106 protein-coding genes (1 of these 106 running past the window's edge) are annotated in these 111,092 nt (G+C 74.3%); 43 read left to right on the top strand and 63 right to left on the bottom strand.

What is annotated here, in order from left to right; translation table 11 throughout:
* The 3 genes in view from ACIBG7_RS38260 to speB are tightly spaced (at most 10 nt apart) and all read left to right on the top strand, a layout consistent with a single transcriptional unit that may run on beyond the window.
* A protein-coding gene (locus ACIBG7_RS38260; RefSeq protein ID WP_397339415.1) for a methyltransferase domain-containing protein crosses the window boundary here: on the top strand, window positions 1-77 show its 3' end. 673 nt of this gene lie to the left of the window's left edge; 77 of the gene's 750 nt are visible here — the last part of the coding sequence; the start codon falls outside the window, past its left edge; its stop codon occupies window positions 75-77.
* A gap of 9 nt (window positions 78-86) precedes the next feature.
* Window positions 87-1,019, top strand: a complete 933-nt coding sequence (locus ACIBG7_RS38255; RefSeq protein WP_357925309.1) for a LysR substrate-binding domain-containing protein — start codon at window positions 87-89, stop codon at window positions 1,017-1,019.
* Window positions 1,020-1,029: 10 nt separating this feature from the next.
* Window positions 1,030-2,052, top strand: coding sequence for an agmatinase (gene speB / locus ACIBG7_RS38250; RefSeq protein ID WP_357925307.1), 1,023 nt, complete (start codon window positions 1,030-1,032; stop codon window positions 2,050-2,052).
* 101 nt (window positions 2,053-2,153) lie between these two features.
* Here the strand turns inward: speB and ACIBG7_RS38245 are convergent, their stop codons facing one another.
* Both ACIBG7_RS38245 and ACIBG7_RS38240 read right to left on the bottom strand, forming a co-directional pair.
* The gene (locus ACIBG7_RS38245) at window positions 2,154-2,975 is read right to left on the bottom strand and encodes a nucleotidyltransferase domain-containing protein (RefSeq protein ID WP_357925304.1); all 822 of its coding nucleotides are present in this window, start codon (window positions 2,973-2,975) and stop codon (window positions 2,154-2,156) included.
* A 110-nt stretch (window positions 2,976-3,085) separates the two neighbouring features.
* Window positions 3,086-4,207 (bottom strand): PucR family transcriptional regulator, encoded by a 1,122-nt coding sequence (locus ACIBG7_RS38240; protein ID WP_397339413.1) that lies wholly within the window; start codon window positions 4,205-4,207, stop codon window positions 3,086-3,088.
* 178 nt (window positions 4,208-4,385) lie between these two features.
* Here ACIBG7_RS38240 and ACIBG7_RS38235 point away from each other — a divergent pair, with 178 nt between their 5' ends.
* From ACIBG7_RS38235 to ACIBG7_RS38205, 7 genes are all read left to right on the top strand, one after another.
* On the top strand, window positions 4,386-4,592 hold the full coding sequence (locus tag ACIBG7_RS38235) for a hypothetical protein (RefSeq protein WP_357925298.1): 207 nt from the start codon (window positions 4,386-4,388) through the stop codon (window positions 4,590-4,592).
* A 5-nt stretch (window positions 4,593-4,597) separates the two neighbouring features.
* Window positions 4,598-4,783, top strand: a complete 186-nt coding sequence (locus ACIBG7_RS38230) for a hypothetical protein (RefSeq protein ID WP_357925296.1) — start codon at window positions 4,598-4,600, stop codon at window positions 4,781-4,783.
* Window positions 4,784-4,809: 26 nt separating this feature from the next.
* Complete coding sequence (locus tag ACIBG7_RS38225; RefSeq protein ID WP_357925293.1) at window positions 4,810-5,013, top strand: hypothetical protein; 204 nt, start codon at window positions 4,810-4,812, stop codon at window positions 5,011-5,013.
* A gap of 142 nt (window positions 5,014-5,155) precedes the next feature.
* Complete coding sequence (locus tag ACIBG7_RS38220; RefSeq protein WP_397339411.1) at window positions 5,156-7,027, top strand: alpha/beta fold hydrolase; 1,872 nt, start codon at window positions 5,156-5,158, stop codon at window positions 7,025-7,027.
* Window positions 7,024-7,587, top strand: a complete 564-nt coding sequence (locus ACIBG7_RS38215; RefSeq protein ID WP_397339410.1) for a hypothetical protein — start codon at window positions 7,024-7,026, stop codon at window positions 7,585-7,587. Before ACIBG7_RS38220 ends, ACIBG7_RS38215 begins: the two co-directional genes overlap by 4 nt.
* The gene (locus ACIBG7_RS38210) at window positions 7,584-9,380 is read left to right on the top strand and encodes an ABC transporter ATP-binding protein (RefSeq protein WP_397339409.1); all 1,797 of its coding nucleotides are present in this window, start codon (window positions 7,584-7,586) and stop codon (window positions 9,378-9,380) included. The genes ACIBG7_RS38215 and ACIBG7_RS38210 overlap by 4 nt, the downstream gene beginning before the upstream one ends.
* Window positions 9,377-10,858, top strand: coding sequence for a phytoene desaturase family protein (locus ACIBG7_RS38205; RefSeq protein ID WP_397339408.1), 1,482 nt, complete (start codon window positions 9,377-9,379; stop codon window positions 10,856-10,858). Before ACIBG7_RS38210 ends, ACIBG7_RS38205 begins: the two co-directional genes overlap by 4 nt.
* A 34-nt stretch (window positions 10,859-10,892) precedes the next feature.
* Here ACIBG7_RS38205 and ACIBG7_RS38200 read toward each other — a convergent pair whose 3' ends face one another.
* From ACIBG7_RS38200 to ACIBG7_RS38190, 3 genes are all read right to left on the bottom strand, one after another.
* Window positions 10,893-11,882 (bottom strand): hypothetical protein, encoded by a 990-nt coding sequence (locus ACIBG7_RS38200; protein WP_397339407.1) that lies wholly within the window; start codon window positions 11,880-11,882, stop codon window positions 10,893-10,895.
* A gap of 155 nt (window positions 11,883-12,037) precedes the next feature.
* Window positions 12,038-12,667, bottom strand: a complete 630-nt coding sequence (locus ACIBG7_RS38195) for a response regulator transcription factor (RefSeq protein ID WP_357925276.1) — start codon at window positions 12,665-12,667, stop codon at window positions 12,038-12,040.
* Window positions 12,664-13,791 (bottom strand): sensor histidine kinase, encoded by a 1,128-nt coding sequence (locus ACIBG7_RS38190; protein ID WP_397339406.1) that lies wholly within the window; start codon window positions 13,789-13,791, stop codon window positions 12,664-12,666. Before ACIBG7_RS38190 ends, ACIBG7_RS38195 begins: the two co-directional genes overlap by 4 nt.
* A gap of 111 nt (window positions 13,792-13,902) precedes the next feature.
* Between ACIBG7_RS38190 and lgt the strand changes: the two genes are divergently transcribed.
* The gene (lgt, locus tag ACIBG7_RS38185) at window positions 13,903-14,706 is read left to right on the top strand and encodes a prolipoprotein diacylglyceryl transferase (RefSeq protein ID WP_397339405.1); all 804 of its coding nucleotides are present in this window, start codon (window positions 13,903-13,905) and stop codon (window positions 14,704-14,706) included.
* A 7-nt stretch (window positions 14,707-14,713) separates the two neighbouring features.
* On the opposite strand, the gene ACIBG7_RS38180 is transcribed toward lgt, so the two are convergent.
* The 11 genes from ACIBG7_RS38180 to ACIBG7_RS38130 form a co-directional block, all read right to left on the bottom strand.
* Window positions 14,714-15,814, bottom strand: coding sequence for a hypothetical protein (locus ACIBG7_RS38180; RefSeq protein ID WP_397339404.1), 1,101 nt, complete (start codon window positions 15,812-15,814; stop codon window positions 14,714-14,716).
* Between the two features lie 81 nt (window positions 15,815-15,895).
* On the bottom strand, window positions 15,896-16,390 hold the full coding sequence (locus ACIBG7_RS38175; protein WP_397339402.1) for a DUF488 family protein: 495 nt from the start codon (window positions 16,388-16,390) through the stop codon (window positions 15,896-15,898).
* Window positions 16,391-16,396: 6 nt separating this feature from the next.
* On the bottom strand, window positions 16,397-16,792 hold the full coding sequence (locus ACIBG7_RS38170; RefSeq protein ID WP_397339506.1) for a RidA family protein: 396 nt from the start codon (window positions 16,790-16,792) through the stop codon (window positions 16,397-16,399).
* Between the two features lie 99 nt (window positions 16,793-16,891).
* On the bottom strand, window positions 16,892-17,371 hold the full coding sequence (locus tag ACIBG7_RS38165) for a pyridoxamine 5'-phosphate oxidase family protein (protein ID WP_397339505.1): 480 nt from the start codon (window positions 17,369-17,371) through the stop codon (window positions 16,892-16,894).
* Window positions 17,372-17,492: 121 nt separating this feature from the next.
* On the bottom strand, window positions 17,493-18,767 hold the full coding sequence (locus tag ACIBG7_RS38160) for an alkyl sulfatase dimerization domain-containing protein (protein WP_397339401.1): 1,275 nt from the start codon (window positions 18,765-18,767) through the stop codon (window positions 17,493-17,495).
* On the bottom strand, window positions 18,764-20,446 hold the full coding sequence (locus ACIBG7_RS38155; RefSeq protein WP_397339400.1) for an amidohydrolase: 1,683 nt from the start codon (window positions 20,444-20,446) through the stop codon (window positions 18,764-18,766). The genes ACIBG7_RS38160 and ACIBG7_RS38155 overlap by 4 nt, the downstream gene beginning before the upstream one ends.
* Window positions 20,443-21,699 (bottom strand): amidohydrolase, encoded by a 1,257-nt coding sequence (locus tag ACIBG7_RS38150; RefSeq protein WP_397339398.1) that lies wholly within the window; start codon window positions 21,697-21,699, stop codon window positions 20,443-20,445. The genes ACIBG7_RS38155 and ACIBG7_RS38150 overlap by 4 nt, the downstream gene beginning before the upstream one ends.
* Entirely contained in the window at window positions 21,696-22,469 is a 774-nt protein-coding gene (locus ACIBG7_RS38145; RefSeq protein ID WP_397339397.1) for an ABC transporter ATP-binding protein, read from the bottom strand. The genes ACIBG7_RS38150 and ACIBG7_RS38145 overlap by 4 nt, the downstream gene beginning before the upstream one ends.
* Window positions 22,466-24,304 (bottom strand): dipeptide/oligopeptide/nickel ABC transporter permease/ATP-binding protein, encoded by a 1,839-nt coding sequence (locus ACIBG7_RS38140; protein WP_397339395.1) that lies wholly within the window; start codon window positions 24,302-24,304, stop codon window positions 22,466-22,468. Before ACIBG7_RS38140 ends, ACIBG7_RS38145 begins: the two co-directional genes overlap by 4 nt.
* Window positions 24,301-25,299 carry an ABC transporter permease gene (locus tag ACIBG7_RS38135; RefSeq protein ID WP_357925243.1) on the bottom strand — a complete coding sequence of 333 codons (999 nt, stop codon included), beginning with the start codon at window positions 25,297-25,299 and terminating at the stop codon, window positions 24,301-24,303. Before ACIBG7_RS38135 ends, ACIBG7_RS38140 begins: the two co-directional genes overlap by 4 nt.
* Window positions 25,299-26,864, bottom strand: a complete 1,566-nt coding sequence (locus ACIBG7_RS38130; RefSeq protein ID WP_397339394.1) for an ABC transporter substrate-binding protein — start codon at window positions 26,862-26,864, stop codon at window positions 25,299-25,301. The genes ACIBG7_RS38135 and ACIBG7_RS38130 overlap by 1 nt, the downstream gene beginning before the upstream one ends.
* 81 nt (window positions 26,865-26,945) lie before the next feature.
* Here ACIBG7_RS38130 and ACIBG7_RS38125 point away from each other — a divergent pair, with 81 nt between their 5' ends.
* Entirely contained in the window at window positions 26,946-27,989 is a 1,044-nt protein-coding gene (locus ACIBG7_RS38125) for an Lrp/AsnC family transcriptional regulator (protein WP_397339393.1), read from the top strand.
* A gap of 15 nt (window positions 27,990-28,004) precedes the next feature.
* On the opposite strand, the gene ACIBG7_RS38120 is transcribed toward ACIBG7_RS38125, so the two are convergent.
* Window positions 28,005-28,631: an NAD(P)-dependent oxidoreductase gene (locus tag ACIBG7_RS38120; protein WP_397339392.1), complete on the bottom strand. Its 627-nt coding sequence runs from the start codon at window positions 28,629-28,631 to the stop codon at window positions 28,005-28,007.
* A 125-nt stretch (window positions 28,632-28,756) separates the two neighbouring features.
* Between ACIBG7_RS38120 and ACIBG7_RS38115 the strand changes: the two genes are divergently transcribed.
* Window positions 28,757-29,128: a helix-turn-helix domain-containing protein gene (locus ACIBG7_RS38115; protein WP_357925236.1), complete on the top strand. Its 372-nt coding sequence runs from the start codon at window positions 28,757-28,759 to the stop codon at window positions 29,126-29,128.
* Window positions 29,129-29,187: 59 nt separating this feature from the next.
* Here ACIBG7_RS38115 and ACIBG7_RS38110 read toward each other — a convergent pair whose 3' ends face one another.
* Both ACIBG7_RS38110 and ACIBG7_RS38105 read right to left on the bottom strand, forming a co-directional pair.
* Window positions 29,188-33,174, bottom strand: a complete 3,987-nt coding sequence (locus tag ACIBG7_RS38110) for a S8 family serine peptidase (RefSeq protein WP_397339391.1) — start codon at window positions 33,172-33,174, stop codon at window positions 29,188-29,190.
* Between the two features lie 334 nt (window positions 33,175-33,508).
* Window positions 33,509-36,394, bottom strand: a complete 2,886-nt coding sequence (locus ACIBG7_RS38105; RefSeq protein WP_397339390.1) for an AAA family ATPase — start codon at window positions 36,392-36,394, stop codon at window positions 33,509-33,511.
* Window positions 36,395-36,496: 102 nt separating this feature from the next.
* Between ACIBG7_RS38105 and ACIBG7_RS38100 the strand changes: the two genes are divergently transcribed.
* Together ACIBG7_RS38100 and ACIBG7_RS38095 are read left to right on the top strand one after the other, a co-directional pair.
* Window positions 36,497-37,852, top strand: a complete 1,356-nt coding sequence (locus ACIBG7_RS38100; protein ID WP_397339389.1) for a glucose-6-phosphate dehydrogenase — start codon at window positions 36,497-36,499, stop codon at window positions 37,850-37,852.
* A gap of 69 nt (window positions 37,853-37,921) precedes the next feature.
* Entirely contained in the window at window positions 37,922-38,872 is a 951-nt protein-coding gene (locus tag ACIBG7_RS38095; protein WP_357925227.1) for a sulfotransferase, read from the top strand.
* Between the two features lie 25 nt (window positions 38,873-38,897).
* On the opposite strand, the gene ACIBG7_RS38090 is transcribed toward ACIBG7_RS38095, so the two are convergent.
* The 6 genes from ACIBG7_RS38090 to kdpA all read right to left on the bottom strand — a co-directional run bounded on the left by ACIBG7_RS38090 (window position 38,898) and on the right by kdpA (window position 45,655).
* Window positions 38,898-39,842, bottom strand: a complete 945-nt coding sequence (locus ACIBG7_RS38090) for a hypothetical protein (RefSeq protein WP_397339388.1) — start codon at window positions 39,840-39,842, stop codon at window positions 38,898-38,900.
* 79 nt (window positions 39,843-39,921) lie between these two features.
* On the bottom strand, window positions 39,922-40,068 hold the full coding sequence (locus ACIBG7_RS38085; protein WP_357925221.1) for a hypothetical protein: 147 nt from the start codon (window positions 40,066-40,068) through the stop codon (window positions 39,922-39,924).
* Complete coding sequence (locus tag ACIBG7_RS38080; protein ID WP_357925218.1) at window positions 40,059-41,060, bottom strand: magnesium and cobalt transport protein CorA; 1,002 nt, start codon at window positions 41,058-41,060, stop codon at window positions 40,059-40,061. Before ACIBG7_RS38080 ends, ACIBG7_RS38085 begins: the two co-directional genes overlap by 10 nt.
* Before the next feature lie 37 nt (window positions 41,061-41,097).
* The gene (locus ACIBG7_RS38075; RefSeq protein WP_397339387.1) at window positions 41,098-41,949 is read right to left on the bottom strand and encodes a potassium-transporting ATPase subunit C; all 852 of its coding nucleotides are present in this window, start codon (window positions 41,947-41,949) and stop codon (window positions 41,098-41,100) included.
* On the bottom strand, window positions 41,949-44,009 hold the full coding sequence (kdpB, locus tag ACIBG7_RS38070; RefSeq protein WP_357925213.1) for a potassium-transporting ATPase subunit KdpB: 2,061 nt from the start codon (window positions 44,007-44,009) through the stop codon (window positions 41,949-41,951). Before kdpB ends, ACIBG7_RS38075 begins: the two co-directional genes overlap by 1 nt.
* Entirely contained in the window at window positions 44,009-45,655 is a 1,647-nt protein-coding gene (kdpA, locus tag ACIBG7_RS38065) for a potassium-transporting ATPase subunit KdpA (RefSeq protein ID WP_397339386.1), read from the bottom strand. Before kdpA ends, kdpB begins: the two co-directional genes overlap by 1 nt.
* On the opposite strand from kdpA, the gene ACIBG7_RS38060 reads away from it, so the two are divergent.
* From ACIBG7_RS38060 to ACIBG7_RS38050, 3 genes are all read left to right on the top strand, one after another.
* Complete coding sequence (locus ACIBG7_RS38060) at window positions 45,639-45,896, top strand: hypothetical protein (RefSeq protein ID WP_357925209.1); 258 nt, start codon at window positions 45,639-45,641, stop codon at window positions 45,894-45,896. The two genes, kdpA and ACIBG7_RS38060, sit on opposite strands and share 17 nt — an antisense overlap.
* A 151-nt stretch (window positions 45,897-46,047) precedes the next feature.
* Window positions 46,048-48,807 (top strand): AAA family ATPase, encoded by a 2,760-nt coding sequence (locus tag ACIBG7_RS38055; protein ID WP_397339385.1) that lies wholly within the window; start codon window positions 46,048-46,050, stop codon window positions 48,805-48,807.
* 3 nt (window positions 48,808-48,810) lie between these two features.
* Window positions 48,811-49,689 (top strand): alpha/beta fold hydrolase, encoded by an 879-nt coding sequence (locus ACIBG7_RS38050; RefSeq protein WP_397339384.1) that lies wholly within the window; start codon window positions 48,811-48,813, stop codon window positions 49,687-49,689.
* On the opposite strand, the gene ACIBG7_RS38045 is transcribed toward ACIBG7_RS38050, so the two are convergent.
* On the bottom strand, window positions 49,670-50,719 hold the full coding sequence (locus tag ACIBG7_RS38045; RefSeq protein ID WP_397339383.1) for a helix-turn-helix transcriptional regulator: 1,050 nt from the start codon (window positions 50,717-50,719) through the stop codon (window positions 49,670-49,672). The genes ACIBG7_RS38050 and ACIBG7_RS38045 overlap by 20 nt on opposite strands.
* Window positions 50,720-50,821: 102 nt before the next feature.
* Here ACIBG7_RS38045 and ACIBG7_RS38040 point away from each other — a divergent pair, with 102 nt between their 5' ends.
* From ACIBG7_RS38040 to ACIBG7_RS38030, 3 genes are all read left to right on the top strand, one after another.
* A complete protein-coding gene (locus tag ACIBG7_RS38040; RefSeq protein ID WP_397339382.1) occupies window positions 50,822-51,244 on the top strand; it encodes a VOC family protein in 423 nt (140 codons plus the stop codon).
* A 105-nt stretch (window positions 51,245-51,349) separates the two neighbouring features.
* Window positions 51,350-51,532 (top strand): hypothetical protein, encoded by a 183-nt coding sequence (locus tag ACIBG7_RS38035; RefSeq protein ID WP_357925195.1) that lies wholly within the window; start codon window positions 51,350-51,352, stop codon window positions 51,530-51,532.
* A gap of 254 nt (window positions 51,533-51,786) precedes the next feature.
* Window positions 51,787-52,164, top strand: coding sequence for a hypothetical protein (locus ACIBG7_RS38030; RefSeq protein WP_357925193.1), 378 nt, complete (start codon window positions 51,787-51,789; stop codon window positions 52,162-52,164).
* Here ACIBG7_RS38030 and ACIBG7_RS38025 read toward each other — a convergent pair.
* From ACIBG7_RS38025 to ACIBG7_RS37995, 7 genes are all read right to left on the bottom strand, one after another.
* The gene (locus ACIBG7_RS38025; protein WP_397339381.1) at window positions 52,161-53,741 is read right to left on the bottom strand and encodes a SpoIIE family protein phosphatase; all 1,581 of its coding nucleotides are present in this window, start codon (window positions 53,739-53,741) and stop codon (window positions 52,161-52,163) included. The two genes, ACIBG7_RS38030 and ACIBG7_RS38025, sit on opposite strands and share 4 nt — an antisense overlap.
* Window positions 53,734-55,404 (bottom strand): ATP-binding protein, encoded by a 1,671-nt coding sequence (locus ACIBG7_RS38020; RefSeq protein WP_397339380.1) that lies wholly within the window; start codon window positions 55,402-55,404, stop codon window positions 53,734-53,736. The genes ACIBG7_RS38025 and ACIBG7_RS38020 overlap by 8 nt, the downstream gene beginning before the upstream one ends.
* Entirely contained in the window at window positions 55,401-56,423 is a 1,023-nt protein-coding gene (locus ACIBG7_RS38015; RefSeq protein WP_397339379.1) for an ATP-binding protein, read from the bottom strand. Before ACIBG7_RS38015 ends, ACIBG7_RS38020 begins: the two co-directional genes overlap by 4 nt.
* Window positions 56,420-56,821: an anti-sigma regulatory factor gene (locus ACIBG7_RS38010; protein WP_357925183.1), complete on the bottom strand. Its 402-nt coding sequence runs from the start codon at window positions 56,819-56,821 to the stop codon at window positions 56,420-56,422. The genes ACIBG7_RS38015 and ACIBG7_RS38010 overlap by 4 nt, the downstream gene beginning before the upstream one ends.
* Complete coding sequence (locus ACIBG7_RS38005) at window positions 56,818-57,189, bottom strand: STAS domain-containing protein (RefSeq protein WP_357925181.1); 372 nt, start codon at window positions 57,187-57,189, stop codon at window positions 56,818-56,820. The genes ACIBG7_RS38010 and ACIBG7_RS38005 overlap by 4 nt, the downstream gene beginning before the upstream one ends.
* Complete coding sequence (locus ACIBG7_RS38000; protein ID WP_357925178.1) at window positions 57,189-58,052, bottom strand: STAS domain-containing protein; 864 nt, start codon at window positions 58,050-58,052, stop codon at window positions 57,189-57,191. Before ACIBG7_RS38000 ends, ACIBG7_RS38005 begins: the two co-directional genes overlap by 1 nt.
* A 66-nt stretch (window positions 58,053-58,118) precedes the next feature.
* On the bottom strand, window positions 58,119-58,526 hold the full coding sequence (locus ACIBG7_RS37995; protein WP_357925175.1) for an STAS domain-containing protein: 408 nt from the start codon (window positions 58,524-58,526) through the stop codon (window positions 58,119-58,121).
* A gap of 167 nt (window positions 58,527-58,693) precedes the next feature.
* On the opposite strand from ACIBG7_RS37995, the gene ACIBG7_RS37990 reads away from it, so the two are divergent.
* A complete protein-coding gene (locus ACIBG7_RS37990; RefSeq protein ID WP_397339378.1) occupies window positions 58,694-59,350 on the top strand; it encodes a hypothetical protein in 657 nt (218 codons plus the stop codon).
* On the opposite strand, the gene ACIBG7_RS37985 is transcribed toward ACIBG7_RS37990, so the two are convergent.
* On the bottom strand, window positions 59,332-59,784 hold the full coding sequence (locus ACIBG7_RS37985; RefSeq protein ID WP_397339377.1) for a GNAT family N-acetyltransferase: 453 nt from the start codon (window positions 59,782-59,784) through the stop codon (window positions 59,332-59,334). The two genes, ACIBG7_RS37990 and ACIBG7_RS37985, sit on opposite strands and share 19 nt — an antisense overlap.
* The gene (locus ACIBG7_RS37980; protein WP_397339376.1) at window positions 59,781-61,172 is read right to left on the bottom strand and encodes an MFS transporter; all 1,392 of its coding nucleotides are present in this window, start codon (window positions 61,170-61,172) and stop codon (window positions 59,781-59,783) included. Before ACIBG7_RS37980 ends, ACIBG7_RS37985 begins: the two co-directional genes overlap by 4 nt.
* An 89-nt stretch (window positions 61,173-61,261) precedes the next feature.
* On the opposite strand from ACIBG7_RS37980, the gene ACIBG7_RS37975 reads away from it, so the two are divergent.
* On the top strand, window positions 61,262-61,909 hold the full coding sequence (locus ACIBG7_RS37975) for a TetR/AcrR family transcriptional regulator (RefSeq protein ID WP_397339375.1): 648 nt from the start codon (window positions 61,262-61,264) through the stop codon (window positions 61,907-61,909).
* A gap of 223 nt (window positions 61,910-62,132) precedes the next feature.
* On the opposite strand, the gene ACIBG7_RS37970 is transcribed toward ACIBG7_RS37975, so the two are convergent.
* The 3 genes from ACIBG7_RS37970 to ACIBG7_RS37960 form a co-directional block, all read right to left on the bottom strand.
* Window positions 62,133-63,458, bottom strand: coding sequence for a rhodanese-like domain-containing protein (locus ACIBG7_RS37970; protein WP_397339374.1), 1,326 nt, complete (start codon window positions 63,456-63,458; stop codon window positions 62,133-62,135).
* Between the two features lie 319 nt (window positions 63,459-63,777).
* A complete protein-coding gene (locus ACIBG7_RS37965; protein ID WP_397339373.1) occupies window positions 63,778-64,047 on the bottom strand; it encodes a metal-sensitive transcriptional regulator in 270 nt (89 codons plus the stop codon).
* Between the two features lie 49 nt (window positions 64,048-64,096).
* A complete protein-coding gene (locus ACIBG7_RS37960; protein WP_357925157.1) occupies window positions 64,097-64,573 on the bottom strand; it encodes a hypothetical protein in 477 nt (158 codons plus the stop codon).
* A gap of 245 nt (window positions 64,574-64,818) precedes the next feature.
* On the opposite strand from ACIBG7_RS37960, the gene ACIBG7_RS37955 reads away from it, so the two are divergent.
* The gene (locus ACIBG7_RS37955) at window positions 64,819-65,469 is read left to right on the top strand and encodes an FMN-binding negative transcriptional regulator (RefSeq protein ID WP_397339372.1); all 651 of its coding nucleotides are present in this window, start codon (window positions 64,819-64,821) and stop codon (window positions 65,467-65,469) included.
* A gap of 84 nt (window positions 65,470-65,553) precedes the next feature.
* On the opposite strand, the gene ACIBG7_RS37950 is transcribed toward ACIBG7_RS37955, so the two are convergent.
* Both ACIBG7_RS37950 and ACIBG7_RS37945 read right to left on the bottom strand, forming a co-directional pair.
* Window positions 65,554-66,216 (bottom strand): DUF1707 domain-containing protein, encoded by a 663-nt coding sequence (locus tag ACIBG7_RS37950; RefSeq protein WP_397339371.1) that lies wholly within the window; start codon window positions 66,214-66,216, stop codon window positions 65,554-65,556.
* Between the two features lie 134 nt (window positions 66,217-66,350).
* A complete protein-coding gene (locus ACIBG7_RS37945; RefSeq protein WP_397339370.1) occupies window positions 66,351-66,803 on the bottom strand; it encodes a hypothetical protein in 453 nt (150 codons plus the stop codon).
* A gap of 95 nt (window positions 66,804-66,898) precedes the next feature.
* Between ACIBG7_RS37945 and ACIBG7_RS37940 the strand changes: the two genes are divergently transcribed.
* Complete coding sequence (locus tag ACIBG7_RS37940) at window positions 66,899-67,579, top strand: hypothetical protein (protein WP_357925149.1); 681 nt, start codon at window positions 66,899-66,901, stop codon at window positions 67,577-67,579.
* A 16-nt stretch (window positions 67,580-67,595) separates the two neighbouring features.
* Here ACIBG7_RS37940 and ACIBG7_RS37935 read toward each other — a convergent pair whose 3' ends face one another.
* From ACIBG7_RS37935 to ACIBG7_RS37885, 11 genes are read right to left on the bottom strand one after another with little or no spacing between them, the layout of a single operon-like run.
* On the bottom strand, window positions 67,596-69,041 hold the full coding sequence (locus tag ACIBG7_RS37935) for a carboxylesterase family protein (protein WP_357925146.1): 1,446 nt from the start codon (window positions 69,039-69,041) through the stop codon (window positions 67,596-67,598).
* Between the two features lie 21 nt (window positions 69,042-69,062).
* Complete coding sequence (locus ACIBG7_RS37930; RefSeq protein WP_397339369.1) at window positions 69,063-69,998, bottom strand: RimK family alpha-L-glutamate ligase; 936 nt, start codon at window positions 69,996-69,998, stop codon at window positions 69,063-69,065.
* A 17-nt stretch (window positions 69,999-70,015) separates the two neighbouring features.
* Complete coding sequence (locus ACIBG7_RS37925) at window positions 70,016-70,957, bottom strand: UDP-glucuronic acid decarboxylase family protein (RefSeq protein WP_357925142.1); 942 nt, start codon at window positions 70,955-70,957, stop codon at window positions 70,016-70,018.
* Window positions 70,942-71,799, bottom strand: a complete 858-nt coding sequence (locus tag ACIBG7_RS37920) for a glycosyltransferase family 9 protein (RefSeq protein WP_397339368.1) — start codon at window positions 71,797-71,799, stop codon at window positions 70,942-70,944. The genes ACIBG7_RS37925 and ACIBG7_RS37920 overlap by 16 nt, the downstream gene beginning before the upstream one ends.
* Window positions 71,790-72,461 carry an SDR family oxidoreductase gene (locus ACIBG7_RS37915; protein ID WP_357925136.1) on the bottom strand — a complete coding sequence of 224 codons (672 nt, stop codon included), beginning with the start codon at window positions 72,459-72,461 and terminating at the stop codon, window positions 71,790-71,792. Before ACIBG7_RS37915 ends, ACIBG7_RS37920 begins: the two co-directional genes overlap by 10 nt.
* A complete protein-coding gene (locus ACIBG7_RS37910) occupies window positions 72,462-73,829 on the bottom strand; it encodes a PfkB family carbohydrate kinase (protein ID WP_397339366.1) in 1,368 nt (455 codons plus the stop codon). It lies immediately after the preceding gene.
* Window positions 73,826-74,377 carry an SIS domain-containing protein gene (locus ACIBG7_RS37905; RefSeq protein WP_357925130.1) on the bottom strand — a complete coding sequence of 184 codons (552 nt, stop codon included), beginning with the start codon at window positions 74,375-74,377 and terminating at the stop codon, window positions 73,826-73,828. Before ACIBG7_RS37905 ends, ACIBG7_RS37910 begins: the two co-directional genes overlap by 4 nt.
* Before the next feature lie 2 nt (window positions 74,378-74,379).
* Window positions 74,380-75,570 carry a glycosyltransferase gene (locus ACIBG7_RS37900; RefSeq protein WP_357925128.1) on the bottom strand — a complete coding sequence of 397 codons (1,191 nt, stop codon included), beginning with the start codon at window positions 75,568-75,570 and terminating at the stop codon, window positions 74,380-74,382.
* A complete protein-coding gene (locus ACIBG7_RS37895) occupies window positions 75,567-76,574 on the bottom strand; it encodes a glycosyltransferase family 9 protein (protein WP_397339365.1) in 1,008 nt (335 codons plus the stop codon). Before ACIBG7_RS37895 ends, ACIBG7_RS37900 begins: the two co-directional genes overlap by 4 nt.
* Entirely contained in the window at window positions 76,574-77,512 is a 939-nt protein-coding gene (locus ACIBG7_RS37890; RefSeq protein WP_397339364.1) for a glycosyltransferase family 2 protein, read from the bottom strand. The genes ACIBG7_RS37895 and ACIBG7_RS37890 overlap by 1 nt, the downstream gene beginning before the upstream one ends.
* The gene (locus ACIBG7_RS37885; RefSeq protein ID WP_357925119.1) at window positions 77,497-79,125 is read right to left on the bottom strand and encodes a carbamoyltransferase C-terminal domain-containing protein; all 1,629 of its coding nucleotides are present in this window, start codon (window positions 79,123-79,125) and stop codon (window positions 77,497-77,499) included. Before ACIBG7_RS37885 ends, ACIBG7_RS37890 begins: the two co-directional genes overlap by 16 nt.
* Window positions 79,126-79,302: 177 nt before the next feature.
* On the opposite strand from ACIBG7_RS37885, the gene ACIBG7_RS37880 reads away from it, so the two are divergent.
* Together ACIBG7_RS37880 and ACIBG7_RS37875 are read left to right on the top strand one after the other, a co-directional pair.
* Window positions 79,303-80,226, top strand: coding sequence for a glycosyltransferase (locus tag ACIBG7_RS37880; RefSeq protein ID WP_397339363.1), 924 nt, complete (start codon window positions 79,303-79,305; stop codon window positions 80,224-80,226).
* A gap of 28 nt (window positions 80,227-80,254) precedes the next feature.
* Window positions 80,255-81,220 (top strand): TIGR03557 family F420-dependent LLM class oxidoreductase, encoded by a 966-nt coding sequence (locus ACIBG7_RS37875; protein ID WP_357925115.1) that lies wholly within the window; start codon window positions 80,255-80,257, stop codon window positions 81,218-81,220.
* Window positions 81,221-81,236: 16 nt separating this feature from the next.
* Here the strand turns inward: ACIBG7_RS37875 and ACIBG7_RS37870 are convergent, their stop codons facing one another.
* Window positions 81,237-81,983, bottom strand: a complete 747-nt coding sequence (locus ACIBG7_RS37870; RefSeq protein ID WP_397339362.1) for a TetR family transcriptional regulator — start codon at window positions 81,981-81,983, stop codon at window positions 81,237-81,239.
* 78 nt (window positions 81,984-82,061) lie between these two features.
* Between ACIBG7_RS37870 and ACIBG7_RS37865 the strand changes: the two genes are divergently transcribed.
* The gene (locus ACIBG7_RS37865) at window positions 82,062-82,949 is read left to right on the top strand and encodes an alpha/beta hydrolase (RefSeq protein ID WP_397339361.1); all 888 of its coding nucleotides are present in this window, start codon (window positions 82,062-82,064) and stop codon (window positions 82,947-82,949) included.
* 84 nt (window positions 82,950-83,033) lie between these two features.
* Here the strand turns inward: ACIBG7_RS37865 and ACIBG7_RS37860 are convergent, their stop codons facing one another.
* Entirely contained in the window at window positions 83,034-84,200 is a 1,167-nt protein-coding gene (locus ACIBG7_RS37860) for a DUF418 domain-containing protein (protein ID WP_397339360.1), read from the bottom strand.
* An 82-nt stretch (window positions 84,201-84,282) separates the two neighbouring features.
* Here ACIBG7_RS37860 and ACIBG7_RS37855 point away from each other — a divergent pair, with 82 nt between their 5' ends.
* On the top strand, window positions 84,283-84,888 hold the full coding sequence (locus ACIBG7_RS37855; RefSeq protein ID WP_397339359.1) for a TetR/AcrR family transcriptional regulator: 606 nt from the start codon (window positions 84,283-84,285) through the stop codon (window positions 84,886-84,888).
* 54 nt (window positions 84,889-84,942) lie between these two features.
* Here ACIBG7_RS37855 and katG read toward each other — a convergent pair whose 3' ends face one another.
* From katG to ACIBG7_RS37840, 3 genes are all read right to left on the bottom strand, one after another.
* Window positions 84,943-87,210 carry a catalase/peroxidase HPI gene (gene katG / locus ACIBG7_RS37850; protein WP_397339357.1) on the bottom strand — a complete coding sequence of 756 codons (2,268 nt, stop codon included), beginning with the start codon at window positions 87,208-87,210 and terminating at the stop codon, window positions 84,943-84,945.
* A gap of 15 nt (window positions 87,211-87,225) precedes the next feature.
* Complete coding sequence (locus tag ACIBG7_RS37845) at window positions 87,226-87,657, bottom strand: Fur family transcriptional regulator (RefSeq protein ID WP_357925099.1); 432 nt, start codon at window positions 87,655-87,657, stop codon at window positions 87,226-87,228.
* 168 nt (window positions 87,658-87,825) lie between these two features.
* On the bottom strand, window positions 87,826-89,124 hold the full coding sequence (locus ACIBG7_RS37840; RefSeq protein WP_397339356.1) for an alpha/beta fold hydrolase: 1,299 nt from the start codon (window positions 89,122-89,124) through the stop codon (window positions 87,826-87,828).
* Window positions 89,125-89,181: 57 nt separating this feature from the next.
* Between ACIBG7_RS37840 and ACIBG7_RS37835 the strand changes: the two genes are divergently transcribed.
* From ACIBG7_RS37835 to ACIBG7_RS37795, 9 genes are all read left to right on the top strand, one after another.
* A complete protein-coding gene (locus ACIBG7_RS37835; protein WP_357925093.1) occupies window positions 89,182-89,718 on the top strand; it encodes a helix-turn-helix domain-containing protein in 537 nt (178 codons plus the stop codon).
* Between the two features lie 50 nt (window positions 89,719-89,768).
* Window positions 89,769-90,263, top strand: a complete 495-nt coding sequence (locus tag ACIBG7_RS37830; RefSeq protein ID WP_357925090.1) for an FBP domain-containing protein — start codon at window positions 89,769-89,771, stop codon at window positions 90,261-90,263.
* A gap of 100 nt (window positions 90,264-90,363) precedes the next feature.
* Entirely contained in the window at window positions 90,364-91,392 is a 1,029-nt protein-coding gene (locus tag ACIBG7_RS37825; RefSeq protein WP_397339355.1) for a helix-turn-helix domain-containing protein, read from the top strand.
* 26 nt (window positions 91,393-91,418) lie between these two features.
* Window positions 91,419-91,805 (top strand): VOC family protein, encoded by a 387-nt coding sequence (locus ACIBG7_RS37820; RefSeq protein ID WP_357925086.1) that lies wholly within the window; start codon window positions 91,419-91,421, stop codon window positions 91,803-91,805.
* Window positions 91,802-92,608 carry an alpha/beta hydrolase gene (locus tag ACIBG7_RS37815; protein WP_357925084.1) on the top strand — a complete coding sequence of 269 codons (807 nt, stop codon included), beginning with the start codon at window positions 91,802-91,804 and terminating at the stop codon, window positions 92,606-92,608. The genes ACIBG7_RS37820 and ACIBG7_RS37815 overlap by 4 nt, the downstream gene beginning before the upstream one ends.
* Before the next feature lie 86 nt (window positions 92,609-92,694).
* Window positions 92,695-93,675 carry a helix-turn-helix transcriptional regulator gene (locus ACIBG7_RS37810; RefSeq protein WP_397339354.1) on the top strand — a complete coding sequence of 327 codons (981 nt, stop codon included), beginning with the start codon at window positions 92,695-92,697 and terminating at the stop codon, window positions 93,673-93,675.
* Between the two features lie 57 nt (window positions 93,676-93,732).
* Window positions 93,733-94,851 (top strand): epoxide hydrolase family protein, encoded by a 1,119-nt coding sequence (locus tag ACIBG7_RS37805; RefSeq protein WP_397339353.1) that lies wholly within the window; start codon window positions 93,733-93,735, stop codon window positions 94,849-94,851.
* 96 nt (window positions 94,852-94,947) lie between these two features.
* Window positions 94,948-95,649, top strand: coding sequence for a hypothetical protein (locus ACIBG7_RS37800; RefSeq protein ID WP_397339352.1), 702 nt, complete (start codon window positions 94,948-94,950; stop codon window positions 95,647-95,649).
* A 9-nt stretch (window positions 95,650-95,658) separates the two neighbouring features.
* Entirely contained in the window at window positions 95,659-96,516 is an 858-nt protein-coding gene (locus ACIBG7_RS37795) for a helix-turn-helix domain-containing protein (protein WP_397339351.1), read from the top strand.
* On the opposite strand, the gene ACIBG7_RS37790 is transcribed toward ACIBG7_RS37795, so the two are convergent.
* The gene (locus ACIBG7_RS37790; protein WP_397339350.1) at window positions 96,492-97,175 is read right to left on the bottom strand and encodes a TioE family transcriptional regulator; all 684 of its coding nucleotides are present in this window, start codon (window positions 97,173-97,175) and stop codon (window positions 96,492-96,494) included. The genes ACIBG7_RS37795 and ACIBG7_RS37790 overlap by 25 nt on opposite strands.
* A gap of 91 nt (window positions 97,176-97,266) precedes the next feature.
* Here ACIBG7_RS37790 and ACIBG7_RS37785 point away from each other — a divergent pair, with 91 nt between their 5' ends.
* Window positions 97,267-98,442, top strand: a complete 1,176-nt coding sequence (locus ACIBG7_RS37785; RefSeq protein ID WP_397339349.1) for an erythromycin esterase family protein — start codon at window positions 97,267-97,269, stop codon at window positions 98,440-98,442.
* Window positions 98,443-98,487: 45 nt separating this feature from the next.
* Here ACIBG7_RS37785 and ACIBG7_RS37780 read toward each other — a convergent pair whose 3' ends face one another.
* The 4 genes from ACIBG7_RS37780 to ACIBG7_RS37765 all read right to left on the bottom strand — a co-directional run bounded on the left by ACIBG7_RS37780 (window position 98,488) and on the right by ACIBG7_RS37765 (window position 102,269).
* Entirely contained in the window at window positions 98,488-99,057 is a 570-nt protein-coding gene (locus ACIBG7_RS37780; RefSeq protein ID WP_357925065.1) for a WHG domain-containing protein, read from the bottom strand.
* Window positions 99,058-99,086: 29 nt separating this feature from the next.
* Entirely contained in the window at window positions 99,087-100,355 is a 1,269-nt protein-coding gene (locus tag ACIBG7_RS37775; RefSeq protein ID WP_397339348.1) for a cytochrome P450, read from the bottom strand.
* Between the two features lie 141 nt (window positions 100,356-100,496).
* A complete protein-coding gene (locus ACIBG7_RS37770; RefSeq protein WP_397339347.1) occupies window positions 100,497-101,456 on the bottom strand; it encodes a hypothetical protein in 960 nt (319 codons plus the stop codon).
* Window positions 101,457-101,684: 228 nt separating this feature from the next.
* A complete protein-coding gene (locus ACIBG7_RS37765; protein ID WP_397339346.1) occupies window positions 101,685-102,269 on the bottom strand; it encodes a hemerythrin domain-containing protein in 585 nt (194 codons plus the stop codon).
* Window positions 102,270-102,489: 220 nt separating this feature from the next.
* Here ACIBG7_RS37765 and ACIBG7_RS37760 point away from each other — a divergent pair, with 220 nt between their 5' ends.
* Entirely contained in the window at window positions 102,490-102,747 is a 258-nt protein-coding gene (locus ACIBG7_RS37760) for a hypothetical protein (RefSeq protein ID WP_357925055.1), read from the top strand.
* Between the two features lie 29 nt (window positions 102,748-102,776).
* Here the strand turns inward: ACIBG7_RS37760 and ACIBG7_RS37755 are convergent, their stop codons facing one another.
* Window positions 102,777-103,778 carry an NADP-dependent oxidoreductase gene (locus ACIBG7_RS37755; RefSeq protein ID WP_357925052.1) on the bottom strand — a complete coding sequence of 334 codons (1,002 nt, stop codon included), beginning with the start codon at window positions 103,776-103,778 and terminating at the stop codon, window positions 102,777-102,779.
* Window positions 103,779-103,878: 100 nt separating this feature from the next.
* Here ACIBG7_RS37755 and ACIBG7_RS37750 point away from each other — a divergent pair, with 100 nt between their 5' ends.
* On the top strand, window positions 103,879-106,980 hold the full coding sequence (locus tag ACIBG7_RS37750; RefSeq protein ID WP_397339345.1) for a BTAD domain-containing putative transcriptional regulator: 3,102 nt from the start codon (window positions 103,879-103,881) through the stop codon (window positions 106,978-106,980).
* Window positions 106,981-107,118: 138 nt separating this feature from the next.
* On the opposite strand, the gene ACIBG7_RS37745 is transcribed toward ACIBG7_RS37750, so the two are convergent.
* On the bottom strand, window positions 107,119-109,500 hold the full coding sequence (locus ACIBG7_RS37745) for a HEAT repeat domain-containing protein (RefSeq protein WP_397339344.1): 2,382 nt from the start codon (window positions 109,498-109,500) through the stop codon (window positions 107,119-107,121).
* 76 nt (window positions 109,501-109,576) lie between these two features.
* Between ACIBG7_RS37745 and ACIBG7_RS37740 the strand changes: the two genes are divergently transcribed.
* Window positions 109,577-110,572 (top strand): TY-Chap domain-containing protein, encoded by a 996-nt coding sequence (locus ACIBG7_RS37740; RefSeq protein WP_397339343.1) that lies wholly within the window; start codon window positions 109,577-109,579, stop codon window positions 110,570-110,572.
* Between the two features lie 49 nt (window positions 110,573-110,621).
* Complete coding sequence (locus ACIBG7_RS37735) at window positions 110,622-110,942, top strand: hypothetical protein (RefSeq protein ID WP_397339341.1); 321 nt, start codon at window positions 110,622-110,624, stop codon at window positions 110,940-110,942.
* The last annotated feature ends 150 nt before the right edge of the window (window positions 110,943-111,092 follow it).

Here is a 111,092-nt window from a genome sequence, read left to right as displayed (position 1 = left end):
CGGGCTTCGCGCAGGTGGGGACGGTCTGGCAGACCGGCGACGACGTCGTCCTGGCGGCGGTGCGTCAAGCTCCATAGCCTGTATGGATGATCGACCTCCGCCAGTTCCAGGTCCTGCGCGCCGTCGCCGTGCACGGCTCGCTCGCCGGTGCCGCCCGGCACCTGCGCTTCGGCCAGCCCACGATCAGCTACCACCTGAGCGCGCTGGAGTCCCACCTGGGCGCCCGCCTGGTCGAGCGTGGCCCGGCGGGCGCGGTCCTGACCGACGTCGGGGCGATGGTGCTGGAACACGCCTCCGGAGTGCTGGACCGGGTGCAGGCGATGGAGTCGGACGTGCGGGCGAGCCTGGCGCACGGCCTGGCGACGATCCGGGTGGGCGCCTTCACCACGGCGGCGACCAAGCTGCTGCCGCGACCGCTGCGCCGGGCGGTCGCGGGCAGCGGGGTGCGGGTCGAGCTGACCGAGGCCGAGCCGCTGGACCTGCTCACCCGGGTGCGCTCGGGCGCGCTGCACTGCGCCCTGATCTACGACGTGGCCGGGGCGAAGCCGGGGTACGGGGCGGACCTGCGGGTGGAGCGGCTGTTCGACGACCCCTTCCGGCTACTGCTGCCGGCCGGGCGCGACACCCCGGACGGGCCGGTCGACCTGGCCTCGCTCGCCGGGGCGGGCTGGCTCATCTCCGAGAGCGGCTACGACCCGAGCGACCAGATCCTCATCGCCACCTGCCAGTCGCTCGGCTTCCGCCCGCGCATCGTGCTGCGCAGCGACAGCTACAGCGTGATCCACGGCTTCGTCGCCGCGGGTGACGCGGTCGCGCTGGTCCCCGAACTCGCGCTGGAGGCCGGGCACGAGGTGGTGGTGCGGGACACCGTCCAGGAGGTCGGCGCGCGGGGCATCCTGTTCGTCACCCCGGCCGGTGAAGGGCCGCCGGTGGTGGAGCGCCTGCGCGCGGAGCTCCATAGGGCGTATGGAGGGGGTCGCGACAAGCGAGGCGTTCCGCCGGGCGAGGCGGGGCTGTGACGATGCGGGTATGACCCGTTACGGCGCCATGTTCGGCCCTGACCTGACCTTCCTCGGCGTGCCGGCCTGCGCGCTCGACGAGCCGGACACCTGGGCGGACGCCGAGGTCGTCATCCTCGGCGCGCCGTACGACGGCGGCACCTCCTACCGCGCGGGCGCCCGGTTCGGCCCGGGCGCGATCCGGCAGGCCTGCTACCTGCCGCACGACGGCGTGCGCCCGTCGCTGGCCCTCGGCGTGGACGGTCTGCGCGATCTGAAGGTGACCGACGCCGGGGACGTCGAGATGTTCAGCGGCGACGCGCACGCCGCCCACGCCGCGCTGGAGCGGGCCGTGCACACCGTCGCGGCGGCCGGGAAGATCCCGTTCATCCTGGGCGGCGACCACTCCATCGCCCTGCCCAACGTCACCGGCGTCGCCCGCGCGACCGGCTGGGGGCGGGTGTCGATCCTGCACTTCGACGCGCACGCCGACACCGGCGACAGCTCGTACGGCTCGCTGATCGGGCACGGGCAGCCGATGCGCCGCCTCATCGAGTCGGGGGCCGCGCGGGGTGACCGGTTCCTGCAGATCGGGCTGCGCGGCTACTGGCCGGGGCCGGAGACGCTGCGGTGGATGGCCGGGCAGCGGATGCGGTCCTACGAGATGACCGAGGTGGTCGCGCGCGGCCTGGACGTGTGCCTGACCGAGGCGTCGCGGATCGCGCTCGACGACTGCGACGGGGTGTACCTGTCGGTGGACATCGACGTGGTCGACCCCGGGATGGCGCCCGGCACCGGCACTCCCGAGCCGGGCGGGCTCACCTCGCGGGAGCTTCTCGACGCGGTGCGGCGGCTCAGCTACGAGCTGCCGATCGTCGGGGTGGAGGTGGTGGAGGTGGCTCCGGTGCACGACCACGCGGACGTCACCGCGTTGCTGGGCAGCCGGGTGGTGCTGGAGGCCCTGTCCGGGCTGGCCCGCCAGCGGGCCGAACGACGCGGCTCGACCGGCCCCTGGGAACCGGGCGAACCACTCCTGAAGCCCTACGCGGACTGATCCCAAGCCGCCTGGGCTGGAAGCCCTGCACGGACCGATCCGAAGCCGCCTGGGCTGGAAGTCCTGCACGGACCGATCCGAAGCCGCCCGGACCAGAGGTGCTACGCGGGCTGGTCCGGGAGGCGGGCCGTGACGTCGTCGGCCAGCCGCCGCGCCGCGCCGATCATCGCCGGGAGCTCCCCGGCCAGGGCGAACACCTCCTGGACCCGGGCCTCCAGGTCCGGCGGGGCGGTGGCCAGAACCGCCGCCTCGGCGACCAGGCCCTTCTCGTTGACCACCCACCGCCGTTCGGCCCCGCAGATCCCGTGGGCCAGCACCCCGACGGCACGGAAGACGCACCCCGCGGCGTAGAAGGCGTCGCCGCGCTTGGCGCCCTTGCCGGCGGCGGTGAGGACGAACCCCGGCTCCCAGCGGGCCGCCGCGACCAGGGCCGTGCGAAGGGCGTCGGGGTAGGCCGAGACGCGTCGCCGTACCTCGGTGAGCTCCCCGGTCGGGTCGGCCAGGACCCGGCCCAGGGCCAGCTCACCGGGGTAGGACAGGGCGTAGACGCCCAGCGGGTGCCCGACCTGGTGGCCGATCTCGACGTGGCCCTCGGCGCAGTCGGCGTAGTGGCGCGCGACCCGGTCGAGGTCGCGGTAGAGCCAGTCGACCTGGGTGCCGCCGACGGTCAGCCAGCCGCCGCCGTCCACCCACGGCCCCCACCCGCCGGGTTCGGTGAGCTCGGCCGGGCCGCCGGTGAGTTCCTCGGCCGCCACGCGCAGGGCGGCGGTGTCGAGCGGGCCGCGGTAGTAGAGGCCGAGGTCCCAGTCGGAGTCGGGCCGGTGGGCGCCGCGGGCCCGGCTGCCGCCGAGGCAGACGCCGACGACCCCGTCCACCTGGGCCAGCCGGTCCGCGGTCCGCGTCAGCCAGTCAGGAAGATCCATGACTGGCCAGCATACGCACCCCTCCCGGCCAGCCGGGTCGCGCGGGACGGTCAGCCGGCGGCGGTGGGCTAGGAGGGCGGTGTAGGGGCCGCGACGTCGCCGGGGTGGTCTCAGCCGGTGGCCGTGAGGCGGTGGGCGAGGAGGGCGGTGTAGAGGGCCGCGACGTCGCCGGGGTGGTCCAGGGAGCGGCCGGTGAGCTGTTCGATCCGGCCGAGCCGGTTGCGGATGGTGTTGCGGTGGCAGTACAGCCTTCGCGCCAGCTCGGCGGTGGACTGCCCGCTCTCCATCCACGCCGCCAGCACCTCCAGCAGCGCCTCGCCGTCGGGCCGGTCGAGGACGCGGCCGAGCACCGCGGATCCGACCCGCTCGGCCAGGTCGGGGGCGGCGGCGACGAGGGCGCCGACCGGGCGGCTGTCCACGGTGGCCGCCTCGCGGCTGCCCGGCGGCAGCCCCGACCGGACGAGCTGGGCCACCCGGTAGGCGGCGGCGGTCTGCGGCAGCCGCTCGTACGGCTCGCTGATCCCGATCCGGCCGCGCCCGCCCAGCGCCGCCCGCACCCCGCGGCAGGCGGTCACGATGCCGACCTGGTCCTCGGCCCGTGACCGCCACACGCCGCGCAGCCCGATGGTCGCCAGGGCGAGCCCTGGATCGGCCACCACGCAGAGGTAGGGCCCGGTCGCCGGCAGGCCGAGCGCGTGGGCGCTCCCGCCGAGCACGCTCCAGTCGCTCACCCGTCCCTCGATGAGCGCGTCCAGCAGGAGCTGCCGCCGGTGCGCCTCCCGCTGGGCCAGGTCGAGCAGCGCCTGCTGGTAGCTCTCGGTGACGGCGACCGAGTAGGTGTCCACGAGCCTCCAGACCGAGGTCATGGAGGTGGCGAGCGTCTCCAGCGGGTAGCCGGGCTCGGCGGTCGCGCGTTCCACCATGCTCTGCCAGACGACCCGGAAGCCGATGCGGTAGGCGTGCAGGACGGTGCCCAGCGGCACGCCCTGCTCGGCGCGGCGGCGCGCGGTCTCCTTGGCCGCCCTGGCCTCGGTGGGCCGGGCCTCGGCCAGGTCGGTCAGGTGTTCGGTGAGGTTGCGCCGGTTGTCCTCGCCCACCTCGGCCAGCCGTTGCGCGGGCAGGGCGGCGTAGGTCTCGTTCTCGGCGACGATGGCGGCGAGCATCCGGCCGGCCAGCGCGGGTACCTCGGGCAGCAGGCCGGCGGCGAGCCTCGCGATCCAGGGGTCCTCCAACGGCCTCTCCTCTCCGGCAACGGCACCCAATCCTACCAATCGATCGGTAGCTGTGGCTTGGCCTGGGATGTCCGGCAGTTTTCTGCCGGTACACGGGCAGCTTCGTGCCACGCGACGGCCTTCCGGAGCGCCGCCCGTCCCGGCCAGGGTGGAGCCACCCCTGAACAGGAGGAGAACCATGCAGCAGTTGAGACAACCCTGGTGGGCCGACGCCGTCGGCCCGCAGGAGGCGGCCGGCCCGCTCCACGAGGGCGCCGAGGGCCGGGTCTATCTCGGTCTCGCGCCGGTCACCGCCACCCCGGCCGTGGTCACCATCGCCGGAGCGATGGTGGTGGCCTACGCGGCCGGGGCGCTGGTCGGCGAGACCCCACGGCAGCCGGGGTGATCGCGATGCTCCAGACCACGCCGCCCGCTGTCCCCGCCACCACCCGGGCGCTGGCCGAGACCGACCCGGGCTACGTCCGGGCGTCGCTCGCGCCGGTCACCGTGACGCCCGCCGTCGGCTTCGCCGCCGGAGTCGTGGCCGGCTACGCGCTGGCCAAGGCCATCGGCGCGCTCCCGCCCCAGCCGGAATGACCCGGACCCATCATCAAGGAGAACCCGTGCACGACACAGCCTTCCTGCGCCGGCCAGGCGCGCTGACCGACCTGCGGGTGGACGACCCGCACGGCCGGATCGCCACCGAGCAGGCGCCGGTCATGGCCACCCCCGGTCTGGTGGTGGGCATGGCGGTCGGCTACGCGCTGCTGAACGCCTTCGAGGCCGGCAAGGGCGCCGGCGGCATCCAGCTCCCGCAGCCGGGCTAACCGAACCGGCGGCCGGCCGGCCGGAACCCCTGGCACCGGCGCCCTCCGGTGCCCCGGCCGCCGGCTGATCCGCCGCAGTCCGCCGGTGCCTCCCGCCGCCGGACCGGCCGATCGCCCGCACTCCTTCCGGAAGGTCGTCACCATGCCCTCACCCTTCAGAACCAGGGCCGGGGCGGCGCTGTCGGCGCTGCTCGGCCCCGTCCCCCTGTCCCGCTCCCAGGCCCTGGGCGCCTCCGAGCGCCTGTCGGCGGTGACCTCGCTGCTGTCGAGCCTCGAACACCTCACCCACCGCCGGCATCGACGGCCGGGCGGGCTCAACGACTGGTCGATCTCCCGGGAGAGTTACGCCGGGCAGAGCCGGCCGGTGCGCCGGCTGCTCGACCTGGTCGCCGCCGAGCGCGTCAACACCGCTCTGCACGCCGGGCGGGTGGCCGCGAGCGCGGCGCTGCTGCTGCCCGGCCACGGCCGCTGGCGTGGGGCGGCCAACCTCTTCCTCGGCGTCAGCGGCGCGTTGCTCTACCCGGTGCACCGCTACGGCACCGACGGCTCCGACCAGGCCGCCGGCCTGGTGCAGACCGCGACCGGGCTGGCCAGGCTCTCGACCACGCCGCAGGTGCAGGACGCGCTGCTGTGGTACGTGGCGATCCAGTCGAACCTGTCCTACCTGGTCTCCGGCTGGGTGAAGCTGCTGGGCCCGGACTGGCGCAGCGGCTCGGCGCTGTCCGGGGTGATGCGCACCAGGACCTACGGCAACCGGCACGTGTGGCTGCTGACCCGGCGCTTCCCCCGCTCCGCCCGGCTCGTCGCGCACGGCGTGCTCGCGCTGGAGTGCCTGTTCCCGGTGCTCTACCTCAAGGGCGGGCGGCTGACCCGGCCGGTGCTGGGCAGCGCCCTGGCCTTCCACGTGGTCAACGGGTTCGTGATGGGGCTGGGGCGGTTCATCCCGTCCTTCGCCGCGATGCACCCGGTGGTGGCCTACACCAGCACGCCGCGCAGCCATCCCGCGGTCGCCGGGCGGGACGACCGCCTGCTGGGCTCGCTCGCCCTGCTGGCCGGCGCCGCGGCCGTGGGCGCGGCCTCGGTCGCCGTCAGCCGCCGGCTGCGGGTGACCGACAGCGCCCAGGGCGGGTGGACGGTGCCGACCCGGCACGGCAACGAGCTCAGCCCCATGTCGACCGTGAGCGCCGGGGGCGCCGGTCCGGTGGTCGTCTTCGAGCACGGGCTGGGCGCTTTCCCCGCGCACTTCGGCTGGTACACGCGCGCGCTCAACGCCGCGGGCGTGGAGTGGCTGGCCTGCGCGAGGGCGGGGTACGGGCCCAGCAGGCGGCTGGCGGCGGAGCCGTACACGCTGGAGGAGTCGGTCGGCGACCTGGCCGACCTGGTGGCGGCAGCCGTACCGGAGGGGCGGCAGGTGGTGCTCGCCGGCCACTCGCTGGGCGGCGAGATCGCCCGCCGCGCGGCGGTACGGCTCGGCGAGCGCGTGCACGCGGTGGTCTACCTGGACAGCTCGCACCCCGGCCAGCTCAACCGGTCCGGGCAGCAGGACAAGAACTCCGGGATGATCGACGAGACGGTCGGCGCCCTCATGGTCAGCCTGCGGCTCGGGCTCGGGGTCCTGATGCAGACGCCGGAGTGGATCAAGAACCTGCCGGCTCCGCTGCGCGGCCGGGCGATGGCCGAGTACGCCGACCCGCGCCTGTGGACCGCGGCCCGACGCGAGTGGCGGGCCGCCGAGCGCGACTTCCGCGCCTTCGACGGCGCGCTCGACCCGCTCGACACGCACGCGCTGGTGCTGTCGGCACAGCACACCGTCGACCGCGACCCCGAGCACCTGCTCATGCACCAGGACCTCGCCGCCGCCCACGCACCGGAGCGGGTCGTGCGCACCGTCGTCGTCGAGGGCGCCGACCACGACGGCATCCTGACCAGCCCGGAACACGCCGCCCCGGCGATCCGGCACCTGCTGGACTTCCTCGCCGAGATCGGCAGCCCGGCTACCGTGGAGGCCCGATGAGCGGCGCACGCGACCTGCTGGCCCGGCACTTCGGCGGCCCGGCCGGCACCGCCCGCCTGGTCGCGGGCCTGGCCCTGCTGGGCACGGCCTGCTCCCAGCACCCGCACGAGGCCTTCAGCCGGGTCATCCGGTTCGACCGCTTCGCGGCGCTCTTCCCGAACTGGCGGTTCTTCGCGCCGACCCCTGCCCAGCACGACTTCCAGTTCTACTACCGGACCCTCGACGTGGCCGGGCAGACCTCCGAGTGGCGGCCGGTGGAGCTCATCGTCGGCCGCCGGCCGCACCAGATCCTCTGGTTCCCCGAGCGCCGCGCCGAGAAGGCCGTCTTCGACCTGGGCGCCGAGATCCTCCGCTACCTCGACCGGGCCTTCGGGACGGCTCGCACCCAGCCCGCCTTCCGGCTGCTGACCGGCTACATCCGGTCAGAGATCGAGCGCTCGGGCCCGCCCGGCGTGAAGGGCTTCCAGTTCACCCTGGTCCGCAACGCGGGCTACGACGACGGCGAGGAGCCCGAGATCCTGTTCGTCTCCCCCTACACCCCGGCGGGCGGGCCGCGATGAGCGCGGGCATCGTCGGCGGCCTGGCCCGCGGCCAGCGCGCGCTGCTCGGCGGCGGGGTGCTCCTGGGCATCGTCGGCGTGGGCTTCACCCTGCTGCAGCCCGTGCTCCTGGCCCGGCTCATCGAGGCGGCCGGGCAGCACCGCCCGGTCACCGGGCTGATCGTGCTGCTGGCCGCCCTGTTCGTCGCCGACGCCGCGCTCTCGGCGGTCCAGAGCTACCTCATCGGCCGCGCCGGGGAGAACATCGTCCGCGACGCCCGGGTGACGCTGGCCGGCCGGGTGCTGCGCGCCGAGCTGGCGCACATGAACGGCCGGCGCCAGGGCGACGTGCACACGCGGCTCGTCTCCGACACCTCGCTGATGAAGATCGCGCTCACCCAGAGCCTGGCCCAGATCATCCTCAACGGGCTGATCGTGCTCGGCTGCGTGGTGATGATGGCGCTGACCGACGGCTGGCTGCTGCTGGTCACCGTCGGCTGCCTGGGCACCGCCGCCGCCTGTTCGGTACGGCTGGCCCGCGGGCTGCGCCGGGCGGCCCTGGCCAACCGGGAGGACACCGGCGAGTTCGGCGCCGACCTGCAACGGGTGCTGTCGGCCCTGCCGACGGTGAAGGCGGCCGGCGCCGAGGAGCGCGAGCAGCGCCGCCTGGCCGGGCTCGCCGACCGGGCCCGCGCCTCCGGCAACCGCGTCACCGCGCTGAACGCCCTGCTCTACCCGGTCCTGAACGTGGGGCTGCAGGCGTCGCTGGCCGCGGTGATGGGCCTGGGCATGGCCCGCGTGGCCACCGGCGCCCTGGGCACCGCGGACTTCACCGCCTTCACGATGTACCTGTTCTACCTGGTCTCCCCGCTGGTCCTGGTGTTCCTGTCCCTCGGCACCTTCCAGCAGGGCCGGGCGGCCGTGCAGCGGGTGGACGAGCTGGCCGTACTGCCGCAGGAGGACCTCGGTCTCGCCCCCGGCGCGACGCTCCCGCTGCCGTCCGGCGGCGGGCCGGCGGTGGAGTTCCGCGGGGTGAGCTTCGCCTACGGCGAGCGGCCGGTGCTCGACGGCGTCTCCTTCGAGGTCCCGGCCCGCGGGCTCACCGCGCTGGTGGGCGCGTCCGGCGCGGGCAAGACCACGGTCTTCCAGCTCATCGAGCGGTTCTACCGGCCCACCGGCGGCGCGGTCCTGCTCGACGGCAGGGACATCGCCGGCCTGTCGCCGGTGCAGATCCGCGGCCGCGTCGGTTACGTGCAGCAGGACAGCGCGGCGATGCGCGGGACGCTGCGCGAGAACATCGTCTACGCCGCCCCCGACGCCGACGAGGCCGACATCCGGGAGGCCGTTGAGCTCGCCGGCCTGACCGAGGTGGTCGCCGGGTTGCCGGACGGCCTCGACACCCTCCTCGGCGACCAGGGCGTCGGGCTGTCCGGCGGGCAGCGGCAGCGGCTCTGTGTGGCTCGCGCGCTGCTGCAGAAGCCGTCGGTGATCCTCCTCGACGAGGCCACCGCGCACCTGGACTCCGACGCCGAGTCCGCGCTGCGCGACAGCCTGCGGCGCATCGCGCGCACCTGCGCCGTGGTGGCCATCGCGCACCGCATCTCCACCGTGGTGGAGGCCGACCGTATCGTGGTCCTGGACGGAGGCCGGGTGCGTGCCGTCGGCACGCACGCCGAGCTCGTGCGCGGCGACGACCTCTACCGCCGGCTCGCCGCCGCCCAGTTCGCCGAGGCGGCGGGCGCGGCGAGAAACCCGATGGACAGCACGGCGGAAGGCGGGGCGATGGCGCTTCTCGGACCCGAGCCGAGCCGATGAGCGGCCTGGACGCGGCGGTGGCCGGCAGCGAGCCCAACGGGCTGGACGCGGCGGTGGTCGGCAGCGGGCCCAACGGGCTGGCCGCCGCGGTCGTGCTGGCCCGCGCCGGGCTGCGGGTGGCGGTGTACGAGGCGGCCGACACCATCGGCGGCGGGCTGCGCGGGGCGGCGCTGTTCGACTCCGAGGTGGTCCACGACCTGTGCGCGGCGGTGCACCCGATGGCGGTCGCCTCCCCGTTCTTCCGCGAGTTCGGCCTGGCCGGGCGTGGCGTGCGGATGGAGCGGCCGGAGATCAGCTACGCCCACCCGCTCGACGGCGGCCGGGCCGCGCTGGCCTGGCACGACCTCGACGCCACCTGCGCCGGGCTCGGCCCGGACGGGCCGCGCTGGCGGCGGCTGATCCAGCCGCTGCTGGCCCGCAGCCGGTCCCTGGTGGACCTGCTGCTGTCGGACCTGCGCACCCCCGCCGGTTTGGGAGTGGCGCCCGCGCTGGTGAGCCGGGTGCTGCGGCACGGCAGCCCGCTCGGCGCGCGCCACTTCCGGGGCGAGGAGGCGAGCGCGCTGCTGGCCGGGGCCGCCGCGCACACCATCGGCCCGCTGCCGTCGCTGCCCGGCGCGGCGGTCGGGCTGCTGCTGGCCCAGCTCGCCCACGGCCCCGGCTGGCCGCTGCCGCGCGGCGGCAGCTCGCGCATCGCCGAGGTGCTGGCCGACGACATCCGCGCGCACGGCGGCGTGCTGCACACCGGGGTGGAGATCACCGACCTGCGCCAGCTCGGCGGCGTGCGGGCGGTCCTGCTCGACGTCTCGCCGACCGCGCTGCTCGCCCTCGCCGGGGACCGGCTGCCCCGCGGCTACGCCCGCGCGCTGCGCCGCTACCGGTACGGCCCGGCCGCCGGCAAGGCGGACTTCCTGGTGTCGGAGCCGATCCCGTGGAAGGCCGCCGACGTGGGCCGGGCGGGCACCGTGCACCTCGGCGGCACCGCGGCCGAGATCTTCCGCCAGGAGCGCGCCAACGCCCGCGGCCTGGCCGGGGAGCGGCCGTTCGTGCTGGTGGTCGATCCGGCCGTGGCCGACCCCGGCCGCGCCCGGCCCGGCCGGCGGCCGGTGTGGGCCTACGCCCACCTGCCGCCCGGCTCGGACCGGGACCCGCTGCCGCTGATCCGCGCGGCGATCGAGCGGTACGCGCCCGGGTTCACCGACACGATCGTCGCCGAGCGGGGGCTGTCCGGGGCCGGGTACGCCGCTTACAACCCGAACTACGTCGGCGGCGACATCGGCACCGGGGCGATCACCTTGCGGCAGAGCGTGCTGCGGCCGGCGCCCCGGTGGAACCCCTACCGGACTCCCCTGCCGGGCGTCTACCTGTGCTCCGCCGCCACCCCGCCGGGGCCGGGCGTGCACGGGATGTGCGGGCTGCACGCCGCCCGCGCGGCGCTGCGCCACGAGTTCGGCCTGCCGGTGCCGCCGCTGAGCCCTTGAGAGCCGGTGCCGCCGCCGAGCCTTTTGAAGCGGCTCAGACCCAGCCTCGTTCGCGGGCGGTCAGGGCCGCCTGCGCGCGGGTGCCGGCGTCGAGCACTCGCAGCAGTTCGGCGATGTGCCGGCGGTAGGTGCGCAGGGACATGCCGGCCCGCCGGGCGCCCACCTCGTCCTTGCTCACCGTGCACATGCAGGTGAGCACCCGGCGCTGCGTCTCGGACAACCGGACCGGCTCGCCCTGGCCGGTGACCTCGGCGAAGCCGGTGGCCGCCGCCCACAGCCGCTCGAAGAGGCTGACGACGCCGGTGACCAGCGCGCCCTCCTCGATCAGCAGCGCGCCGCGCGAGGTGTCGCCGGGGTCGATCGGGACCAGCGCCGTGCGCCGGTCGAAGACCAGCATCAGGTCCGACAGCTCGCCCGCGACCCGGACCTGCGCGCCGCCGTCGTGCAGGTCGCGCAGGTAGCCCAGGGAGACGGGGTCGTCCAGGGCCGAGGCTCGCACGAGGGTGCGCAGCCGCACGCCCCGCCGCAGGAAGCGGGCGTCGGCCGAGCGGGCGCGGGCGAGCTGCTCCGGGCTCAGCGCGTCGTACGGCTGGGCGGCCAGCACCTCGTGGCGGGCGCCGAAGGCGAGCTGGTCGAGGTGGGCGCGCACCTGCCCGGGGTCCTCCAGGCGGCGCAGGGGCGGGTCGGGGTCGCCTGCCGTACCGGCGGGGTGGTCGTCCTGGAGCGAGCGCAGGATCGGCCGGGGGTCGGCGAGCTGCCGCATGGTGCGGTGCATCGCCTCGAGTCGCTCGTCCATCAGCAGGGGGACGGCCACGCCGGGCTCGGTGGCCCAGGTGCGCTCGTCGTCGCCCTGCAGGAGGTTCAGGTCGCGCAGGCGCGAGATCGCCTGCCTGGCTCGCTCCTCGCCGATCGCCAACGCCTGGTGGGCGTCGTGCGCCGGCGTGCACGGATGTCGCAGGAAGTAGCGGTAGACGTCCTCCTCCGCGCGGGTGAGCCCGAGGACGGACATGGTGTGGCCCTGCATGTCGCTCCTTCGTCGTGGCCGGGTGCCGGAAAGAACCACGCAGCACAAAGTAGCCGCATCAGGGGCACATCTGACCTCATGGACGCTTCGCCGTCCCAACTGGGGGCGGCGGCCCGTCCGCGCGGCACACGGCTTGTGCGGCCGCACAAGCGGGCTCAGCCGAGCCGGATGATCCCCCGCGTGGCCGCCACGGTCACCGCGGCGGTGCGGTCGTCGACGCCGAGCTTGGTGAAGACGTGCAGCAGGTGCGTCTTGACCGTCGCCTCGCTGATGCACAGGTGCGCGGCGATGGCCTTGTTGCTCAGGCCCCGGGCGACCGCGCCCAGCACCTCGATCTCCCGGCCGCTCAGCGAGCCGGGCGGCTCGGTGCGGGCCCACGACAGCACCCGGGTGGCGATGGCCGGCGACAGCGCGCTCTCCCCGCGGGCGGCCGCCCTGACCGCCTCGAAGAGCTGCTCCCGGCGGGTGTCCTTGAGCAGGTAGCCGATGGCTCCGGCGTCGATGGCGCGGGAGATGTCGCTGTCGGTGTCGTAGGTGGTCAGCACGATGACCTTGGCCGCCGGGTCGTGCTCGCGGATGCGGCTGATCGCGCTCGCGCCGTCCAGCTCGGGCATCTGCAGGTCCATGAGGGTGACGTCGGGCCGGAGTTCGAGCGCCAGCCGTACCGCGTCGGCGCCGGAGACCGCCTCGCCGACCACCTCCAGGTCGGCCTGCGTGCCGAGCATGGCGCGGATGCCGTCGCGCACCACCGGGTGGTCGTCGGCGATCAGGACCCGGACGGTCATCGCGCGGCCGCCGGGAGGCTGGCGACCACGGTGGTGCCCTCGCCGGTGGCGCTCTCCACCAGCAGCGAGCCGCCGAGCTGGGCCATCCGCTCGCGCATGATCGACAGGCCGTGGCCGGTGGCCGCGCGCCCGGGGTCGAAGCCGTCGCCGTCGTCGTGGACGTCGAGCACGATCAGGTCCTCCATGTAGGAGAGGGTCAGGGTGAGCCGCTCGGCGCGGGCGTGCCGGCGGGCGTTGGCGACCGCCTCCTGCGCCACCCGCAGCAGTTCGGCCTGGACCTGCGGCTCCAGCGGCCGGGGCGCGCCGGTGAGCACGGCGTGCGCGTCGATGCCGGTCTCGTCGCGCAGCCGGCCGGACAGCCGCCGCAGCGCCTCGGGCAGGCCGCCGTCGTCGAGCTCGCCGGGCCGCAGGGCGTGGACCACGCGGCGGCTCTCGGCGAGATTCTCCCGGGCCGCGCGCAGGGCCTGCGTCAGGTGCCGGTCCTCCGGCAGCCGCTCCTGCGCCGCCTCCAGCAGCATGACCACGCTGGCGAAGCCCTGGGTGAGGCTGTCGTGGATGTCGCGCGCCAGCCGCTGCCGCTCGGCGGCCACGCCCGCCTGCCGTTCGGCCGCCGCGCGCGCCTCCTGGGCGGCCTGCAACTGGTCGATGAGCTGCTGGCGCTCGGCGCTCTGCCGGGCCACGGTGTAGAAGTAGCCGACCGCGGTCGCCGCGCTGATCGCGATCAGCCCGGTGATGGCCAGCTCGGTCCAGGTGATCGTCCCGCCCTCGTGGTAGCTGTGCCACAGCCAGCCGCCCGCGCACGAGACCACCGCGACCAGGCCGACGCGCAGCGCGTCCATGCAGTACGGCACCAGCACGCTCAGGCAGACCACCAGGAAGGCCGAGTCGACGGCGAACAGCCCCAGGCACAGCAGCCCGCCGCCGAGCACGTACGGCGGCGGCACCTCCCCCGCCGGGGGCGTGCGCGCCACGAACCACACCGCGTACCAGGCGGCCAGCCCGGCGACCAGCGCCCAGGGCAGGATCTCGCGCACCTCCATCAGCGGCCCGGCCGAGGTCAGCACCAGCCACGAGGCGAAGAAGGCGTGCTGCCAGCGCCGCCGCGACCGCTCCCAGGACTCCACGGCACCGACGATAATCAGCCGGACGCCGGCGCGGCATCAACCAGTCGACTGACCCGGCGATCGGTGGCCCGCTCGATGTGCGCGAGCCGGGCCCGCGGCCACACTCGGAACGTGATCGCCTTTCCCAGCCCGGCCGAGTCCGTGTGGCATCTCGGCCCGCTGCCCATCCGGGCCTACTCCCTGCTGATGGTGCTCGCCGTCCTGGTCGGCCTGTGGCTCACCCAGCGCCGCTGGGACGCCCGCGGCGGCGAGCCCGGCGCCGTCGGCGAGATCGCGACCTGGGCGGTGCCCTTCGGCATCGCCGGCGCGCGGATCTACCACGTGGCGACCGACTGGCCGCAGTACTTCGGCCCCGGCCGGGAGCTCTGGCGCGTCCTGGCGGTCTGGGAGGGCGGGATCAGCATCTGGGGCGCGGTCGCCGGCGGCGCGCTCGGCGCGTGGCTGGCCTGCCGCCGCCGCGGCGTCCCGCTGCGCGACTTCGCCGACGCCGTCGCGCCCGGCCTCGCCTTCGGCCAGGCCATCGCGCGCTGGGGCAACTGGTTCAACCAGGAGCTGTACGGCAGGCCGACCACGCTGCCGTGGGCGGTGGAGATCGACCCCGAGCACCGGCCGCCGGACCTGAAGGACACGGCCGCCTACCACCCGGCCTTCCTCTACGAGTCGCTCTGGAACCTCGGCGTGGCCGGGCTCGTGCTCTGGGCCGAGCGGCGCTTCCGGCTGGAGCGCGGCCGGACCTTCGCGCTGTACGTGGCCGCCTACAGCTCCGGGCGGGCGTGGATCGAGTGGCTGCGCGTCGATCCCGCGCCGATCGTGCTCGGGCTGCGCTTCAACGTGTGGGTCTCGCTGCTGGCCTTCGGGGCGGCGGCCGGTTACCTGGCCGCCACCCGCTCCCGCGCCGAGCCGGTCAGAGGATGACCTGGCGTTACTCGCACCCGCGCTTGCCGGCCTTGGCCACCGGACCGGCGGCGACCGTCGAGCGCGGGGTGGCGTAGCCGCCCATCGTCGCGTAGAAGACCCGCTCCCGGGTGGACAGCTTGGCGACGAGGTCGGCCGCCCCGGTGCGCACGTCCATCACGTAGACGTAGCTGCCCACCACGGTGTTCTCCTTCTTGCCCGGCCGCTCGCGCCCGGCGGAGACGACGATCTCCCTGCCGTTCAGCCAGTCCACCACGTCGGCCTGGTAGACGTCGGCGGGCAGGCGCGGCCTGACCTTCTTCATCGCCCCGGTGCGGGTGTCGAAGGTGGTCAGCCAGACCGGCGTGGTGTCCGGGCCGCACGCGGGCGGGTCCTTCGGCACCAGGTTGGCCGCCCGCCCGTCGCGTGCGGCGAACGCGCCCCAGATGAGGTGCTTGCCGGCGTACTCGGGGATCTTCGCGCTGACCGGGCGGCCGTCGCCCAGCGTGCGGAAGACGCGGCCGGCGTGGAGCGTCACGCGGCCAGAGCCCGGGTCGGCGTCCAGGACGGCGAAGCCCTTGCTGAACTTGCGCGCCTTCCCGGTCTCCACCTGCACCAGCGTGGCCTGCGCCGCGTCGGCGGTGGTGGTGATCGCGAGCTGGCTGCCGTCGCGGACGAACTTCAGCGTGAACGGCGAGCCGACCGAGCTCGCGCGCACCTTGTACGGCATGGACCAGGTCTCCCCCGAGGCCAGGTCCCGCACGACCACCGTGTCGTCAGCCGCGCGCTGGAAGGCGATGCGCGTGCCGTCCGGGCTGATGGCGAACGCGCCCCGGTCGCCCCAGTCCTTGCCCTGCTCCCAGCCCAGGGCCTCGGGCACGGTGTGGATCGTGCCGTCCTTGGCGACCAGCCGCCACGTCGTGCAGGCGCCGGTGGGCTCCCCGGCGATGTCCTTGGCGTTGCCGCACAGGTACGCGAAGCCCGCCGGCCCGGCGCCGGAGCCCGGCAGCTCCGGGAAGGCGGCCTTCGCGGTGTTGGTGGCGGTCGCGGTGGTGGCCGCGGTCGCGGGCGCGGCCAGCCCGCAGGCCAGCAGGGCGACGGCCGCGGCGGCGGACAGTCTTGTGATCATGTTTCCCCCGGGGGTGCTAGTGGCTGTGCCCTGTTGGAGTCCGCACCGGCGGGAAAGGTTCGGACCCCGGGGAGCCCATGGTCACAGCGGACGCAGATGCTCGACGGCGACGCGATGCTCCTCGGCCAGCCGCCCCGCGATCAGCGACCGGTGACACGCCTCGGGATCACGCTCGACGCAGAGCAACGCCACGCGCCCGCCGCCCGGCAACGCCGCCGCCAGGGGCGCGAGGTCGGCGCGGGCGAGGACCTCGGCGGTGTAGCGGCGGACGTACCCCGCCGCGAGCTCACGCCGGGAACGCTTGCCGACCCCCTGGCGCGCGTCCTCGGCGTACTGCAGGCGGCGCAGCTCGGTGGTGGGGGCGAGCTCCAGGCGGTGCTCGTAGGCGATCCCCGCCCGGGCGAGGGCCGCCTGGAGCCGCAGCGAGTTCGCCCACGCGTACTCCGAGCCCCGGACGCCGCGGCGCTGCCGTACGTCGGTCAGCAACCGGACGTCCGCCTCCCGCAGCCGCCGCAGGAAGGAGTCGGCGTCGAAGCCGTAGACGCCGACCGTCACCATGCCGTCCACCCCGATCACCCGCCCCTAGGCGACAGCCGTCGCCTCCAGCTCGACCATCAGCTCGGGGATGGCCAGCCGGGTCACCCCGAGCATCGTCGTGGCCGGCGTCACCCGCGCGGCCCCCAGCCTGGCCGCCAGCACCCCGTAGTGCTGGAACAGCAGGTCCACGTCCGTGGTGTACACGTTCAGCCGCACCACGTTCGCCAGGGTCATCCCGGCCTCGCCGAGCACCGCCTCCAGGTTGTCCAGGCTCAGCGCCACCTGCGCCGCCATGTCACCCGCGTGCTCCGGCTTGCCTTCGGCGCTCATCGAGGTCTGCCCGGAGACGTGCAGGGTCCGGGTCTCCCCCGACACCAGCTCGCCCTGGTTGTAGCCCAGCTCCAGCGACCAGGTCCACGGGTTGACGGCAGTACGTTCCATCGCCATGTCGGCTCCCTTTCGATACCCGGCCGGACGCAGACCGTCCGGCTCGGTGCTGGAAAGCCTCGCAGGCAATCACGACACCCTCTGTCGTGTATTTCACCCCGATTTCCGGGCCGCGCGCAGTTCCCCCTCCAGGTGGTCGATGCGCTCCTGCAGCGAGGTGAGGGCGCTCTCGACCGTCTCGCGGGGGAAGAGCTGCGGGATGTGCTGGTGGCAGTTCCAGTCGAAGGCCTCGACCTCGATGAGGACCGTGCGTTCCACCTTGGCGCGGTAGCCCTCCACGGCCAGGGGGGAGTCGCCGTCGACGGTGCGGGCGCGGCCGAGGATCTTCATCCGGGCCTGGTGGGCGTAGTCCATGAGGAACAGCGAGACCCGGTCGTCGTGGTCGAGGTTCCCGACGGTGATGTACCGCCGGTTGCCGCGGAAGCCGGCGAAGCCGAGCGTGCGCTCGCCGAGCACGCGCAGGAAGCCGGGCGGCCCGCCGCGGTGCTGGAGGTACGGCCAGCCGGAGGATCCGACGCTGGCCAGGTAGAAGCTCTCGCGCGTCTCGATGAAGGCCTGCTCGTCGGGGCCGATCCGGTCGGGCCCGTCCGGCGCGTCATGGGAGTACCTCTTCCGGGACGAAGCGATCTACCTAACGGCTATACCATCGGCCAACCATTAGGTGATCGCCGCGCATTGCCAGCGAGGGATCGTGTCAGTCCGGCGGGGCGGCGAGCCGCCGGGATTCGGCCGCCGCCCAGCGGAAGACGCCGCGGGCCATCACCGACCGCTCCTGCTCGGCCCGGGCGCCGAACACCGCCGCGCGGACCGCGTGCAGCGCCGGGTCGTCCGGGGCGGCGAGCACCGCCAGCTCCGCGAGGTGCCCGGCCAGCCGCAGGTCTCCCGCGGCGGCCGCCGAGCTCGCCGCGTCGGCCAGCCGGTGCGGCCCGCCGGCCAGCCCGGCGAGGGCGCCGGCCAGGACCGCGTCCGGGGCGGGCTTGAGGGTGGCCGGGTTGCCGTCGTACCAGCCGCCGTAGCGCCGCCAGATGTTCCTGACCACGAACTCGGGCTCGTCGTACAGCGGCCGCAGGTAGGGCCGGCCGGCCAGGTGGGCGGGCGGGCGCACCTCCCGGACGATCTCGTCCAGCCGCGCACCCGCGTTGAGCAACGCGAGGGTCTGCTCGACCAGGCTTTCCAGCCACTCGGCGGTCTCCTCCAGCGCCTGGCGGACCCGCGCGGCCCCGAAGATCGGCACGCCGTGCGCGGGCAGCAGGGTCTCGGCGTCCAGCGCGGCCATGCGGCGCAGCGCCCGCGCCCACTCGGCCGGATAGCGCTGCACCTTCTGCGGGTTGCCCGCGTTGGGCGCGACCCAGATGAACAGGTCGCCGGCGCACAGCGTGCGCCGCTCGGGGATCCACGCGACGGTCGCGTCGTCGGTCTCGCCCTTGGCGTGGAACAGCTCGAAGGTCAGCTCGCCCCGGACGAGGGTGAGGCTGTCGCGGTAGGTGCGGTCGGGCAGCCGGAAGCGGCTCGGCCAGGTCAGGTCCGGCTGCTGGAACTGGCGCCGGTTGACGACGGTGTTGTAGCCGTTGGTCAGCACGTACCGGTCGAACCGGTCGAGCACGGCCTCGTGCGCGATCACCGTCGGCCGGGGCCGGCCGAGCTCGTCGGCTTCGGCGTCGAAGGGGTCCACGCCGAAGACGTGGTCGATGTGGCCGTGGGAGTAGATCGCCTCGGTGAGCGGTTCGGCCGTCCAGGCGCGCACGTCGGCGTGGAGCCTGGCGGCGTCGCCGGGGTTGCCGGTGTCGAACAGCACCAGCCCGTCGCCGGTGCGGAAGGCGGCGACGTTGCCGAAGCCGGCCCGCCAGCCGATCCCGGGCGCGACGTCCTGGACGCCCCGCCCGGCCGCGGTGAAGCCGAAGACCCCGCCTTCGGCGCGGCCGTGCCAGACCTCGTCGGCGTGCTCGGCGAGGGAGGGGCTCGTGGTCATCGATGGTCCTTTCCGAGGGTGCGCGGGTGGCCGCGGTGCCGGGGCAGCCCGCCGTGGACGGCCACGCCGCCGAGGAAGGTGGCCAGGACCTCCAGCCCGGCCACCGCCTCCGGCTCGACCGCGAGCGGGTCGGCCGGCAGCACCGCCAGGTCGGCGTAGCGGCCGGGGGCCAGCGTGCCGACCACGTCGCCGGCCAGCAGTTGCCAGGCCGCGTCGGCGGTCTGGGCGCGCAACGCCTGAGCGACGCTGATCCGCTCGGCCGCGCCCAGCGTCCGGCCGCGCCGGGTGGTGCGGGTGGCCGCGACGCTGACGTTGTGCAGCGGGTCGGCGGGCGTGACCGGCGAGTCGTTGTGCAGCGAGACCCGCATACCCGCCCGTACGGCGGAGCCGGCCGGCGCCCACCGGGCGGCGACCTCCGGCCCGAACAGCTCGTCGGCCAGCACCTCGCCCCAGTGGTGCAGGTGGTCGGGGAACAGGCTGCAGGTGACGCCGAGTGCGTGGGCGCGGGCGAACTGGTCCTGGCGCATCGCGCTGACGTGCTCCAGGCGCAGCCGGGGCCATCCGGCGGGCGGCGGCGCGAGTTCCTCCCAGACGTCGAGGGCCAGGTCGATGGCGGCGTCGCCGTTGGCGTGGCAGGCCAGTTGCCAGCCGGCTCCGCCGTACGCCTGGAAGATCTCGGCGAGCTCGGCGTGGTCGTAGCGGGGGGCGGCGCGGTGGCCGGGCGGGAGGCCGAGGGCGCGGGTGGCGGCGGTGTCGAGGTAGGGGAAGGTGGCCGCGAGGGTGCCGACCCAGGGCGAGCCGTCGGCCCAGACCTTGATGCCGACCTGCCGGACGAGGTCGTCGCCCGCCCCCGGGGCGACCGCGCTGGCGAGCGCGGGGGTGGCCGGCTCGTACAGCCGCAGCCGGGTGCGGATCGCCCCGGCCGTGCGCGCGGCCTCCAGCGCCGGCCGGTAGGCGGGGGCGAAGCCCATGTCGCTCATCGTGGTGATGCCCCGGGCGGCCAGGCGCGCGCTCTGGGCGGCCATGGCCGTGGTGAAGCCGGGACCGAGCAGGGCGGTCGCGAACGGGGCGGTGAGCAGTCCGATCGCCGCGGGTCCGGTGGCGGTGCCGTCCAGGGTGCCCTGCGGGGTACGGCCGAAGCCCTCGCCGGGGTGCTCGTCCAGCCCAGCCTGGCGGGCCGCGGCGCTGTTGAAGTAGGCCAGGTGCCCGGAGTTGTGCAGGACGACCAGCGGGCAGGCGGGCGCTCGGCGGTCGAGCCAGTCCAGGCCGGGCCGGGGCAGGCCCGGCTGCAGCAGCGCGTCCCAGCCGTTGGCCAGGACGCCCGTCTCCGGCCGGGTGGCCAGGGCGGCGTCGATCGCGGCCAGGACCGCTTCCGCATTGGGTGCGGTGACCGGGCGCACGTCCACCACGCCGCCGGCCGCGCCGAGCCCGTCGGCGACGAAGTGGCCGTGCGCCTCCACGAACCCCGGCAGCACGCAGCCGTCGCCGGCGTCGGCCACGACGGTGCGGGGGCCGCGCAGCCCGTCGAGGTCGTGCGGTTCGCCGAGCGCGAGGATCCGGCCGTCGCCGACGGCCAGCGCACCGGCCAGCGGCCGGACGGGGTCGAAGGTACGGATCCGCCCCACGATGATCAGGTCGGCGACGCCGCGCACGTGGCGTGGGCCGGGGGCCTCGCTCATGCGAGGTAGGCCAGGGCGGCGCCGGTCAGGGCGGTGACGCCGTGGCGCAGGCCCTCCTCGGCGGAGGGGGCGAAGCGCGAGTTGTGGTTGCCGGGCACGGTGCGGAGCTTGTCCTCCGGGCCGTCCCCCGGCGCCGCCTCCCACACCTGCCACGGCGTGCCGCCGAAGAACCAGAACGCCGTCGGGATCGCCGTGCCGCCGTTGTGCTCGGCCAGGCCCAGGTAGGAGAAGTCCTCGCTGCCCATCAGCGGCCCGTGCTCGATCACCGCCTCGGCCCCGAACAGCTCGGCGTGCACGGCGCTGACCGTGGCGTCGGCCCCGGGGTCGTTCAGGGTGAGCGGGAAGCGGCCGGTGACCTCGACCTGCGGGGGCCGCGGGCAGCCGGCGGCGGCGCACTCCCCCTCGGCCATCCGCCGGACCGCGGCCAGCACCCGCTCCCTGGCCCCGTCGGTGCGGGTGCGCAGGTTGAGGGCGAGGTAGGCCTCGTCCGGGATGACGTTGGCCTGCGTGCCCGCCCGCAGGACCCCGGTGGTGAGCACGACCGGATCGCTCGGCGAGGTCTCCCTGGAGACGATGGTCTGCAGCCGGGTGACCAGGTGGGCGGCGGTCACCACCGGGTCCACGCACAGCTCCGGGGTGGAGCCGTGCCCGCCCCGGCCGAGGACGCGCACGTCGATCGTGGTGGAGGCGGCCATCAGCAGGCCGGGCCGGTGGATCGTGGTGCCCGCCGGGGTCGGGCCGACGTGCTGGCCGAGCGCCACGTCGGGCCGGGGGAAGCGGGTGAACAGGCCGTCGCCGAGCAGGGCGAGCGCGCCCTCGCCGACCTCCTCGGCGGGCTGGGCGACGACCACGAGCACGCCCGACCAGGAGCTGCGGGCCCGGCTGAGGGCTTCCGCTGCCCCGGCCAGGCAGGCCAGGTGCAGGTCGTGCCCGCAGGCGTGCATCACCCCCGGCACGGTGCTGGCGTACGGCAGGCCGGTCCGCTCGGTCACCGGCAGCGCGTCGAGGTCGGCCCGGAGCAGGACCACCGGGCCGTCGCCGTTGCGCAGCACGCCGACGACTCCGGTCCCGCCGACCCGCTCGGTGACGGTGAAGCCGGCGGCGGCCAGCCGGGCGGCGACCGCGGCGGCGGTGCGGTGCTCCTGCCACGACAGCTCGGGATGGGCGTGCAGGTCGCGGTAGAAGGCCGCCAGGCCGGTCAGGTCGAGACCGGTCAGGATGGCGCGGGTCGTCTCCGCTGCTCGGCTGCTCAACGGGTCTCCTCCAGGGACAGGGACGGCGCGCTGTCCAGCAGCCGCCGGGTGTAGGGATGGGCGGGCTCGCGGTAGATCAGGTCACGCGGCGCGTGTTCGACCACCCGGCCCCGGTGCATGACGGCCACCTGGTCGCAGACGTGCCGGACCACGGCCAGGTCGTGGGAGATGAACAGCATGGTCAGGCCCAGGCGTTCGCGCAGCCCGGCCAGCAGGGCCAGCACCTCGGCCTGGACCGAGCAGTCCAGCGCCGAGGTGATCTCGTCGGCGACCAGCACGTCCGCGCCGGTCACCAGCGCGCGGGCGATGGCGATGCGCTGGCGCTGGCCGCCGGAGAACTCGTGCGGGTAGCGCCCGGCGGCGGCGGCGTCCAGGGCGACCGCCACCAGCGCGCCGGTGATCTTCGCGGCGTGGGCGCGCGGGTCGGCCCGGCGGGGGTCGGCGGCCTCGGCGAGCGCCCGGCCGATGGTCATCCGCGGGTTGAGCGAGGAGTAGGGGTCCTGCGGGATGAGCTGGATCCGGCGCCGGGCCTCGGCCAGGCTTCGTCCCCGCAGGGCCGCGTGGTCGGCCCCGTCCAGCAGCGCCCGGCCCGAGCGGGGCCGGACCAGCCCGACCACGACCTTGGCCAGGGTGGACTTGCCCGAGCCCGACTCGCCGACCAGGCCGGTGGTGGTCCCGGTGGGCACGGTGAGGCTGACGTCGTCCAGGACGGTCTGGGCGCGGGCGCCGTGGCCGAACACCACGGTCACGTTCTCTGCGGCGAGCGTCACGACGCCCCCTCCGAAATCCTGGTCGCCAGAGCGTGGCAGGCCGCCCAGCCGCCCGGCGACGGCACCGGCGGCGCGGGCTCGGCCGCGCAGTGCGGCAGGGCCTCGGCGCAGCGGGCGGCGAACGCGCAGCCGCTCGGCCGCTCGGCCGGGGCGGGCGGGCGGCCCGGGATGGTCGCCGGCGGCTCCCCGGCCGGCCCGGTCAGCCGGGGGGTCGCGGCCAGCAGCGCGCGGGTGTAGGGGTGGCGGGCGCGGCCCTCCCGGAGGTCGGCGACGGTCAGCTCCTCCACGACCCGCCCGGCGTACATCACCAGCACGCGGTGGCACAGGGTGGCGATCACCCCGATGTCGTGCGAGATGAACAGCACCGCGGTGCCGTCGCGCTCGTTGATCTCCTTCACCAGGGCGAGCACCTCGGCCTGGACGGTGACGTCCAGCGCGGTCGTGGGCTCGTCGGCGACGAGCAGCCGCGGTCCAGGGAGCACCGCCGAGGCGATCATCGCGCGCTGGCGCAGGCCGCCGGACAGCTCGTGCGGGTACTGCCGCAGCCGGGCCTCCGGCCGGGTGACGCCGACGCTCTCCAGCGCCTGGACCGCCTGGCGGCGCGCCTCGGCCCGGCCGCTACCCCGGTGCCGGCGTAGCACCTCGGTGATCTGGCCGCCCATCCGCAGGCCGGGGTTGAACGAGGCGGCGGGGTCCTGGTAGACGACGCCGATCTCCAGGGCGAGCCGGCGGTCCGGCGCCGGTCCGAGCAGGTCGAGGTCGTCCAGCCGGAGCACGGCCGCCTCGGCTCGCACCTGGTCCGGCAGCAGCCGGGCGACGGCCATCGCGGTCAGGCTCTTGCCCGAGCCGGACTCGCCGACGATGCCCACGATCTCGCCTCGCCGTACGGTGAAGGAGACGCCCGCGACCAGCTCAACGCCGTCAGGGCGGGAGATCCTGAGGTCCTCGGCCACCAGGAGCGCGTCCTGCGGCACCTCCGGCGCCGGAGCCGCCGCGCGGGAGACGGCTTTGCCGGTACGGCGGAGCGGACCGGCACGCCGCGGGTCGGCGGACTCGGCCAGCCCGTCGCCGACGAACCCGGCCAACACCCCGGTGAGGGTGATCGCGATCGCCGGTCCGAGCGCCTCGCCCGGGTTGGTGTAGAGGGCCTCCAGCCCGGTGTCGAGCAGCGAGCCCCAGTCGTAAGCGGGCGGCTGGACGCCCAGCCCGATGAACGACAGCCCCGACAGCGCCGTGAGCGTGCCGGCGAAGCAGACCGAGATCAGCACCAGCAGCGGTTCGGCGATGTTGGGCAGCAGGTGGCGGGTGAGGATCCGGCTCGGCGGCACGCCCAGCAGCCGGGCGGTGGCGACGTGGTCGCGGCCGGCGACCGAGGCGGCGAGGTTGGCGGTCAGCCGGGCGAAGGCGGGGCTCCACGCGACGCCGATCGCGACGACCGCGGCCGGGCCGCCCGCGCCCAGGATGGCCGCGACGACCAGCGCGAGGATGACCGCGGGGTAGGACACCATGACGTCGATGAGCCGCAGGCCCACCTCGCGGACGCGGGCGCCGCTCACCCAGACCGCGGTGCCGAGGCCGATGCCCAGGACGGCGGCGATGAGGGTGGCGAGGGCGGTGAGCACGAGGGTCAGCCGGGTGGCGACCAGCGTGCGGGCCAGCACGTCGCGGCCGAGCGCGTCGGTGCCGAGCGGGTGGGCGGCCGACATGCCCTCGCGTGCGGCGCCGGTGAGCCGGGTCGCCGCCTCGTCCCAGACGAAGGGGGCGACGACGCCGACGAGCACGATCAGGGCCAGGCCGGTCAGGCCGAGCACCAGGCCTTTGGTCCAGCGGATCACGGGTGGCTCCTCGCGGTGAGGGTCCTGGGGTCGAGCAGCCCGAGCAGGATGTCGACCAGGGTGTTGAGCAGCGTGGCGAGCAGCCCCAGGACCAGTACGGTGCCCTGGATGACCGGGTAGTCGCGGTTGAGGATCGCCTCGACGACGCGGGTGCCGAGGCCCGGCCAGGCGAAGACGCTCTCCACGATCACGGTGCCGCCGAGCAGGCCGGCCAGCATCAGGCCGCCCATGGTCAGGGTGCCGGTGAGCAGGTTGGGCAGGGCGTGCCTGCCGTACAGGACGAGGGCGGGCAGCCGGTGGCCGCGGGCGGCGCGCAGGTAGTCCTGGCCGAGCACGACCGCGGCCTCGCGCCGCACGATGCGCGCGAGCACGCAGCTCGTCGGCAGCGCGACCGCGGCGACCGGCAGGATCAGCGCGGACAGGGTCTCGGCCCCGGCGGCAGGCAGCGCGCCGAGCCGGATGGCGAAGATCAGCACCAGCAGGGTGCCGAGGACGTACTCGGGGGCGGCGCCGAGCAGGCCGGTGACGAAGGTGAAGCCGGTGTCGAGCCGGCGCCGCCGCCCGCCGCGGGTCAGGACGGCGACGGTCAGGCCGAGCGGGACCGCCACCACGAGCACCACGGCGATCGCCAGGAAGGCCAGCTCCGCGGTGAAGGGCAGCCGGCCGGCGAGTACCTCGGCGACCGGCTCGCCGGTCTGGAAGGAGGTGCCGAGATCGCCGCGCAGCAGGCCGGCGGCGTAGGAGCCGAACTGCTCCGCCTGCGGCCGGTCCAGGCCCAGCTCGTGGCGGAGCAGGGTGACCTGCTCCTCGGTCGCGCTCTGCCCGGCGAGCGCGCGGGCCGGGTCGCCCGGGATGAGCTGCACCATGCCGAAGGTCACGACCACGAGGGTGACCAGGACCGCGGCGAGGCCGCCCAGCCGGCGCAGCAGGAAGCCGAGCCAGGGGTGCGGCCGGCGCACCGCGGCCGCGCCGGCCCGGGTGGCGGTCCCGGCCATCAGCCCTTGATCCGGAAGGTGGTCGGGTCGGGCGTGCCGTTGACGACGGCCCCGTCGGCGTTCTTGCCGTAGACGAAGGCGACCGGCACGGTGGCCAGCGGCACCACGTCGTTGCGGCCGAGCAGCGCCTGCTGCGCCTCGGCCCAGCCGGCGCACTTGGCGGCCGGGTCGGCGGCGGCCATGGCCTTGCCCATGCCGGCGGTGAAGGCGTCGTTGCGGAGGTCGCCGAAGTTGCGGCCCCGGGGCGGGGGCGGGCCGGTCAGGAGCAGCGCGCCGGAGGTCAGGGTGCCGGCGAAGTTGAGGTGCGCCATCACCGTGAGGTCCCACTCGCCCTTGTCGGCCAGGACGTCGCTCGCCCAGGTGGCGTTGTCCACGTTGCGCAGGGTGACGTCGGCGCCGGCCGCGCGCAGCGCCTCCTGCACGTAGGCGTTGCCGGAGCCGTTGGCGACGCCGTTGGTGCCGGTCAGCCTGATCTTCACCCCGGCGAGGACCTGCTTGGCGGCGGCCGGGTCGGTGGCGGTGACCAGGGCGGCGTCGGTGCTCGCGCACTCGCTGGTGCTGTCGCTCCAGCTCTTCATGGCCTCGCCCTTGCCGCCGAAGACCTTGTTGAAGGCCTGCAGGTCGAGCGCCTGCGCGACCGCCTTGCGGATCTTGGGGTCGGCGCCTGGGTGGCCCTCGCGCTGGTTGAAGACGACGAACATGCGCAGCAGCGGGGCGGTCTTCAGCGTGTAGCCGCCCTGCGCGAACCGGGCGGCGTCGGGGCCGGTGAGCGCCACGTAGTCCAGCCCGCCGGTGCTGAGCTGGTTGGCCGCGGTGCTCTCGTTGGCCAGGACGGACAGCTTGAGCTGCGCGGGCGGCGTGCCCTGCGGCGCGTACGAGGGGAAGGCCGGGTAGCCCTCGCGCAGCGTGAAGGTGTAGGAGCGCCCGCGCTGCACGTCGGCCAGGACGTACGGGCCGGTGCCCGCCCCGGCGACCGGCCCCCGGGCGAGGGCCTGCGGATCGGCCAGGCCGGCCGGGCAGACGATGCCCGCGTTGGTCAGCGACAGCCCGACCAGCAGGTCCGACCACGGCTGGGCCAGGGTGACGGTCACGGTGCCGGCCTGGTCGTCGGCGGTGATCGTCGGCGCGCCGGGGCCGAAGGCGAAGACGACGCCCGACGAGCCGGTCTTCGGGTCGGCGAAGCGCCTCAGCGACCCGGCCACCGCGGAGGCGGTGAGCGGCTTGCCGTCGGTGCAGGACAGGCCCTTGCGCAGGGTGAAGGTGGCGCCGGCGGGGGTGGCGTCCCACGTCTCGGCCAGGCCCGGGATGATCTTGTTGCCGGTGTCCCGGTTGACCAGGGTGGCGTACTGCAGGCGGGCCAGGCTGTAGTCGGTCGCCGCGGTGCCCTTGGCGGGGTCGAAGGTGTTGGCGTCCGAGGTGGCGGCGAAACGGAACACGGCGCCTGCCGTACCGTCCCGGCCGGAGGTGGGGCCCGCGCCCGGACCGGCGGAGGTGGTGCAGGCGGCGAGGGTGAGGACGGCCGAGACGGCGACTGCGGCCGAGGCGGCCGGACGGGGTCGGATCATGACTTCTCCCCTGGGGGACGGGGGCGGGAGCGATGGGGACCAGACTCGGGCTTCGCCTGTTCCGCGGCGTAAAATGCACGAATGCCGTCAGGAAGCCGGGCCGCACGCACGGATCCCGCTCTCAACGAGCTCGACCTCGCGTTGATCAACGCGCTCCAGCTCGATCCCCGCGCGCCCTGGAGCCGGCTGGCGGCGCCGCTCGGCGTGGACGCGGCCACCCTGTCGCGGCGCTGGGCCCGGCTCAGCGCCTCGGGCGAGGCCTGGGTGACCTGCGCCGCCGGGCCCTCGCAGGTGCCCTACCACGCCTTCGCCATGGTGGAGGTGGGCTGCGTGCCCGGCGCGCTGGAGGAGGTGGCGGCGAGGCTGGCCGCCGACCCGCAGGCGATCAGCGTCGAGTGCACGACCGGGCGGCGCGACCTGCTGCTCACGGTGATCACCACCGACCTCGCCCGCGCCGGCGATTACGTGCTGCGCCGCGTCGGCGCCCTCGACGGCGTCCGGTTCACCCGCACCCACCCCGGCCAGCGGCTCTACCGCGAGGCCAGCCGGTGGCGGCTCGACTCGCTCAACCGGGAGCAACGCCTCGGCCTGGAGCACGGCTCCCCCGCCGCCCGCGACTCCGGCCTGCTCCGCCCCGACGAGCTCACCCTGATGCACGCGCTGGCCGCCGACGGCCGCCGCTCCTACGCGGCGCTCGCCGAGCTGCTGGGCTCGTCGGAGGCGCGGGTCCGCCGGCTGCTGAACGGCATGCTCTCCAGCGGCCGGGCGGTCCTGCGGTGCGAGGCCGCGCACCGGCTGGCCGGCTGGCGGGTGACCGCCATGCTCTGGCTGGCCGTCCCGGCCCCGCTGCTCGACCCGGTCGCCGACGGGATCGCCGAGCTCCGCGAGACCCGGATGGTCCTGTCGGTCGTCGGCGAGGCCAACCTCATGGTCAACGTGTGGGTCCGCTCGCTGGACGAGCTGTCGGCCTTCGAGGCCCGGCTGCTGACGGCCTGGCCCGAGGCGTCCGTGGTGGACCGCTGCGTGACGCTCCGCTGGGTCAAGCGCCTGGGCCGCCTACTCGACCCCGACGGCCGCAGCACCGCCGCGATCCCCATGGACGCCACCGCCCGCCCAGGGCCCTGAGACCCGCGCCGGGGGTCAGCTCACCGCCAGGTGGACGTGGCGGTGACGCGGGGTCTCGGCCTCGTCGAGCAGGACGATGGCGAAGTCGGCGTAGGAGATGCGGGCCGCGGGGTCGCCGTGCCGGCCGATCTCGTAGCGGCCGGTGCGCTCGCCGTCGTGGTCGAAGTCGCCCACCGGGCTGATGTACACCCAGTCCAGCGGGTTGTCCTCGGCGCGGAGCACCTCCAAGCCGGCGGCGTGGCCGAGGCAGAAGGGGCGGAACTGGGCGGGGAAGCCGGGCTGGTCCATCAGCGGGACGCCGGCCGGGTCGGGCAGCAGCGAGGCGAGGCCGACCGCCACCAGGCGGCGCACCCCGGCCTGCCGCAGGCCCTGGTTGAGGGCGCGGGCGGCGGCGGGGAAGAAGGTGTCCGGCTCCACCACCGCCGCGGCGTTGAGGGCGGCGTCGTGCCCGGCGGCGAAGGCGGCCACGTCCGCCGCGTCGGTGACGTCCCCGGCGACGACCTGGACGCCGGCGTCCAGCGGGCCGGTGTAGCGGGACGGGTCACGGACCACCGCGGTGACCTGGTGCCCGCGGCGGACCGCCTCGGCGACGGCCTGCCGTCCGGCCCGGCCGCCTGCGCCGAAAACCACGAACTTGCTCATGATGGAATACCTCCTGGTGCCTCGGTGCTCCGAGCTGGTACCTCGGTGCCCCCGACGGTAGCCATCGGGGTGGTTACCTCCCGGATACCGAGCTCCCGCCCCACCGTCGACGAGCAGGAGAGACCATGACGCACCGGCGGCCGTTGCCTGCCGACCTGTTCGACGAGCTCTGCCCGTCGTCGCTGCTGCCCTTCCGCTTCGGCGACAAGTGGGCCGCGCTGGTCATGTACTGCCTGGAGGCGGGCCCGCGGCGCTTCTCCGAGCTCCGGGTCCCGCTGCACCGCGTCACCCCGAAGGTGCTCACCCAGTCGCTGCGCGGCCTGGAACGCGACGGCCTGGTGTCCCGCACCGTCCACCCGGACCCGCGCGACGGCGTGGAGTACGCCCTGACCCCGCTGGGGCGCAGCCTGCTCGAACCGCTCAGGGTGGCCTGCGAGTGGGCCGCGGAGCACTGGGACGAGCTGCTCGACGCCCGCGAACGCCACCTCGCCTCGTGAAAGCCCTGAACGCAGCCGGCGCCCCTCCCCCAGGCTGAGGGAGGGGCGCCGGTGGATCGTCAGCGCAGGGGCAGGATCCGGGTGCTGGTCTGCTTCACCCGGTTGCCCGCCGCGTCCCACGCCTCGGCCCGGAGGCTGACCGCGCCGGTGGTGGCGCGGAGGGCGGGGTAGCGGACGGAGGCGGTGTACCGGCCGTCCCGCTCACGCTTGAGCGTGACCGGCTGCCAGGTGGCCCCGTCGTCCGTGCTGGCCCAGACCTTGAGGCCCGCGATCTTCGGCATCGGCGCCGTCGAGCGCGAGTGGTAGGCCTCGACCTCGAAGGTGTGCCGGCGACCGGCCGCGACGCTGTTGTCGGCCTCGCCGCCGAGGGCGTAGCTGACGAACACCGCCGGGGTGGGCCGGCAGTGCTCGCCGGTCCCCTCGATGAACCAGGAGTTGCAGGCCGCGCCGGGCTGGACCGCGCCGGCGGCGGGCGGGCCGGTGAAGGTCCACTCGACGTCGTGCACGGCGTTCTTGGCGGTCAGCCGGTAGACGCCCTCGGTGGCCGGGAGCGTGAAGCGCGGCGCGTTGCCGGCCACCGGCTCGACGCCCTCCCGGGCGATCTCCTTCCCGTCGCGGTACAGGTGCGTCTCGTAGTTCGGGGTGAACGGCTGCGCGACCGACCAGTAGGCGTCGCCGTCCACGCGGGTCGCGCCGACGCCGGAGACCTCGGAGAAGTCGGCCCACAGCTTGTCGCCCTGCACGCAGATCGCGCAGGTGAGGCCCAGCGGCTGCTGTTCGAGCACGCCGGCCTTGGGGTCGGGCAGCGCCGCCGCGGCGTCGCCCACCGTCGCCGCGCCCGGCGTCCCCGGCGCGAACCACACCTGCCCGGTACGGCCCGGCCGCGGATGGACCTCGGTCAGGTAGCGCGCGTTGACGCCCTGGGTGCCGGTCAGGTCGAGCGCCATGCCGCGCAGGTGCGCCACCGTCGGGTCGGTCGGCCACACGTACTCGGGACGGACCTGCGGCCCCTCACCGACCAGGTCGGATTCGGAGGGCGAGATGCCCCAGCGGGTGGCGTCGTCCACCTTGAAGGCGTAGGTCCACTCCCAGAACCCGGTCGAGCGAGGCGCCCGGATGGCCAGGTCGACCCGGGCGGTGTCCCGCTCGCGCACGGTGTAGTGCAGGGAGTCGGGGATGCGCCCCTCCTCGTACGGGGTGAGCGCGTAGGTGTAGGGCGAGTAGCGGTGCCCCTCCACCCGGATGGTGACCGGGCCGCGTCCGGCCTGCTCGCGCAGGGCCAGGCCCTCCTTGGTGGACAGGTGGGCGTTGGGGATGCCGATCGGCTTGGGCGGGCCGGAGAACGGCTTCTGCCACATCGGCAGCGGGACCGCGCAGCCGGTCTCGGCCAGCGGGTAGATCAGCAGCCCGGCCGCCCCGGCGTCGCGGACGGCGCCGATGCGCTCGATCTGCGCGCCGCAGACGGGGTTGCCGAAGGGGTCGTGCACGCCTTCCGCGCCCATCAGGACGAGCTTGCCGCGCAGGTCGCGCCCGGCGAGCTCCTCGGGGCTGCCCTGGCCGACGTCGGCCAGCTTCAGATCGGCGGTGCCGGTGAACGGCTTCCAGTCGGGGTGGCTGTCGACCTGGCCCTGCCAGTGCAGGTTCACGGCCGGGTCGAGCTTGGTCGCGCCGCGCCGCCCGAGCACGCTCATGGCGACCTCGGCGCGGCCGAGGGTCCACTGGGTGGAGAACCGGAAGCCGCCCTTGGTGACCTTCTCGGTCGGCGACACCCACAGCTTGCCCCACGAGCCGGTCGGCACGCCGTTGACCAGGGCTCCGGAGAAGACCTGCCCCTTGGCGTTGGTGCGCTGGTAGAAGGTGTTGTAGCCGTTGTTCAGCGGTTCGGCCGGCTTGGGGGTGCTGAAGCGGACCTGGGTGGTCTTGCGGACGTCCAGCGTGATCTCGGTGTCGCCGGTGACGGTGAGCTCGGGCTCGAACAGCCAGGCGCGGTTGCGCTTGCTGTCGGCGTCGACCCACTCCACGATCTGCAGGACGCTGATCGTGCCCACCGGGACGCGGGTCACCACGACGCCGTGGTCGACGATCAGGTGCGGGCCGAGCTGGCCCTTGCGGCCGTCGAGGTCGATGACGTCCTGGGCGAAGGGGGTGATCGGCTTGCCGTCGCGGCCCAGGGTGCGGATGGTCAGCTCGACGGTCGGCACGTCGCGCACCGCGCCGACGGGGGTGGTCAGGCGCAGGCCGTCGGCCTCGGCGGTGACGGCTCCGCCGTACAGGCCGATGGGCAGCCCCTCGGTCTTGAGGGTGACGGTGGTGGTGGCGGTGCCCTTGGCGGGGACGGTCAGGCTGGCGTCGGCGACGCTCAGCCCGTCCATGGCCGGCTTCAGCGCCAGGGTGACCGGCTGGTCGCCGAGGTTGGTGTAGGTCAGCTCGCGGGTCTGCGGCTTGCCCGTGGCGTCGATCAGGCGGAAGTCGAGGCTCGGGGTCACGGCGAAGACGCGCTGCGTCGCCGCGCGGCCCGCGTCGACCAGGCCCGCGCCGCGCTCGTAGACCGTGCCGCCGGTGTCCTTGGCGGTGGACATCAGCGCCGCCTTGAGCTGCTGCCCGGTCCAGTCCGGGTGCGCCTGCGCGACGATGGCCGCGGCGCCGGCGACGTGCGGGGTGGCCATCGAGGTGCCGGAGGCCTTGGTGTAGTGCTCGTCGACCGGGCTGCCCATCGCGGTGCCGGCGGCGCGGCCGGCGGCGATGTCGACGCCGGGGGCGGTGATGTCGGGCTTCAGCGCGCCGTCGCCGACGCGCGGTCCCTGGCTGGCGAAGTCGGCCTGCTTGCCGGACTTGTCCACCGCGCCGACGGTCAGCGCGGCGTCCGCGGTGCCGGGCGTGCCGACGGTCTCCTGGCCGCCGTTGTTGCCCGCGGCGATGACGAACAGCGCGCCGGTGGCGGCGGACAGGTCGTTGACCGCCTGGCTCATCGGGTCGGTGCCGTCGGTGGCGTTCGCGCCGAGGCTCATGCTGACCACCTTGGCGCCGGCCGCGGTGGCCCACTCCATCGCCTCGATGATCCCGGACTCCGCGCCGGACCCGCCGTCGTCGAGCACCTTGCCGACCAGCAGGCGGGCGCCGGGCGCGACGCCCTTGTTGGCGCCGTTGGAGGCGGCGCCGGAGCCGGCGATGGTGGTGGCGACGTGGGTGCCGTGGCCGTGGCCGTCCTTGACGGTCTCGTCCGGGATGAACGAGCGCGCCTCGGTGATCTTCCCGGCGAGGTCGGGGTGGGCGGCGTCGATGCCGGTGTCCAGGACCGCGACGGTCACGCCGGCGCCGTCGTGCCCGGCCTTCCACGCCTCCGGCGCACCGATCTGCGGGACGCTCTCGGCCAGGTCGGCCTTGACCTTGCGGTCCAGCCAGACCTTGGCGACGCCGCCCTGCAGCCGGGCGGTCCCCTTGGCGTCGGGAGCGGCGTGCAGCGCGGCCCAGAAGGCCCCGGCCTCGCCCTTGGTGACGTCGAGCGCGGCGCCGTTGATGCTCTCCAGCGTCGCGGTGGGCGCGCTGGCCGGCATGGCGTCGGCCGAGGTCCGCGCGGCGGCGAAGCCCTTGGGGTACTGCACGATGACCGGCAGGTTCTTGGTCTGGGCGTCGGTGTAGCCGTTCTCGGCCAGGTACTTGACGTTGAACAGCTCGCGGTCGAGCAGGCCGGACTGGATGGCGGGGAAGGCGTCGTCGGGCAGGGCGTAGACGCCGTCCGGCCCGGTGCGCACGAACAGGGAGGCTACGCGGCCGTCCGGGCGGGCGCCGCCCTGCTGGCTGATCTCGTAGCGCCCGGCGCCGACGTCGGTGAGGGTGATCCGGTCGCCGGTGATCAGGGTGACGGTGTGTGGTCCCTTGCCGACGCCCTTCAGGGCGAAGGGCTGCTGCGGCGGGGTCTGGTTCTGGGTCTGGTTCCGGGTCTGGTTCTGGGTCTGGGCCTGAGCGGTGGGCTGGATCGCCAGGGTGCCGGCGGCCAGCGCGAGGACCGAGGTGAGCGCGAGCGAGCCGCGCCGGAGCCGGCTCACGCCGCTCCTCCCGGTGGGGTGGTCATGCGCATGAGGGGGTGTCTCGCCTTTCGCGGGGGGTGATCACAGCGGCTCGAAGCCGTCCGGCGGCTGGGACTCCTCGGGGCTCTCCTGCTCGTCCGGTGGGAGTTCGGGCCCGGATGGACCGGGGCGGTCGGGCGTGTCTTCGGGCATGGCAAAAGACTCGCGCGGCGGGCGGGGCGGCAGGTATGGGGCGGGCATGGGGTGAACACCCCAATTCCGGGGTCACCCGCCTGGGGTGCCCAGGACAAGGGGGCGCCCGCCTGGGGTGCCCGGGACATGTGTCACCCACCTGGGGTGCCCAGGACAGGGGTCACCCGCCGAGGTGGCGGCCGAGTTCGGTGCGGGAGCGGGCGCCCAGCTTGCGCATGGCCACGCCCAGGTGCTTGTCGACCGTCTTGGGCGACAGGAACATCTGCCGCGCGATCTCCTGGTTGGTCAGCCCGGTCGCCGCCAGCCGCGCGACCTGCGCCTGCCGCGCCGACAGGCCGGCCGCCTCGCCGTCCACGCCCGCGCCGGACCGGATCCGGCCGGCGGGCCGCAGGCCCCAGCGGCGGCCGAGCTGGGTGGCCCGGTCGAGGTCCCAGCGCGCCTCCAGCCGGGTGTAGGTCTCGACCGCCCGGGTCAGCGCGTCCCCCGCGCCGGGGTCGCCGAGCTCGAACAGGCACGCCGCCTGCTGCTCGACCGCCTGGGCGGCGTCGTAGGCGGCGGGCAGCTCGGCGTAGGCCGCGGCCGCCTCGCCGTAGCGTTGCGCGGCCCGCGCCCAGCGCCCCGCGTGCGCGTCGAGGTGCCCGCGGGCCTGCGCCAGCGCCGGTACGGCCAGCGGCGCGTCCATCCCCCGCAGCCGGTTCTCGTAGCGGCCGGCCAGCTCGGCGGCCTCGCGCACCCGCCCGTCGGACAGCAGGGCCCCGGTCAGCGCGGGTAGGGCACGCACCCCCACCGGCCACAGGTCCCTGGCCTCCCACCCGGCGACCACGTCGGCCGTCTCCGCGAGCGCCGCCCCGGCCCGTTCCCCGGCGGTGGCCAGGCGCAGCAGCATCGTCACCGGGGCGCCGAGCATGTCGAGGTCGCCCCGCACCCGCAGGTCGCGCACCAGCCCGGCGAGCATGGTCCGGGCGGCGTCGAGCCGGCTGGGCGCCGGGGCCAGGCAGGCCGTGATGAGGTCGACCTGGAGGCGCTCGTGCGGCCGGTTGCCGCACTGCTCGCGCAGTTCGGCGAGCTCCTCGCGCAGTCCCTCCCACGCACCGGCGTGGTAGCGGGCCAGGGCCAGGCCGGCGCGCAGGCCGAGGTCGTCCCGGGCCGAGCCGCTCGCGCCGCGGCCGGCGTCGAGTGCGGCCTCCAGCAGCCGCGCCGCCACCCGGTGGTGGCCGGTGTCGACGGCGGAGCCGCCGACGGACCGGTAGGCGCCGACCTCCCGGCGGCCGGTCGGGCGGCCGCCGGTCTCGGCCAGGATGCGTTCGGTCAGCGCCCACCAGCGGGGGTCACCGGAGCTGACGAAGACCATCGCGACCTTGCCGAGCACGAACACCCGCGGCCCCGGCTCCCCGTCGGCCGGCACCGTCTCCAGGGCGCGCTCCAGCCAGGGCAGGCGCTCGGCGAACGGCACGTCGGCCATGGTGGGCAGGCCCATGCCGACCATGGCCCAGGCGGCCAGTTCGGGCAGGTCGGCCAGGTCGGGCACCGCGTCGGCGAAGGCCTGCCGTACGCGGGAGTTGTCCACCCGGATGGTGTCGAGGTAGAGGGCGAGCAGGATGCGCAGCTCACCGCGCAGGCGCTGGGGCAGGTCGTGGGTCAGCGCCTCCTCCAGCAGCTCGCCGATGGCAGGGATGCGCAGGGTGTAGGTGGCCGCCCAGCCGAGGCGGATGGTCAGCTCGGCCCGCCGGACCGGATCGAGGCCGGCGTGCCGCAGCACCTCCTCCAGCAGGCGTGCGGCCTCGGCGTCGTTGCCCAGCCCGGCGGCGTGCTCGGCGGCGGCGACCGCCGCGGTGACCCATTCCTGCGGCCGGCCCGCGTGCCGCAGGTGGTGGGCGACCTGCCCGAGCGGGACGGGCCGCAGCGTGCGGATGGCGGTGGCCGCGGCGGCGTGCAGGGCCTGGCGGCGGCCGAGGGTGACGCCCTCGTAGACCGCCTCGGCGGCCAGCACGTGCCGGAAGGCGACCAGCCCGCCCTGCTCGGTGAGCAGCCCGGAGGCCAGCGCCTCGTCGAGGGCGTCGGTGCCGCTCACCCCGGCCACCTCGACGAGCGTACCGGCCGGGACGGCCAGCCGCAGCACGGCCGCCGCCTCGGTGACCGCGCGGGCGCCGGCCGGCATCCGCGCCACGCGCTCCTGGACCGGGGCGCGCACTCCGGCGGGCACGTCGAGCTCGTCGAGGGTACGGCGGGCCCAGCCGCCCTTCCAGCGGATGAGCTTGCCCTGCGTGCGCAGCATGGCGAGCAGTTCCTGGATGGCCAGCGGCAGCCCGGAGGAGCGGGCGCACAGGTGCTCGGCGAACTCGGCCGACACCTCGTCGGTCTCCAGGATCGCCGCGGCCAGGGCGCGGGTGCCGGCCACGTCCAGCGGGCGCAGCGCGATGTGCTCGCCGGCGACCGCGTCGGCCGGGCGGGCGGTCGCCGCGCGCAGCGCCGGATCGGCCTCCTCGTCGCGGTAGGTCAGCACCACCGCCAGCCCGGCGGGCTGCGCCCGGACCAGGTAGGTCAGGAACTCGATCGTCTGCTGGTCGGCCCAGTGCAGGTCCTCCAGCACCAGCACCGCCGGGGTCAGCGCGGCCAGCACCTCGACCAGGGCGCGCAGCACGCGGTGCCGTTCGGCCGCGCGGTCCTCCAGCGGCGCGGGCGCCTCCGGCAGCACCTCCTGCAGTTCGGGGAGCAGGGCGCGCAACGCGCCGGTCACCGGCGACAGGGCGGCCCCGCGTAAGTCGGCGGCCCGTCCGCGCAGCGCCTCGACCACCGGCCCCAGCGGGAACGGCTCCCTGACCTGCCCGCAGCCGCCCTTCAGCCAGCGCAGCCCGGCGACCTCGGGCCGGCCGGCCAGTTCGGCCACCAGCCGGGTCTTGCCGATCCCGGCCTCGCCCGCCACCACGCTCACCGAGGGCACCGAGGGCAGCGAGGGCACCGGCCGCACGGCCGACACCGCCGCGACCAGCCGGTCCAGTTCGGCCTCCCGTGCCACCAGGACCGGCGACACCGCACCTGTGATCACGGGATGACCTTACACAGCGGCCGAGACCGGGATCTTTACCGAGGCGGCAGATCTCGCTTAACCCCCGCTGGAAAGGGACCCGACGGGAGAGGAGCCGACCACATGACCACCACCGAAGCGGCGGGAGCCCTCGTCCTGTTCGGCGTCACCGGGGATCTGGCCAGGAAGAGCCTGCTGCCCGCGCTCTACCGGCTGGTCGCCGACGAGCGCCTGTCCGTGCCGGTCGTCGGCGTCGTGCGCGGCGACTGGACCCCCGAGAAGGTACGGCGGCGCGCCCGCGAGGCGATCTCCGCGCACGGGCGGCTGGACGAGGAGGTGTTCGCCAGGTTCGCCGAGCTGCTCCGGGTGGCCCACGTGGACTACGCCGAGCCGGACTCCTTCGCCGACATCGCCGAGCAGACCGAGGGGCTGGGCTTCCTGGCCCACTACCTGGCCGTCCCGCCGGCGCTCTTCGCCACCGTCGCGGCGAACCTGGCCCACGTGGGACTCAACGACCACGCGCGCCTGGTGGTGGAGAAGCCGTTCGGCCACGACCTGGCCTCCGCCCGCGCGCTGCAGGCCGAGCTGACCCGGTCCTTCCCCGAGGAGCGGCTGCGCCGGGTCGACCACTTCCTGGGCAAGGACGTGATCGAGGACCTGCTGGTGTTCCGCTTCGCCAACACGCTGCTGAGCGCCACCCTGGCCCGGCCGCACGTGCGCAGCGTGCAGATCACCATGGCCGAGGACTTCGACGTGGGCGAGCGCGGCTCCTTCTACGACGAGGTGGGCGCGCTCCAGGACGTGGTGCAGAACCACCTGCTGCAGACGCTGGCCTTCCTCGTCATGGAGCGGCCCGAGGGCGAGGAGCCGGAGGCGATGCTGGCGGCGAAGGCGGCGGCGCTGAAGGCGGTGCGTGCCGTACCGGCCGGGGACTACGTGCGCGGGCAGTACGCCGGCTACCTCGACGTGGCGGGGGTCGAGCCCGGCTCGGTCACCGAGACCTACGCGGCGCTGCGGCTGTACGTCGGCACCGACCGCTGGGACGGCGTGCCGTTCACCATCCGGGCGGGCAAGGCCATGGCCGCCACCACCCTGGAGATCGTCGTGGAGCTGCGTCCGGCGGACGCGGCGGACCCCAACCTGGTGCGCTTCCGGCTGTCGCCCGATCCGGGCGTCACCTTCGACCTGCTGGCCAAGAGCGCGCGCCGGGCCGAGCCCGACCACGTGGCGGCCCGCGTCGACTTCACCTGCCTGTCGGGCGACGACGTGCGGGCCTACGAGCGGGTGCTGGCCGACGCCGTCTCGGGCGACCCGCGGCGGTTCGCCCGCATGGACCAGGTCGAGGAGTGCTGGCGGATCGTCGCCGACCTGCTGGACCCGGCCGGCGAGCCGGTGGTCTACCGGCCGGGTGGCTGGGGCCCGGAGGAGGCCGACCGGCTCACGCTGGACGGGCACTGGTTCCCGCTGGAGAACGGCTGACCCGCGGGGCCTTGCAATATCCAACAGATTTGGTAGGAAAAGGAGGAATCAAGAGAAGGGAAGCCCTGCATGCCCCTGCCCGACTTCCTCGTCATCGGCGCGCCCAAAACCGGGACGACCGCCCTGCACGCGGCGCTCCAGGGCCACCCGGAGCTGTACCTGTCGGCCGTGAAGGAGCCCAAGCACTTCCTCACCGACGGCCGCCCGCCGGCCGGCGCCGGACCGGGGGACGCCCGGACCTCGCGCGAGCACGTCTGGCGGCGCGCCGACTACGAGGCGCTGTTCGCCGCCGCGCCCGCCGGGACCTTACGCGGCGAGTCGACGCCGTTCTACCTCTACGACCGGGCCGCCCAGCGGCGCATCCACGCGGCCGTCCCGCACGCCCGGCTGATCGCCGTGCTGCGCGACCCGGTCGAGCGCGCGCACTCCAACTGGGCGCACCTGTGGTCGGCGGGCCTCGAACCCCTCGACGACGTGGTGCGGGCCTGCGCCGAGGAGGACCGGCGGATCGCCGCCGGGTGGGCGCACTTCTGGCACTACGTCCGGCTCGGCCGCTACGGCGAGCAACTGGCGCACCTGTACACGCTCTTCCCGCGCGAGCAGGTGCTGACCTTCCGCTACCGCGACCTGCTCGACCACCCGGCCGACACCCTGGACCGCATCTGCTCCTTCCTGGACGTACGGCCCGGCCTGATCTCCGCGCTGCCCAGGGAGAACGTGACCGCCCAGCCCACGGCGACGCCGTTCCACGCGCTGCTGTCGGCGGTGCGCCGCCGGCTGTCCGGTGGGCTCGGCTCCCGGCTGCAGGACCGTCTGCAGCGGCCCGGCCAGGCGCGGATCCCGCTCACCTGGGAGCAGCGGCAGCGGCTCATCCCCCACTTCGCCGCCGACATCGAGCTGCTCCAGGACGTCACCGGCGAGGACTTCGGCGACTGGCTGCGGCCCCGCGAGCGCTCCGGCGGCCAGGTCGGGCCGCGCCCGCCGGGCCAGCGCCAGGCCAGGAACGGGCGGCCGGCGTGACCCCGGCCCGCCCGCACCACGGGCCTCAGCGCAGCTCGGTCCGCAACTCGTGGGCGCCGTCGGGCCGGGTGTACTCGTAGTACAGCCGGGTGCCGCCGCCGGGCAGGTCCACGAGATCGACGTAGCGCAGCCCGCCGCCGCCGTGCGCGGAGGTCGCGGCCGGGGCGGCGCCCATCGGGCTGAGCGCGGCCGGGTCGCGACCCCAGGCGAGCCCGGTGCGCTCCTCGTAGTTCTCCGCCGCGCTGGCCCGGCCGTCGTAGAAGGCGAGCACCTGCTCGCCGGCGAAGCGGACGGCCGACACGCGCGTGCCCCGGGCGTCCCAGGAGCCCGGCCGGCCGCTCAGCGCGGTGCCGTGCCAGGCCCACTCCAGGCCGTCCCCGCTGGTGGCGTAGTCGGTGACCATCTGGTCGGCCTCGTCGGGATCGGCCAGCGGGTGGACCGACGCCCACAGGTGCCACCGGCCGCCCCGGTGGACGATCACCGGGTCCTTGACCCCGGTCTTGGGGTCGCCGGGCAGGACGGTCGTGCGGGTGCGCGGGTCGAAGCCGGCCGGGTCGGCGGCCTCCAGCACCTCCACCCGCCAGTGCTTGGTCCCCGGCGTGGCGCAGCTCAGGTAGAGCCGCCAGCGGCCCTCGGGGGTGCGGACGAGCGCGGGTCGCTCCAGCGACTCGGCGGCCATCTGCTCGCGGGCGATGGTCGTCACCGGCTGGAAGCGCTCGCCGTCGGCCGAGCGGGCGACCACGATGGCGTAGCCGCGGCCCGCCCCCACGGGCCGGCGCAGCCGGTAGGCCAGGTAGATCTGCCCGTCGGCGGCGACGGCGCTGGGCGCGCCGGCCCAGTACCCCTCGCCGGTCTGGGGTGGTTCGATCGCCACAACGGATCTGTCCGGGGCGGGGAGCAACGCGTCGATGTCGGAAGACACGTCGGTAGGCACGTCGGTAGGCACGTCGGTAGGCACGTCGGTAGGCATGGATGCGACGGTAGAAGCCTTGCTCGTTCCGCGCACGCGGACTCACCTGCCCTTGTCAATTCATGCAATCCCTATTTACTTAAAGGGTAATAGACGCGGCGGCGGCGCTCTGCGGATCCAGCAGGATCAGCACGGTCAGCAGGACGATCCAGGCGACGACCGCGGCCAGCAGCAGCCGGCTGACCGACGGCCGGCGGCGGAAGAACGGCGGCGGCTTCACAGCCACCCGCTCTTGCGCAGCAGCCGGTGCACGATGATCACGGCCACCACCATGACCCCGAGGCTGAGCGGATAACCGAGCAGCCAGTGCAGCTCGGGCATGTAGTCGAAGTTCATCCCGTAGATCCCGGCGATCATCGTGGGGACGGCGATCAGCGCCGCCCAGGAGGAGATCTTGCGCATGTCGGCGTTCTGCTGCATCGCCGCCGCGCTCTGCTCGCGGCCCACCAGGGCCAGGTGGGCGCTGAGCGCGCTGGTCAGCAGCTCGTTGTGCTCGTCGACCCGGGCGTCCACCCGCAGCAGATGGTCGAGGACGTCGCGGAACTGCTCCCGGCTCGCGGTGCACTGCTCCACCCGGCCCTTGACGATCTCCTCCAGCACCGGGATCAGCGGGTCCTGCGCGGTCCTGAACTCCAGCACCTCCCGTTTGAGCGAGTAGATGTCGGCGGTGACGTCGTCCTGCTCACCGCTGAACACCCGCTGCTCCAGGGCGATGAGGTCGTTCTCCACCTCGTGCGCGATGCGCCCGTAGGTGTCGACGACCTCGTCGCAGATGGCGTAGAGCACCCCGGCGGGGCCGGCGGCCAGCAGCTCGGGGTCGGACTCGATGCGCCGCCGTACCCCGCCCAGCGGGTTGGCCTTGCCGTGCCGGACGCTGAGCACGAAGTCGCGGCCCAGGAAGAGGTTGATCTCGCCGACCTCGATGTCGGAGCTCTCCTCCACGTACAGCAGCGGCTTCAGCACGATGAACAGGGTGTCGTCGTACCGTTCGAGCTTGGGCCGCTGGTGGGCGTGGATGGCGTCCTCCACCGCCAGCGGGTGGAGGCTGATCTCGCTGGTGATCAGGTCGAACTCCTCCTGCGTCGGCTCGTGCAGGCCGATCCACAGGAAGCACTCGCCCCGGCTTCGGGCGGCGGCGAAGGCATCGCTGATGTCGCCGTCGATCGTGTGCCGAACGCCGTCGCAGTAGATCGCTTTGTCGACAATCACGTCGGGCATTCTCCCCCATCCGGGACGGTGCTCAGGACCGCGTCGCTCACCCCCGGTCGAGCGCGAGGTTGAGTTCCAGCACGTTGACCGCGGGCCGGCCCATGAAACCCAGCGCCCGGCCGGTGGTGTGCTCGCCGATCAAGTCCCGGACCCGGCCGGCGGCCAGGCCGCGTTCCCGCGCCACCCGCGGGGCCTGGAGCTCGGCGTAGGCCACGGAGATGTGCGGGTCCAGGCCCGAGCCGCTCGCCGTCACCGCGTCGGCCGGTACGGCAGGCGTCCCGGCCGTCCCCCTGACCGGCACGGTACGGCCGGCGGTGTAGTCCTCGCCGGGCCGGCCGCACTCGACCCGGACGCCCTGGTAGACGGCGAGGAACGGCTGGGCCGGGCAGGCCTGGTTGACGCTGACCGCGCGCACCGGCGTGCCCACCGCGGGGAAGACCTTCAGCACCGCGCCCACGCCGTCCGGCGTGCAGTACGGCCTGGCCCCGCTGACGCCCTCCAGCTCGCCGACCGCCTTGGACCGGGCGCAGACCCGGGTGAGCAGCGACTGCCGCCCCTCCTGCCCCGCCGCCGGCAGGGTGTCCAGCACGTCCTCGGGGCCGAGGTTGCTCGCGGCGCTGGCGAGCGGGTCGTAGCCGTCGCCGGCGGCCGAGGGCCGCGACTGGAAGTACTTCCCGATCGGCACGCCGGAGGCGTCGGTGAAGCTCTGGCCGATGAGCGCGCTGCCCACCACCCGGCCGTCCTTCTCGACCAGCGAGCCGCCGGCCTTGGCGGGCAGCACCGCCTGGGCGACGCCGGTGGTGACCAGCGGGTAGGCGACGCCGAGCACGGCGGTGAGCACGGCGAGCGCCCGCAGCGCGGCCAGGTGCTGGCGGATCCAACTGGGCAGACGTTCCATCACACGATCCCCGAGATGAGCAGGTCGATGAGCTTGATGCCGAGGAACGGCGCCACGACGCCGCCCAGGCCGTACAGGGTGAGGTTGCGAGACAGCAGCCTGGCCGCGCTGGAGGGCCGGTAACGCACGCCGCGCAGCGCCAGCGGGATGAGCGCGACGATCACCAGGGCGTTGAAGATCACCGCGGACAGGATCGCCGATTGGGGCGAGGCCAGGCGCATGAGGTTGAGCGCGTCCAGGCCCGGGTAGACCGCGGCGAACATGGCCGGGATGATCGCGAAGTACTTGGCGATGTCGTTGGCGATGGAGAAGGTGGTCAGCGCGCCCCGGGTGATGAGGAGCTGCTTGCCGATCTCCACGATCTCGATCAGCTTGGTGGGGTCGGAGTCGAGGTCGACCATGTTGCCGGCTTCCTTGGCGGCGCTCGTGCCGGTGTTCATGGCGACGCCGACGTCCGACTGCGCCAGCGCCGGGGCGTCGTTGGTGCCGTCGCCGGTCATGGCGACCAGCCGGCCGCCCTCCTGTTCCTTCCTGATCAGCGCGAGCTTGTCCTCGGGGGTGGCCTCGGCCAGGAAGTCGTCCACGCCCGCCTCGGCGGCGATGGCCTGCGCGGTCAGCGGGTTGTCGCCGGTGACCATGACGGTGCGGATGCCCATCCGGCGCATCTCGGCGAAGCGTTCGCGCATGCCCGGCTTGACCACGTCCTTGAGGTGCACGACGCCCAGGACGCGGCCCTTCTCGGCCACCACCAGCGGGGTCCCGCCGGCCGCAGAGATGCCGTCGACCAGGGTGCTCACCTCGGCGGACGGCAGGCCGCCCTGCTCGCGCACCCAGGCCAGGACCGCCGAGGCCGCGCCCTTGCGGATCTGCCGGCCTCCGGCGTCCACGCCGGACATCCGGGTCTGGGCGGTGAAGGGCACCCACTCGGCGCCCTGCGGCTCGGGCTCGCGCAGGCCGTACCGCTCCTCGGCGAAGGCGACGATGGACCGGCCCTCCGGCGTCTCGTCGGCCAGCGACGAGAGCTGGGCCGCCGAGGCCAGCTCCCGCTCGCCGACCCCGCCGACCGGCACGAACGCGCCGGCCTGGCGGTTGCCGAGGGTGATGGTGCCGGTCTTGTCCAGCAGCAGCGTGCTGACGTCCCCGGCGGCCTCCACCGCGCGGCCGGACATCGCCAGGACGTTCCGCTGGACCAGGCGGTCCATGCCGGCGATGCCGATCGCGCTGAGCAGCGCGCCGATCGTCGTCGGGATGAGGCAGACCAGCAGCGAGACCAGCACGATCCCGCTCACCCCGTCGCCGGTCAGCGCCAGGGAGTCGGCGATGCCGGGGTTCTCGGCCTTGGCGTGGACGGCGAACGGCTGCATGGTGATCGTCGCGACCAGGAAGATGATCGTGAGCGCCGCGAGCAGGATGTTGAGCGCGATCTCGTTCGGCGTCTTCTGCCGGTCGGCCCCCTCGACCAGGGCGATCATCCGGTCGATGAACGACTCGCCGGGCTTCTGGGTGATCCGCACGACGATGCGGTCCGACAGCACCCGGGTGCCGCCGGTCACCGCCGAGCGGTCGCCGCCGGACTCGCGGATGACCGGGGCCGACTCGCCGGTGATCGCCGACTCGTCCACGCTGGCGATGCCCTCGATCACGTCGCCGTCGCCGGGGACGATCTCCCCCGCCTCGACCACCACCTCGTCGCCCTGCCGCAGCTCGGCGGCGGCGACCAGCTCGCCGGAGACCCGGCGGGCGGTGGTGTCGCGCTTGGTGGCGCGCAGCGTCGCCGCCTGGGCCTTGCCACGGCCCTCGGCGACCGCCTCGGCCAGGTTGGCGAAGAGCACGGTCAGCCAGAGCCAGGCCACGATCGCCCAGGCGAACACGCCCGGCTCCAGCACCGCGAGGACGGTGGTGAAGACCGCGCCGGCCTCGACGACCAGCATCACCGGGTTGCGCCAGAGCGTGGCCGGGTTGAGCTTCCTGACCGCGCCGGGGAGCGCGGCGACCAGTTGCCTGGGGTCGAGCAGGCCGCCCCCGACCTTGCGGGGGGCGTCGACCGGGTGCGCGGTCATCAGAACAGTCCTTCTGCGATGGGTCCCAGCGCCAGCGCCGGGAGGAAGGTGAGCGCGACCAGGACGACGGTGACCCCGGCCACCAGGCCGACGAACTGCGGCCGGTGCCTCGGCAGCGTGCCCGCCGACTCCGGTACGGGGGTCTGCCTGGCCAGCGAGCCGGCCAGCGCCAGCACGAAGATGATCGGCAGGAAGCGGCCCAGCGCCATGCAGAGGCCGAGCGCCACGTCGTACCACGGGGTGTTGACGGTGACACCGCCGAAGGCCGAGCCGTTGTTGTTGGAGGCGCTGGTGAAGGCGTAGAGGATCTCGGAGAAGCCGTGCGGGCCGTCGTTCAGCATGGCGGCGAGGCCGGCCTGGTTGCCCATCGCGACCGCGGTGCCGGTCAGCACCAGCACCGGGGTGACCAGGAAGTACAGCGAGGCCAGCTTGATCTCGCGGGCGCCGATCTTCTTGCCGAGGTACTCGGGGGTGCGGCCGACCATGAGGCCGGCGACGAACACGGTGATCACCGCGAGGATCAGCATCCCGTACAGGCCCGCGCCGGCGCCGCCCGGCGCGACCTCGCCCAGCATCATGTTGACCAGCGTCATCATGCCGCCGAACGGGGTGTAGGAGTCGTGGAAGGAGTTCACCGCGCCGGTGCTGGTGAGCGTGGTCGCCGCGGCGAAGGTGGCCGAGTCGGCCACGCCGAAGCGCACCTCCTTGCCCTCCATCGCCGCGCCCGCCGCCTGCGGGACGGTCGCGCCGCCCTGGAGCTCGAAGACGTTGACGAGCGTCATCGACGTCAGGGCCAGCACGGACATCACCGCGAGGATGGCGTAGCCCTGGCGGACCTGGCCGACCATCCGGCCGAAGGTGCGGGTCAGGCAGATCGGGATGAGCAGGATCAGGAAGATCTCGAACCAGTTGGTCCAGCTCGTGGCGTTCTCGAAGGGGTGGGCGGAGTTGGCGTTGTAGAAACCGCCGCCGTTGGTGCCCAGCACCTTGATCGCCTCCTGGCCGGCCACCGGGCCGCCGGTCAGGTGCTGCGTGCCGCCGGCCAGGCCGGTGATCTCCTGCGGGCCGGCGAGGTTCTGGACCACCCCGCCGGCGACCAGGACCAGCGCGCCCACGAAGGCGATCGGCAGCAGGATGCGCAGCGTGCCGCGCACCAGGTCCACCCAGAAGTTGCCGATGGTGTCGCTGCCCCGGCGGGCGAACCCGCGCACCAGCGCCACGGCCACCGCCAGGCCCACGGCGGCGGAGACGAAATTCTGTACGGCCAGCGCCGCCATCTGGGTCAGGTGGCCCATGGTGGACTCGCCGGAGTAAGCCTGCCAGTTCGTGTTCGTCACGAAGCTGACCGCGGTGTTCCAGGCGACGTGGTCGGGGACCGGGGCCATGCCCAGGCTCAGCCACAGCTTGTCCTGGAGGCGTTGCATGCCGTACACGAACAGGACCGACAACACGGAGAAGGCCAGCAGGCTGCGGGCGTAGGCGCCCCACCGCTGCTCGCCGTCCGGCTCCACGCCCAGCAGGCGGTAGAGGCCGCGTTCGACCCTGCTGTGCCGGGGGGTGGTGTAGACGCGGTGCATGTGGTCGCCCAGCGGCCGGTAGACCAGGCCCAGGGCGACGACCAGGGAGACGATGAAGATCCAGCCCATGTCAGAACCGCTCCGGGAACAACAGGGCTGCCACCATGAAGACCACCATGACGACGGCGGCCGCCAGACCGATGGCGTTGACGGCGCTCACAGCCGCTCCACCGCCTTCACCACGAACCCGAAGACCACGAAGATCGCGATCGTCAGGGCGACGAAGATGACGTCACCCATCCGTACTCCTCAACTCGATTCCGCCACCACCGGGACCGGTGGCTGCGGGATCAGCAAACCGCCGTTTTGAGGGGATTTGGCCGTTCTTGACGACCTTCATACGGATGGCCGCCCAATATTGACGCCCTCCCTACGACCCCCGGTCCCGCCCGGCCCGCGCGCCCGCTCCAGCCAGGCCGCAGGGCGATCTCGGCCACAAAGTCCCCGTAAGGTGGGTTTCTGTGCTGTACGGCAGAACCGCGGAACTCAGCGCCCTGACCGAGCTGATCACCCGCGCACGCGACGGCTCCGGCGGGGCGCTGGTCCTGCGCGGCGAGGCGGGCACGGGCAAGACCGCCCTGCTCGACGCGGCGACCGCACAAGCCGGAACGATGCGGGTGCTGCGGACGACCGGGGTGGAGTCGGAGTCCGACCTGACCTTCGCGGTGCTGCACCAGCTGGTGTGGCCGGTGTCCCCCCTGCTCGACGCCCTGCCCGCCCCGCAACGACAAGCCGTCCAGGCAGCCCTCGGCCAGGCGGACGGCGGCGGCGACCGATTCCTGCTGGGCGCAGGCGTGCTGTCCCTCCTGGTCGAGGCCGCAGCGCCGGACGGGCTGCTCTGCGTGGTGGACGACTTCCAATGGGCCGACCGAGCCTCGGCCGACGCGCTGCTGTTCGCCGCCCGGCGGCTGAGCACCGAACGGATCGCCCTGCTGCTCGCCGTACGGGAAGACCTGCCGCAGCGAAACCGGCCCCCGACCCAGCACGGCCATCCGGCCGCACCGGTGACGGTGGAGGTGCGCGGGCTGCCCGAACCGGCGGCGGCCGAACTGCTGGAGGCCCGCCACGGAGCCCTGGCCGCCTCGGTGAAACGGGAGCTCATCGAGCTGACCGGCGGCAACCCGCTCGCCCTGGACGAACTGGCCGCCCGCCTGACCCCCGGCCAGCTCGCCGGCCGGCACCCCCTGCCCGACCCGCTGCCCGGAGGCGCGCGGCTGTTCGGCGACCAGGTGGCCGCGCTGTCGGCCGAGGCCCGGCGGGTCGCCCTGGTCGCCGCCCTGGAGACCGACCTCACCGTGGTCCTGCGCGCCACCGCCCACCTGGCCGGACCCGGTACGGCGGCGCCGACCGGCCGGTCCGAGACCGATGAGCGCGGGCTGGCGGAGCTTGAGGCGGGCGGGCTGGTGGAGGTGGCCGACGGTGGGGTGCGGTTCCGGCACCCGCTGGTACGGGCCGCGGTTCTGGAGGGGACGGCACCGGCTGAGGTGCGACGGGCGCGGGGCGTGCTGGCGGAGCTGACCACGGGTGAGCGGCGGGCGTGGCATCTGGCCGGGTCCGCGCTGGGCCAGTCCGAGCCGGTGGCGGCGGCCCTGGCCGAGGCGGCGGGACGGGCACGGGAACGAGGCGGGTACGGCGCCGCCGCGACGTCCCTGGCCAGGGCGGCGGAGCTGACGCCGGATCCCCAGACGCGTGCCGTACGGCTGAAGGACGCCGCGGTGACGGCCTGGCTGGGCGGCCGGCCCGGCCAGGCCGAGTCGCTGCTGGCCGAGGCCCGGGAACGGGCCGGCGGCGACCCCGCGCTCACGATGGAGATCGCCCAGCTCAGAGGCAGGTTCGAGCTGAACTCCGGCAACGCCGCCGAAGCGGTGCGGATCCTGGCGGCGGGCGACACCCTGGACATGCTGGCCGACGCCATGGAGGCGGCCTCGTACGTGGGCGACACGGCGTCCATGATCGAGCTGGGCCGCCGGGCGGCTGCCCACCCCGAGGGGTTCCTGCGGGACGCGGTGGCCGGGGTCGGCCTGACGCTGGCCGGTGAGACGGCGGGCCCCGGGCTGCTGCGCCGGGCACTGGCCGGCGTGGACGAGCTGGAGGACGCGGCCGGTCACCTGTGGGCGACGGCGGCGGCCAGCGCGCTGGGCGAGGCGGATCTGGCCACCGAGCTGGCCGGACGGGCCGGGCAGGTGGCGCGGGTGTCCGGGATGACCGGGCAGTTGCCGGTGGTGCTGGAGTTCGTGGCGACCGCGGACCGGCTCGCCGGGCGGCTGGCGCGCAGCCAGGCCGTGTCGGAGGAGGGCCTGGCCCTGGCCCGGGAGGCGGGGTACACGAACACGGTGGCCGCGCACCTGGCCAACCTGGCGGTGCTGGCGGCGCTGCGGGGCGAGGAGGAGGCGTGCGAGCGGCTGGCCCGTGAGGCGCTGGCGATCGCTCTGCCGCACCGGGTGGGGCTGCGGGTGGGGGTGGCGGCGTACGCGCGGGCGATGCTGGACCTGTGCCTGGGCCGGTATGCGGCGGCGTACGACCGGTTCCAGGCCATCGCGGCGGCCGGGCCGGGGGCGGGGCACTGGTCGGTGGCGTGGCGGACCACGCCGGACCGCATCGAGGCCGCGGTGGGCGCGGGGGACGAGGCCGGGGCGCGGGCGGCGCTGGAAGCGTACGAGCGCTCGAGCGCCCACGCGGCGACCGCCGAGTCCCGCGCCCTCCTGGCCCGCTGCCGCGCCCTGACCGGAACCGGCCACGCCGAGGGTCCCAGCGAGCCCCAGGTCGCCGGGGAGGCGGGCTTCCGCGAGGCGTTGCGCCTGCACACCAACCCGTTCGAGGCGGCCAGGACCGCGCTGCTGCTGGGCGAGCGGTTGCGGCGCGCGCAGCGGCCGGGTGAGGCACGGGCGCATCTGCGGCAGGCGTGGGAGACGTTCGAGCAGGCAGGAGCCCTGCCGTGGGCCCGCCGCGCCCAGGAGGAGCTGCGAGCGGCCGGAGAGAGCGGCAGCGCTCCCCCGCCGAGCCTGCTGGAGGCGCTCACCCCGCAGGAGTCGCGCATCGCGGGCCTGGTCGCGGACGGGTTGTCGAGCAAGGAGATCGCCGCCCAGCTCTTCCTGAGCCCGCGCACGGTCGAGTACCACCTGTACAAGATCTATCCCAAGCTGGGCATCGGCTCCCGTACGGAACTGGCGCGGCTAGTAGTTCTACTGAAGGCACCGGTAGCCGGGACGGGCATGCTCTGACTCATGCAAAACATCGCCATCTGGAGTGAAGAGTTCGGCGCCGCCACGGACGAGCCGATCCTGTTGATCATGGGTTCGATGTCGCAGGGCATCCTGTGGCCGGACGAGCTGGTCGGGCGGCTGACCGCCGGGGGCCGCCGAGTGATCCGGTACGACCACCGCGACACCGGCCGGTCGGACACCGTGGACTTCGCGGCGCAGCCGTACACCTGGGAGGACATCAAGAACGACGTCTACCGCGTGATGGACGCGCACGGCCTGGACAGCGCGCATCTGGTGGGGCATTCGGCGGGCGGGCTGCTCGCCCAGCTCATCGCGGTGGAGGCGCCGGAGCGGGTGCGGTCGCTGACCGTCATCGCCGCCTCGCCGCTGGGCGGGGGTGAGGGCCAGGTGCTCCTGCGGGCGCTGACCGGGCAGCCGCAGCCGGAGGGCAGCCTGCCGGAGCCGTCGGCGGAGTTCGTGGACTTCTTCCGCGCGCTGATGGTCGCGCCCCCGGCGGAGGATCGGCGGGGGGTGATCGACGGCATGATCGCCGAGCAGCGGGTGCTGCACGGGACCGGGTTGCCGTTCGACGAGGACGCGGCCCGGCGGCTGCAGGAGCGGGTCTTCGACCGGGCGCGGGACCTGTCCGCGGTGGCCAACCACCGGCTCGCGGCCGCGGCCGGGCCGGACTTCGAGCCGGTGGGGGTGCTGGACCGGGTGAAGGCGCCCACGCTGGTCATCGAGGGCAGCCACGAGCCGGTCAAGCCCGGGCACGGGGCGATCATCGCCGAGCGGATCCCCGGGGCGCGGCTGCTGATCGTGGACGGGATGGGGCACACCCTTCCGGCGGAGACCCACCGGGAACTGGCCGACGCCATCCTCACCCACACGGCCGGGTGACTCCCCCGCTCACCCGGCCGGGTGGACCCCCCTCTCCCTCCACGTCCACCTGAGCGGCGGGGGTGGGCGAGGCGGCGGAGGGGTCCGGCCGGGTGGCGCGGGTGTAGCGGGCGGCCAGGGTGGTGAAGGCGGCGGCGAGGGCGGGCGGGCCGATCACCTCGATCTCGGCGTCGAAGCGCCCGAGCGCCGCCGCCAGCCCGGTCCACGACCAGGAGCCGAGGACGAGCCGGCACCGCCCCGGCCCGAGCTCCTCCACGATCCCGTCCCCGGCGAAGGGGGCGACCTCGGCGGCGGGCCGGTGCAGGACGACCTCCCCCAGGCAGGGCCAGGCGGCCGTCGTGCCGTCGGTGCCGCGGAACCGCCCCCGCAGGAACGCCGCAACGTCCCCGCCAGGCAGTTCACGCGGCTCGAAGCGCGGCCCGGTGGGGACGCGCGGCCGCACCCGGTCGGCCCGGAAGACCCGCCAGTCCTCCCGGTCGAGGTCCCAGGCCGCCAGGTACCACCGCCCCCGCCAGGTCGCCAGGTGGTGCGGCTGCACCCGGCGCCCCACGTCGAGCTCCGGCGCGTAGGCGAAGCGCAGCTCCTCCCGAGCGTGGATGACCCGGCTCAGCTCCAGCAGCAGCTCCGGATCAGGACCGCCCACCGCCCCCACCGCCGTGACCTGCAGCAGGTCGATCCGGTGGCGCAGCCGCGGCGGCATCACCTGCCGGACGGTGGCCAGGGCCCGGGCGGCGTCCTCGGCGACGGCGGTGCCCGCCCCCACGGCGCTCTGCAGGGCGACCGCCAGCGCGACGGCCTGGCGGTCGTCGAACAGCATCGGCGGCAGCCGGTTGCCCGCGTCCAGGCGGTAACCCCCGGCCGGTCCCTTGACGGTCGTGATCAGGTAACCCAGCTCCCGCAGGCGGTCGATGTCGCGGCGCACGGTGCGGGCGGTGACGTCGAGCCGCCCGGCCAGGTCCTCGCCCGACCAGTCCCGGTGCGTCTGCAGCAGCGAGAGCAGGGCGAGCAGCCGGGCGGAGGTCTTCTGCATGTCATCCATTGTGCGCGCAGTACAGGACAGAACCTGTCCGCTACCTCCGGCATCGTGGCGGACGAGCCGCCCGGCTCGACCGTTCGAGGCAAGGAACAGATCATGTCCGTCAAGACCACCACCCACCTGAACTTCCGGGGCGACGCCCGCGAGGCGCTCGCCTTCTACCAGTCCGTCTTCGGCGGGCACCTGGTGGCCGTCACCTACAAGGACGCCGGCGCCGTGCAGGAGGAGAGCGAGGCGGACTGGGTGATGTGGGGCGAGGTGTCGGCCCCCGGCGGCTTCCACGTCATGGCCTACGACGTGCCGTCGTCGCTGCCGTGGCACCAGGGCGAGCAGCCGTTCTTCGTCTCGGTGCGCGGCGACGACCCCGAGGAGATCCGGGCCCTGTGGGCCGGGCTCGCGCAGGGCTCGGCCGTGGTCCGGCCGTTGGAGCCGGCCCCGTGGGCCCCGCTGTACGGCATGCTGACCGACCGGTTCGGCGTGACGTGGGTCCTGGACGTCGCGGCGCCGTACCAGGGCTAGGAGCGGAGCGGGCCGTCCACCCGGGGCGGTGGACGGCCACCCCGCCAGCGAATGTCTACTTTGTCATTACTTGCCGGTTACGCCGAGCCGCCTAGCGTGGATGTCATGGCTATCTGGCGCTCTCCCGACGGGACCGAGGTCGAGGCGATCGTGCTCGACGACCGGCCGACGCTGCGCGTCACCAGACGGTACGGCGAGCGCACCGTCGTGGTCGGCTACTGCGCGGACGTGATGGACCTCGCCGGTCTCGGCGTGGACGTCGGCGCGCTCGCCGAGGTGCCCGCCTGACGCGCCTGGCCGCGGCTTGCCGTACCCCTGCTGACCTGGGTATTGGCGTGATCGCCCGCACATATCCGTTGATCCCGCTACCGTCATGGGCTGTGCGGGAGGTGATCCGTCCTCGAGGCGGCTGACCTTCGCCCCCCGCCGGCCCGCCCTCCCTCCCGGGCCGGAACCCGTCACGCCCTGCGCATGACCCAGCACGCCATGCGGCCGGAGACCGGCCGCCGTGAGGCTCCCGGACGGGGGCTCAGGAGGTAGAGATGTCGGAACAGACCCGAGACCGGAACAGCTCCGGCCCGCTCGCGCCGGAGCAGCGGGAGCAGGCGCGCGAGATCGTCACCAGGCACCTCGACGCCCGGGTACGGCTGGCCGAGTCGGTCCTGGCCGCCGCCCAGCAGGACCTGCAGGCGCGGCACACCGAACGGCAGCAGTGGATCGGGCTCCAGGTGCTGAGCGCCCCGATCGCCCGGGAGATCGAGGCCGCGGCGAGCGACGCCTACACCGGCGCGGCGCTCGACGTGATCCACGACAACGGCGGGACCAGCGAGGCCGCGCGCCGGCTGCGGGAGGAGCACCGGCTGCTGCAGGCCTACCTGCACAGCGAGGGGCTCACGGCCGGCCGTACCCCGCCGGGCTAGCGGCGCCGGAACACCACCAGGGCGACGTCGTCCTCCCTGGCGCCGAAGCTCTCGATCAGCCGGTCGGCGAACTCCTCCAGGTCGGGCCCGATCGTCTCCGCGCTCTTGCGCGCCACCTCCAGGCTCTCCTCCAGCGGCACGCCGCGGTCCTCGACCAGCCCGTCGGTGAACATCAGCAGCACGCCGCCGGGCGGGATGTGCACCTCGTCGACCCGGTAGGTCTCGTGGGTGACGCCGAGCAGCAGGTTGCCGAAGGCGTGGTAGCGGGGGTGGCCGCCGGGCTCGACCAGCACGGGCGGGATGTGCCCGGCGTTGGCGACCAGGGTGCGGCCGGTGGCCGGCTCGGTCAGCACCAGGCAGACGGTGGCGGTCATCCGCGGGTGGTAGCGGCGCAGCACGTCGTTGAGCAGCGCCAGCGACTCCCCCAGATCGACCCGCCCGAGCAGCGAGGCGCGCAGCGCGTGCCGCAGCTCCGCCATCACGGTGGCGGCGCGCAGCGAGTGGCCCTGCACGTCGCCGATCGCGACCAGCACCTGCTCGCCGAGTTCGAGGACCTCGTAGAAGTCGCCGCCGACCTCGACGTTGTCCAGCGCGGGCCGGTAGCGCCAGCCGAGGTCCAGGCCGTCGACCTCGGGCACGCGCGCCGGCAGCAGGCTGCGCTGCAGGGTGAGCGCGATGGCGTGCTCCTCGGCGTAGGAGCGCAGCGAGTCCACGGCGAGCGCGACCGCCTGGCCGATCTGGCGCAGGATGACGCGCTCGTCCTCGTCGAGGTCGGGATCGGGGTCGACGCCCAGGCAGATGGCCGGCCGGCCGCTCTTGGAGCGCGACAGCACCGCGACGATGTCGCGTTGCGCGATGGTGTCGGGGGCGACCCGCGACCATTCCTTGATCGGGATGAGGTGCAGCTTCGTGCCGGGCCTGTCTTCTAGCACCTGCTCGGCGAGCTGTTCGAGAGCGCCGGGCGGCACGCTGCGCGCGGTCACCTCGCCGGTCGCGGGGTCGGCGGTGAAGCGGCGGGTGCGCCCGTCGGCCGGTACGGCCAGCGCCCCCGCGCGGCGGTCGAGGATGCGGCCCGCCCCGGCCACGGCGGTGGCCAGCAACGCGTCGAAGCTCTCGGCCGCGTTGAGCGCGAGGGTCAGGTCGGTGAGCGCGCTCAGCCGCCGGGCCAGCCGGTCGGACCGCTGCCGCGCCCGGTAGTAACGCAGGGTCGCCTCGACCGTGGCGGCGAACTCGTCCGGCTCGACCGGCTCGGCGAGGTAGCCGTCGGCGCCGCGGTGCAGGCCGAGTGCCCGGTCGGCCGCGGTGACGGCCGCGCCGGAGATCTGGATCACCGGGATGGCCGAGGTGGCCGGATCGGCCTTGATCCGCTCGCACACCTCGTAGCCCGACAGATCGGGCAGCCGCACGTCGAGCACGACCAGGTCGGGGCGGACCGAGCGCACCTTCTCCAGCGCTTCGAGCCCCCCGGTCGCCTCGACCACGTGGTGCCCGGCCCGGCGCAACCAGCTCGACAGGATGTACAGCTTGGTCGGGGTGTCGTCCACGACCAGCACGGTCGCCTGCCCGCCGTCAGCCATCGGCCCTCCCCAGCGCCTGCCGTACCGCGCCGAGCAGCACATCACGGCGGAGCCCGTGCTTGGCCAGCACGACGCGCGCGCCGGCCGGGTGGTGGTGCGAGGCCGCGGCGGTGATGATGATCACCGGGATGTCCCGCAGCCGCTCGTCCTCGGCCATGCGCTGGATCAGCGCGGCCCCGCCCATGACCGGCATCAGCAGGTCGAGCAGCGCGAGATCCGGCGGGTCGGCGGCCATGGCGGCCAGCGCCGCGGGGCCGTCGGCCGCCTCGTCGATGCGCTCGGCGAACCCGGTCAGCATCCGGCGCACCCCCGAGCGGAAGTTGTCGTCGTCGTCGGCCAGCAGCACCCGCCCCACGACCGGCACGTCGGACGGCTGGTGCGGCAGCCGCAGCGTCGCCGTCGTGCCCTCGCCCTCCCGGCTGCTCAGCCGCAGGGTGCCGCCCATCGCCTCGGCCAGTCTCCTGGCGTACGGCAGGCCGAGCCCCGTGCCCTTGGCGCGGAGCTGCGCCGGGCCGGGCACCTGGTAGAACTCCTCGAAGACCCGCTCCAGGTGCTCGGCGGGGATGCCGATGCCGGTGTCGCGCACGGTGAAGACCAGCTCGCTGGCCGCCTCGTCGGGCCGGACGGTCAGCTCGACCTCGCCGCGCTCGGTGAACTTCAGGCTGTTGGCCAGCAGGTTGCGCAGGATCCTGGTGAGCATCGCCTCGTCGGCCACCAGCCGGGGCGACGGCTCGGGCACCTGGACCGCCAGCGTGACCTGCTCGGCGCCCGAGGTGGGCAGGAGCGTCAGGTGCAGCCGTTCGACCAGCGCGACCACGTCCACCTCGCCCGGCTGCGGGTCCAGCCGGCCCGACTCGGCCTTGGCCATGTCCAGGAGCTCGCTGACCAGCGCCAGCAGCGTCTCGGCCGAGGAGCCGATGAGCTCGATCTGGTGGAGTTGTTCGCCGGCCAGCGGCTCGCCGCCGGGGCCGGTCAGCAGCCGCACCAGGCCGATGATGGAGTTGAGCGGGGTGCGCAGCTCGTGGCTGACGGTCGCCCAGAAGCGGTCCTTGGCGTCGCTGGCCTCGCGCAACTGCGTGGACTTCTCGTCCAGCTCGGCGTAGAGCGCGACCACGCCGCGGTTGGTCTCCTCCAGCTCGGCCGAGAGCTGGTTGTACAGCGCCATCACCCCGCGGTTGGTCTCCTCCAGCTCGCCGTTGAGCTGGCGGACCTCCTCCAGGGTGCTGGCCAGGTCGCGGTTCTGCTGGCGCAGCTCGTCCAGCGCGCTGGCGGGGGTCAGGTCGTCGATCCTGGCCCTGATCTCCTCGGCGCTCAAGGCTCCCGTCCCTCCTGTCAGCCGCTTGCGCAGGACGATGCGGCCGTCGGTGGCCTCGACCGTGTCCATCAGCCGTCCGGCCATCGTCACGCCCTCGGCGGGGCGGTAGCCGTACCCAGGGGTGAACTCCAGCGAGACGGCCAGGTCCGCCCCGTCCAGGAGGAAGCGGACGGTGACGCCGCGGACCGCGGCGACGATCTCGCGGCCGACCTCGCTGAGCGCGGTGGCGACGCGGATCTGGTCCTGCTCGGACATGCCGGTCGCGGCGGCCACCTCGCGGCCCACCCGGCGCACGGCGAAGACGTCCTGGTCGTCGGCGACCAGGAGGCGGCCCAGTTCGGCGCTCACGCCGCCGCCACGGGCGAAGCGGCGCGCAGCACCGCGACACAGGCGTCGTCGCGCCGGGTGCCGGCCTCGCGCAGCAGGGTGGCGGCGACGACGGCCGGGGCGCGGGCGGTCACGCCGCGCATCCCGGACAGGTCCCAGCGCTCGGACAGGCCGTCGGAGTGCAGCACGACCAGGCTCTGCGGGCTCACCGCGTAGTCGTACTCGCGCAGCGTGCGGCTGTGGTGCCCGGCGATGCCCGGCACCGAGATCATGCCCTGGCGGCCGTCGGAGCGGACCACCCAGCCGGAGATGTTACCCAGCCCGGCGTACCGCACCGTGCCGGCCACCCGGTCGAGCCTCGCCACGGCGACCGCGCCGCCCCGCGTGCCGGCCAGCGCGCGGTGCACGCGCCGCAGCGTCTCCGCCGGGGAGCTGCCGAACGGGTCGCCGTCCACGAAGGCGCGCACGGCCTGGCGGGAGGCGTTGGCCGCCGGCTCGCCATGGCCGAGACCGTCACACATCATGATCACCGCGAGCTCGGGCGAGTCGGCGCAGGCGAAGGCGTCGCCGGAGACGACCTCCTCGCCGATCGGCCGGGTCAGGCCGCTCACCCGCAGCGGCGGGGGCGGCACGTCGGCCTTGGTGAAGCACATGGCCAGGACCGTTCCCCGGCCGGGCATCGAGTGCACCTCGTGGGCGCTGGCCATCCTGGCGATGCCGCCCAGCCCGACGCCGAGCGTGCCGGCGGTGGAGTAGCCGTCGCGCAGCGCGCGGTTGAGGTCCTGGATGCCGGGGCCGCGATCCAGCGCGATCACCTCGACCGCCTCCACGCTCTCGGGGTGGACGCGGATCAGCATGCCGCCCTCGACCGCGTGCTTGATCAGGTTGGAGGCGGCCTCGGTGACCGCCAGGGCGACCCGGCCGCTGTCGTGCTCGTCGAAACCGGCCGCCTCGGCCAGCGCCGTGGCCCGGCGGCGGGCGGCGCCGATGGCGCTGGAGTCCTCGATCGCGGTCCAGACGTCGTCCCTGGACCTGATCACCTCGCCCACTTGATCACCGTCACGCGGGTGCCCGCCCCGGGCTTCGACTCCAGGTCGAACTCGTCGACCAGGCGCCGCGAGCCGCTCAGGCCGAGGCCGAGGCCGCCGCCGGTGGTCCAGCCGTCGGTGAGGGCCAGCTCCAGATCGGGGATGCCCGGCCCCTCGTCGGTGAAGGTGAGTTTCAGGCCGTCGCGCAGGCCGTTGCTGACGACCTCGATGCGTGCCCGGCCGCCCCCGGCGTACACCAGGGCGTTCCTGGCCAGCTCGCTCGCGGCGGTGACCAGCTTGGTCTGGTCCACCAGGGAAAGGCCCACCCCCTGCGCGCGGGTGCGGACCTCCTGGCGCACCAGCACGACATCGCTGTTGCCGGCGATGGGCAGTTCTACCGCGTCGCTCACCGGCGCACCGCGGGGGCGCCGCGTCCGTCGAGCAGCGCGACGCCCTTCTCCAGGTTGAGCGCCGTGCGCACGCCGCCGAGCGAGAGGCCGAGCTCGACCAGCGTGATGGCGACCGCCGGGCGCATGCCGACGACGATGGTCTCGGCGTCGAGCATGCGGGAGATGGAGGCGATGGTGGCCAGCATGCGGCCGATGAAGGAGTCGACGATCTCCACGGCGGTGATGTCGATGATCACGCCGCGGGCGCCGTGCGTGACGACGGCGTCGGCCAGGTCCTCCTGCAGGGCCAGCACGCTCTGGTCCTGCAGGTCGATCTGGATGGAGACGATCAGGATGTCGCCGAGCTTGAGAATGGGGACGCGGTCCATCAGGCGTGTTCCGTCCCGACGACCACGCGGCGTGACCCGCTGCCGGTGATCTCCACCCCGCTCTGCCGCAGCGCGTGGGCGAGCGCGTCGGACAGCGACGCCTTGGTGACGATGTCGCCGAACTCGATGCCGAGGGTGACGATGGTGTGGGCGATCTGCGGCCGGATGCCGGAGATGACGCACTCGGCGCCCATCAGCCGGGCGGCGACCACGGTCTTCAGCAGGTGCTGGGCGACCTGGGTGTCCACGGCGGGCACGCCGGTGATGTCGATCACCGCGTGCTCGGAGCCGGTGTCGACCAGCGCCTGGAGCAGCTTCTCCATAACGACCTGGGTGCGGGCGGAGTCGAGCGTGCCGACCAGCGGCACCGCCAGGATGCCCTCCCACAGCTTGACGACCGGGGTGGACAGCTCCAGGAGCTGCTCGGCCTGGTCGGCGATGATCTTCTCGCGGGCGGTGGCGAAGGTCTCGAAGGTGAGCAGCCCGAGATCGTCCACGATCTTGGAGAACCAGATGAAGCCGCGCAGCGTCGCGAAGTCGCCGCCGTCGGCCACCGACTCGTACACCGCTTCCTTGAGGCTGAAGACGACCACGGCGGTCTCGCTCGGGGTGAACCCCTCGCGCGCCCGCGACCTGGACAGCTCGGCCAGCAGGCCGCGCAGTTCGGTGGCGTCCCCGCCGTCGGCCAGCGAGCGCAGCAGCGCCTGGTAGATCTCCCGCAGGCGTACGGCAAGCGCTCCCGGGTTCTCGTGGGCGCCCGCGGCGGAGGCGGCCAGCTCGGTCCAGCGCTTGAAGATGATCTCCTCGCGCTCGCGCAGCAGCGCTTCGACGCGAGGCCGGTCGGCATCCCCTCGGAGGGTCAAGGTGTGCTCCCATACGTGGTCAAAAGGTGTATCTGCTTGTCAGGCTACCGGTCACCCGGCACGGTCTCAGGTCGGGAACGGCCCGGCCGCCTGAAGCGCCTGCTCCAGCGTGGGATGCACGTCGAAGTGGCGCAGCGCGCCGGTGATCTCCATGAGATGCGCCGGCCGGGGCTGGAGGGCGGCCAGGTGGAGGCTGCCCCGCGTGCCGCCCTGGCCGCGCAGGTGGATCAGCAGGCCGAGGCCGCTGCTGTCCAGGAAGGACAGCCCGCCCAGGTCGAGCACCAGGGCCCGGCCGGGGTCGGGGTGGTGTTCGGCGACATACCGTTCCAGCATGGCCACGTTGGTGGCGTCGAGCTCACCGGAGACGGTGATCAGCGTGCCCTGCAGCAGGCTGACGCTCATCAGCGACAGCGGGGTCGGCACGACCCGGCTACCGGCGTCCGGGTGATCGGACAGCACGGCCGAGGCATCCATCGTCGAGCCCTCACTTATCCGACACCTGAAGGTGAATACCTGAATACCGCTTCATCATACGTGGCCCGCGAGGGTTCGACGATCGAAGTGCGGGCATCGAGTGCCCGCAGATCGCCCCTTCATGCACGGTGGCGGACATCGGCGGCGGACACTAACGTCTGGTGGCTATGAGAACGCTCCGGCAGGTGGCGACCGCGGCTCTGCTCACGCTCGGCGCGGGCGCGTGCTCCCTGGTCGAGGGCGTGGCCGCCCCGGCCGGCACCGCCGCGCCGAGCAGCCCGGCTCCCAGCTTCCCACCCGCCGTGACGTTCACCGACGTCGCGCAGGGCTGCGAGCTCCTCGACCCGGAGACCCTCGCCAAGTACGCCCCCGGGGCGGACTGCCGCCCGGACCCCGAGGACGACCGGAGGACCCAGAACGAGCACCAGGTGCCCATCCTCCAGCGCGGCCCCCGCTGGGCGCCGGGCGGCGGGGGGTCCGAGGGCGAGTTCAGCGGGGTCATCGACGTGCACCTGAAGGTCAACCAGGACACCTTCACCGAGTTCAAGGAGAACGCCCACCGGTCGGTCTCCGGCGGAGCCCTCACCGACGGCGACCCGGTCGCGGGCGTCGGCGACGAGGCCGCCCTCTACTACGCCATCGGCGACGGGCAGGGGTACAACCTCGACCGCACCACGGGGATCATGGTCTCGCGCTGGGGCAACGCCACGCTGCGGGTCATCTACTGGCACTACAAGGCCAAGAGCGACCGCAACCCCTCCGAGCGGCAGATGCGCAAGGCCCTCACCGCGATCACCCGCGACGTCTACGACGACCTGAGCTGATCGGCCGTCGCCAGCCGGCAGATGGTCTTGGTGGTGAGGGTGGCGCCGATGCGCGCGTAGAAGCGTTGCGCGGCCACGTTCGCCTGGGCGACCTCCCAGCGGATCACCAGGCCGCCGGCCTCCTCGGCGGCGGCCCGCATGAGCCGCTCGCCGACGCCGTGCCCCCGCTCTCCGTCGGCCACGTACAGGTCGTCCAGCGCGAGGTAGTCACGGCCCGCCCACAGGCTCACCCGCCGGAGCCACGAGACGTACCCGACCGGCCTTCCGTCCCGCTCGGCGACGAGGTAGCCGACCTCGGGCCGGCCGAGGTAGCCGGCAAGCCGGTCGACGGTCACCGTGACCGCCCAGCCCTCGTCCTGGTGCTCGGCGAGCGCGCGCATGAGCCCGTGCACCATGGCGGCGTCCTGGGGCGTGGCGCGGCGAATCGTGATCATGCCTGTCCCTTCGCGGTGGAGGTCCGGCGCGGCCGGGGTGGAGTGATCAGGGCGGCGATCACGATTCCGGCGCCGGCGGCGGCGGCCGCTACGGTGAACCCGCCGGTGAACCCGCTCAGCGTCGTCCCGGCCAGGCTCGCCGCCGCGACACTGGAGATCACCGCGGCGCCGGCCGAGGCGCCGAACTCGTGGAAGGTGCTCACGATCCCGGAGGCGATCCCCGCCTCGTGCGGCGCCACCTGACCGAGCGCGGTCGCCGAGGCGACCACGAACAGCGCCCCGGTCCCGGCCGCGGCCACCGAGACCCCGGCCACCACGCCGACCGGATGCATCCACACCGCCGGCACAGCCAGCCCGGCCGCCGCCACCGCCAGCCCCGCGACGGCCAGCGCCCGCGCCCCCCACCGCCCGATCAACCGCCCGGTCAGGTTGGCGCCCACCATGGTGAGCACCGCCACCGGCAGGAACAGCACACCCGTGAGCAGCGCCCCGTAGCCGAGCGCCTGCTGGAAGTAGAACGTCCCCAGGAAGAACACCGCGATCATCAGCGCCGTCGCCATCAGGATGAGAAACGCCCCGGTCGCCACCGGCCGCCGCACCAGCAGCCGGACGTCCATCAGCGGCGACCGGGCCCGCCGCTGCCACACCACGAAGAGCACGTAACCCACGGCCGCGGCCAGGACCAGCCAGCCGGTGAGCGGCGTGACCCACCCGCCCTCCCCCGCGGCGATGAGCGCGTAGATCAGCGACGCGGAGGCCGCCGTCACCAGCACCGCGCCGAGGACGTCGAGCCGCGTCCCCGCAGCGGCCCAGGCCCGCTGCCTGGGCAGGAGTACGGCCAGCAGGACGGCGATCACCAGCCCGATGGGCACGTTGACGTAGAACACCCACGCCCAGCCCGGCCCCCCGGTGAGCAGGCCGCCGAGCAGCACCCCGAGGGCGGCCCCGCCACCGCCGAGCGCGGACCACACGCCCAGCGCCCGGTTGCGCTCCTCCCCCTCGAACAGCCCCACGACCAGCGACAGCGCCGCCGGCGAGAGCAGGGCCGCACCCACCCCCTGACCGATCCGGCCGCCGACCAGGGCGGGCGCGCTCTCGGCCAGGCCGGTGGCCAGCGAGGCCCCGGTGAAGATCAGGAGGCCGGCCAGCACGATCCAGCGGGCGCCCAGCAGGTCCGAGATCCGCCCGCCGAGCAGCATGAGGCCGCCGAAGGTGAGCGTGTAGGCGCTGACCGTCCAGGTCAGCGCCTCGCGGCTGAGGCCGAGGTCGGTCTCGATGTGCGGCAGCGCGAGGGCGACGACGGTGACGTCGAGGATCAGCATGAGCTGGGCCACGCCCAGCAGGCCGAGGATGCGCCAGCGCGCCGGGTGTGCCGTGGGTGGGGTCATCGGGTTCTCCAACCGGTTAACTCGTATGTCCATATACGAGCTTTGCCGTCACTATAACTCGTATATCTGCATACGCGTTAGGGTGAGGCATGGCCGAATCCTCCGTGCGCCCCAAGCGCCGTGCCGACGCCGAGCGCAGCATCGCCCGCATCGTCTCCGCCGCCCGCGACCTGCTGAGCTCCGACCCGCACGCCAAGACCGACGACATCGCCAAGGCGGCGGGCGTGGGACGGATGACCCTCTACGGGCACTTCGCCACCCGGGCCGACCTCGTCGAGGCCGCCCTCATGGACGCGTTGCGGGCCGGGGACGAGACGTTGTCGTCGGTCGACCTGTCCGGGCACGCCGGCGAGGCCATGACCCGGCTGCTGGAGTCGAGCTGGCAGGTCGTCGCCGAGTCAGCCGCGTTGCTGGCGGCGGCCGAGGAGGTGCTGCCGCCCGGGCGGGTGCGTGAGCTGCACGAGGAGCCTGCTCGGCGGATGAGCGAGCTCGTGCGCCGGGGGCGGGAGCAGGGCGTCTTCCGGACCGACCTGCCCGCTACGTGGCTGGTCAACGTCGTGCACTACATCCTGCACGGGGCAGCCGCCGAGGTCCGGGCCGGCCGCCTGGAGCCGCACCACGCGGGGGACGTGATCACCCGATCCGTGCAGGCCGTGCTGGCCGTACCGGCTGACCGGGGCGAACCCGGCAAGGGGAACAGCCGGGCCGACCGAGAGCGGTGGGGCGGGCCCGGCTAGAGGAACAGTCGGACTGGGCGAGCGGGGCAGGGCGAGTCTGGCTAGAGGAACAGTCGGACCGGGCGAGCGGGGCGGGGCGATCCGACCTGAGGAGCGGCCGGGCCGATCGGGAGCGGCGGGCTTCGCGGCGTGGCTGGGCGGGCCGGTCAGGCGGTGGGCCGGTCAGGCGGCGGGCGGGGCGGGAGCGGGCCACTCAGGAGGCCGGCTTCCAGGGAGCGACCGGTCAGGCGGTGGGCAGGGCGGCGGCGACGTCGGCGGCTCCGGCCTGGTTGAGGACCACGGGGTCGAAGCCGTGGCGGGTCAGGATGGTCGCGGCGATGGACGCGCGGCGGCCCGATCCGCAGACGACCAGCAAGGGCCGGCTGGGGTCCAGTTCCGCCGGGACGCCCTGGGCGATCAGGTCGGGCAGGAAGCGCTCGACGGCGCCGGGCAACGGGGCGGCCTCGCGCTCGCTGGGCATCCGGACGTCGAGCACCTGGGCACCGGGCAGCCTCTCCAGGAAGGCGGGCAGGTCGAGGAGCTCGAAGCGGGCGGTCGCGGCCGGTCCGAGGTCGCGCAGCACGCCGCGCACGTCGTCCAGGCCGATCCTGGCCAGTTGGACGAGCGCCTCGGCGACGTCCTGGCCGGGCTCGGCGACCAGGACGATCGGCTCGCCGTACGGCAGGAGCCACCCCGCCCAGCTCCCGAAGTCGTCGGCCAACTCGACGCCGGTCGAGCCGGGCAGGAAGCCGGCGGCCTGGGCGGTGCGGGGCCGGAGGTCGAGCACGTGAGCCTCGCCGGGCACCTCCTCGACGCTCAGCTCGGGCGCGGAGCGCTGCGGGAGCGGCGGCACTCCGAGCAGGTTGACGGGGCCCACGTGCTCGTAGAAGGCCGGGATCGGCATGGGCGCAGCGAGCAGTTGGTCGGCGAAGGCGTCCTGGTCGGGCAGGGCGAGCAGCGGGTTGCCGTCCTGCTCGGCGCCGATGGTGGAGGTGTGCCGGCCCACGCCGCTCGTGCTGCAGAAGGAGCCCTCGCCGTGGGTCGGGTACAGGCCCACCTCGCGCGGCAGACCGGCCAGGCGGTGCAGCGAGCCGTGCTGGAGCTTGGCCAGAGTGCGGGCACGCTCGGGGCCGAGCAGGTCGGGACGCCCGGCGGAGGCGACGAGCAGGCTGCCGCCGGAGAACACCGCCATCGGCTCGCCGTCGATCAGCACCAGGTAGCTGGTGTGCTCCGGGGTGTGGCCTGGGGTGTGGATCGGGCGGACGGACAGGCCGCCGGTCGCCGGGAGCTCCTCCAGATGGAAGGCGGGGGTGTGGGGGTAGGCGGCGGCTGCTGCGGCGGGCAGTACCAGCTCGGCGCCGGATCGCAGGGCCGCCTGTTCGGCGCCGGACAGGTAGTCGTTGTGGAGGTGCGTTTCCAGGACGTAGCGCAGTTCGACGTCGTGGTCGGCGGCGGCGGACAGGAAGCGGTCGATGTCGCGCTGGGGGTCTACGAGGATGCCCTTGCCGTCGTGGGTGAGCAGGTGGCTCTGGTCGCCCAGTCCGGGCGTCCGGAACGAGATGATCTCCATGCGCGCGCCTTTCGTCGGTACCCTGGGGGGTATATGTCGTGGATGGATAACCCCAGGGGAAGATTGGCGAGCCAGTAAACCCCTTGGGGTATGGGCGGGTGACACGTCCGGGCCGAGGCCGCCCGGAGACGGGGCCGGATGGAGGGCCGGCATCGGACCCGCAGACCCGCCCGAAGACGGAGCCACCCGGAAACAGAGCCACCCGAAGACGGAACCGCCCGAAGACGGAACCGCCCGAAAGCGGAGCCGCCCGAAAGCGGAGCCGCCCGAAGACGGAGTCCCCCGAGCCGGAGTCGGGTGAGCTGGTGGCGGAGGTGGGTCAGGCGAGGGCGAGGAAGAGCTTCTCCAACTCCTCGACCGGCATGGGGGCGGCCTCTCCCCTGGCCTGTGCCTCCTGGCAGTGCCGCAGGCCGCTGGCCACGATCTTGAAGCCGGCCCGGTCGAGCGCCTTGGAGACCGCCGCGAGCTGGGTGAGGACCTTCACGCAGTCCTCCCCCGCCTCGATCATCGAGATCACCCCGGCGAGCTGACCATGGGCCCGGCGCAACCGGACCGCGGCGTCGCCGACCATCGTTTCGTTCAGCTCCATACCCCCCAGGGTATCCACGGAGGGAGCCGACGCCAAACGAGTCCGCATGTCACGCCGACTTCAGGACACCTCCCGCAGCCGGAAGCAGCCGGGGCACGAAGCTGTAGTCGACCTCCGGCAGGCGCCGGATGCCGCTCGCGCTCACCCAGATGAGGGTGATCCGGGCGGCGACCCCGGCCAGCCGGGGCGGGATGGCCAGGTGCCCGTCCCAGCCCTGCCGGCCGTCGGCGGTGAAGGGCCGCCAGGCGAGCAGGAAGGCCGGGTTGTCGCCCCTGGACAGCACCATCGGCGGCAGCCGTAACGGCCGTTCCTCGTCACGGGGGACGGCGCTGTAGTCGGCGCTTCGCAGGCGGGTCAACTGGGCGGCGGGGGCCCACAGGTACTCCACGGCCGTTCCCGGCCGGGGGATGGCCAGGCGCCCCTCCCAGCCGGCCGCCGTGGATCGGCGCCAGGCCAGCAGGAAGGCGGGGACCTCGCCCGAGTGGAGCACCATGGGCGGCATCTGCAACGGTTCGACAGCGTCCATGCCCGGAGGGTAATCACGCCGACCGACAATTTCGGCGCGCCCCGCGACCTGTCGCGCGTGCGGCCGGCCGTACCCGGAAAACCAGCAGGTCAGCGGGCTGACGGAGCGGAGCGCGGCGGCCCGGCCGATGACAGACGATGCGGCAGCCGGCATCGAGAGAGCCTCTGGACGGGGCACCGCCTCCTCGGGGCTCGGACCTCGCGTTCTACCCTGGGCCCGCACGCGATCGACGGAGGAGGACCCCCATGTTCATCCAGCCCTGGGACGCCGGTCTGGACGAGGCCGAGTGGCAGACCTGGGTCGCCGAGGGGCACGACTTCGGGCAGTTGTGCGTGAACGGCCTGCCGGGGCAGGCGCCCGTGGTGGTGCCCACGCACTTCGCGTATGACGGGGGCGATCTGCTCGTCCATCTCGCCCGGCCGAACCCGGTCTGGAAGGCGATCGAGCACGACCCGGACGTCACGTTCACCGTGATCGGGGACTACGCCTACGTGCCGAGCACGTGGCGGGCGGCGCCGGGGGCCGAGGTCGCCGACGGGGTGCCGACCAGCTACTACGCGGCCGTCCAGTTCACCTGCCGGGCGGTCGTGCTCGACGATCCCGAGGAGAAGGCCGAACTGCTGCGCCGGCAACTGGCTCACTTCCAGCCCGAGGGCGGGCACGCCCCGGTGGTCGTGGGCCAGGCGCCTTATGGGCGGATGTTGTCGGGGATTCGCGGGCTGCGGCTGGAGGTCGCCGAGGTGCGGGCCAAGTTCAAGTACGACGACCACAAGCCGGTCGAGCTCCGGGCCGAGGTCGCCGATCGGCTCACCGGCCGCGCCCAGGGCCTCGACGAGCCGACCGCCCGGCACCAGCGCCGCCGCCTCGACCGGATCGGCGCCTGGAAGCCGGCCTGAGCCACGGCTGGGCCGCAGCAGGCCGAGCGGGACACCGATCAACGGCCGGTGCGGGTCAGGGACGTGAACTCGTGCCGGTCCTGCTCATCGGCGTGGGGTCTGCCAGCGGGTCTCCAGGTGGCCGTGCCGGAGCCGGCCGACCAGCCGGACGCGGAGCGTCTCCGGGAGGGCGCCGCCGCCGGCGTCGCGGCTGATCGTGACGTGGCTGTGCCGGGCGGACAGCTCGTTGACGTCCACGATCATGCCGGGCGCAAGGATGAGCTCCACCCGGCCGCCGCTGACCTTCAGCTCGACGACGAGCTCGGGCACGGTGCACACCGCTTCGCTCAGGTCGAGGTGCACGTCGCTCCACGAGGTGCGGAGCAGGAGGCGGTGCGGCAGGGTCCAGCGGCCCTCCCGGCGGACCGTGCCGTGGCTCTCCTTGATGGTGAGCAGCTCGGCGGCGGGTTCCGTGGAGTACGGCAGGGCGGTGGTGAGCCCGGCGCCGGGCCTCGGCACGAGGTCGGCGACCAGCGGGGCCAGCGCCTCGACGGTGCGGGCGGCCAGCGCGGCGTCCACCCGCTCGTCGAACTCGACCGGTTCGAGCCGGCCGTCGGTCACGGCGGCGCGCAGCACGTCGATGATCCGGTCACGCTCGGCGTCGGACGCCCGGAGCGCGGGCGGACGAGAGGGGTCCACCGGTTCGGGGTGGGAGCCACGAAGCGCGGGGTCCAAGGGCGCGGGCGGGCGGGTGGGGTCTGCCGGCATCCGGCCTCCTCGGGGTGCGGCGGCGGAAGGGGCGTGCCGCCGGCGTTGCGGACAGAGTCGGCCCGGACCGGCGGCGCGAACCGCGCTCCTGTTCTATCTTCACTTGTTTGCGCCGTCAAAGTGAACCTCGACGGCTACCAGCGGTCGGTGCAGCGGCTGGTGCCCTGCTCGCCGGCGTAGGGGAACCAGCCGCACGCCTGGAACTGCAGGCTGGACTGGTTGCTGGTGGGCCACATCTGCGACCAGGCGTCGTACCCGTCGATGCCGATCCGCTGCAGCCGGGTGTAGCAGCTCTGGTCGCCCTTGTAGACCATCATGTAGACCTCGTCCCCGGCCCTGGTGGAGCCGGTGAGCCGGGCCCAGCCGTACTCCTTGCCGTTGAAGCGCCGGGCGTGGAGCTCGACCGCGCGGCCCTCGAAGTGCACGCGGCGGACCACCCGGCCGCGGACGTCGCCGGGCCAGGGGAGCTGGTCGCTGCACTGGGTGACGATCCTGGACTCGTAGGGCTCGGCCGGAGCGGGCGGGTCGGCGGCCGGGGCGGGGGTGAGGAACAGGGCGAGCAGGGCCGGAAGCACTCCGGGAAGCATGATCATATCCCCGGCCTCCCCGGCCGATGATCATGAGAATCTGATCGCTGCTTCAAGATCGTCCAAGGGCGGTTCCTCCTGCTATGGTCGCCCGCATGCGATCGAGTTACCTCGCCTGGGACGACGCGGTGGCGCTGTTCGAGCGCCGGGGCCTGCCGGAGTCCACGTACGAGAACCTCTACGAGGAGGAGTACATCCTGGTCCCCGGCCCGGCGACGGTGAGCGGTGAGCTGGCGCTCGACGACCACAAGCGGACGCCGTGGCTCGACGGCACCCCCGAGGCCGCCACCGGGTACATCGTGGACGGCGACCTCGACGTCGACGGGAACGTCGTCGACCCCGACTACGGCGACGCCGCCCTGATCGTCCTCGGCGACCTGCGGGCGCGGAACCTCTACCTGGCCGGCGACGCGAAGCTCGTCGTGCGCGGGCACGTGACGGCCGAGGCCGTCGTCGGCGACATGACCGGCACCCTGGTGATGGTCCACGGCGACCTGCGCGCCACCGTCTCGATCTTCTGGAACGAGTTCTGCCCCGACCTGGTCGGCGGCACCCTGCGCGGCCGGACGCTCAAGCCCGGCTACCTCGACCTGGCCCAGGCGGAGATCGGCGGGCTGGCCGATCCGGCGCCCGACATTCCGCTGAGCCGCCTGCTCGTGCCCGAGCTGCTGGTCACCGGCACGCCGGGGCCGGACGACCTGGCCGAGATCGGTGTGCGCGGCGACGTCCTGCGCGAGCGGCTGCTGGCCGGGCTGCCGCTCGTCGTCGCCTCCTGAGCCGCACGCGACCGGGTCAGACCAGGTCGGGCCAGAACGCCGACTCCTCGCGCAGCGGATCGGCCTCCAGGCCGGCGTCCGGCACGTCGAAGACCCGGGCCGCCCCGTGCTCGCCGTACCGGGGCCAGCCGGGGTCGCCGGAGCGCACGAAGGCGGCCCAGGCCCCGTGCATCCGCGCCGCGAGCTCGGCCGGCGGGTGCGGGCCGCACATGCGCTCCACGCCGGGCGCGTCGAGGCAGTCGAAGACGAACGGCAGGTCCACGCAGTGCCCGGCCCCCGTCGCGCCGCCGTTGGCCGGGGAGCGCCAGCGGAAGTCGTACAGGTGCACCGGCCCGGGATGGGCCTGCGCCACCCGCAGCGTCGGCACGCGGAAGAGCCGGTCGGTCAGCACCTGGCCGAGCACCTCCAGCCCGGCCGGCCATCGCTCCTCGTAGAACTCGCGCTCCCGGGGGCCCACGTCGAGCGCCCGCAGCGCCTCGGCGTACTCGGCGGCCTCCAGCGGCCCTCGCTGCGCGCGCAGGACCTCGTTGAACTCCTCGGCCGCGCTGCCGACCAGCAGCGGCACCCCCGCCGCGGTCCCGGACCGGAGCACGTCTAGCGGGTCCCCGGCGACGACCTCGCCGTCGACGAAGGGGTTGAACCCGCGCGTGCCCTCGCCGAAGATCCGCCCCAGCACGCCCTCCCCCGGCCGTTCCAGCCCGGCGTGCGCCTCGGCCGTGGCGCGGGGGTCGAGCGCGGCGAAGGCCTCCCGCGTCGGCGGCACGCCGAGGTGCCCGGCGTAGCGGCGTGCCCAGGCCGTGGCCGACTCGGCGTCCTCCCACGCCACCGATCCGCCGCTCATGTCGATCACGCGGTGGAACAGCCCGGCCGCCGCGGGTACGGCCAGCAGCGTGACGGCCGCCTGGCCACCGGCCGACTGCCCGCCCACGGTGACCGCTCCCGGGTCGCCGCCGAAGGCCGCGATGTTGGCCGCCACCCATTCCAGCGCCCGCACCCAGTCGCGCACGCCGAGGTTGGCCGAGCCGCCGGCCAGGGGCAGGAAGCCCTCCGGGCCGAGCCGGTAGTTCGGCGTGACCAGCACCACGCCGGAGCGGGCGAAGCCGCCGCCGTGGTACCAGGGGCTGGCGTTGCCGCCCGCCGCGAAGCCGCCGCCGTGCAGCCACACCAGCACCGGCAGGCCGGACCCGCCGGGGTCTGGCGTGAAGACGTTGAGGTTGAGGTAGTCGTCGCCGCCGCGCAGGAGTTCGGGCACGCCTTCGTTGTAGTCGGCCGGTGGTTGCGGGGCCGCCGGGCCGTACGCGTGGCAGGGCCGCACGCCCGCCCACCGCGCCGGCGGGCGCGGCGGGCGCAGGCGCAGCTCACCGACGGGCGGCTCGGCGTACGGCAGGCCGAGGAACTCGGCCACGTCGCCGGCCCAGCGCCCGGAGACCCAGCCGTGCGTGGTGCGTGCCTGCGGATCCATGGGGTGTTCCTACCCCGATCCTCAACCCGCGAGGACCTCCGCGGCGGTGGTGACGGGCGGGGCGGCGGCCGCGCGGCGGCGGGCGGCGCACTTGGCCTCGATCAGGTCGAGGATGGGCCGGCGCACGTCGATGCCGTCGAAGCCGCCGAAGTTCGGGAAGGAGTTGGTCTCCAGGATCACCGGGCCGTCGGCGGTGCGCAGCAGGTCGGCGCTCATCAGGTCGAGTTCGGCGGCGCGGGCGGCCTGCTCGGCGACCGCGATCTCCGTCTCGGTCAGCTCGACCGGCCGCGAGACGTCGCCGGGTCCGTTGGAGCGGAAGTCGCCGGGGCGCCCGCGCTGCTCGGCGGCGGCGAAGAAGCGCCCGCCGACCACGAGCACGCGGTGGTTGCAGCCCGCGGCCTCGGCGTAGAAGCGCTGGACGAGCAGGGTGTGGCCGCGCTCGCGGATCGAGGCGGCCTTGGCCGGCAGCTCCGCCGCGTCGCGGGCGAGGGCGACCTCGGCGCCGCGGGCCCCGTCGGGCTGCTTGAGCACCACCGGGTAGCCGAAGGCGGCGGCGAAGGCCCGCAGCTCGCGATCGTTCGGGCACAAGGCGGTGGCGGGCGTGGGCACGCCGTGGGCGGCCAGCCGTACGTGGGTGGCGAACTTGTCGGCCGAGCGCAACACGGGGTCGGCGGAGTTGAGGTGCGGGACCCGCTCCTCCACCGCCGCCAGGACGGCCAGCCCGCCGAGCGCGTCGGTGGAGAGCTGGTGGATGATGCCGTCGGCCACCAGCGGGCGGCCGTTGGCGCACAGTTGCGGGCCGAACTCGTCGAGGCAGACGCTCAGCTCGGTCCAGGGCACCACCAAGGGCCGGTGGCCGCGCTCGCGGGCGCCGTCGGCCAGGTAGGTGATGTCACTGTTGGGCAACTCGGTGCCGTGCACGATAAGAAGAGCCAGGCTCTCGGTGTTGTGTTCCACGCTGGGTCGCTACCCGGTCACTTAGCGTGATATTCCCCGCGAACAGCCGAGAACCAGTCGATCGTTCTGCGCAATCCCTCGATCGGGTCGACCCGCGGCTCCCAGCCGAGTTCGAGCTTGGCCAGCGTGGTGTCGGGCCGGCGGACCATGGGGTCGTCCTCGGGCCGCTCGATGAAGCGGATCTCCGACGACGACCCGGTCAGCTCGCGGATCGTGGTGGCCAGCTCCAGCATGGTCAGCTCGTTCGGGTTGCCGATGTTGACCGGGCCGGCGAAGGTGCTGCGGGCCAGCCGCAGCACGCCCTCGACGGTGTCGTCCACGTAGCAGATGGAGCGGGTCTGCGAGCCGTCGCCGGTGACGGTGATCGGCTCGCCGGCCAGCGCCTGCCGGATGAAGGTCGGGATGGCGCGCCCGTCGTGCGGGCGCATGCGCGGGCCGTAGGAGTTGAAGATCCGCACGATGCCGGTGTCCACGTCGTGGGTGTTGCGGTAGGCGGTGGTCAGCGACTCGGCGAAGCGCTTGGCCTCGTCGTAGACGCTGCGCGGGCCGACCGGGTTGACGTTGCCCCAGTAGCTCTCCCGTTGCGGGTGCTCCAGCGGGTCGCCGTAGACCTCGCTGGTGGAGGCCAGCACGAACCGGGCCGCCTTCTGCCGGGCCAGGCCGAGCGCGTGCAGCGTGCCCAGGCTGCCCACCTTGAGCGTCTCGACCGGGTAGGCCAGGTAGTCGGCGGGCGAGGCGGCCGAGGCGAAGTGCAGCACCAGGTCCACCGGGCCGGGCACGTGCACGAAGCCGGTCAGGTCGCAGTCGATGATCTCGATCCGGCCGAGCAGCCCTTCCAGGTTGTCGGCGACGCCGGTCAGGAAGTTGTCCAGGCAGACCACTTCCAGGCCCTGCTCGACCAGCCGTTCGCACAGGTAGGAGCCGAGAAAGCCCGCTCCGCCGGTCACCACCGCACGCATGAGATCGCCTCCAGGACGTCCGATACCTCGATCCGCAGCAGCCCGGGGTCGGCCGAGCGGCCGTGCGGATCTCCTTCCGAGCCTTTCCACAGCACCACGTGCGGCCCATCGGTCAGCGGGCCCCACCGGGCCGGCGGCGTGGGGCCGAACAGCAGCACCGACGGCGTGCCGTACGCGGTGGCCAGGTGGGCCACGCCGGTGTCGCCGCAGATCACCAGCCGGGCGCGCCGGACCAGGTCGGCGAGGGCGAGCACGTCGGTCTCCCCCGCCAGGACCTCGGCCCGCCCGCCGGACAGCTCGGCCACCTCGGCCGCCAGCGGGCGTTCGTCCGCGCTGCCGGTCACCACCACCTCGCCCGGCAGCGCCGCCACCACCTTCGCGAAGCGTTCGGCGGGCCAGCGCCGGGCGGGGTAGGCGGCGCCCGGGTGCACGACGATCGGCCCGCCGCCGAGGTGGGAGCCCAGCCGCAGGTCGAGCGGGTCGGCGGCCAGGCCGTACCACTCGAGCAGCTCGCACCAGCGCCGCACCTCGTGCACCTCCTCCCGCCAGGGCGGGCCGTCCTCGCCGTGGGTCAGCAACCGCCCCGGGCGGGTACGGCGCAGCGCCTCGACGCTCTGCGGCCCCTTGCCGTGCAGGTTGACCGCCACCTCCGGCTCCCGGACCGGGACCGGCCCCGGGCCGCGCACCTCCACCACCTCGTCCACCGGCAGCAGCGGCGCCAGCGAGGCCGGCCCGGCCAGCACGAGCCGCCGGCCGGGGAAGCCGCGCCGCAGCGCCCGCAGGGCGGGCACCGCGGCCAGCAGGTCCCCCAGGCCGAGCCCGCGCAGCGCGATTACGGCCACGAGCTCTCCGTCGAGGGGCAGACCACGAGCTCCCGCACCTCGCACCCGGCCGGCTGCGACAGGGCGAAGACGATGGTCTGCGCCACGTTCTCCGGCTTGTTGAGCTTGGCGTCGGGCCCCGGCTTGTACTGCTCGGCGCGGTCGTCGAAGAAGGCGGTGGCCATCCCGCCGGGCACCAGCATGGTCACCCCGACCCGGCCGGCGAGCTCGGCGGCCAGCGCGCGGCTGAAGCCGACCACGCCGAACTTCGAGGCGCAGTAGGCGGTGGCGTCGCTCAGCGCCCGCAACCCCAGCGTGGAGGCGCAGGTGACCACCCGGCCGTGCGAGTCGAGCAGGTACGGCAGCGCCGCCCGCACCACCGAGGCGGTGCCGAGCAGGTTGACCATGATCACCCGCTCCCAGGCGTCCGCGTCCACGTCGCCGAGCTGCCCGCAGGCGTCCACGCCGGCCGCGGTGACGACGCCGTCCAGCCCGCCCGCGCGCTCGGCCAGCTCGCGGACGGCCCGCTCGGCCTGGGCCCGTTCGGCCAGGTCGGCGACGGCGTGGTCGAACTCCTCGACCGGCCGCACGTCCACCACCAGCGGGCGCCAGCCCGCCTTGGCGACGGCCCGCGCGGTGGCCAGGCCCAGCCCGGAGGCTCCTCCGGTGATCAGCACGTTCATTCATCGCTCCTTCTGTGCGGCGGCGATCAGGTTGGTGGTGGAACGGCCGGGGACGCTGGACAGCACGACCGCCTCGGCGCCGATGCGGTCGAGCACCTCCTGCTCGGGCAGGCGGCGCTCGGAGTAGTCGCCGCCCTTCACCCAGACGTGCGGGCGCACCTGCTCGATCACCGCCTCGGGGGTGTCCTCCTCGAAGACCAGGACGGCGTCCACGCAGCCGAGCGCGCGCAGCACCTCGACCCGGTCGCGCTGGCCGACCAGCGGGCGGCCCGGGCCTTTCAGCCGACGCACCGACTCGTCGGAGTTGACGCAGACGATCAGCGCGTCGCCGAGCGCCCTAGCCCGGCGCAGCAGGCTGACGTGCCCGGCGTGCAGCAGGTCGAAGCAGCCGCCGGTGGCGATGAGCTGGCGGCCGGAGGCGCGGACCAGCTCGGCCACCTCGATGGCGGTGCGCGGGCGGTCGCCCATCTCGGCGCGTTTGAGCCGGATGGCGGCGGCTCCGCCCTCGGCCACGAACCGGGAGGCCTCGGCGACCCCGGCGGCCACCGCCTCCTCGGCCGAGCGGCCGGCGCGCAGGGCGAGCGCGGCGGCGGAGGCCAGCCGGTCCCCCGCGCCGCAGGCGTCCTGCCCGGAGCCGAGGGCGGGCGGCGGCACCCGGGTGTGGTGGCCGTCCGCGCAGGCCAGGCTCGCGCCCTGCGCGCCCATGGTCACCGCCACCGCGCGGGCGCGCAGCAGGTCGGTCAGGTGCCGCGCGGCCTGGTCCGGGCCGGTGTACGGCTCGCGGCAGAGCACCCGGGCCTCGGCCTCGCTCGGCGTGACCAGGGCGCAACCGGGCACCGGGAGCGCGCCTCGGGGATGCGGGTCCCACACGACCGGCACGTCCAGCCCGGCCAGCAGCTCCCGGGCCGCCTCGGCGACGCCCCGGCCGTAGTCGGAGACCAGCACCGCACCGGCCCGGCGGAGCACCGAAGCCACGGGCCCGTCGCGCAGCGCCGCGCGGGCCGGGTCGGCGCCGGCCGCCCGGCCGTCGCCGGTGTCGATGCGGACCAGCGTCTGCCCTCTGGCCCGCACCCGGGTCTTGCGCACGGTGGTGCCGCGCATCGGCACCCGGACCACCTCGACCCGCCCGGCGAGCAGGCTGTGCAGGGTACGGCCGGCGTCATCGTCGCCGAGGGCGGTCACCAGGATCACCTCGTCGTCGTCGCGGGCGGCCAGCAACGCGGCCAGCCCCGCCCCGCCGGGACGCAGCTGCTCGCTCGTCCCCTCCACGACCGGCACCGGAGCGTCGGGGGCCAGGCGCGCGGCCTCGCCCTCCAGATCCACGTCGAGCAGGCAGTCGCCCACGACGACCAGCGGTCCCCGCTTCATTGACACCCCTCCTCGACCGACTCGCAGAGCATGTGGATCATGGCGAGGTGCACCTCCTGGACGGTGGCGGTCTCGGCCTCCGGGACCGCCACGGCCTCGTCGCACAGCTCGGCCAGCGGGTTGGGCGCCGGCCCGGTCAGCGCCCAGGCGATCAGCCCGCTCTCCTGCGCGGCCCGGGCCGCGGCCAGCACGTTGGGGCTCGACCCGCTGGTGGACAGGCAGATCAGCACGTCACCGCGGCGGCCGTGCGCGCGCACCTGGCGGGCGTAGACCTCCTCGGCGCCGAAGTCGTTGGCGATCGCGCTGACCGTGGAGGTGTCGGCGTGCAGCGGGATGGCGGCGAACGGCTGGCGCTCGCCCTTGTAGCGGCCGACCAGCTCGGCGGTCAGGTGCTGCGCCTCGGCGGCCGAACCGCCGTTGCCGCAGGCCAGCAGGCGGCCGCCGTCGCGCAGCAGCACGGCGAGCTTGCGGCCCCAGGCCTCGACGGTCGCGGACTGGGCGTCGACCATCGCCAGGGCGTCTCGCAGTCTGGACAGGTGGGCGTGCATGCTCATCCTCCCGCCGGTGCCATGCGGAGCCGGGCTCCGCGGACGACTCGCTGGTAGATCTGCTCGGTGCGCTCGGCGACGCGGGGCCAGCCGTACCGTTCGGCGGCGCGGCGCGCGCCCGAGGCGCCCAGGCAGGCCCGGCGCTCCGGCTGTTCCAGCAGCTCGCGCAGGGCCCGGGCCAGCAGGTGCGGCTTGCGGGGCGGGACGAGCACCCCGTAGCCGGCGACGGTGTCGAGGTGGCCGCCGACCGCCGAGGCGATCACCGGCACGCCGCAGGCCATCGCCTCCAGCGGCACCATGCCGAACGGCTCGTACCAGGGCACGGTCACCAGCACGTCGGCCGAGCGCATCAGCTCGGGGACGCGGTCGCGCGGCACGCTGCCGATCACCTTGACCCGGCCGGTGAGCCCGAGGGTTTCGGCCAGCCGTACCAGCCGGACGGCCTCGGGGTCGGCGGCCGAGCCGCCGGCGATGATCAGCTCGGCGCCGGGCACCTCGCGCAGCGCCCGCAGCACGGTGTCCACGCCCTTGCGCGGGACCAGGCGGCCGATGCTGAGCACCCGGTGGATGCCGGGGCGGGGCGCGATGCGGCCCTGCGGGCGGAACAGGGACAGGTCCACGCCGCAGGGCACGATGCTGAGCCGTTCCTCGGGCACGCCCATGGCGGTCAGCTCGCCGATCTCGTCGTGGCAGGTGGCCAGGACCGCGGCGGCGGCGCGGCCGATCGCCGCCTCGACCTCGACGCGACCGGCGGGGCTGGTGTCGTCGCGGCCCTGCCAGCGGCGCTTGACGCTGCCGAGCGCGTGGAAGGTCTGCACCACCGGGATGGCGCGGCCGGCGGCGCGCAGGGCGGCCTGGCCGCTCATCCAGAAGTGCGCGTGCGCCACGTCCGGCGGCCGTCCGGCCCAGATGCGGGCCAGTTCGCGGGCGAAGTCGCCCATGTGCGGGAGCAGGTCGTCCTTGGGGATCGGCGCGGCGGGTCCGGCGGTGATGTAGCTGACGCGGGCGCCGCCGGCCAGCGGCAGGCTGGACGGCAGGTCGGGCGAGTGCCGGCGGGTGTGCACGACCACGTCGTGCCCGCGGGCGGCCAGGGCTTCGGCGAGTGCGGCGACGTGCACGTTCTGTCCGCCGGAGTCGACGCCGCCGATCACGGCGAGCGGGTCGGCGTGCTCGGAGATGAGATCGATTTTCATCTGATGAGCTCCCTCACTGCTTTCACCACCTGCTCGGCCGACACGTCGGTCAGGCAGGGATGACCCGGAACGGGACACAACCGCGCGCGGCTGGCGCGGCAGGGGGCGTGCTGGTCACCCAGGAGCACGCTGGGCACTCCGTAGGGGGCCCAGCGTCCGGCGGGCACGACGGGGGCGAACAGGCTGACCACCGGCGTGCCCACGGCGGCGGCCAGATGCGCGGGGCCGGTGTTGCCCGAGACCAGGACGCCGGCGCGGGCCAGGATCCCGGCCAGTTCCGGCAGGCTGGTCCGGCCGCCCAGGTCGAGGCCGTGCGATCCGGCCACCTCGGCGGTCAGCTCACGTTCGCCGGGGCCGCCGGTCACCACCACGGCCAGGCCCTCCTCGGCCAGGGCGGCGACGGCTTCGCGGTGCCGCCCGGCCGGCCAGGCGCGGGCGGGGACGCTGGCTCCCGGATGCACGACCACGTAGCCGGGCGGGCCGGTCAGGTGGTCCGTCCCGGGCAGCGGACGGCGTACGGCGAGGCGGCCGTCGTCGCCGCCGGCGAGGGTGTAGCCCGCCGCCCGGGCGACGGCGAGCATGCGCTCGGCCTCGGGCACGTCGACGCTCTCGTCGACCTGGACCCGCACGTCGAGCAGGGAGCCCGGGTAGTCGTTGCTGATGGCGGTGATCCGCTCGACGCCGTGCAGGCGCAGCAGCAGGGCCAGGGGCAGCGCTGACTGGTGGAAGGAGGTGAGGATGATCGCCTCGTCCACCTCGGGCAGGCCGCGCATCAGCCGGGCCACGTGGTGGGCGCTGACCGGCGGGGCGGCGGCGTCGATCCACGGGGCCCGCCACTCGACGATCTCGGCGACGCCGGGCAGCAGCTCGGCCGCCGCCCGGCCCAGTGGTCCCACCAGCAGCGTCACCCGACCGGCCGTGTGGGCCACCGCTCGCACGGCCGGCCCGGCCAGCAGCACGTCGCCGGCGTTGTCGAGCCGGGCGACCAGCACGTGGCGGCCCATCAGGAGGCGACCTCGGCCGGTTGCACGCCGAGGGCGGGCGCCGTCTCCAGCGCCGTGTCAGCCAGCCGGAGCCGCAGCTCGCCCCGGAGCCGGTGGAAGCACGCCGCGGGCGGGATGAGCGCGCTGGTGACCACCATGGTGACGATCTCCTCCGGCGTGCGCGGCCCGGGCTCGATGCGTTCCCAGGCGAACTTGGCGGTCAGCGCCGCCCAGCCCAGGAAGGCCAGCCGGGACCGGCCGCTCAGCAGGAGCAGCAGGGTGGTCAGGGCGTGCCGCGGCAGCAGGCCGGTGGCGCCGATCATCGAGCGCCACTCGCGTCCGTGCAGGCGGCGCATCAACGCGTCGTCGGCGTTGCCGCGCTGGCGGTGCACGCTGGCGAACCAGCCGTCGTCCCGGACCGGGTGGACGGTCACCCGCTCGCCGCGGGCCAGCCGGAACCCGGCCTTGGCCAGCCGCAACGCGAGGTCGGCGTCCTCCCGGTAGGCGCGCGGGAACCGTTCCTCGAACCCGCCGACCTCCTCCAGCGCGGCGCGCCGGTAGGCGAGGTCCGCGGTGATCCACTCGGCCGTGGCCAGCCCGGCGGTGTTGCGCTCGGCGTCGGTGGGCCGGCGGTCGGTCGGCAAGGGCACCTCGATGCGGCCCTGGCTGCCGTCGATGCCGGGCACGGCCAGGTCGGCGGCCAGCCGTTCGGTCCAGCCGGGGCCAGGAACCACGTCGTCGTCGAGGAAGACCACCCATTCGGTGCCGGCCGCCCGCCAGCCCACGTTCCGGGCGGCGGCCGGCCCGCGCCCGCCCGAGCGCAGCACCCGCACGTGGGCGGGCACGTCGAGCGGCTCGCCCTCGCCGGGGCGGTCGTCGACCACGATCACCGGCAGCCCGTCCGGGATCGCCGCCCGCAGGGAGGCCCGGCCGACGGTCGGAATCACGACGGTGACCATGTGGCCCTCCTGATCACGAACGGACCCAGCACCAGCACGTCCACCGGCGAGGAGCCGAAACATTCGAGCGCGTCGCGCGGCGAGTCGACCATGGGGCGGCCGGCGGTGTTCAGGCTGGTGTTGACGACGACCGGCAGCCCGGACAGCGCCTCGAAGCGGGCCAGGGTGCGGGCCAGCAGCGGGTCGCCGTCCTCGGAGACGGTCTGGATGCGGGCCGTGCCGTCGACGTGGACCACGGCCGGGATCCGATCGCGCCACTCGGGGCGCACGTCGTGCACGAACAGCATGTACGGCGAGGGCATCGGCCCCCGGCCGAAGATCTCGTGGGCGCGCGACTCCAGCACCATCGGCGCGATCGGCCGGAACTGCTCGCGGCCCTTCACGTCGTTGAGCCGCTCGGTGTTGCGCGCGTGGCCCGGATGGGCCAGCAGCGAGCGCCGGCCGAGCGCGCGCGGGCCGTACTCGCTGCGCCCCTGGAACCAGGCGATGATCAGGTCGTCGGCGAGCGCCCGCGCCACCTCCTCGGCCAGGTCGGCGGGCCGGCTGTACGGCACGCGGGCCACGTCCAGCCAGGCGGCGATCTCCTCCTCGCTCCAGCCGCGCCCGAGGTCGGCCCCGGGCATCGGGGCGGCCCGCTCGCCGCGCGTGGCGGCCAGGTGCAGCGCCCCGCCCAGCGCGGTGCCCGAGTCGCCGGCGGCCGGCTGCACCCAGATCTCCTCGAACGGTCCCTCGGCCAGCAGCCGGGTGTTGGCCACGCAGTTGAGCGCCACTCCCCCGGCCATGGCCAGCCGGCGCTGCCCGGTCCGCTCGTGCAGCCAGCGGGCCAGGTCCAGGAGGACCTCCTCCAGCCGCGTCTGCACGGTGGCGGCCAGGTCGGCGTGCTCCTGCGTCCAGCTCTCGCCCTTGCGCAGCCGTTTGGCGTAGATCGCCCAGTCGATCGGCGCGACGTGGAAGCCGCCGTCGCCGGTCGCGGCCACCAGGCGACGGAAGTCGGGCAGGAAGCGCGGTTTGCCGTAGGAGGCCAGCGCCATGACCTTGTACTCGTCGCTGGAGCGCAGGAAGCCGAGGTGCTCGGTAACCTCCTCGTACATCAGGCCGAGCGAGTGCGGCAGCTCCTGGGCGGCCAGCGTGGTCAGCTCGCCCTGGACGTAGACGCCGGCCAGGTGCGAGACCGCCTCGCCGCGGCCGTCGCAGACCAGCACCGCGCACTCCTCGTACGGCGCGGCCAGCCCGGCGCTGGCGGCGTGGGCCACGTGGTGGGGCACGAACTCCACCTGCGCCGGATCGAGGCCGGGCAGCGCGGTGGCCAGGAAGTTGGGCGCGCGGCGGGCGTAGGTGGTGCGCAGGTCCTCCCAGGGTGCGACGGTGTCGCGGACGAGGGCCGGATCGTAGGAGTAGGCGACCCCGTCCAGGTCCTCGGGGCGCAGCCCGTGCGCCTCCAGGCACCAGGCGGCGGCCTGCTCCGGTAGTTCCCAGGCCGAGAAGGGCACCGGACGTTTGCCGTGTTTGCGGCGGCTGAACCTTTCCTCCTCTGCAGCGGCGACGATCTTCCCGTCGATGACGAGAGCGGCTGCCGGGTCGTGGAAAATCGCGTTGATCCCGAGAAATCTCACCGCGCACTCCTTGCTGGAGACCGGGATGGAGACCGGTTAGAAGCGCTACCCAGAGAAGCGCTTCTCAACCCAAGGCCTCCCGAAAAGTGCAGCTCACAGGCATGCAGACCTGCACGTTGTCACGGAGAGTAGTTTTCGCGCGGTTAGGACCCGCCGGGCGCGGGTAACCGCTGCCGTATGCCGGCTCCGCTGAACATCCTGTTCTGGCACGTGCACGGATCCTGGGCCACCTCCTTCGTCCAGGGCGCCCACTCCTACGTCGTCCCCCTGCTCCCGGATCGCGGGCCGTTCGGCCGTGGCCGGGCCCAGACCTTCCCCTGGCCGGACTCGGTGCGCGAGGTGCCCTGGGATCGGTTGCGCCACGAGCGCTTCGACGTCGTCGTCTACCAGCGCATGGAGGAACTCGACCTGGCCCGGGAATGGCTCGGCACCGTGCCGCCCGGCATCTACGTCGAGCACAACACCCCCAAGGGCGACGTGCCCGAGACCCGCCACCCGCTGGCCGGGCAGTCGGCCGTCCCGATCGTGCACGTCACCCACTTCAACGCGCTGTTCTGGGACAACGGGCAGGCGCCGGTGCGGATCATCGAGCACGGCGTGGTCGATCCCGGGCATCTCTACACCGGCGTCCTGGACCGGGCGGGCGTGGTGGTCAACGAGCCCGTGCGCCGCCTGCGGGTGGCCGGGACCGACCTGCTGCCGCACTTCCGGGTGCCGCTCGACCTGTTCGGCATGAAGGCCGGCGGCCTGCCGTACCCCGCCTACGACCTGTCGCAGCGGGAGATGCACGCCGCCCTCGCCGAGCGCCGCGCCTACCTGCACCCCTACCGCTGGACCTCGCTCGGCCTGGCGCTGATCGAGGCGATGATGATCGGCCTGCCGGTCGTCGCGCTGGCCGCCACCGAGGCCGTCGAGGCGGTGCCGCCGGAGGCCGGGGTGATCTCCACCAAGCTGCCGGTCCTCGTCTCCGCCCTGTCGGAGTTCGTCGGCGACCCCGCCCTGGCCCGCAAGTACGGCGAGGCGGCCCGCCGGGCGGCGCTGGCGCGCTACGGCATCGAGCGCTTCCAGGCGGACTGGGACGCCCTGCTCGGAGGGGCATAACGCCTGGTAAAGGGGTATGCCGAGGGGCATGACGCAATTCGGGTACACGATGTTGTGCGAGCAGACGCCGCCCAAACAGCTCATCACCGATCTCGTCGTCGCCGAGCGGGTGGGCTTCGACTTCTCGGTCATCTCCGATCACTACTTCCCGTGGATCGAGGCCCAGGGGCACGCGGCCTACGCGTGGTCGGTGCTCGGCGCGGCGGCCCAGGCGACCGAGCGCATCCCGCTGATGACCTTCGTCACCTGCCCGACGATGCGCTACCACCCGGCGGTGGTGGCGCAGAAGGCGGCGACGATGGGCGTGCTGTCGGACGGGCGCTTCACCCTGGGCGTCGGCGCCGGGGAGAACCTCAACGAACACGTGATCGGGCACGCCTGGCCGGCGGTCCGGGTGCGGCACGAGATGCTCGCCGAGGCGCTGGAGATCATCACCGCGCTCTTCACCGGCGACTACGTCTCCTACGAGGGGGACCACTTCACCGTGGAGTCGGCCAAGCTGTTCGACCTGCCCGACTCACCGGTGCCGATCGGCGTGGCCGTCTCGGGCAAGGCGTCGGTGGAGATCGCCGCCGAGCTGGGCGACGCGCTGGTCGCCACCGAGCCGAAGGCCGAGCTGGTCCAGGCGTTCGACGCCGCCGGGCAGCCCGGCCGGCCCAAGTACGGCCAGATCCCGGTCAGCTACGACACCGACGCCGAGGCCGCCCGCGAGCGCGCCCACCGGCTCTGGAGCTGGGGGACGGCGGGCTGGAAGGTCATGGCGGAGCTGCCGGCGCCGGTGAACTTCGAGGCGCACGCGCAGACCGTCCGCGCCGAGGACGTGGCCGCCAGCGTCCCGTGCGGGCCCGACGTCCAGGCCTATGTCGAGGCGGTCCGCGCCTACGTGGACGCCGGCTTCACGCACGTGGCCCTCTGCCAGATCGGCGCCGACCGCCAGGAGGACTTCCTGAACTGGGCCGAGGCCGACCTGCTGCCCGCCCTGCGCGAGATCTAGGAACGCAGTCTCATAATCAAATCTCAGATTCTGAAGTTTTGAGATAGCGGTAGACGGTCGCCCTGGACACCTGGAAGCGGGCGGCGATCTCCTCGGCGGCCACGCCGTCGGCGTGCAGGGCACGGGCCTGGGCGGCCTGGGCGGGGCCGAGCAGGCTGGGCCGCCCGCCCCCGCGCCCCCGGGGCCGGGAACGCGCCGGGACCGGGGCCGCGAGCGGGGCCGGAAGCGCGGCCGGAAGCGGGTCGCCGAGGAGGGTCCGGGCCCCGGCCAGGATGAGGGCGCGCAGCCGCTCGGCCGGCTCGTCGCGGAAGAGCACCACGGGGTCGGCCAGGCCGGCGACCACCTGGCAGGCGCGGACCCGCTGCTCCAGGCCGCCGCCCGGGCCGGCCACCAGGTCGTTGGCCAGGGCGATCGCCGCGCGGAACCGGTCGGCGATCGGCGCCTGCACCAGCAGGGTCATGTCCTTGACCAGCATGGTGAGCGTGTGCCGGTGGCGCAGGTGGACGTCGACGTAGCCCTCGATCGCCCGCCACCGCACCCGCTCGGGGTCGTCGCCCGCCTCGGCCTCGGCCAGCACCGCCTCCAGCTCGTCCAGCAGCGGGATGGTGAGGTGCTGGAGCAGGTGCTCCTTGGAGTCGAAGTGGTAGTAGAGGGCGGCCTTGGTGATGCCGACCCGGTCGGCGATGGCCTGCATGGAGGTCGCGCGGTAGCCGCGGGCGGCGAACAGGGCGCGCGCCGCCTCCAGGATGCGCTCGGACGTCATCGGCTTCACTTACCTGCGGTCAGTTCTTGGGCTAGAGTCCCTACCGGCAGTCAGTCTAGACCGGTGGGGTTGATCCGTATGCGTACGAAGGTGTCCTTCCGTTCCGGCGGCGTCGAATGCGCCGGGTACCTGGTCCTGCCGGACGAGCCCGGCCCGGTGCCGTGCGTGGTGCTCTGCCACGGGTTCAGCGGGACCATGGACCGGCTCGTCGAGCACGCCGAGCGCTTCGCCGCGGCGGGGCTGGCGGCGCTGGTCTTCGACTACCGCGGCTTCGGCGAGAGCGGCGGGGAGCCGCGCCAGGTCCCGGACATCGACGGCCAGCTCGCCGACCTGCGCGCCGCGGTGGCCTTCGCCCGGGGGCACGAGCGGGTCGATCCGCGCCGGGTGCTGCTGTGGGGCAACTCGCTGGGCGGCGCGCACGCCGTCACGGTGGCCGCCGGCGACCCGCGGATCGCCGGGGTCGTGGCGCAGATCCCCTTCAACGGCTTCCCGAAGAAGGTCGAGGGCCGCTCGGCCTGGGAGACGCTGCGCCTGCTGGGCGCGATCGGCTGGGACGCGCTGCGGGGCCGGCTGGGGCTCCGGCCCTTCTACATCCCGACGGTGGGCCGGGCCGGGCAGCTCGCGGTGACCGCGACCGCCGAGGCCGGGCGGCACATCGAGGCGCTCACCGGGGGCGGCTCCACGTCGTGGGTCAACATGGTCGCGCCTCGGGGGCTGCTCGGCATGATGCGGTACCGGCCCGCCGAGGCGGCCGCCCGGCTGGGCTGTCCTCTGCTGGTGTGCGCCGCGGCGGAGGATCGCGAGACGCCCCTGGAGAGCACCCGGGCCCTGGCCGGGAGCGCCCCGCTGGGGGAGCTGCGCGTCTATCCGGGGACCCACTTCAGCTTCTACACCGATCCCGGGCTGCGGGACCGGGTGGCGGCCGACCAGGTGGCCTTCTTCCACCGGGTCGCCGCGCCCGCGTGAGGCCGGCCCGCTCGCGACCGTACGTCAGCCCGCCCAAGACCGGCTCACCGGCTCACAGGCTCACCGGCTCACAGGCTCACAGGCTCACCGGCTACCGTACGTCAGTCTGCGCAGGGCCGCCTCGGCCGGTCCGCGCCGGCCGCGGCCGGACAGCAGCGCGGCCAGCAGTACGGTGACCAGCCAGGTGAGCACGGCGATGCCGGAGGCGGCGGCGTCCCCCACCCGCGTGCCGAGCCCGCCCGCATAGGGCGCGAACACCGCCACGAAGATCACCGACTGGAGCAGGTAGCAGGTCAGCGACCACTGCCCGCACGCCACGAGCGCCCGCACGACCGGCCCCGGCCGCCCGCGCCGCATCCGGCCGGCGACCAGCCCGATGATCGCCGCGTAGGCGAGGCCACCGGCGATCCCGGTCACGCTGTGCAGGGCGTAGGCCGAGACCGCGACCAGGTCGGCCGGCGCCCAGAGCTGGGTGTCGATCAGCATCAGCGGCACCCCGCCCACCAGGGCCAGGGCCGTGCCCACCACGGCGACCCGGGAGAGCAGGCGCGGCTCGGGCTGCTCCAGCAGCCGGCGCCGCGCCGCCCAGAGGCCGAACAGGAAGGCCGGCACCACGCTGGCCGCGAAGTAGGTGGGCGTCATCCCGGACCAGCCGATCAGCCGCATGACGATCGCCTCCAGCGGGTCGGCGATGGCGGCCGGGGTGTCGCCCTTGGGCGCCGAGACGGTCAGGAACCCGAAGCCGAACAGCACCACGACGTGCAGCACGACGCCGATCACCGCCGCGCGCAGCACGGCCCGGTCCTCGCGCCGGACGAACCCGACCAGGACCAGCCCGATCAGCCCGTACGCGCCGAGGATGTCGCCGAAGAACAGCAGCAACGCGTGGCAGAAGCCGAAGGCCAGCAGCCACAGGCTGCGCCGGCGCAGCACCTTGCGCACCTCGGGCCAGCTCCGGCCAGTGGCCGCCTGCCGGTTGGCGAGCTGCACCAGGCCGTAGCCGAACAGGGCGGCGAACATGGGCAGGGCGCGCCCGTCCACCAGGAGGATCTGGATCCCGGCGACGAGCCGGTCGAGCCCGCTGCCGTCGAGGGCGTAGCCGCGGAAGCCCGCCTCGTGGCCGGAGAGGTACATGTGCGCGTGGGCCAGCGCGATGAGCAGCAACATGAGGCCGCGCGCCAGGTCGGGAGCCAGTGCGCGGCTGGCGACCGGGGTGGCCCCGGCGAGGGGTGCCGGTGGGGCGATGGACATGGGGGTCCCCTTGAAATTAGATACACGACTGTAGCTATCGGCCAAGGTAAGCTACAACCGTGTAGCTAAGCAAGGGGTGTCGATGAACGAGCACAACGCCCGGCCGCGCCGCCGCGGTGAGGCACTGATCAAGGCCATCCACGACGCCGCGCTGGAGGAGGCACTGGCGGTGGGGCCGGGACGGCTGACCATGGACGGCATCGCCCGCCGCGCCGCCACCCCGCGCACGACCCTGTACCGCCGCTGGTCGGACCCGGTCGAGGTGCTGCTCGACGCGCTCTACCACCACCATCCCGTCGAGGAGCCCACCCCCGCCGCCGACGACCTGCGGGGCGACCTGATCCGGTCGCTGCGCCTGATGGCCGACTGGGCGCTCAGCCCGGCCGGGCGGGCGGTCAAGGCGATCCTCACCGACCCCAAGAGCATGGCGCTGATGTCGGAGGCGTTGTTCGAGCGCGTCTTCGCCGGCCGCGGCGGCACCTTCACCAGGACCGTGCTCCAGCACTACGCCGACCAGGGCCGCTTCCCCGCCGAGCGGCTCACCCCCGTCGTGGCCGACCTCGGCGAGGCCCTGGTCACCAAGCGCCTCATCGACACCGGGACCGCGCCGTCCGACGAGGAGCTCGCCGCCATCGTCGACCAGGCGATCCTGCCCGCCGTCGGCTTTCCCCCCGCAGCCCCCCGGTGACGCGAGAGCCCGGCCGGACCCGAAGGTCCGGCCGGGCTCTGGGGCAGGCGGAGATCAGCGGAGGTCGAAGCGGTCGAGCTCCATGACCTTCGTCCAGGCCGCGACGAAGTCGGTCACGAACCGCTCGCGGGCGTCCTGGCTGGCATAGACCTCGGCCAGGGCACGGAGCTGGGAGTTGGAGCCGAAGATGAGGTCCACCACGGTGGCGGTCCACTTCAGCTCGCCGGTGCTCACGTCGAGGATCTCGTAGACGTGCTCCTCCGACTCCGACGCCTTCCACCGGGTGCCCGGGGAGAGCAGGTTGGTGAAGAAGTCGTTGGTGAGCACGCCGGGCCGGTCGGTGAACACGCCGTGCCGGGTGCCGCCGTAGGTGGCGCCGAGCGCGCGCAGGCCGCCCACCAGGACGGTCATCTCCGGCGGGGTCAGGTTGAGCATGTAGGCCCGGTCGACCAGCAACGTCTCCGGCGGGGTCTTCTCCCCGGGGCGGACGTAGTTGCGGAAGCCGTCGGCGCGCGGTTCGAGCACCCGGAAGGACTCGACGTCGGTCTGCTCCTGGCTGGCGTCGGTGCGGCCCGGGTGGAAGGGCACGGTCACCGGCACGCCGGCCTCGCGGGCCGCCTTCTCCACCGCGGCCGAGCCGGCCAGCACGATCAGGTCGGCGAGCGAGATCTTCGCGCCGCCGGCCGCGTTGAACTCGCGCTGGATGCCCTCCAGCACGGGCAGGACCGCCGCGAGCTGCGCGGGCTGGTTGATCTCCCAGTTGCGCTGCGGCTCCAGCCGGATGCGGGCGCCGTTGGCGCCGCCGCGCTTGTCGGTGGCGCGGAAGCTCGCCGCCGAGGCCCAGGCGGTGGTGACCAGTTGCGCGGTGGTCAGGCCGGAGTCGAGGATCTTGGCCTTCAGCGCGGCGATGTCGTTCTCGCCGACCAGCTCGTGGTCGACGGCCGGCACCGGGTCCTGCCAGAGCTGGGGCTCGGGCACCCAGGGGCCGAGGAAGCGGCTGACCGGGCCCATGTCGCGGTGCAGCAGCTTGTACCAGGCCTTGGCGAAGGCCAGCGCGAACTCGTCGGGGTTCTCCAGGAAGCGCCGGGAGATCTTCTGGTACTCCGGGTCGACGCGCAGCGACAGGTCGGTCGTGAGCATCGTCGGCTTGTGCTTCTTCGCCGGGTCGAACGGGTCGGGGATGATCGCCTCGGCGTCCTTGGCGACCCACTGCTTGGCCCCGCCGGGGCTCGTGGTGAGCTCCCACTCGTAGCCGAAGAGGATCTCGAAGAAGCGGTTGCTCCACTGTGTCGGCCGGTCGGTCCAGGTCACCTCCAGCCCGCTGGTGATGGTGTCCGGGCCCTTGCCGGTGCCGTGGCTGCTCAGCCAGCCGAGACCCTGCGCCTCCAGCGGGGCGGCCTCGGGCTCCGGCCCGACGTGGTTGTCGGCGATGCCGGCGCCGTGGGTCTTGCCGAAGGTGTGGCCGCCGGCGATGAGCGCGACGGTCTCCTCGTCGTTCATCGCCATCCGGGCGAAGGTCTCGCGGATGAAGTGCGCCGCCGCGGCGGGGTCGGCGTTGCCGCGCGGGCCCTCCGGGTTGACGTAGATGAGGCCCATCTCGGTCGCGCCGACCTCGGGCGCCATCGAGTTGTCGGAGACGTAGCGCTCGTCGCCGAGCCAGGCGTCCTCGGGGCCCCAGAAGATCTCCTCGGCCTCCCAGACGTCCTCGCGGCCGAAGCCGAAGCCGAAGGTCTTGAAGCCCATCGACTCCAGGGCCACGTTGCCGGCCAGCACGAGCAGGTCGGCCCACGAGATCTGCTGGCCGTACTTCTGCTTGACCGGCCACAGCAGGCGGCGGGCCTTGTCCAGGTTGGCGTTGTCCGGCCAGCTGTTGAGCGGGGCGAAGCGCTGGCCGCCGTCGCCGGCGCCGCCGCGGCCGTCGTGGATGCGGTAGGTGCCCGCGGCGTGCCAGCTCATCCGGATCATCAGGCCGCCGTAGTGGCCGAAGTCGGCCGGCCACCAGTCCTGGGAGGTGGTCAGCACCTCGGTGATGTCCCGCTTGAGCGCCTCGACGTCGAGCTTGGCGAACTCCTCGGCGTAGCTGAAACCCTGTGGGAGCGGGTTGCTCTTGGAGGAGTGCGCGCGCAACATCGACAGGTCGAGCTGGTTGGGCCACCAGTCGCGGTTGGTGCGCGGCCGGCCGCCGGTCTTCGGGGTCGGCGAGTCGATCGCGGGGTTCTCGCTCTCGCTGCCGTGGGCGGTCACGGAGTCGTGCGCGACCGGGCAGCCGCCCGCTTCACCCGTGTTCTTGGTGTCAGGGAACGCGTCGTGGTTCTCGGTCATGGGAATCCTTCCGAATCAGCTCACGGAGGAACAGTTGCGGCACAAGCCCCAGTAGATGACCTCGGCCTCGTCGATCGAGAAGCCGTGGTCGTCGGAGGCGGTCAGGCAGGGGGCCGCGCCGACCGCGCAGTCGACGTCGGCGACGGCTCCGCACGATCGGCACACGATGTGGTGGTGGTTGTCGCCGACCCGCCCCTCGAACAGGGCCGGGCTGCCCGGCGGTTCGATGCGCCGGATGAGCCCCGCGGCGGTGAGCGCGTGCAGGCCCTCGTAGACGGCTTGGAGGGAGACGTGGCCGACCCGCTCGCGCACTCCTGAGGCGAGCGCCTCGACCCCGAGGTGGTCACCCTTCCGGACGGCCTCGAGCAGCGCGACGCGGGCGGCCGTCACCCGCAGGCCGGCACCCCGCAGTTCCTCGGCGGTGGTCGGCTGCTGAGATGCGGTCATGGTCCCACCGTACACGCTAATAAACATGAATGATTCAAGAAAGAGATTCGCACAAGTATCGACTCGTCATCGCTGCTCGGACGGCCTGCGTCCCCCATCCTCCGCCACCGCGGGCCGGATTCGCGAGGATCTTGGCGGGAGACTGCCCGGCGAGTCGCCGGGCAGTCCTCACGCGCCCGGTTTCCTGGCCGGCTGCGCGTCCAGCCAGGCCGCGACGTCGGCGACGACCGCCGGGTCGACGTGCTGGGGCCGGTCGTAGTCCTCGGGCGTGGACGGGCCGGTCCCGGCGAAGAACAGATGGTCGGCGGCGGCGTGGACGCGGATGGTGACGTCCGGCCGGTGGGCCAGGCCCGCTCGCCAGCGCGCCAGGTCGTCCTCGACGGTCACCTGGTAGTCGCGCCCGCCCTGGAGGATGAGCATCGGCGTGTCCAGGGCCGCCGCGGCCGCGACCGGGTCGTAGCCGCGCAGGTCCAGCCAGTACGCTCCGGACAGCCCGAACGGCAGGTCGGCGGCGGGCGTCGAGGGCGACAGGTCCGGGCCGTCGACGACGGCGGCCTGCCGCGTGATCGCCTCGACCGCGGCCTCGGCGGCCGGGCCCGGCTGGGCCGCGGCCAGGTGCCGGAGCACGCGCACGGCGGCGTGGTGCATGGGCTGGGCGTCGGCGGCCAGCAGCACCAGCCCGGCCACGGACGGCTCGGCGGCGGCCACCCGCGGGGCGACCTTGCCGCCCATGCTGTGCCCGGCGACGTGCACGCGGGCCGCGTCCACGTCCGGATGGCGCTGGAGCAGGCGGACGGCGGCGACGGCGTGCGGGACGTACTCGTCGCTCATCGTGAAGTCCGGGCGCGCGGCCACCTGCCCGGCGTGCGCGTGGGTCACCTTGTCGAAGCGCAGCACCGCGATGCCGTGCCCGGCCAGTCCCCAGGCCAGGTCCTTGAGCGGCTTGTTCGGGCCGGCGCTCCCGTCGCGGTCGAACGGCCCGCCGCCGCCGAGCAGCACCACGCCCGGCCAGGGCCCGCGCCCGCGCCCGCGCCCGCGCGGCAGGCTCAACGTCCCTCGTACGGCCAGCTCGCCGGAGCCCACGGTGACCTCGTGCTCCTCGAAGCGCTCCGGGCGCGCGTACGGCGGAGCGGCCCACGGCTCGGCCGGCGCGGGCACGAGCCGGAGGTCGTGCAGCGAGCCCTGCTCGTCGACCGCCAGGAGCACCCTCAGCTCGCCCCGCTCGTAGCTCACCGGCACGCTCACCAGCACCGGCCCCTCGCCGCCGGGTGCGGGCTCGGCGCTCGGCCCGCCGATCCCGGTGATCGGACCCAGCCGGGCCACCTGGCTCTCCCACGCCAGCCGCAACGTCTCCTCCGGCACCAGCGCCTGGAGCGCGGGCGCGAACGCCCGCGTGACCTCGGCGAAGCGTCCCTCCCGCGCGAACCCGACCATCGCCACCGCGACCGCTTGCGGATCGTGTCCCATTCGACTCACACCTTTCTCATTTTTGAGAAAGGTAACACAGCATGAGATCGTAGGGTCGTGGACCCGTTGGAGCTTCTGGCACATCCGGTCCGGCTCCGCATCGTGCACGCGCTGCGCGGCGGCCGGACCCTCACCACCTCGCACCTGTGCGCCCGCATCCCGGACGTCTCGAAGGCCACCGTCTACCGGCACATCGACCTGCTGGTGGCCGGAGGCGTCCTGGAGGTGACCGAGGAGCGGCGGGTGCGCGGCGCGGTGGAGCGGCACTACCGGCTCCGGCAGGAGCGGGCGGCCCTCGACCCCGCCGCGGTCACGGCGGCGACGCCGGAGGACCACCGGCGCGTCTTCGCCGTGGCGATGACCGCGTTGCTCGCCGAGTTCAACGCCTACCTCGACCGTGAGCACGCCGACCCGGCGGCCGACCTGGTGGGCTACCGCCAGCACGGGGTCTGGCTCAGCCGGGAGGAACTGGAGGAGCTGATCGCCAGGCTGCGCGAGGCCATCGTGCCCGCGCTGGCCCATCCGCCCGCGCCGGATCGCGCGCAGTACCTGCTCAGCCCGATCCTGTTCCCGATCGAGGAGCCGCCTGCCTAGGGTGGTTAATCATTTGCCTAGAGGTCATAGGAAAAGCTACGGTGAAACGCATGAGAGCGATAACCGAGGCGGACATCCGCGCGTCCTTCGTCAACTGCACCAAGGGCGAGGCCAAGCGGCTGGCCGTCCCTCGCGACCTGGCCGCGCGGCCGTGGGAGGACCTTGACTTCCTGGGCTGGCGCGACCCCGCCTCGCCTGAGCGGGCCTACCTGGTCGCCGAGTCCGGCGACGCTCTGGTCGGAGTGGCGCTGCGGCTGGCCGCGCCGCATGCCGGGCACGTACGGCGCAGCATGTGCTCCTTCTGCCTGACGCAGCACAGCGGGGACGGCGTGGCGCTCATGACCGCCCGCCGGGCCGGGCGCGACGGCCAGCAGGGCAACTCCGTGGGCGCCTACCTCTGCAGCGACCTGGCGTGCTCGCTCTACCTGCGCGGCAAGAAGGAGGTCGGGCCGGGCGGCCGGCTGCCCGAGTCGCTCAGCCTGGAGGAGCAGGTCGCGCGGACCAGTGGCCACGTGGCGGGCTTCCTCACCAAGGTGACCGCCTGACCGCCCCCTCATGACCCGGCCCCGGCCCTCCGCTTGACCGCCGCCTCCGTCTGACCTCGAGCTCTCCGCAGGAGGCCCGCCGGATGACTACAGTTGGTCCGTGGCTGTCCTGATCCGCACGGACGACGTGGCGGCGACCCGCCGTACCGACGCCTGGCTGAGCGTCATCTGCGACACCCTCGGTCCGCTCGACGTGCGCATGGACCGCGACGCCCCGCTGGAGGGCGAGATCCACGCCGGCCGGCTCGGCTCGGTCGGCGTCGGCCGCATCCGCACCTCGACGCCGCACAGCGTGCACCGCACCCGAGGGCTCATCCGGGGCGGCGGCCCCGAGCTCTACCGGGTCGTGCTGGTCATGTCGGGCCAGGTCGTGGTCTCCCAGGACGACCGGCAGGCCCGCCTCGGCCAGGGCGAGTTCGCCGTCTACGACTTCGCCCGCCCCTACGACCTGGCCTACAACTCCGGCGTGCACCTGGCCGTCTTCAGCCTGCCGCGCGACATGGTGCACGTGGAGTCGATCGGGCGGCTCACTGCGGTGCCCATCCCCACCGGCGACGGCACCGGCGCGCTGGCCGCGCCGCTGATGCGCCGGGTGGCCACCGACGTGGAGAGCTACCAGCCGGCCAGCGCCGCCCGCCTGTCCACGGTGGTCACCGACCTGATCGGCACCGCGGTCGCCGAGCACGCCGGCCGGGCCGCCGAGGCGCCCGAGGAGTCGCAGACCCGGATGCTGCTGTTCCGGGTGCACGCCTTCATCGAGGACCACCTGGGCGACCTGTCCCTCGACCCCGCGACGGTCGCCGCGGCCCACCACCTCTCGCTGCGGCACCTGCACCGGCTGTTCGCCACGCAGGACACCACCGTCTCGGCGTGGATCCGGCACCGCCGGCTCGAACGCTGCCGCCGCGACCTGGCCGACCCGGCCCTGCACGACACCCCCGTCGCCGCCATCGCCGCGCGCTGGGGCTTACCGGACTCCGCGCACTTCAGCCGCCTGTTCCGCGCCGCGTACGGCCTGCCGCCCTCGGAGTACCGCCGGGCCCGGCTGCTTCGTGGCACGGATCGGCAAGGGGATGGCACGCGGATGCAAGCCCCGGCGGGCGCCTCCGGACCATCCTGGTGGACATAAGCCGACCACTCCGAAAGGAAGCGGAAATGTCCTACACGCTCTTCGTGAACCTCCCGGTCAAGGACCTCCCCCGTTCCAAGGCCTTCTTCACCGACCTGGGCTTCCAGATCTTCGGCATGATGGACGACATGGCCTCGGTGGTCATCAGCGAGCGCACCCAGGTGATGCTCCTCACCGAGCCGGCCTTCGCCGGGTACGCCCGCAACGAGATCGCCGACCCGGCCAAGTCCACCCAGGCCATCCTCGTGCTCGGTCTCGACGACCAGGGCCAGGTGGACGAGCTGCTGGACAAGGCGATCGCCGCCGGTGGCACCGAGATCGGCGAGCCGGTCACCGCCGGTGGGCGCTACTCGCGCAGCTTCGCCGACCCCGACGGCCACCACTGGGCCGCCCTGTGCCTGGTCCAGGCGTGAGCCCTGATCCGGTGAGCGGGTACGTCACCTCGGCCGACGGCACCCGGATCGCCTACGACCGGTGCGGCAGCGGGCCGGTGGTGATCCTGGTGCACGGCGCCTTCACCGGCCGGGACCACCCCACGCTGCGAGGGGTGGCCGCCGCGCTGGCGCCGTGGTTCACGGTGGTCAACTACGACCGCCGGGGCCGGGGCGGCAGCACCGACACGCAGCCGTACGCGGTCGAGCGCGAGGTCGAGGACCTGGTGGCGCTCGTCGAGGCGGGCGGCGGGCCGGCGCTGGTGTTCGGCGGGTCGTCGGGGGCGGCGCTGGCGGTGCGCGCGGCGGCCTCCTGCCCGGCGATCGGCAAGCTCGCGCTCTGGGAGCCGCCCTACCACGTGGACGACAGCGCGCCCCGCCTGCCGTACGGCCTGGCGGGCGAGCTGGAGGCGCTGGTGCGCGCGGGCCGGCGCGGCGACGCGGTGGAGGCGTTCATGGTCGCGGCGGTCGAGCTGCCCGCTGAGGCGGTGGCGGCCATGCGGGCGCACGAGTCGTGGGGCGGCATGGAGGCACTGGCGCACACGCTCGCCTACGAGGCGCACGTCATGGGGCCGGGCAACCGGCTTCCGGAGGCGCTGCTCGGCCGGCTCGACCGGCCGGCGCTGGTGCTCAACGGGGAGCTGAGCCCGGGGTGGATGAGGCTCGCCGGGCTCGCCGTGGCGAAGGCCCTGCCGCACGGGGTGCATCGCGTGCTGGAGGGACAGGCGCACAACGTGGAGCCGCGGGCGCTGGCGCCGGAGCTGCTGGAGTTCTTCACCGCCTGACGGGGTGACCGGTGCTTCGCGGCCGGGCGGCCTGGCTACGGGGTGACCGGTGCTTCGCGGCCGGGCGGCCTGGTTAGGGTCTTCTCATGCGCGCCGACCGGTTGGTCTCGCTGGTCCTGTTGTTGCGGCAGCACGGCCGGCTGTCGGCGGCCGCGCTGGCGCGGGAGCTGGAGGTCTCCACCCGGACGGTGCTGCGCGACATCGAGGCGCTGTCCGCGGCGGGCGTCCCGGTCTACGCCGAGCGCGGCCGGCACGGCGGCTTCGCGTTGCTGCCCGGCTTCCGTACCGAGCTCACCGGGCTGAACCACGACGAGGCCCTCGCCCTGCTGATCGCCGGTTCGCGGCGCGGCGCGCAGGCCTTCGGCCTGGGCTCGGCGCTGGCCTCGGCGATGCTCAAGGTGGTGGACGCGCTGCCGGAGAGCTATCGCGTCACCGCGGCCGGCGCGGCCGAACGGCTGCTCATCGACCCGGAGACGGACCTGCTCTCCCGGCGGACGAGCCCCGAGCAGGAGGTGCCGGACGCGGTGGTCGCGGAGATCCGGCGGGCGGTGCTTGCCGGGCACCGGCTGCGCATCCACTACGCCGCCTCGGGGCAGGGCGCGGAGTGGCGCACGGTGGACCCGATCGGCCTGGTCACCGTCCGCGACCAGGGCTACCTGCTGGCCACGAGGTCCGGCGAGGACCGCACCTACCGGCTGTCGCGGGTGCGGGCCGCCGAGGAACTGCCGGAACCGGCCCAGCGGCCCGACCGGGTGGATCTGGACCAGGCCTGGCGGGACCGCAGCACCCGCTTCCGCACCGGCGGCGAGCAGGTCGTCGTGCGGGTGCGGCTGCATCCGGGGCGGCGTGAGGCCCTGGTGACGACCGCGCTGGCCGTGCTTTCCGAGGAGGCGGAGGCCGACGGCCGGCTGCGCATGGAGGTGAGCTTCCAGGACCGCCGGCATGCCGAATGGGCGTTGTGGCAGCTCGCGACCGGTGCCGAGGCGCTGTCGCCCGAGTGGTTGCGGACCCGTCTGCGCGAGCGTGCCACGGCCATCGCGAACACTTACGCCTTCCCTATGGAATGAAGCATTCCGTTCTGCTATTTTGGAACAGAACGAGCCGTTCCGAACAGGGAGCCTCCCATGATCCGCGACTTCCAGGTGTCCATCCCGCAGGCCGACCTCGACGACCTCCGCGACCGGCTCCGCCGTACCCGCTGGGGCACGGAGATCCCCGGCCAGGGATGGAGCCGCGGCGTACCGGTCGACTACCTCAAGCGGGTGGCCGCCTACTGGGCCGACGGCTTCGACTGGCGGGCCATGGAGGCCCGGCTGAACGAGCTCCCCCAGTTCGTGACCGAGATCGACGGCCAGGACATCCACTTCGCGCACATCCGCTCGGCCGACCCCGACGCGGTCCCGCTGCTGCTGGCGCACGACTGGCCCGCCTCCTACGTCGTGTTCCTGCCCATCGTCGAGCTGCTGAGCGAGCACTTCCACCTGGTCATCCCGAACGTCCCGGGCGTCGCCTTCTCCGGCCCGCTCACCGAGGCCGGCTGGAACACCGGGCGGATCTCCGCCGCCTTCCTGGAGCTGATGGACCGCCTCGGCTACCCCCGCTTCGGCGTGCAGGGCCAGGGCGGCGGCGCCTGGTACGCGGTCGAGATGGGCCGCCTGGCGCCGGAGCGCGTCATCGGCGCCCACGTCAACGGCTACGTGACCTTCCCCTCCGACGACCCGGCCGACTTCGCCGGCCTGACCGAGGACGAGCAGGCGCGGCTGGCCCGGCTGCAGCACTTCCGCGACGACATGATGGGCTTCAACGTCCAGCAGTCCACCCGCCCGCAGACCCTCGCCCACGGCCTGCACGACTCCCCCACCGGGCAACTCGCCTGGATCGCGGAGAAGTTCAAGGAGTGGACCGACCCGGCCGCCGAGCTGCCCGAGGACGCCGTCGGCCTCGACCTGCTGCTGGCCAACGTCAGCCTGTACTGGTTCACCGGTACGGCCGGCTCCTCGGCCAACCTCTACTTCGAGAACGCCCACGACCCGGGCGCCTGGGCGCCGAAGCCGGCCAGCAGCGTCCCGCTGGGCGTCGCGCTGGCCAAGAAGACCGACATCACCATCCGCCGCTACGCCGAGCGCAACGCGCCCGTGGTGCACTGGAGCGAGCTGGAGGAGGGCGGCAACTTCCTGCCCGCCGAGCAGCCGGAGGCCTTCGCCGCCGACGTGCGGGCCTTCTTCGCCGGGCTCGGTCGCTGAAGCTGGAGCCCCGAATTCCCGGCGGCGGCGAACCAAAGGGCCTGGCGCGGCATCCAAACAGATCACGGCAGCGGAAGGGGCTTTTGTGATCATCTGGTGGAGCGCCACGCCCCCGGCGGGCGCGGCGTGAAGATCCGCAAGCGCGCCCCCCGCCCGAAGCAGCGGATCGACGTGGGCCGCCTGCCCGAGGAGGTCGTCGCGCTGATCGACGCGCTCGGGCCGGGCGAGACCCTGGTCATCACCAGGGACGAGGCGTCGATCGCGACCGTCGCCAGCACCGTCGCCGTGGTCGAGGGCGCGGTCGTGGGCCTCGAGGCCGCCGCCGAAACCGCTCCGGAGGAGGAGCCGGTGAAGCTCGACGGGGTGACCGTCGTCGCCACCGCGATGGAGCTGTCCCGCGCGGCCCGGGTCGCGCTGTCGGACCAGCTCGGGGACGACTACGTGGTGCTCGACCTGCACGCCGCCCCCAAGACCACCGACGTGCTGCTGGTCCCGGCGGGCAGCCCGCAGCTGATCGGCGCGCTCCGGGCGATGTTCCCGAAGGCCCGCGTGATCATCACCGAGATCGAGGACGACGAGCTCGGCGTCCAGTACCACGGCCCGGTCCGGCGGCTGCTCGACGCCGGGGCCGACGCCTACCTGCCGCCGGCGAGCCTGCCGATGCTGGCCCGGCAGCTCGACTACACGCTCACCCAGGGGCGGGAGCTCGCCGCCGGCCGCGGCACGCCGCTCCAGCTCACCCCGGCGGCCGAACCCGAGGACGCTGCGGACCGGCCCGGCGGCGGCGCGGGCGCCTAGCATGGAAGGGTGTCCTCCTCCCAGGTGGTGTGGGACGTCGCCCGCCCGGCGCGGCCCAGCCGGATCCCCGGACTCACCATGGCCGGTTTCGGGGGTCTCGCCCGCACTCCGGCCGACCTGCCGCTGATCCCGCACCCGGCGGTGACGCTGGCCGTGGTGTTCGGCGGCGGTACGGTCACCGTCACCCGGCCGGGCACGAGCGGGCTCAGCGGGCTCGAGGTTCGCGGCAGCCTGGCGGCCGGGCTGGGGCTCGGTTCCGGTCCGGTCCGGGTACGGCACGCCGACGCGTTCGGGTGCGTGCAGATCCGCCTGTCCCCCGTGCTCGCCCACGCCCTCCTCGGGACCGGACTCGACGAGCTGACCGGCCTGGAGCAGGTGTGGGGCCGCTCGGCCGGGCACCTGGCGGAGCGGCTCGCGGAGGCGCCCGGCTGGGCCGCCCGGTTCGCGCTCACCGAACAGGCGTTGCTCGCCCGCCTGGACGGCGTCCGCGCCGACCCGGAGGTGGCCTGGACCTGGCGGCGGATGCGGACCGGCGGCGGCCTGGTCAGGGTCGACGAGCTGGCCGGCGAGGTCGGGTGGAGCCGCAAGCGGCTGTGGTCACGCTTCCGGGCACAGATCGGGCTGGCGCCCAAGCAGGCGGCCAGGCTGGTGCGGTTCGACGTCGCCGCCCACCGGCTGGCCGCCGGGGTGCCGGCGGCGCGGGTCGCCGCGGAGTGCGGCTACAGCGACCAGTCCCACCTGCACCGCGACGTGCTGGCCAGCACCGGGCTCACCCCAACGGCGCTCTCCGTCGCTCCGTTCCTGGCGGTGGACGACCTGGCCTGGTCTTCGAGGCCGGTTCGTCAGGACTCCAGGGCGTGCAGGTAGGCGTCCAGCCCGGCCGCGCCCTTGAGCATCGCGCGTCCCCGAGCCGACAGGCGGGCCTGCCAGTCGGCCAGCGTCGACTCCAGCGGGGCCACGCCCCCGGCCGAGCGGACCTGGGCGATCAGCGGGGCGATCTGCTCCAGGAGGTAACCGCCGCGCCGCAACTGGTGTGCCAGCCGTACGTCCCGGACGTCGGCCGCGCTGTAGACGCGGTAGCCGGTCCGCGGGTCACGGGCGGGGCGGATCAGGCCGGCGTTCTCCCATTTGCGCAGGGTCGCCGGCCGCAGGCCGAGCCGCCTGGCCAGCGGCCCGATGAAGGTGTCGCCGCGCTCCTGCGGCACCGGGGCCAGGTCCCGCAGGGCGGCCTCGACGGCCTGGAGGGTGCGCCGGTCGTCGAGGAGCTGGCCGTGGCTCTCGTCCACCAGCCGCAGCGCCTGCTCGACCGCGCCCCGGTTGACCGCCTGCATGATCGCGGTCGCCGTGGGGTGACCGTACCCGGGCACGAGGGCGAGGAAGGCCCGCAGGGCGTGCGCGTGCAGCGGCGTGTAGGCGCGGTAGCCGCTCGCGATGCGGGCGGCGGCGGGCAGGATGCCGGCGTCCTCGTAGTTGCGGACCGCCTGGGTGGACAGGCCGTGCTCGCGCGCCAGGTCCACGGGTCTCATGCCTGTCCTGCCGATTGAAGGTTTACACCGGCTTCATCCGGCCTGATCAGGGCCAAGTTTACACCGATAGTTCAACGATAGCGTTGAAGGCATGGACATCAAGGACTTTGCCCGGCCGTTCGACGGCGCGGGCGTCTCGGCCTTCCTGCGCTCCCTGCCCGCCGCCCCGCGGCTGCTCGGCCTGGGCGAGGCCCGGCACTTCGTGGGCGAGCTGGGCGAGGCGCGCAACGAGCTCTTCCGCCACCTGGTCGAGCACGAGGGCTACCGCTCGTTCGCCCTGGAGAGCGACTGCCTCATGGGCCAGGTGGTCGACCGCTACCTCGCCACCGGCGAGGGCGACCTCGACGAGGTCATGGAACGCGGCTTCAGCCACGGCTTCGGCGCCTCGCCCGCCAACCGGGAGCTGGTGCGCTGGATGCGGGCCTACAACGCCGAGCACGGCACGCGGCTGCGCTTCTTCGGGTTCGACGGGCCGCTGGAGTACTGGGCGGCCAGCCCGCGTGAGGCGCTGACCGGCCTGTACGCGCTGCTCGACGGCCCGCTCCTGGCGGCGATCGTCAGCGCGGAGACCCTCGACGAGCTCCTGGGCGCCGACGAGCGGTGGTCGAACGAGGCCGCGGCCATGGACCCGGCCCGGTCGATCGGCCGCTCCCCCGAGGCCGAGCGGCTCCGGGTGATCGCCGACGACCTGGTGGCGCTGCTGGAGACGCGGACGCCGCAGCTCGACCCGGCCGAGCGGGAGCAGGCCGAGCTGTATGCGCGCACCGCCGTGGGCCTGCTGCGTTACCACTACTGGATGGCCGACGCCTCGCCGCAGCGCTGGGGCCGGCTGTCGGCCCTCCGGGACGCGATGATGGCCGCCAACCTGCGGGCGCTGGCCGCGCACGGCCCGGCCCTGATCTACTCCAGCAACCTGCATCTGCAGCGCGACCAGAGCGTGATGGCGCTGGGCGAGCAGTCGCTGGAGTGGTGGAGCGCGGGCGCGCTGGTCTCGGCCGCCCTGGGCGAGCAGTACGCCTTCCTCGCCTCCGCCCTGGGCACCCTGGACGGCGACGCCCCGGCCCCCGGCACCGTCGAGGCCCTCCTGTCCGGCCTCCCGTGGGACGCCGCGCTCGTCGACGCGCGCCGCCTGGCCGAGACCGCCGGCCAGGCCGACCGCCGGGTGACCGGCGACTTCGCCTACTTCCCGGTAGACCCCGCGCAGCTCGGCCGGATCGACGGCCTGCTCTTCCTCAGGCGCGCCGACGACCTCAAGCGGCTGGGCTGACCCCGGGATCTGCCGCCGCATCGTCCGGTACGGCAGGCGGGCCGGTCAGGGGGCCGGCCAGTGGCGGAGCATGGCGTCCAGGGCATCGAGGCTGCGCGCCCAGGACGCCTCGACCTCACGCTCGGTCCGGCTGAACCCGCCGGCCGTCTCCAGGCTGACGTAGCCGTGGAAGGTGCTGTGCAGCAACCGCACCGCGTCGGTCTCGGCCGGCTCCGGCAGCGCGTAGCCCCGCAGGAGGGCCCGCGTCATCTCCGAGTGCCGCCGGGCGGCGCTGGCCTCGGCCGTGGCGTCGTCGAGCTCCATCCGGGCCGCCGCGTACCGGCCGGGGTGCGCCCGGGCGTAGTCGCGGTAGGCGTTGGCGAAGGCGACCAGCGCGTCCTTGCCCGCCCGCCCGGCCAGCGCCGTCGCCACCTGGTCGGCGAGCTCGGCGAGCGCCAGGAGCGCCACCCGCACCCGCAGGTCGTGGGCGTTCTTGACGTGCGAGTACAGGCTGGCGTCCTTCACCCCGAAGCGGCGGGCCAGCGCCGAGATGGTCACGTTCGCGAACCCGACCTCGTCGGCCAGGTTCGCGGCCTCCAGCGTCAGCCGTTCGGCGCTCAGCCCGGCTCGCGCCACGCAGCCCTCCCAGGGTGTCGACCGTTTCCCTAGACCTTAGAGGACCTCAGAGGTACGGCCCGCTCCCGGGAGATCCGCACGCCGGTGATACGGAAGCCGCTGCGCGGCAGGGTGGGGATGCGGTTCAGCGGGATGCGCAGGTCCTGGTCCGGGACGGTGTAGCTGAGCCGTGCCAGCCGGACCGCCAGCGCGCGGAGCACGCCGACGGCGACGGCCTCGCCGGGGCAGCGGTGGCCGGTGTGCGGGTCGCCGCCGCCCTGCGGGATCAGGTCGTCGCGGCCGATGCCGACGTCGAGGAAGCGCTTGGGGTCGAAGGAGTACGGGCGGTCCCAGCGGGCCTCGTCGTGGTGCTGGCCGTACAGGTCGAGCAGGACCAGCGCACCCTCGGGGATCTGCTCGCCCCGCCAGCTCAGGTCCTTCACCGCCTGGCCGCCGACGTAGGGGGCAAAGGGGTAGAAGCGCCGCACCTCCTGGGCGAACGCCTCGGCGTAGGCCGGGTCGCCGCCGCTCAGCCTCGCACGGTTGTCCGGCCAGCGGTGCAGGGCGTGCGCCGCGAACGCGATGTACCAGGCCACTGCCACGGTGGGGCGGATGATGTTGAGCAGTTCGACCGCGGCGAGCTGCGGTGCGAGTTGCTCGCCGTCCTCGTCCCGGTGCCCGGCGACGAGCGCGGCCACCGAACCCGGTGCGACGCCGGCGGGTTCGGAGAGGAGCCGGGCCAGCCGCTTCTCCAGGCGGACGCGGGCGCGCCTGGCCCGCCAGTGACGGGCGCCCAGCGTGCCGAAGCCGTCGACCAGGGAGACCAGGTCGCGGGCGGTTCCGTCCACGTCGGCCGGGTCCAGCGGGACGCCCGACCAGCGGCAGACCGCCTCGGTGATCGCGCGGCCCGCCTCGTCGAACACCACCACCTCCCGGCCGTCCGCCCAGGTGGCGGCGCGGGCGTCCCAGCACTCGCCCACCTGGTCCACCAGGTCGGCGACCCGTTCGGGGTCGGCCAGCACGGAGAGGAACATCGCCTTGCGGGAGCGGTGGGCGGGGCCGTCCAGGGTGTGCACGGCGCCCTTGCCGGTCAGGGTCGCCTGGACCGGCTCGGGCAGGGCGCCTGCTCTTCGGACGTGGCGCTCGTCGTAGAAGAACCTGGCGGCTTCGGGGCCGCGGATGGCCACCGCCGGCTTGCCCATCACCCGGAGCCGTGCGGGCGCGCCGCCGGTGTGGCGCAGGAGGCCGGGCAGCCAGGCGTAGCCGCGGGCCAGCATCGACAGGGTGCTGTCCACCATGGGGAAACGTCGGATCGTCATTCGTGACGCTTGCCCCGCGGGCCGGAACCGAAACCGGGGCTCTGGCCTGGTGAGGGGGTTGAGGGGGTGGGCTGCGTCACTCGGCGCGGGCTCGATCCGTCGCCGTCCCCGAGCACTCCGCAGCCCGCCGTGGGGTGTCGGTCAGTTGCTGAACGAGAGGGCTACGCACCCCGCCGCCCCTGGGGTGCCGTCGTGACCGCTGCCCTGGGTGCCGCTGCCCTGGGTGCCGCTGTCCTGGGTGCTGGTGTCCTGGGTGCCGCTGTCCTGGGTGGCGCCGGTCTTTCCGGCGGTGGGGTTCCCGTCGCCGCCCTTGCCGCCGTCGCCTCCTGTTCCGGCGTTCGCCGGGCAGGCGGTCAGGGCCGTGGCCGACCGGGCCTTGCCGCCGAGTCCGCCCGCTCCGCCGTACCCGCCTGTGGCCTCGGCGCCGGGCGTGCCCGGGCGGCCGGCGGGCTGGACGTGGATGATCGAGGTGCCGACCCGGCAGGAGACCCCACCGCCCTTCCCGGCCGCCCCGCCCACAGCGACCGAACCGCCGGCCGTACCACTGGTGCCGTCCTTGCCTGTGCCTGCCGTACCCGGGTCGGACAGGGCGGCGGCAGGGGTGCCGGGGCCGCCGCCGGTGGTCCCCTCGGCGGTGACGGTGCCGAGCTTCCCGGCGGGCCCGTCGAAGGTGACGCTGGTGACCTCGGGCGCGGCACCGGGCTGGGCGCTCACGGCGGAGGTCCCGCCCTTGCCACCGGCCCCGCCCGCGCCGACCTTGATGACGATGTCCCCGCCGGCGCGGTAGGGCCCGCTGCAGACGAGGGCCCCGCCGGCCCCTCCCCCGCCGCCTCCGCTGCCACCGGCCCCACCGTGCCCGGCACCGCCGCCCCCACCGCCGCTACCGGCGCCGATGAGCGTGACGGTCAGGATGCGGTAGCCGGCCGGCCCGGTGCAGGTGAAGGTGCCGGGCTCGCGGTAGGTGGGCGACGCGTCGCTCGTCCCGAGCGGGCACACCGCCGGGGCGGCGGAGGCGTAGGCGGGGGTGACGGCCCAGAGCAGCCCGCCCATCAGGGTGACGGCGGCCCCGCCCAGGGCACCCCACCTGTTCGTCGACAGCACAGAAGTCCTCCTCTCGGCTCCGCGAAGCCGGGGCGCGCAGGAGGACTCGCCCGGAGGCGCCGAGGTCGGTCCTGGTCCTCGGGCGGCCCGGTTCCGCGCACCGAACCTAACCGCGCGGCCACGGGGAGTGACGTTCCGTGCACGACATGTGGAGCGATCTTGACCCGCTCTCGAACCGGAGCCGACAAGGCCGGGCGGGCGCCGAGTCACGTCCGCCCGGAGGAGAGGTCAGGGCCGCTTGCCCAGGGCTTGGCGGATGACGTCCCGAGCCCGGTCCATCATGGCGACCGGGGTGCCGACGAGGAGGTTCTTGATCGCCGACTCGGTGCCGGGGTGCGGGTGGGTGGGGGCCAGGGCCTCGGCGGCCTTGACGCCGGCGGCCATCGCCCGCCGCTCCGCCACGCTGGTGTGCTGGATGATCTTGTTGAACTCGTAGCGTTCCTCGCTGCGCGCGTGGGCCTCGACGGCGGCCCGCAGCGTGAGCAGGTTCTTGGTGAAGTCGGGGTCGTCCGGCCCCGCCTGGTCCATGTGCTGCAGGAGCTCCTTGGCCTCGCGCTCCTCGGCCAGGCGGTCGTCCACCAAGCCGTCGCCGCCCTCGATCTTCATGCGGGCGAACGGGTGCACGATCTCCTCCTCCGCGGTCTCGTGCACGGCCAGCAGCCGCACGAGCCGCGTGAACGCCTCCGCCCGCCGGTCCGGTGCGGCCTTCTCGACCTCGTCGAACAGGTTCCGGATCATGCCGTGCTGCGCCAGCAGCAGCTCGATGACGTCGGTCTCCTGCATCGTCTCCGGCTTGGTATGGCCGTCTGCCATGGTCGGCTCCTTCCGTGGAGCCCTCGGGCTACCCGGGGGCGGCCCCGTTAAGCGGGAGCTCGCTCGCACCATGCTGCGGAAACGGCATCTGGCGGCCGTCGCGCGGCAGGTTGGTGCCTCGTCCCTGGGGCTCCCGCCGGGTGGCCCCCTACTGTCGAGACACGCCCCCCGCGACGCTCATCTCCCCGGGGGGCGGCCACTCTCGTCTGAGGAGACCTTCATGCGATACGTCCTTATCGGCCTGCTTTCCGCCAGTGCGTTGCTCGTGAGCGTTCCCAGCTTCGCCGACACCCGCGCCCCCGAGCAGAGCAGCGCCGGCTGGCCGGGCCTGGGGCCGAGCTGCCCGGAGCGGGCTCCGGAGGGGGCGCGGTTCGTGCGGCGCGTGCAGCCGCCGCTCGGCCTCGGCTACGACCTGTACGTGGTGACCAACGCCGACGGCTCGGAGAGCTACATCCCGGTGTACTGCTTCGGCCGCTGACCCGGCCGGCCGCAGGTGCGGCCGGGTGTTCAGAGCCGCACCAGCATCTTGCCCACGTTGCCGCCCCGCATCATCTCCAGGAAGGCCGCGGGCGCCCGCTCGATGCCGTCCGCCACGGTCAGCTCGGTGTGCAGCGAGCCGTCGGCCAGCCAGCCGGCGGCCTTGCCGATCCACTCCGGGAACAGGTGGAAGTAGGAGTTGACCAGCATCCCTCGCAGCGTGGCGTCCTTGGCGGCCAGCTCGAACAGGTTGCCCGGGCCGGGGGCCGGCTCGGTGGCGTTGTAGGAGCTGATCGCCCCGACCAGGGCGATGCGACCGCCGGGGCGCAGGGCGTCGATCGCAGCCACCAGGTGGTCGCCGCCGACGTGGTCGAGGTAGACGTCGACGCCGTCGGGGGCCGCCTCGGCCAGTTGCCCGGCGAGCGAGCCGGCGCGGTAGTCGATCGCTGCGTCGTAGCCGAAGTCCTTGACCAGCCGCTCGGTCTTCACCGGGCCGCCCGCCGAGCCGATCACCCGGGAGGCGCCCAGCTTGCGGGCCAGTTGGCCGGCGATGCTGCCGACCGCGCCGGCCGCCGCCGAGACGAGGACCACGTCGCCCTGCCGTACCGGGGCGACCTCGGTCAGGGCCGCGTAGGCGGTCAGCCCGGTGGTGCCCAGGACGCCCAGCCAGGCCTCGGCCGGGGCCAGGCCCGGGTCGGCGACGGTCGCGGCGGCGGCGTCCACGACGGCGTACTCGCGCCAGCCGAGGAAGTGCACGACGGTGGTGCCGACGGGCAGTTCCGGGGCGCGTGAGAGCACGACCTCACCGATCGCGGCCCCCTCCATCGGCTCGCCGAGCCGGAACGGCGGCAGGTAGGACTCGCGCGGGTCCATGCGCCCGCGCATGTAGGGGTCGACCGACATCCAGGTGTTGCGGACCAGGACCTGGCCTTCGGCCGGTTCGGGCATCGGGGTCGTGGCGAGCGTGAAGTCCCGCGGCTGCGGCTCGCCGACGGGGTGCGCGGCGAGGTGGATCTCACGGTTGACGGTCATGACGTGCTCCTCGGCGAGGGGTGTGCGGTTCGTTGCGTGCTCCACCTTCGGCCAGGCCGCGCACGATCGGCTGACGATCGGCTGCGGGTACCATGGCCTGGTGCGATTCGGGGTTCTTGGACCGTTGGCGGTGTGGACGGACGAGGGCCGGCCGGTGCGGGTGCCCGAGGCGAAGGTCCGGGCGCTGCTGGCCGATCTGCTGGCGCACGAGGGCCGCACCGTCTCCGCCGACCGCCTGGTCGAGGACCTGTGGGGCGACGAGCCGCCCGGCAGCCCGGGCAACACGCTGCAGACCAAGGTCTCCCAGTTGCGCCGCGCCCTGGAGCAGGGCGAGCCGGGCGGGCGCGAGCTGGTCGCCTTCCAGGCCAGGGGGTACGTCCTGCGCGCCGCCGACGTGGACGCCGCGCGGTTCACCGACCTGCTCGCGCGGGCGCGCGCGAGTGCCGCACCGCAGGAGAAGGCCGCCCTGCTGGACGAGGCGCTCGGGTTGTGGCGCGGCCCCGCCTACGCCGACTTCGGCGACGAGGAGTTCGCCCGCATCCCGGCCACCCGCCTGGAGGAGCAGCGGCTGACCGCGCTGGAGGAGCAGGCGGAGGTACGGCTGGCGCTGGGCGAGCACGACCGGGTGGCCGACGAGCTGGGCGAGCTGGTGGCGGAGCACCCGCTGCGTGAACGGCTGCGGGCCGCGCACCTGCGGGCGCTCTACCGGTCCGGACGGCAGAGCGAGGCGCTGAGCGGTTACGCCGAGCTTCGCGAGCGGCTCAGCGAGGAGCTGGGCCTCGACCCCGGCCCCGAGCTGTCGGCCCTGTACCAGGCGATGCTCCGGCAGGACCCCGGACTGGACCCGGTGACGCCGCCGCGCGGGCCGCGCACCAACCTGCGAGCCCCGCTCACCGAGCTGATCGGCCGGGAACGGGACGTGGCCGAGGTCCGCACGCTGCTGGACTCGACCCGGCTGCTCACCCTGACCGGCCCCGGCGGGGTGGGCAAGACCCGGCTGGCCCTGGCCGCCGCCGAAGGGCTGGGCGCGGCCTTCCCCGACGGCGTGTGGCTGGTCGAGCTGGCCGGAGTCTCGGGCGGCCCCATGGCGGTGGCCGAGACGATCACCGCCGAGCTGTGCGTGCGCGACGAGCCCGCCACCGGCGCCCGTCCCGGCGTGCGCCCGGCGGAGCTGGCGCACCGGCTGGCCGACGCGCTGAGCGGGCAGCGGCTGCTGCTCGTGCTCGACAACTGCGAGCACCTGGTCGAGCCGGTCGCCGAGCTGGTGGCGTCGGTGCTCGGCGCCGCGCCGGGGGTGCGGGTGCTGGCCACCAGCCAGGAGTCCCTGGCCCTGCCCGGCGAGACGCTCTACGCGGTCGCGCCGCTCGGCCTGCCGTCCCCCGGCGCCGCCGGCCCGGACGAGCTGGGGCAGGCGGCGGCCGTGCGGCTCTTCGTGGCCCGTGCCTCGGCCGCCGCGCCCGGTTTCGTGCTGGACGCCGAGAGCGCGCCGTGGGTGGCGGCCATCTGCGCGCGGCTCGACGGGCTGCCGCTGGCCCTGGAGCTGGCCGCCGCGCGCGTGCGGGCCCTGGGCGTGCGGGGCGTGGCCGAGCGGCTGGACGACCGCTTCCGGCTGCTGGCCGCCACCGGCAGAGGACGGCCGGCCCGCCAGCGGACGTTGCGCGCGATGATCGACTGGAGCTGGGAGCAGCTCACCGAGCCCGAACGCCTGGTGCTGCTCCGGCTGGCCGTTCATCCCGGCGGGTGCACGCTGGAGGCCGCCGAGCAGGTCTGCGCGGAACCCGGGCTCGACGTCGCCGACCTGCTGGACCACCTCGTCGCCAGATCGATGGTCGAGTCGCTGGGCGGGACCCGCTACCGGCTGCTGGAGTCGATCGCCGCCTACTGCCTCGAACGGCTCGACCCCGCCGACCCGGCCTTCGCGCGCCGCGACCGCTACTACACCGAGCTGGCCGAACGCGCCGAACCCCGGTTGTACGGCAGCGCCCAGCGGGAGTGGCTGGAGCGCCTGGACGCCGAGGCGCACAACCTGCGCGCCACCCTCGCCCACCTCACCGACGGAGCCCAGGCCGCGCGGCTGGCGGGCGCGCTGGCGTGGTACTGGTACCTGCGCGGCAGGCACCGGGAGGGCCAGAGCGCGCTCGCCCGCGTCCTGACCCTGCCCGGCGGCGACTCGCCCCGGACGGCCGCCTGGCACGCGGGGTTCGCCATGCTCACCGGTGACGGCACCGACCTTCTGGAGCGCACCCGGGCGGTGGCCGGCTCCACCGGGGCGGGCGATCCGCGCTCGCGCTGGTTCCTCGCGCTGGCGCACCTGACCTTCGGCGACGCCGCCACGGCCGGTGACCTGCTCGACCGCGCGTTGGCCGGTTTCCAGGCCGCGGGCGACCGCTGGGGCGAGGCGGCGGCGCTGGCCGGGCAGGCCAAGCAGGCGGTCTTCCAGGGCGAGCACGACCGCGCCGCACGGGCCGGCCGCCGGAGCATGGAGCTGTTCGAGCAGCTCGGGGACGGGTGGGGGCAGCTCCAGGCCGCCGACCTGCTCGCCTACGTCGCCGAGATCGGCGGCGAGTACGGCCTGGCCGAGCGTCTGCACCGCACCGGCCTGCGGCTGGCGGAGGAGCTGCGGCTGTGGGTGGACGCGTCCTACCGGTGGTCCGGGCTCGGGCGGATCGCCCTGCTGACCGGCGACCTCGAGCGGGCGCGGGAGTGCCACGAACGGGGGTTGCGGCTGGCGGGCGAGCAGTCCAACCGGTTCGCCGAGGAGTTCGCCCGCGTCGGGCTGGGGCTGGTCGCGCGGCGAGCCGGTGACCTGGACGCGGCCGAGGCGTACTTCCTGGAGTCGCTGGCGTGGAACGGGCGGCTGGAGGCGGACTACGGGGTGCCGTTCTACGGGGTGACGTTGCTGCTGTCCGAGCTCGGGTTCGTGGCCGAGCAGCGGGGGGCCCTCGGGCCGGCCCGATCCTGGCACGAGCAGGCCCTCGCCGCCGCGCTGCGGCTTGGCGACTCGCGGGCGGTGGCCCTGGCCAAGGAGGGCCTGGCCGGCGTCGCCGCGGCCGCCGGCTCGTTCGCGGAGGCCGGCCGGCTGCTCGCGGAGGCGGAGGATCTCCGTGCGTCAGTGGGCGCGCCCCTCCCACCGGGCGAACGAGGCGACGTCAACCGCATCCAGGCCGCCATCCACTCAGCCCTGGACGCCCCTATTCACTGACCCTCCGCTCAGTCTTGGCCCCCCATCCACCGCCCCTCCACTCGGCCCTGGGTGCGACCGATCGCCTACCCTCCACCCGGCTCACCCACCTGGGTGGGGGCGCGCCCGTCCCCCTGGTCCTTCGCCCGGGCGTTTCCCCTAACGTGCGGCGGCGGTGAGGACGGCGTGGGCGGCGGCGCGGAGGGCCTCGTCGTCCTCGACGGAGCGCCAGTGACGACGCTCGACGGGCCGCCAGTTCCGGTAGGTGTACGGGCGTTCGTCGGTGTCGACGAGCGCGCGAAGCCGGGGCAGTGCGGGGGCGACACCCTCGGGGTCGGCGGCGGCGATCTCGGCGAGCAGGGCCAGCGGCTCCAGCCGGGTGGGCGGCCGCCAGCCGCTGGGCTCGGTCACCTGGTCGACCAGGGTCATCAACGCCGGGACGACCTCGTCGGCACGGCGGCTGTGCTGCCACAAGGCGCGGGCCACGCCGAGGGTGCGCTCGTGACCGAGGGACCGGGCCCGGTGGATCAGGGCGCGGAGGCGGTCCAGGACCTGGCCGGTCGGGGCGATCTCGCACAGGGTGAGCAGCGCGGGGACGGTGTCGGAGGCGACGCTGGCGGGTGCGGTCAGCGACAGCAGCGCGGGGACCACCTCGGCGGGGTCGCCGGTGACTCGCCACAGGGCCCGCAGGTGCCGTAGGGCCAGCGCAGGGCGCAGCGTCCGTAGCTCCTGCCGCAGCCACTCCGCTCCCCCGGCCGCCGCCGGTCCCAGCTCGGCGTAGATCTCGGCGCGGTACCAGGCCGGGGTGGGCCCGGCGTCAAGGGCGGTGAGGACGGGTCCGGTGTCCCCGGTGAGCCGCCAGTAGAGGAGCGGGTCGAGGCGCTCCCGGTTCCGGCCGCGGGGGTCGAGGGGGCCGAGGAGCGGGCGCAGCCTGTGCTCCCGGCCGACCGCCACCGGGCCGGGGGCGATCACCGTGAGCGCGTACGCCGCCCAGATCGCGTACTCGGTGTCGAGCAGTTCCACCAGGTCCGGCACCACGGGAGCCCCGGCGTGATGCCAGGCGGCCAGGACCTGGGGGTAGTGGAGCCGGTCGTGCCGGGCCGCCATCTTGGCCAGCAGAGGGGTCAGCAGGTCGCGGTGGTGTACGGCCAGCGGGGTGAGCAGTTCGCAGAAGTTCAGCTCCAGGTCGCTCCAGCGGCCGACGTTCGACAGCGGCAGCCAGTCGCGGAAGCCGTCCCGCCGTTCCCGGCGCGGGCCTGCGGACATGCGGGCGGCCAGCACGGGGACGCATCGGCGGTCGCCCATCTTGCCCAGGGCCCACAGGGCCTGGGTCCGGACCAGGGGGTCCGGCTCGTCGTCCGGGGTCGTGTGCGCGGCGACCGCGTCGGCCCAGGGGCGGGAGGCGGTCGTGCACATGGCCAGGATGCGCAGGGCCAGGGCCCGGTTCGCGGGCAGGGGGTCGTCGACCAGGCCGGCCACCTCGGGCAGCAGAGCGGGAACCACCGAACGCCGGTCGGCCAGCAGGGCCGCCGCCAGCTCCAGGCCGCCGGTGCGGTGCTCCGGCCGGGGGTGGCGCAGCAGGCCGCGGGTGAGCGCCAGCCGCCCGTCCAGGTCCCCGCCCAGCAGCTCGCCGACCTCCCGCACTTCGGAAGCCTGCAGGTCGAAGAGGTCGGGGCGGGCGGCCGAAGGATGGTGGCCGGGGTCCGGGGAGGAGGGGGCGGAGCGGGCGGGTGAGGGGTGCCGGGTGGGGTCCAGGAGGACTTCGGCCGCTGTTCGGGCGTATATCGGGTCGTCGTGGGTGGGGAGGACGCGGCGCAAGGCTCGCAGGGCGGGCAGGCGGAGGTCGGGCCGACCGACGTGCCCTCGGGGTAGGTGGGCTCGGAGCCAGGTCAGGAGGTCCTGGCGGTGGGGGCCGCTGGTGTGGAGGGTCAGCTCGGCGATGGAGGCGACCATGCGTTCGGCCGCCACGGCGTCGGACTCGATGTCGCAGCGGGACTGGAGCAGGCGCGTGACCTCCTCGGCCCGGGCGGTCGCCTGCGCCAGGGCGGCGGCGGTGCTCCGCCGTACGGGCGGGGAAGGGTCGTCGAGGAGGGCGCAGAGGTCGGTGACGGCGCGGTCCCACACGGTGGGCCAGGTGGCCGCCGGGAGCGAGCGGATCTGGGAGGCCGGGGACGGGCCGGGGCCGGTGCGGAGGGAGGCCATGGCGGGCAGCCGCATCTCATGGCCGAGGGCCTGGGCTCGGGCGGCGGTGGCGGCGATCTCTCCGACCGCGTCGATGAGCGGGGCCCGGACGGGCACGGACGGGTCGGCGGCGGCCAGGGTCAGGAACGGGAGCAGTTCGACGGCTGCCGGGTAGAGGTACTCGCCCTGGGCGCACACCCGCCGCAACGTCCGGACCGCCGCTTCGGCCGCCTCCGGACGCCACAGGTCCGTGACGAGCGCCGGGCCGTGGCTCGCGGCGGTGGCGGGGGTGAGCACCACCGGCCAGTTCACCGCGCCCAACCGCGTCAGGATGTCCTGCCTCTGCTCTCCGCCCTTCATCCAGGCGAGTCTGGCGGATGGCGGTCACGGGAGCAGAGGCGGGGGCCGTGGAAGACCCTCGCTAGGATCACCCGACATGACTCACGACGATGCCCAGCTCCGCGAGCTCGTCCGCCGTTTCGCCGGCCTGGACCTGGCCGGGTGGGACGATGCCGCCTTCGACCGCGCCCGGGAGCACCTCGGCTGGCAGCCGGCCCGTTACACGCCTGAGGAGGAGGCCCTGCGGACGCGGTTCCCCCGGCTCTACGGGGAGGAGTACGACACCGGCCTGGGCGGCGAGCGCGGGACGTTCGCGCGGCACGGCGCCGATGACGTCCGCACCCAGATCTCGCTGCGCGTGGGGAAGGGGGACGAGATCTTCCTGGCCCTGCGCTCGCTGCTGGAGGAGGTCCTGGGGCCGCCGTCGCTGCTGCGCGGGCCGGGGCCGATGTTGCGCTGGCGCCACCCGGTCCGGTTGCTGGAGCTCGAACGGTTCAGCGGCACCGCCCTGCTGCGGGTGTGCCCGGCCGTGGCGGTGGAGAAGGACGAGTACCAGGTCGCGCGGTGGGCGGAGGCGGAGGACGGGCTCGGGCAGCTCGGCTACTGGCAGATGATCACCCGGCGGCCGGAGGCGACCGACCTGTTCATCCCGGGCGGTTACGTGGCGAACGACTGGGCGGAGCTGGAGGAGCGGCTGGCCGAGACGCTGCGCTCGGTGGTGGCCGATTTCGCGCTCCTGGACCCGTCGAGCCACTTCACCGCGGTCATCCGCACGCCGCGCGAGCGCGCCTTCGCGCAGTGGACCACGGACGCGCAGTGGGGTCTGGAGATCCAGGCCGGCATTCCCACCGACGCCGGCCCTACCTGGGAGGCGGACCTGATCGCCCTGGGCTGGTCGCCGCCGCGATCGCCCGACGACAAGGGCCGGCTGATCCGGCACTTCCCGGTGCTGGGGCGGGAGGAGGCCGAGACCGCCGCACGGTTGCTGGTCGCCGCGCTCCGTTCGTACGGCGTGCCGTACGCGGGCCTGTCGCATCTGGTGGTCTCGCCCCCGGTGGGCCTGCTCGGGATCGGCCTGCCCCTCGCCCCCTAACCGGACACCCCGGCGTATCACGATTTTTCCGGCCGTAACATGATCTGTCATGAAGATCATGACTCTGGCGGCTTCCCTGGCCGCCGCGGCGTTCGTGCTGGTCACCCCCGGCGTGGCGAACGCCGAGCCGCTTCCGACGGGTTGTTCGAGCGGTTTCGGCTACCCGAAGAACGGCGTCTACGTCTACACCTGGGCCAAGTGCACGGGCGGCGGCGGCTACGTCCAGGCGATCGCCACGTGCAGCAACGGCTCCACCAGGACCACCGTGCGCGGCCCGTGGGCCTACGTCGGCAGCTACTCGACGACGGGGCACTGCCCGAGCAGCCACCCCAAGGCCGTGGCGCACACCTACGGCATCAAGAAGTACTGACCCTTCGATGATCCCGCTGTGAGCCGGGGGGGTGGGGGGGGGCGCCACCCCCCCCCCCCCCCCCAAAAAAAACCCCCCGAAGGGGTGTTGGGGGCGGGGGGGGGTTTGATGCCGCCATACATGGAGGTATGTCCGCAACGGGGCCCCCGG

It is taken from the genome of Nonomuraea sp. NPDC050328, from assembly GCF_044459405.1.
Classification (GTDB): domain Bacteria; phylum Actinomycetota; class Actinomycetes; order Streptosporangiales; family Streptosporangiaceae; genus Nonomuraea.
The sequence above is the reverse complement of the archived record's forward strand: the minus strand, read 5'-3'. Positions and strand labels throughout refer to the sequence as shown.

Coding starts and splice junctions, on each gene's coding strand:
- ACIBG7_RS37915 (WP_357925136.1), bottom strand. CDS start 72,461: ATGAACGTGCTGATCACCGGAGGAGCCTCCGGGCTGGGCCTGGCCACC.
- ACIBG7_RS38050 (WP_397339384.1), top strand. CDS start 48,811: ATGCAAAACATCGCCATCTGGAGTGAAGAGTTCGGCGCCGCCACGGAC.
- ACIBG7_RS37895 (WP_397339365.1), bottom strand. CDS start 76,574: ATGGGCCGCCACGTGCTGGTCGCCCGGCTCGACAACGCCGGCGACGTG.
- ACIBG7_RS37775 (WP_397339348.1), bottom strand. CDS start 100,355: ATGACGATCCGACGTTTCCCCATGGTGGACAGCACCCTGTCGATGCTG.
- ACIBG7_RS37955 (WP_397339372.1), top strand. CDS start 64,819: ATGTTCATCCAGCCCTGGGACGCCGGTCTGGACGAGGCCGAGTGGCAG.
- ACIBG7_RS38235 (WP_357925298.1), top strand. CDS start 4,386: ATGCAGCAGTTGAGACAACCCTGGTGGGCCGACGCCGTCGGCCCGCAG.
- ACIBG7_RS37890 (WP_397339364.1), bottom strand. CDS start 77,512: ATGGTCACCGTCGTGATTCCGACCGTCGGCCGGGCCTCCCTGCGGGCG.
- ACIBG7_RS38125 (WP_397339393.1), top strand. CDS start 26,946: ATGCCGTCAGGAAGCCGGGCCGCACGCACGGATCCCGCTCTCAACGAG.
- ACIBG7_RS37975 (WP_397339375.1), top strand. CDS start 61,262: ATGGCCGAATCCTCCGTGCGCCCCAAGCGCCGTGCCGACGCCGAGCGC.
- ACIBG7_RS38215 (WP_397339410.1), top strand. CDS start 7,024: ATGAGCGGCGCACGCGACCTGCTGGCCCGGCACTTCGGCGGCCCGGCC.
- ACIBG7_RS38095 (WP_357925227.1), top strand. CDS start 37,922: ATGCCCCTGCCCGACTTCCTCGTCATCGGCGCGCCCAAAACCGGGACG.
- ACIBG7_RS38035 (WP_357925195.1), top strand. CDS start 51,350: ATGGCTATCTGGCGCTCTCCCGACGGGACCGAGGTCGAGGCGATCGTG.
- ACIBG7_RS38245 (WP_357925304.1), bottom strand. CDS start 2,975: ATGGATCTTCCTGACTGGCTGACGCGGACCGCGGACCGGCTGGCCCAG.
- ACIBG7_RS38210 (WP_397339409.1), top strand. CDS start 7,584: ATGAGCGCGGGCATCGTCGGCGGCCTGGCCCGCGGCCAGCGCGCGCTG.
- ACIBG7_RS38200 (WP_397339407.1), bottom strand. CDS start 11,882: ATGCAGGGCCACACCATGTCCGTCCTCGGGCTCACCCGCGCGGAGGAG.
- ACIBG7_RS37855 (WP_397339359.1), top strand. CDS start 84,283: ATGAACGAGCACAACGCCCGGCCGCGCCGCCGCGGTGAGGCACTGATC.
- ACIBG7_RS37830 (WP_357925090.1), top strand. CDS start 89,769: ATGAGAGCGATAACCGAGGCGGACATCCGCGCGTCCTTCGTCAACTGC.
- ACIBG7_RS37740 (WP_397339343.1), top strand. CDS start 109,577: ATGACTCACGACGATGCCCAGCTCCGCGAGCTCGTCCGCCGTTTCGCC.
- ACIBG7_RS38255 (WP_357925309.1), top strand. CDS start 87: ATGATCGACCTCCGCCAGTTCCAGGTCCTGCGCGCCGTCGCCGTGCAC.
- ACIBG7_RS38100 (WP_397339389.1), top strand. CDS start 36,497: ATGACCACCACCGAAGCGGCGGGAGCCCTCGTCCTGTTCGGCGTCACC.
- kdpA (WP_397339386.1), bottom strand. CDS start 45,655: ATGGGCTGGATCTTCATCGTCTCCCTGGTCGTCGCCCTGGGCCTGGTC.
- ACIBG7_RS38115 (WP_357925236.1), top strand. CDS start 28,757: ATGACGCACCGGCGGCCGTTGCCTGCCGACCTGTTCGACGAGCTCTGC.
- ACIBG7_RS37845 (WP_357925099.1), bottom strand. CDS start 87,657: ATGACCGCATCTCAGCAGCCGACCACCGCCGAGGAACTGCGGGGTGCC.
- ACIBG7_RS38080 (WP_357925218.1), bottom strand. CDS start 41,060: ATGCCCGACGTGATTGTCGACAAAGCGATCTACTGCGACGGCGTTCGG.
- ACIBG7_RS37985 (WP_397339377.1), bottom strand. CDS start 59,784: ATGATCACGATTCGCCGCGCCACGCCCCAGGACGCCGCCATGGTGCAC.
- ACIBG7_RS38120 (WP_397339392.1), bottom strand. CDS start 28,631: ATGAGCAAGTTCGTGGTTTTCGGCGCAGGCGGCCGGGCCGGACGGCAG.
- ACIBG7_RS37790 (WP_397339350.1), bottom strand. CDS start 97,175: ATGAGACCCGTGGACCTGGCGCGCGAGCACGGCCTGTCCACCCAGGCG.
- ACIBG7_RS38075 (WP_397339387.1), bottom strand. CDS start 41,949: ATGGAACGTCTGCCCAGTTGGATCCGCCAGCACCTGGCCGCGCTGCGG.
- ACIBG7_RS38060 (WP_357925209.1), top strand. CDS start 45,639: ATGAAGATCCAGCCCATGTCAGAACCGCTCCGGGAACAACAGGGCTGC.
- ACIBG7_RS38040 (WP_397339382.1), top strand. CDS start 50,822: ATGTCCGTCAAGACCACCACCCACCTGAACTTCCGGGGCGACGCCCGC.
- ACIBG7_RS37960 (WP_357925157.1), bottom strand. CDS start 64,573: ATGGACGCTGTCGAACCGTTGCAGATGCCGCCCATGGTGCTCCACTCG.
- ACIBG7_RS38160 (WP_397339401.1), bottom strand. CDS start 18,767: ATGACCACGAGCCCCTCCCTCGCCGAGCACGCCGACGAGGTCTGGCAC.
- ACIBG7_RS37980 (WP_397339376.1), bottom strand. CDS start 61,172: ATGACCCCACCCACGGCACACCCGGCGCGCTGGCGCATCCTCGGCCTG.
- ACIBG7_RS37735 (WP_397339341.1), top strand. CDS start 110,622: ATGAAGATCATGACTCTGGCGGCTTCCCTGGCCGCCGCGGCGTTCGTG.
- ACIBG7_RS38155 (WP_397339400.1), bottom strand. CDS start 20,446: ATGAGCGAGGCCCCCGGCCCACGCCACGTGCGCGGCGTCGCCGACCTG.
- kdpB (WP_357925213.1), bottom strand. CDS start 44,009: ATGACCGCGCACCCGGTCGACGCCCCCCGCAAGGTCGGGGGCGGCCTG.
- ACIBG7_RS37990 (WP_397339378.1), top strand. CDS start 58,694: ATGAGAACGCTCCGGCAGGTGGCGACCGCGGCTCTGCTCACGCTCGGC.
- ACIBG7_RS37875 (WP_357925115.1), top strand. CDS start 80,255: ATGACGCAATTCGGGTACACGATGTTGTGCGAGCAGACGCCGCCCAAA.
- ACIBG7_RS38045 (WP_397339383.1), bottom strand. CDS start 50,719: ATGCAGAAGACCTCCGCCCGGCTGCTCGCCCTGCTCTCGCTGCTGCAG.
- ACIBG7_RS37820 (WP_357925086.1), top strand. CDS start 91,419: ATGTCCTACACGCTCTTCGTGAACCTCCCGGTCAAGGACCTCCCCCGT.
- ACIBG7_RS37865 (WP_397339361.1), top strand. CDS start 82,062: ATGCGTACGAAGGTGTCCTTCCGTTCCGGCGGCGTCGAATGCGCCGGG.
- ACIBG7_RS38025 (WP_397339381.1), bottom strand. CDS start 53,741: ATGGCTGACGGCGGGCAGGCGACCGTGCTGGTCGTGGACGACACCCCG.
- ACIBG7_RS38180 (WP_397339404.1), bottom strand. CDS start 15,814: ATGATCACAAGACTGTCCGCCGCCGCGGCCGTCGCCCTGCTGGCCTGC.
- ACIBG7_RS37950 (WP_397339371.1), bottom strand. CDS start 66,216: ATGCCGGCAGACCCCACCCGCCCGCCCGCGCCCTTGGACCCCGCGCTT.
- ACIBG7_RS37805 (WP_397339353.1), top strand. CDS start 93,733: ATGATCCGCGACTTCCAGGTGTCCATCCCGCAGGCCGACCTCGACGAC.
- ACIBG7_RS37785 (WP_397339349.1), top strand. CDS start 97,267: ATGGACATCAAGGACTTTGCCCGGCCGTTCGACGGCGCGGGCGTCTCG.
- ACIBG7_RS37900 (WP_357925128.1), bottom strand. CDS start 75,570: ATGAAAATCGATCTCATCTCCGAGCACGCCGACCCGCTCGCCGTGATC.
- ACIBG7_RS37870 (WP_397339362.1), bottom strand. CDS start 81,983: ATGACGTCCGAGCGCATCCTGGAGGCGGCGCGCGCCCTGTTCGCCGCC.
- ACIBG7_RS38205 (WP_397339408.1), top strand. CDS start 9,377: ATGAGCGGCCTGGACGCGGCGGTGGCCGGCAGCGAGCCCAACGGGCTG.
- katG (WP_397339357.1), bottom strand. CDS start 87,210: ATGACCGAGAACCACGACGCGTTCCCTGACACCAAGAACACGGGTGAA.
- ACIBG7_RS37935 (WP_357925146.1), bottom strand. CDS start 69,041: ATGGATCCGCAGGCACGCACCACGCACGGCTGGGTCTCCGGGCGCTGG.
- ACIBG7_RS37995 (WP_357925175.1), bottom strand. CDS start 58,526: ATGGATGCCTCGGCCGTGCTGTCCGATCACCCGGACGCCGGTAGCCGG.
- ACIBG7_RS37765 (WP_397339346.1), bottom strand. CDS start 102,269: ATGGCAGACGGCCATACCAAGCCGGAGACGATGCAGGAGACCGACGTC.
- ACIBG7_RS37905 (WP_357925130.1), bottom strand. CDS start 74,377: ATGCACGCCCACCTGTCCAGACTGCGAGACGCCCTGGCGATGGTCGAC.
- ACIBG7_RS37880 (WP_397339363.1), top strand. CDS start 79,303: ATGCCGGCTCCGCTGAACATCCTGTTCTGGCACGTGCACGGATCCTGG.
- ACIBG7_RS38220 (WP_397339411.1), top strand. CDS start 5,156: ATGCCCTCACCCTTCAGAACCAGGGCCGGGGCGGCGCTGTCGGCGCTG.
- ACIBG7_RS38195 (WP_357925276.1), bottom strand. CDS start 12,667: ATGACCGTCCGGGTCCTGATCGCCGACGACCACCCGGTGGTGCGCGAC.
- ACIBG7_RS37925 (WP_357925142.1), bottom strand. CDS start 70,957: ATGCGTGCGGTGGTGACCGGCGGAGCGGGCTTTCTCGGCTCCTACCTG.
- ACIBG7_RS38170 (WP_397339506.1), bottom strand. CDS start 16,792: ATGGAACGTACTGCCGTCAACCCGTGGACCTGGTCGCTGGAGCTGGGC.
- ACIBG7_RS38090 (WP_397339388.1), bottom strand. CDS start 39,842: ATGCCTACCGACGTGCCTACCGACGTGCCTACCGACGTGCCTACCGAC.
- ACIBG7_RS37755 (WP_357925052.1), bottom strand. CDS start 103,778: ATGACCGTCAACCGTGAGATCCACCTCGCCGCGCACCCCGTCGGCGAG.
- speB (WP_357925307.1), top strand. CDS start 1,030: ATGACCCGTTACGGCGCCATGTTCGGCCCTGACCTGACCTTCCTCGGC.
- ACIBG7_RS37940 (WP_357925149.1), top strand. CDS start 66,899: ATGCGATCGAGTTACCTCGCCTGGGACGACGCGGTGGCGCTGTTCGAG.
- ACIBG7_RS37860 (WP_397339360.1), bottom strand. CDS start 84,200: ATGTCCATCGCCCCACCGGCACCCCTCGCCGGGGCCACCCCGGTCGCC.
- ACIBG7_RS37810 (WP_397339354.1), top strand. CDS start 92,695: ATGCGCGCCGACCGGTTGGTCTCGCTGGTCCTGTTGTTGCGGCAGCAC.
- ACIBG7_RS37910 (WP_397339366.1), bottom strand. CDS start 73,829: ATGAAGCGGGGACCGCTGGTCGTCGTGGGCGACTGCCTGCTCGACGTG.
- ACIBG7_RS37965 (WP_397339373.1), bottom strand. CDS start 64,047: ATGGAGCTGAACGAAACGATGGTCGGCGACGCCGCGGTCCGGTTGCGC.
- ACIBG7_RS38005 (WP_357925181.1), bottom strand. CDS start 57,189: ATGGACCGCGTCCCCATTCTCAAGCTCGGCGACATCCTGATCGTCTCC.
- ACIBG7_RS38135 (WP_357925243.1), bottom strand. CDS start 25,299: ATGGCCGGGACCGCCACCCGGGCCGGCGCGGCCGCGGTGCGCCGGCCG.
- ACIBG7_RS37745 (WP_397339344.1), bottom strand. CDS start 109,500: ATGAAGGGCGGAGAGCAGAGGCAGGACATCCTGACGCGGTTGGGCGCG.
- ACIBG7_RS38030 (WP_357925193.1), top strand. CDS start 51,787: ATGTCGGAACAGACCCGAGACCGGAACAGCTCCGGCCCGCTCGCGCCG.
- ACIBG7_RS37760 (WP_357925055.1), top strand. CDS start 102,490: ATGCGATACGTCCTTATCGGCCTGCTTTCCGCCAGTGCGTTGCTCGTG.
- ACIBG7_RS38230 (WP_357925296.1), top strand. CDS start 4,598: ATGCTCCAGACCACGCCGCCCGCTGTCCCCGCCACCACCCGGGCGCTG.
- ACIBG7_RS38130 (WP_397339394.1), bottom strand. CDS start 26,864: ATGATCCGACCCCGTCCGGCCGCCTCGGCCGCAGTCGCCGTCTCGGCC.
- ACIBG7_RS37840 (WP_397339356.1), bottom strand. CDS start 89,124: ATGGGACACGATCCGCAAGCGGTCGCGGTGGCGATGGTCGGGTTCGCG.
- ACIBG7_RS37970 (WP_397339374.1), bottom strand. CDS start 63,458: ATGGAGATCATCTCGTTCCGGACGCCCGGACTGGGCGACCAGAGCCAC.
- ACIBG7_RS37945 (WP_397339370.1), bottom strand. CDS start 66,803: ATGCTTCCCGGAGTGCTTCCGGCCCTGCTCGCCCTGTTCCTCACCCCC.